General features: G+C 38.9%; 94 protein-coding genes, 15 tRNA genes, 1 riboswitch and 1 other annotated feature. Of the genes, 48 read left to right on the forward strand and 61 right to left on the reverse strand.

Features of this window, described 5'->3' with window-relative positions:
- The first annotated feature begins 441 nt into the window (after positions 1-441).
- The 7 genes from cyoE (at position 442) to V7161_RS19805 (ending at position 7,059) form a co-directional block, all read left to right on the forward strand.
- Complete coding sequence (cyoE, locus tag V7161_RS19775; RefSeq protein ID WP_289982419.1) at positions 442-1,380, forward strand: heme o synthase; 939 nt, start codon at positions 442-444, stop codon at positions 1,378-1,380.
- Positions 1,381-1,507: 127 nt separating this feature from the next.
- Positions 1,508-2,566, forward strand: coding sequence for a cytochrome c oxidase subunit II (coxB, locus tag V7161_RS19780; protein WP_335714618.1), 1,059 nt, complete (start codon positions 1,508-1,510; stop codon positions 2,564-2,566).
- A gap of 31 nt (positions 2,567-2,597) precedes the next feature.
- Complete coding sequence (ctaD, locus tag V7161_RS19785; protein ID WP_335714619.1) at positions 2,598-4,469, forward strand: cytochrome c oxidase subunit I; 1,872 nt, start codon at positions 2,598-2,600, stop codon at positions 4,467-4,469.
- Positions 4,469-5,095: a cytochrome (ubi)quinol oxidase subunit III gene (locus V7161_RS19790; RefSeq protein ID WP_223595948.1), complete on the forward strand. Its 627-nt coding sequence runs from the start codon at positions 4,469-4,471 to the stop codon at positions 5,093-5,095. Before ctaD ends, V7161_RS19790 begins: the two co-directional genes overlap by 1 nt.
- A 4-nt stretch (positions 5,096-5,099) precedes the next feature.
- Entirely contained in the window at positions 5,100-5,435 is a 336-nt protein-coding gene (ctaF, locus tag V7161_RS19795; protein ID WP_335714620.1) for a cytochrome c oxidase subunit IVB, read from the forward strand.
- Positions 5,436-5,568: 133 nt separating this feature from the next.
- Positions 5,569-6,474 (forward strand): cytochrome c oxidase assembly factor CtaG, encoded by a 906-nt coding sequence (gene ctaG, locus V7161_RS19800; protein ID WP_335714621.1) that lies wholly within the window; start codon positions 5,569-5,571, stop codon positions 6,472-6,474.
- A 120-nt stretch (positions 6,475-6,594) separates the two neighbouring features.
- On the forward strand, positions 6,595-7,059 hold the full coding sequence (locus V7161_RS19805) for a DUF420 domain-containing protein (protein WP_335714622.1): 465 nt from the start codon (positions 6,595-6,597) through the stop codon (positions 7,057-7,059).
- Positions 7,060-7,100: 41 nt separating this feature from the next.
- Here V7161_RS19805 and V7161_RS19810 read toward each other — a convergent pair whose 3' ends face one another.
- Positions 7,101-7,460 carry a YugN family protein gene (locus V7161_RS19810; protein WP_223595956.1) on the reverse strand — a complete coding sequence of 120 codons (360 nt, stop codon included), beginning with the start codon at positions 7,458-7,460 and terminating at the stop codon, positions 7,101-7,103.
- Between the two features lie 187 nt (positions 7,461-7,647).
- Here V7161_RS19810 and V7161_RS19815 point away from each other — a divergent pair, with 187 nt between their 5' ends.
- Together V7161_RS19815 and V7161_RS19820 are read left to right on the forward strand one after the other, a co-directional pair.
- Positions 7,648-8,082: a CBS domain-containing protein gene (locus V7161_RS19815; protein ID WP_335714623.1), complete on the forward strand. Its 435-nt coding sequence runs from the start codon at positions 7,648-7,650 to the stop codon at positions 8,080-8,082.
- Between the two features lie 303 nt (positions 8,083-8,385).
- Entirely contained in the window at positions 8,386-9,342 is a 957-nt protein-coding gene (locus V7161_RS19820) for a CAP domain-containing protein (RefSeq protein WP_335714624.1), read from the forward strand.
- Between the two features lie 28 nt (positions 9,343-9,370).
- Here the strand turns inward: V7161_RS19820 and V7161_RS19825 are convergent, their stop codons facing one another.
- Both V7161_RS19825 and V7161_RS19830 read right to left on the reverse strand, forming a co-directional pair.
- Complete coding sequence (locus tag V7161_RS19825) at positions 9,371-9,733, reverse strand: hypothetical protein (protein ID WP_335714625.1); 363 nt, start codon at positions 9,731-9,733, stop codon at positions 9,371-9,373.
- Between the two features lie 23 nt (positions 9,734-9,756).
- The gene (locus V7161_RS19830) at positions 9,757-10,239 is read right to left on the reverse strand and encodes a PaaI family thioesterase (protein ID WP_335714626.1); all 483 of its coding nucleotides are present in this window, start codon (positions 10,237-10,239) and stop codon (positions 9,757-9,759) included.
- A gap of 148 nt (positions 10,240-10,387) precedes the next feature.
- Here V7161_RS19830 and V7161_RS19835 point away from each other — a divergent pair, with 148 nt between their 5' ends.
- From V7161_RS19835 to V7161_RS19855, 5 genes are all read left to right on the forward strand, one after another.
- Entirely contained in the window at positions 10,388-10,792 is a 405-nt protein-coding gene (locus tag V7161_RS19835; RefSeq protein WP_335714627.1) for a YlbD family protein, read from the forward strand.
- A 17-nt stretch (positions 10,793-10,809) separates the two neighbouring features.
- Positions 10,810-11,049 carry a YlbE-like family protein gene (locus V7161_RS19840; RefSeq protein WP_335714628.1) on the forward strand — a complete coding sequence of 80 codons (240 nt, stop codon included), beginning with the start codon at positions 10,810-10,812 and terminating at the stop codon, positions 11,047-11,049.
- Positions 11,050-11,150: 101 nt separating this feature from the next.
- Positions 11,151-11,501, forward strand: coding sequence for a hypothetical protein (locus tag V7161_RS19845; RefSeq protein ID WP_335714629.1), 351 nt, complete (start codon positions 11,151-11,153; stop codon positions 11,499-11,501).
- A gap of 60 nt (positions 11,502-11,561) precedes the next feature.
- Positions 11,562-11,999, forward strand: coding sequence for a YlbF family regulator (locus V7161_RS19850; protein WP_335714630.1), 438 nt, complete (start codon positions 11,562-11,564; stop codon positions 11,997-11,999).
- A gap of 130 nt (positions 12,000-12,129) precedes the next feature.
- Positions 12,130-12,405, forward strand: coding sequence for a YlbG family protein (locus V7161_RS19855; RefSeq protein WP_223595970.1), 276 nt, complete (start codon positions 12,130-12,132; stop codon positions 12,403-12,405).
- Positions 12,406-12,457: 52 nt separating this feature from the next.
- Here the strand turns inward: V7161_RS19855 and V7161_RS19860 are convergent, their stop codons facing one another.
- A complete protein-coding gene (locus V7161_RS19860; protein WP_335714631.1) occupies positions 12,458-12,847 on the reverse strand; it encodes a DUF7147 family protein in 390 nt (129 codons plus the stop codon).
- 349 nt (positions 12,848-13,196) lie between these two features.
- On the opposite strand from V7161_RS19860, the gene rsmD reads away from it, so the two are divergent.
- Together rsmD and coaD are read left to right on the forward strand one after the other, a co-directional pair.
- Positions 13,197-13,757, forward strand: a complete 561-nt coding sequence (rsmD, locus tag V7161_RS19865) for a 16S rRNA (guanine(966)-N(2))-methyltransferase RsmD (protein ID WP_335714632.1) — start codon at positions 13,197-13,199, stop codon at positions 13,755-13,757.
- A 13-nt stretch (positions 13,758-13,770) separates the two neighbouring features.
- Positions 13,771-14,253 carry a pantetheine-phosphate adenylyltransferase gene (gene coaD, locus V7161_RS19870; protein ID WP_335714633.1) on the forward strand — a complete coding sequence of 161 codons (483 nt, stop codon included), beginning with the start codon at positions 13,771-13,773 and terminating at the stop codon, positions 14,251-14,253.
- A gap of 40 nt (positions 14,254-14,293) precedes the next feature.
- On the opposite strand, the gene ylbJ is transcribed toward coaD, so the two are convergent.
- Positions 14,294-15,508: a sporulation integral membrane protein YlbJ gene (gene ylbJ / locus V7161_RS19875; RefSeq protein ID WP_335714634.1), complete on the reverse strand. Its 1,215-nt coding sequence runs from the start codon at positions 15,506-15,508 to the stop codon at positions 14,294-14,296.
- A gap of 208 nt (positions 15,509-15,716) precedes the next feature.
- On the opposite strand from ylbJ, the gene V7161_RS19880 reads away from it, so the two are divergent.
- Positions 15,717-16,496, forward strand: coding sequence for a patatin-like phospholipase family protein (locus V7161_RS19880; protein ID WP_223595975.1), 780 nt, complete (start codon positions 15,717-15,719; stop codon positions 16,494-16,496).
- 7 nt (positions 16,497-16,503) lie between these two features.
- Positions 16,504-17,523 carry a SepM family pheromone-processing serine protease gene (locus V7161_RS19885; RefSeq protein ID WP_335714635.1) on the forward strand — a complete coding sequence of 340 codons (1,020 nt, stop codon included), beginning with the start codon at positions 16,504-16,506 and terminating at the stop codon, positions 17,521-17,523.
- Positions 17,524-17,615: 92 nt separating this feature from the next.
- On the opposite strand, the gene V7161_RS19890 is transcribed toward V7161_RS19885, so the two are convergent.
- A complete protein-coding gene (locus V7161_RS19890) occupies positions 17,616-18,830 on the reverse strand; it encodes a nucleotidyltransferase (protein WP_335714636.1) in 1,215 nt (404 codons plus the stop codon).
- A gap of 234 nt (positions 18,831-19,064) precedes the next feature.
- Between V7161_RS19890 and V7161_RS19895 the strand changes: the two genes are divergently transcribed.
- The 4 genes from V7161_RS19895 (at position 19,065) to V7161_RS19910 (ending at position 21,408) form a co-directional block, all read left to right on the forward strand.
- A complete protein-coding gene (locus V7161_RS19895; protein WP_335714637.1) occupies positions 19,065-19,589 on the forward strand; it encodes a YceD family protein in 525 nt (174 codons plus the stop codon).
- A gap of 83 nt (positions 19,590-19,672) precedes the next feature.
- The gene (gene rpmF / locus V7161_RS19900) at positions 19,673-19,846 is read left to right on the forward strand and encodes a 50S ribosomal protein L32 (protein ID WP_066318102.1); all 174 of its coding nucleotides are present in this window, start codon (positions 19,673-19,675) and stop codon (positions 19,844-19,846) included.
- 88 nt (positions 19,847-19,934) lie between these two features.
- Positions 19,935-20,690 carry an enoyl-CoA hydratase/isomerase family protein gene (locus tag V7161_RS19905; protein WP_335714638.1) on the forward strand — a complete coding sequence of 252 codons (756 nt, stop codon included), beginning with the start codon at positions 19,935-19,937 and terminating at the stop codon, positions 20,688-20,690.
- Between the two features lie 88 nt (positions 20,691-20,778).
- Complete coding sequence (locus tag V7161_RS19910; RefSeq protein WP_335714639.1) at positions 20,779-21,408, forward strand: RsfA family transcriptional regulator; 630 nt, start codon at positions 20,779-20,781, stop codon at positions 21,406-21,408.
- Positions 21,409-21,435: 27 nt separating this feature from the next.
- Here V7161_RS19910 and V7161_RS19915 read toward each other — a convergent pair whose 3' ends face one another.
- Complete coding sequence (locus V7161_RS19915) at positions 21,436-21,906, reverse strand: N-acetyltransferase (RefSeq protein WP_223595985.1); 471 nt, start codon at positions 21,904-21,906, stop codon at positions 21,436-21,438.
- 234 nt (positions 21,907-22,140) lie between these two features.
- Between V7161_RS19915 and V7161_RS19920 the strand changes: the two genes are divergently transcribed.
- From V7161_RS19920 to bshC, 6 genes are all read left to right on the forward strand, one after another.
- Positions 22,141-23,478: an acetyl-CoA carboxylase biotin carboxylase subunit gene (locus V7161_RS19920; RefSeq protein ID WP_335714640.1), complete on the forward strand. Its 1,338-nt coding sequence runs from the start codon at positions 22,141-22,143 to the stop codon at positions 23,476-23,478.
- A 13-nt stretch (positions 23,479-23,491) separates the two neighbouring features.
- Complete coding sequence (locus V7161_RS19925; protein WP_335714641.1) at positions 23,492-23,704, forward strand: acetyl-CoA carboxylase biotin carboxyl carrier protein subunit; 213 nt, start codon at positions 23,492-23,494, stop codon at positions 23,702-23,704.
- Between the two features lie 21 nt (positions 23,705-23,725).
- The gene (locus V7161_RS19930; RefSeq protein WP_335714642.1) at positions 23,726-25,267 is read left to right on the forward strand and encodes an acyl-CoA carboxylase subunit beta; all 1,542 of its coding nucleotides are present in this window, start codon (positions 23,726-23,728) and stop codon (positions 25,265-25,267) included.
- A gap of 122 nt (positions 25,268-25,389) precedes the next feature.
- Entirely contained in the window at positions 25,390-26,289 is a 900-nt protein-coding gene (locus tag V7161_RS19935; protein ID WP_335714643.1) for a 2-dehydropantoate 2-reductase, read from the forward strand.
- Between the two features lies 1 nt (position 26,290).
- The gene (locus V7161_RS19940; protein ID WP_335714644.1) at positions 26,291-26,686 is read left to right on the forward strand and encodes a DUF3397 domain-containing protein; all 396 of its coding nucleotides are present in this window, start codon (positions 26,291-26,293) and stop codon (positions 26,684-26,686) included.
- Positions 26,687-26,774: 88 nt separating this feature from the next.
- Positions 26,775-28,409, forward strand: a complete 1,635-nt coding sequence (bshC, locus tag V7161_RS19945; protein WP_335714645.1) for a bacillithiol biosynthesis cysteine-adding enzyme BshC — start codon at positions 26,775-26,777, stop codon at positions 28,407-28,409.
- Between the two features lie 648 nt (positions 28,410-29,057).
- On the opposite strand, the gene V7161_RS19950 is transcribed toward bshC, so the two are convergent.
- Positions 29,058-29,945, reverse strand: a complete 888-nt coding sequence (locus V7161_RS19950; protein ID WP_335714646.1) for a LysR family transcriptional regulator — start codon at positions 29,943-29,945, stop codon at positions 29,058-29,060.
- Positions 29,946-30,069: 124 nt separating this feature from the next.
- On the opposite strand from V7161_RS19950, the gene V7161_RS19955 reads away from it, so the two are divergent.
- Complete coding sequence (locus tag V7161_RS19955) at positions 30,070-32,070, forward strand: YhgE/Pip domain-containing protein (protein ID WP_335714647.1); 2,001 nt, start codon at positions 30,070-30,072, stop codon at positions 32,068-32,070.
- Between the two features lie 72 nt (positions 32,071-32,142).
- Here V7161_RS19955 and V7161_RS19960 read toward each other — a convergent pair whose 3' ends face one another.
- The 5 genes from V7161_RS19960 to speD all read right to left on the reverse strand — a co-directional run bounded on the left by V7161_RS19960 (position 32,143) and on the right by speD (position 35,124).
- Positions 32,143-32,382 (reverse strand): hypothetical protein, encoded by a 240-nt coding sequence (locus V7161_RS19960; RefSeq protein ID WP_223595710.1) that lies wholly within the window; start codon positions 32,380-32,382, stop codon positions 32,143-32,145.
- 29 nt (positions 32,383-32,411) lie between these two features.
- On the reverse strand, positions 32,412-32,759 hold the full coding sequence (locus V7161_RS19965; RefSeq protein WP_223595711.1) for an ArsR/SmtB family transcription factor: 348 nt from the start codon (positions 32,757-32,759) through the stop codon (positions 32,412-32,414).
- On the reverse strand, positions 32,760-33,185 hold the full coding sequence (locus V7161_RS19970) for an SRPBCC family protein (protein WP_335714648.1): 426 nt from the start codon (positions 33,183-33,185) through the stop codon (positions 32,760-32,762).
- A gap of 393 nt (positions 33,186-33,578) precedes the next feature.
- Positions 33,579-34,019: a DUF2935 domain-containing protein gene (locus V7161_RS19975; protein WP_335714649.1), complete on the reverse strand. Its 441-nt coding sequence runs from the start codon at positions 34,017-34,019 to the stop codon at positions 33,579-33,581.
- Positions 34,020-34,311: 292 nt separating this feature from the next.
- Positions 34,312-35,124, reverse strand: a complete 813-nt coding sequence (speD, locus tag V7161_RS19980; RefSeq protein ID WP_335714650.1) for an adenosylmethionine decarboxylase — start codon at positions 35,122-35,124, stop codon at positions 34,312-34,314.
- Positions 35,125-35,289: 165 nt separating this feature from the next.
- On the opposite strand from speD, the gene V7161_RS19985 reads away from it, so the two are divergent.
- The gene (locus V7161_RS19985; RefSeq protein ID WP_335714651.1) at positions 35,290-36,558 is read left to right on the forward strand and encodes a TolB family protein; all 1,269 of its coding nucleotides are present in this window, start codon (positions 35,290-35,292) and stop codon (positions 36,556-36,558) included.
- A 26-nt stretch (positions 36,559-36,584) separates the two neighbouring features.
- Here V7161_RS19985 and V7161_RS19990 read toward each other — a convergent pair whose 3' ends face one another.
- Both V7161_RS19990 and V7161_RS19995 read right to left on the reverse strand, forming a co-directional pair.
- The gene (locus tag V7161_RS19990) at positions 36,585-37,304 is read right to left on the reverse strand and encodes a pseudouridine synthase (protein WP_335714652.1); all 720 of its coding nucleotides are present in this window, start codon (positions 37,302-37,304) and stop codon (positions 36,585-36,587) included.
- Positions 37,294-38,931 (reverse strand): putative polysaccharide biosynthesis protein, encoded by a 1,638-nt coding sequence (locus V7161_RS19995; protein WP_335714653.1) that lies wholly within the window; start codon positions 38,929-38,931, stop codon positions 37,294-37,296. Before V7161_RS19995 ends, V7161_RS19990 begins: the two co-directional genes overlap by 11 nt.
- A 194-nt stretch (positions 38,932-39,125) precedes the next feature.
- On the opposite strand from V7161_RS19995, the gene V7161_RS20000 reads away from it, so the two are divergent.
- Entirely contained in the window at positions 39,126-40,394 is a 1,269-nt protein-coding gene (locus tag V7161_RS20000) for an NAD(P)/FAD-dependent oxidoreductase (protein WP_335714654.1), read from the forward strand.
- A 110-nt stretch (positions 40,395-40,504) separates the two neighbouring features.
- Here V7161_RS20000 and V7161_RS20005 read toward each other — a convergent pair whose 3' ends face one another.
- Positions 40,505-40,690 (reverse strand): sporulation protein Cse60, encoded by a 186-nt coding sequence (locus V7161_RS20005; RefSeq protein WP_223595723.1) that lies wholly within the window; start codon positions 40,688-40,690, stop codon positions 40,505-40,507.
- A gap of 148 nt (positions 40,691-40,838) precedes the next feature.
- On the opposite strand from V7161_RS20005, the gene V7161_RS20010 reads away from it, so the two are divergent.
- From V7161_RS20010 to V7161_RS20020, 3 genes are read left to right on the forward strand one after another with little or no spacing between them, the layout of a single operon-like run.
- Complete coding sequence (locus V7161_RS20010) at positions 40,839-41,210, forward strand: hypothetical protein (protein WP_335714655.1); 372 nt, start codon at positions 40,839-40,841, stop codon at positions 41,208-41,210.
- Positions 41,210-42,100, forward strand: a complete 891-nt coding sequence (locus V7161_RS20015; protein ID WP_335714656.1) for an FAD:protein FMN transferase — start codon at positions 41,210-41,212, stop codon at positions 42,098-42,100. The genes V7161_RS20010 and V7161_RS20015 overlap by 1 nt, the downstream gene beginning before the upstream one ends.
- Complete coding sequence (locus tag V7161_RS20020) at positions 42,087-42,614, forward strand: ferric reductase-like transmembrane domain-containing protein (RefSeq protein WP_335714657.1); 528 nt, start codon at positions 42,087-42,089, stop codon at positions 42,612-42,614. The genes V7161_RS20015 and V7161_RS20020 overlap by 14 nt, the downstream gene beginning before the upstream one ends.
- A gap of 33 nt (positions 42,615-42,647) precedes the next feature.
- Here V7161_RS20020 and V7161_RS20025 read toward each other — a convergent pair whose 3' ends face one another.
- The 7 genes from V7161_RS20025 to V7161_RS20055 form a co-directional block, all read right to left on the reverse strand.
- Entirely contained in the window at positions 42,648-42,953 is a 306-nt protein-coding gene (locus tag V7161_RS20025) for a rhodanese-like domain-containing protein (RefSeq protein ID WP_335714658.1), read from the reverse strand.
- A gap of 56 nt (positions 42,954-43,009) precedes the next feature.
- Positions 43,010-45,427, reverse strand: a complete 2,418-nt coding sequence (leuS, locus tag V7161_RS20030; RefSeq protein ID WP_335714659.1) for a leucine--tRNA ligase — start codon at positions 45,425-45,427, stop codon at positions 43,010-43,012.
- Between the two features lie 169 nt (positions 45,428-45,596).
- Positions 45,597-45,817, reverse strand: a binding site (T-box leader).
- 132 nt (positions 45,818-45,949) lie between these two features.
- Positions 45,950-47,137, reverse strand: a complete 1,188-nt coding sequence (locus V7161_RS20035) for an MDR family MFS transporter (protein ID WP_335714660.1) — start codon at positions 47,135-47,137, stop codon at positions 45,950-45,952.
- Positions 47,138-47,375: 238 nt separating this feature from the next.
- The gene (locus tag V7161_RS20040) at positions 47,376-48,830 is read right to left on the reverse strand and encodes an ammonia-forming cytochrome c nitrite reductase subunit c552 (RefSeq protein WP_335714661.1); all 1,455 of its coding nucleotides are present in this window, start codon (positions 48,828-48,830) and stop codon (positions 47,376-47,378) included.
- A 2-nt stretch (positions 48,831-48,832) separates the two neighbouring features.
- The gene (locus V7161_RS20045) at positions 48,833-49,345 is read right to left on the reverse strand and encodes a NapC/NirT family cytochrome c (RefSeq protein WP_335714662.1); all 513 of its coding nucleotides are present in this window, start codon (positions 49,343-49,345) and stop codon (positions 48,833-48,835) included.
- A gap of 425 nt (positions 49,346-49,770) precedes the next feature.
- Positions 49,771-49,950 carry a glycogen biosynthesis protein GlgD gene (locus V7161_RS20050; RefSeq protein WP_223595734.1) on the reverse strand — a complete coding sequence of 60 codons (180 nt, stop codon included), beginning with the start codon at positions 49,948-49,950 and terminating at the stop codon, positions 49,771-49,773.
- A gap of 13 nt (positions 49,951-49,963) precedes the next feature.
- Entirely contained in the window at positions 49,964-50,227 is a 264-nt protein-coding gene (locus tag V7161_RS20055) for a YtzC family protein (protein ID WP_335714663.1), read from the reverse strand.
- Between the two features lie 232 nt (positions 50,228-50,459).
- On the opposite strand from V7161_RS20055, the gene V7161_RS20060 reads away from it, so the two are divergent.
- Both V7161_RS20060 and V7161_RS20065 read left to right on the forward strand, forming a co-directional pair.
- The gene (locus tag V7161_RS20060; protein ID WP_335714664.1) at positions 50,460-51,410 is read left to right on the forward strand and encodes a TIGR01212 family radical SAM protein; all 951 of its coding nucleotides are present in this window, start codon (positions 50,460-50,462) and stop codon (positions 51,408-51,410) included.
- Between the two features lie 4 nt (positions 51,411-51,414).
- Positions 51,415-51,987: a class I SAM-dependent methyltransferase gene (locus V7161_RS20065; protein ID WP_335714665.1), complete on the forward strand. Its 573-nt coding sequence runs from the start codon at positions 51,415-51,417 to the stop codon at positions 51,985-51,987.
- A gap of 23 nt (positions 51,988-52,010) precedes the next feature.
- On the opposite strand, the gene V7161_RS20070 is transcribed toward V7161_RS20065, so the two are convergent.
- Both V7161_RS20070 and V7161_RS20075 read right to left on the reverse strand, forming a co-directional pair.
- A complete protein-coding gene (locus V7161_RS20070; protein ID WP_335714666.1) occupies positions 52,011-53,093 on the reverse strand; it encodes a tetraprenyl-beta-curcumene synthase family protein in 1,083 nt (360 codons plus the stop codon).
- Positions 53,094-53,111: 18 nt separating this feature from the next.
- On the reverse strand, positions 53,112-53,915 hold the full coding sequence (locus V7161_RS20075) for an alpha/beta hydrolase (RefSeq protein ID WP_335714667.1): 804 nt from the start codon (positions 53,913-53,915) through the stop codon (positions 53,112-53,114).
- 107 nt (positions 53,916-54,022) lie between these two features.
- Here V7161_RS20075 and V7161_RS20080 point away from each other — a divergent pair, with 107 nt between their 5' ends.
- Positions 54,023-54,535 (forward strand): gamma carbonic anhydrase, encoded by a 513-nt coding sequence (locus V7161_RS20080; protein ID WP_335714668.1) that lies wholly within the window; start codon positions 54,023-54,025, stop codon positions 54,533-54,535.
- A gap of 35 nt (positions 54,536-54,570) precedes the next feature.
- Here the strand turns inward: V7161_RS20080 and asnB are convergent, their stop codons facing one another.
- Both asnB and metK read right to left on the reverse strand, forming a co-directional pair.
- Positions 54,571-56,475 carry an asparagine synthase (glutamine-hydrolyzing) gene (asnB, locus tag V7161_RS20085; RefSeq protein ID WP_335714669.1) on the reverse strand — a complete coding sequence of 635 codons (1,905 nt, stop codon included), beginning with the start codon at positions 56,473-56,475 and terminating at the stop codon, positions 54,571-54,573.
- 214 nt (positions 56,476-56,689) lie between these two features.
- Positions 56,690-57,889 carry a methionine adenosyltransferase gene (gene metK / locus V7161_RS20090; protein ID WP_335714670.1) on the reverse strand — a complete coding sequence of 400 codons (1,200 nt, stop codon included), beginning with the start codon at positions 57,887-57,889 and terminating at the stop codon, positions 56,690-56,692.
- Between the two features lie 271 nt (positions 57,890-58,160).
- Positions 58,161-58,289: riboswitch (SAM riboswitch) on the reverse strand.
- 263 nt (positions 58,290-58,552) lie between these two features.
- Between metK and pckA the strand changes: the two genes are divergently transcribed.
- On the forward strand, positions 58,553-60,136 hold the full coding sequence (gene pckA, locus V7161_RS20095) for a phosphoenolpyruvate carboxykinase (ATP) (RefSeq protein ID WP_335714671.1): 1,584 nt from the start codon (positions 58,553-58,555) through the stop codon (positions 60,134-60,136).
- A 17-nt stretch (positions 60,137-60,153) separates the two neighbouring features.
- Here the strand turns inward: pckA and V7161_RS20100 are convergent, their stop codons facing one another.
- The 4 genes from V7161_RS20100 to V7161_RS20115 form a co-directional block, all read right to left on the reverse strand.
- Positions 60,154-61,110, reverse strand: coding sequence for a hypothetical protein (locus V7161_RS20100; protein WP_335714672.1), 957 nt, complete (start codon positions 61,108-61,110; stop codon positions 60,154-60,156).
- Complete coding sequence (locus V7161_RS20105; protein WP_335714673.1) at positions 61,094-61,612, reverse strand: RNA polymerase sigma factor; 519 nt, start codon at positions 61,610-61,612, stop codon at positions 61,094-61,096. Before V7161_RS20105 ends, V7161_RS20100 begins: the two co-directional genes overlap by 17 nt.
- 310 nt (positions 61,613-61,922) lie before the next feature.
- Complete coding sequence (locus V7161_RS20110; protein ID WP_335714674.1) at positions 61,923-62,165, reverse strand: DUF2584 domain-containing protein; 243 nt, start codon at positions 62,163-62,165, stop codon at positions 61,923-61,925.
- A 38-nt stretch (positions 62,166-62,203) separates the two neighbouring features.
- Positions 62,204-63,004 carry an alpha/beta hydrolase family protein gene (locus V7161_RS20115; RefSeq protein WP_335714675.1) on the reverse strand — a complete coding sequence of 267 codons (801 nt, stop codon included), beginning with the start codon at positions 63,002-63,004 and terminating at the stop codon, positions 62,204-62,206.
- Between the two features lie 107 nt (positions 63,005-63,111).
- Between V7161_RS20115 and V7161_RS20120 the strand changes: the two genes are divergently transcribed.
- The 3 genes from V7161_RS20120 to V7161_RS20130 are packed head-to-tail and all read left to right on the forward strand — an operon-like array spanning position 63,112 to position 65,717.
- Positions 63,112-64,131 carry an ABC transporter substrate-binding protein gene (locus V7161_RS20120; protein WP_335714676.1) on the forward strand — a complete coding sequence of 340 codons (1,020 nt, stop codon included), beginning with the start codon at positions 63,112-63,114 and terminating at the stop codon, positions 64,129-64,131.
- 22 nt (positions 64,132-64,153) lie between these two features.
- Positions 64,154-64,921: an ABC transporter ATP-binding protein gene (locus V7161_RS20125; protein WP_335714677.1), complete on the forward strand. Its 768-nt coding sequence runs from the start codon at positions 64,154-64,156 to the stop codon at positions 64,919-64,921.
- Positions 64,911-65,717 (forward strand): ABC transporter permease, encoded by an 807-nt coding sequence (locus V7161_RS20130; RefSeq protein WP_335714678.1) that lies wholly within the window; start codon positions 64,911-64,913, stop codon positions 65,715-65,717. Before V7161_RS20125 ends, V7161_RS20130 begins: the two co-directional genes overlap by 11 nt.
- Positions 65,718-65,738: 21 nt before the next feature.
- On the opposite strand, the gene ytkD is transcribed toward V7161_RS20130, so the two are convergent.
- Together ytkD and V7161_RS20140 are read right to left on the reverse strand one after the other, a co-directional pair.
- Positions 65,739-66,209: an RNA deprotection pyrophosphohydrolase gene (gene ytkD / locus V7161_RS20135; RefSeq protein WP_335714679.1), complete on the reverse strand. Its 471-nt coding sequence runs from the start codon at positions 66,207-66,209 to the stop codon at positions 65,739-65,741.
- Between the two features lie 84 nt (positions 66,210-66,293).
- Positions 66,294-66,617, reverse strand: a complete 324-nt coding sequence (locus V7161_RS20140) for a hydrolase (RefSeq protein WP_335714680.1) — start codon at positions 66,615-66,617, stop codon at positions 66,294-66,296.
- A gap of 219 nt (positions 66,618-66,836) precedes the next feature.
- On the opposite strand from V7161_RS20140, the gene V7161_RS20145 reads away from it, so the two are divergent.
- Complete coding sequence (locus V7161_RS20145) at positions 66,837-67,094, forward strand: DUF6154 family protein (RefSeq protein ID WP_223595769.1); 258 nt, start codon at positions 66,837-66,839, stop codon at positions 67,092-67,094.
- Between the two features lie 96 nt (positions 67,095-67,190).
- Positions 67,191-67,358 (forward strand): YtzI protein, encoded by a 168-nt coding sequence (ytzI, locus tag V7161_RS20150; protein ID WP_420491648.1) that lies wholly within the window; start codon positions 67,191-67,193, stop codon positions 67,356-67,358.
- A gap of 151 nt (positions 67,359-67,509) precedes the next feature.
- Here ytzI and V7161_RS20155 read toward each other — a convergent pair whose 3' ends face one another.
- Positions 67,510-67,983 (reverse strand): S-ribosylhomocysteine lyase, encoded by a 474-nt coding sequence (locus V7161_RS20155; protein WP_223595773.1) that lies wholly within the window; start codon positions 67,981-67,983, stop codon positions 67,510-67,512.
- Between the two features lie 142 nt (positions 67,984-68,125).
- On the opposite strand from V7161_RS20155, the gene yidD reads away from it, so the two are divergent.
- On the forward strand, positions 68,126-68,353 hold the full coding sequence (gene yidD, locus V7161_RS20160; protein ID WP_335714682.1) for a membrane protein insertion efficiency factor YidD: 228 nt from the start codon (positions 68,126-68,128) through the stop codon (positions 68,351-68,353).
- Here yidD and V7161_RS20165 read toward each other — a convergent pair.
- Positions 68,350-68,922, reverse strand: coding sequence for a beta-class carbonic anhydrase (locus V7161_RS20165; RefSeq protein ID WP_335714683.1), 573 nt, complete (start codon positions 68,920-68,922; stop codon positions 68,350-68,352). The genes yidD and V7161_RS20165 overlap by 4 nt on opposite strands.
- Positions 68,923-69,137: 215 nt before the next feature.
- Here V7161_RS20165 and V7161_RS20170 point away from each other — a divergent pair, with 215 nt between their 5' ends.
- Together V7161_RS20170 and V7161_RS20175 are read left to right on the forward strand one after the other, a co-directional pair.
- Complete coding sequence (locus V7161_RS20170; protein WP_335714684.1) at positions 69,138-70,076, forward strand: metal ABC transporter solute-binding protein, Zn/Mn family; 939 nt, start codon at positions 69,138-69,140, stop codon at positions 70,074-70,076.
- A gap of 91 nt (positions 70,077-70,167) precedes the next feature.
- Entirely contained in the window at positions 70,168-70,326 is a 159-nt protein-coding gene (locus tag V7161_RS20175) for a DUF1540 domain-containing protein (protein WP_223595781.1), read from the forward strand.
- A gap of 198 nt (positions 70,327-70,524) precedes the next feature.
- Here V7161_RS20175 and menC read toward each other — a convergent pair whose 3' ends face one another.
- The 6 genes from menC to V7161_RS20205 form a co-directional block, all read right to left on the reverse strand.
- Entirely contained in the window at positions 70,525-71,634 is a 1,110-nt protein-coding gene (gene menC, locus V7161_RS20180) for an o-succinylbenzoate synthase (RefSeq protein WP_335714685.1), read from the reverse strand.
- On the reverse strand, positions 71,631-73,118 hold the full coding sequence (locus V7161_RS20185) for an o-succinylbenzoate--CoA ligase (protein WP_420491649.1): 1,488 nt from the start codon (positions 73,116-73,118) through the stop codon (positions 71,631-71,633). The genes menC and V7161_RS20185 overlap by 4 nt, the downstream gene beginning before the upstream one ends.
- 114 nt (positions 73,119-73,232) lie before the next feature.
- A complete protein-coding gene (gene menB, locus V7161_RS20190) occupies positions 73,233-74,051 on the reverse strand; it encodes a 1,4-dihydroxy-2-naphthoyl-CoA synthase (protein ID WP_335714687.1) in 819 nt (272 codons plus the stop codon).
- Between the two features lie 13 nt (positions 74,052-74,064).
- Positions 74,065-74,877 carry a 2-succinyl-6-hydroxy-2,4-cyclohexadiene-1-carboxylate synthase gene (menH, locus tag V7161_RS20195; RefSeq protein ID WP_335714688.1) on the reverse strand — a complete coding sequence of 271 codons (813 nt, stop codon included), beginning with the start codon at positions 74,875-74,877 and terminating at the stop codon, positions 74,065-74,067.
- Complete coding sequence (gene menD / locus V7161_RS20200) at positions 74,874-76,625, reverse strand: 2-succinyl-5-enolpyruvyl-6-hydroxy-3-cyclohexene-1-carboxylic-acid synthase (protein WP_335714689.1); 1,752 nt, start codon at positions 76,623-76,625, stop codon at positions 74,874-74,876. The genes menH and menD overlap by 4 nt, the downstream gene beginning before the upstream one ends.
- Positions 76,622-78,028 carry an isochorismate synthase gene (locus V7161_RS20205; protein ID WP_335714690.1) on the reverse strand — a complete coding sequence of 469 codons (1,407 nt, stop codon included), beginning with the start codon at positions 78,026-78,028 and terminating at the stop codon, positions 76,622-76,624. Before V7161_RS20205 ends, menD begins: the two co-directional genes overlap by 4 nt.
- A 338-nt stretch (positions 78,029-78,366) precedes the next feature.
- Between V7161_RS20205 and V7161_RS20210 the strand changes: the two genes are divergently transcribed.
- A complete protein-coding gene (locus V7161_RS20210; protein WP_335714691.1) occupies positions 78,367-79,305 on the forward strand; it encodes a 1,4-dihydroxy-2-naphthoate polyprenyltransferase in 939 nt (312 codons plus the stop codon).
- A 35-nt stretch (positions 79,306-79,340) separates the two neighbouring features.
- Here V7161_RS20210 and V7161_RS20215 read toward each other — a convergent pair whose 3' ends face one another.
- The 5 genes from V7161_RS20215 to glgB all read right to left on the reverse strand — a co-directional run bounded on the left by V7161_RS20215 (position 79,341) and on the right by glgB (position 87,304).
- Positions 79,341-81,734, reverse strand: coding sequence for a glycogen/starch/alpha-glucan phosphorylase (locus V7161_RS20215; protein ID WP_335714692.1), 2,394 nt, complete (start codon positions 81,732-81,734; stop codon positions 79,341-79,343).
- On the reverse strand, positions 81,724-83,175 hold the full coding sequence (glgA, locus tag V7161_RS20220; protein WP_335714693.1) for a glycogen synthase GlgA: 1,452 nt from the start codon (positions 83,173-83,175) through the stop codon (positions 81,724-81,726). The genes V7161_RS20215 and glgA overlap by 11 nt, the downstream gene beginning before the upstream one ends.
- Positions 83,172-84,203 (reverse strand): sugar phosphate nucleotidyltransferase, encoded by a 1,032-nt coding sequence (locus V7161_RS20225; RefSeq protein ID WP_335714694.1) that lies wholly within the window; start codon positions 84,201-84,203, stop codon positions 83,172-83,174. Before V7161_RS20225 ends, glgA begins: the two co-directional genes overlap by 4 nt.
- A gap of 73 nt (positions 84,204-84,276) precedes the next feature.
- Complete coding sequence (locus V7161_RS20230) at positions 84,277-85,422, reverse strand: glucose-1-phosphate adenylyltransferase (protein WP_335714695.1); 1,146 nt, start codon at positions 85,420-85,422, stop codon at positions 84,277-84,279.
- Positions 85,364-87,304 carry a 1,4-alpha-glucan branching protein GlgB gene (glgB, locus tag V7161_RS20235; protein ID WP_335714696.1) on the reverse strand — a complete coding sequence of 647 codons (1,941 nt, stop codon included), beginning with the start codon at positions 87,302-87,304 and terminating at the stop codon, positions 85,364-85,366. The genes V7161_RS20230 and glgB overlap by 59 nt, the downstream gene beginning before the upstream one ends.
- Before the next feature lie 472 nt (positions 87,305-87,776).
- Between glgB and V7161_RS20240 the strand changes: the two genes are divergently transcribed.
- Entirely contained in the window at positions 87,777-88,688 is a 912-nt protein-coding gene (locus V7161_RS20240; RefSeq protein ID WP_335714697.1) for a nuclease-related domain-containing protein, read from the forward strand.
- A gap of 467 nt (positions 88,689-89,155) precedes the next feature.
- On the opposite strand, the gene V7161_RS20245 is transcribed toward V7161_RS20240, so the two are convergent.
- The 15 genes from V7161_RS20245 to V7161_RS20315 form a co-directional block, all read right to left on the reverse strand.
- Positions 89,156-89,227 (reverse strand) — tRNA-Glu (locus V7161_RS20245).
- A 16-nt stretch (positions 89,228-89,243) separates the two neighbouring features.
- A tRNA-Ser gene (locus V7161_RS20250) sits at positions 89,244-89,334 on the reverse strand.
- Positions 89,335-89,337: 3 nt separating this feature from the next.
- A tRNA-Asn gene (locus V7161_RS20255) sits at positions 89,338-89,412 on the reverse strand.
- 35 nt (positions 89,413-89,447) lie between these two features.
- Positions 89,448-89,524 (reverse strand) — tRNA-Ile (locus V7161_RS20260).
- A 4-nt stretch (positions 89,525-89,528) separates the two neighbouring features.
- A tRNA-Gly gene (locus V7161_RS20265) sits at positions 89,529-89,602 on the reverse strand.
- A 6-nt stretch (positions 89,603-89,608) separates the two neighbouring features.
- A tRNA-His gene (locus V7161_RS20270) sits at positions 89,609-89,684 on the reverse strand.
- Between the two features lie 30 nt (positions 89,685-89,714).
- Positions 89,715-89,790 (reverse strand) — tRNA-Phe (locus V7161_RS20275).
- A 13-nt stretch (positions 89,791-89,803) separates the two neighbouring features.
- Positions 89,804-89,880 (reverse strand) — tRNA-Asp (locus V7161_RS20280).
- A gap of 3 nt (positions 89,881-89,883) precedes the next feature.
- A tRNA-Met gene (locus V7161_RS20285) sits at positions 89,884-89,957 on the reverse strand.
- 169 nt (positions 89,958-90,126) lie between these two features.
- A tRNA-Ser gene (locus V7161_RS20290) sits at positions 90,127-90,219 on the reverse strand.
- Between the two features lie 17 nt (positions 90,220-90,236).
- Positions 90,237-90,313 (reverse strand) — tRNA-Ile (locus V7161_RS20295).
- 27 nt (positions 90,314-90,340) lie between these two features.
- Positions 90,341-90,417 (reverse strand) — tRNA-Met (locus tag V7161_RS20300).
- An 18-nt stretch (positions 90,418-90,435) separates the two neighbouring features.
- A tRNA-Ala gene (locus V7161_RS20305) sits at positions 90,436-90,511 on the reverse strand.
- A 20-nt stretch (positions 90,512-90,531) separates the two neighbouring features.
- Positions 90,532-90,608, reverse strand: a tRNA-Pro gene (locus V7161_RS20310).
- Positions 90,609-90,617: 9 nt separating this feature from the next.
- Positions 90,618-90,694 (reverse strand) — tRNA-Arg (locus tag V7161_RS20315).
- Positions 90,695-90,746 lie beyond the last annotated feature (52 nt).

Raw genomic sequence — 90,746 nt, forward strand, 5'->3', positions numbered from 1 at the left:
TGAAAAAAGTAGAAAGATTAAAAGTACCTATCCCATCATAACGAATAAACTGGAAAAAGAACAGAATTTCAGTCAAGATTTTTGAGGTAAATTTTTTAGTCAAAATATCCTAATAAATAATTTTTATTTTACACTATTATTATAGTGAAAAACGTTGAATCTCTATTTGGAGTCTGTTAGAACTATTATGGAGGATTGGAAAATACATATTTTTTCAACTAGATTTTAAAAAATGCAGTATAATAAGCAGTGAATAGTCATTGACACAAATTAGTCAAAAATTATTCAAAAAAAGTTCACAAAAATATCGCAAAGTGTGATTTAATATACAGAGAAAGTGTTGTTAAAATCACGGAAATTTATGGGAATTGAAAAAATAAAAGTAGTCTTGATACACTTCTGTTAGTGAATATTGGTTATTAAGGATTAGGAGGAAAAAATATGTCCAACCCAAAGGCTTATGGAGATGCCACCCTTGAGAATGGTACTTCAAGCCTTCATGCTGATATAGAAAAAACTTCTGTTTGGAAAGATTTTATGGCACTAATAAAAATTGGAATTGTGAATTCTAATCTTATTACCACTTTTTCGGGTTTATGGCTCGCACTGCATTTTTCAGGCCAAAGCTTTTTAAATAACCTTGATATTGTATTTTATACAGTAGCAGGTTCCTCACTCATTATTGCTGGTTCATGTGCAATTAATAATTACGTGGATCGGGATATTGATCATTTGATGGATAGAACAAAGGCTAGACCTACAGTAACAGGGAAGGTACTTCCGGTAAAAGTTCTTGGTTTGGGTATTTTACTTATTGGACTGGGAACACTGTTTTTATTCTTTACTACCTGGACTGCAACAGTAATTGGACTGCTTGGAGTTTTTAGTTATGTTTGCCTCTATACACTGTGGTCAAAACGCCAATTGGTATCGAACACAATAATCGGGAGTATTTCAGGAGCAGTTCCGCCATTAATTGGCTGGGCTGCAGTAGATGGAAATCTTGATCCGATGGCATGGGCCCTATTTGTGCTTATGTTTGTTTGGCAGCCTCCTCACTTTTATGCTCTTGCAATGAGAAGGGTTGAGGAGTACAGGGCAGCTGGAATTCCAATGCTTCCTGTGGTTAAAGGATTTAAAACAACAAAAATTCATATTTTAATCTGGGTGGCGCTTCTGTTGCCAATCCCAATTTTTCTAACTAAGTTAGGAATCCCATTTCTAATTCTCGCTACCATATTAAATATTGGATGGCTGGTGTTAGGGATTTATGGATATAGGATCAAAGATGACATAAAGTGGGCAAAACTAATGTTTGTTTATTCATTGCAATACTTAACTATTATTTTTGTAGCGATGGTTTTAGTTACATTAATTTAGTTTTGCTAAACGATTCTTTCCTGTGAACAATAGTACTTTTTTATTAAATAGGGAAGAATCATCCTACATACTTCTTTGGTCAAAAAAACTTAAGAATTTATAAGCGAAAGAGGGGTTTGATTAAGCTATGAAAAGGCTTGCAAAGTGGCGTTTGATATCGTTATTTGCGATTTTAGCGCTTGTACTCTCCGGATGTGGTGAACCGTACCTTTCTACGTTGAATCCTGCCGGTGAAGTTGCAGACACGCAATATGATTTAATGAAGCTTAGTACATTGATAATGGTTGGGGTAATCATTGTAGTAATGGTTATTTTCGTTTTGGTGTTTATCCGTTTTAGAAGAAAAGACGATACAATTCCAAAACAAGTTGAAGGTAGCCATAAATTAGAAATTATTTGGACAGTTATTCCGATTCTTTTACTTTTAGTTCTCGCTGTTCCAACTGTGGCAGCAACATTTAAGCTTGCAGATGTTTCACCGATGGACAAGAAGAATTCTAAGGCACTCGTGGTTAACGTTCGTGCCCATTTATACTGGTGGGATTTTGAATACCCAGGACAGAAAATTGTAACAAGTAATGAACTTGTTGTTCCTACTAATGAAAAAGTATATTTCAACTTAAAGTCAGCAGATGTTAAACACGCATTTTGGATTCCAGCTGTTGGCGGAAAGATGGATGTCAATACTGAAAATGTCAATAAATTCTGGCTTGAGTTTGATGATAAAAAAGCAAACGATGCAGGCAACCTTTTCTATGGTAAATGTGCGGAGCTTTGCGGTCCATCCCATGCTTTGATGGACTTTAAAGTAAAAGCAATTAGCAAGGATAAGTTCGATGCTTGGGTAACGGCAATGCAAGATGTAAAAGAACCGTTAAAAGCGTCAACTGCAGCAGCTTCAGAAGGACAAGAAATTTTTAATAAGAGCTGTATCGGCTGTCACGCCGTTACACCAGCTAACAAAATGCCTGATACTGCACGAATCGCACCTAACTTATCAAACTTTGGTGACCGTTCTCGCGTAGCGGGTATTCTGGAACATAATAAAGAAAATGTGAAAAAGTGGATTGAAAATCCTGAAACGTATAAGCCAGGTAACTTGATGACTGGTAAATATGGTAACCTGTCCGATGATCAAATTGATGCATTAGCAGATTATCTAATGGGATTAAAGGTTCAGGAATAAAAGGGGAATTGGTTGAAAGGGAGGTAAAATTGTGAGTACCTATGCTCAAAAAAAGGGATTTGGCGCAACTTTATGGGACTTTTTAACAACAGTTGACCATAAAAAAATTGCCATCCTATATCTTATTGCAGGTGGATTATTCTTCTTAGTTGGCGGACTTGAGGCAGTATTTATCCGCATCCAGCTTGCAGTGCCTAACAATGATTTTGTAAGTGCAGGATTATTCAATGAAATTATAACCATGCACGGAACTACTATGATTTTCCTTGCAGCAATGCCGCTGATTTTTGCCTTTATGAATGCGGTAATGCCATTGCAAATAGGAGCACGTGACGTAGCGTTTCCATTTGTGAATGCTGTGAGCTTTTGGTTATTCTTCTTTGGAGGAGTGTTCCTAAACCTTTCATGGTTTTTAGGCGGCGCACCTGATGCAGGATGGACTTCATATGCATCACTTGCCATTGCTTCAAAGGGACATGGTGTTGACTTCTATATTTTAGGATTGCAGATATCAGGTTTTGGGACGCTGATGGGTGGTATTAACTTCCTTGTTACAATCATCAATATGCGTGCACCTGGTATGACGTATATGAGGATGCCTTTGTTCACATGGTCAACATTTGTAACCTCAGCATTAATTTTATTTGCTTTCCCGCCATTAACAGTTGGCCTTGTGTTAATGATGTTTGACCGTATGTTTGGAGCTCATTTCTTTGAAGCTGCAATGGGCGGTAACACAATTATTTGGGAACATCTTTTCTGGATTTTCGGACATCCTGAAGTTTATATCTTAATACTTCCAGCGTTCGGTATTTTCTCGGAAATCTTCTCGATGTTTTCACGAAAGCGATTATTCGGTTATTCCTCAATGGTGTTTGCAACCGTGTTAATCGGTTTCTTAGGCTTCATGGTATGGGCACACCATATGTTCACAACAGGTTTAGGACCAGTTGCCAATGCCATCTTCGCTGTAGCAACAATGGCAATTGGTGTACCGACTGGTATTAAGATTTTTAACTGGCTGTTTACGATGTGGGGAGGCAGTGTGAAATTCACAACTCCAATGCACTACGCATTTGCCTTTATTCCAACATTTGTGGCTGGTGGGGTAACTGGGGTAATGCTTGCAGCTGCAGCAGCAGACTATCAATATCATGATACTTATTTTGTTGTCGCCCACTTCCACTACGTTATTGTCGGTGGTGTAGTGTTTGCATTACTGGCTGGTACACACCTGTATTGGCCAAAAATGTTCGGTACAATGTTGAATGAAACATTAGGTAAAATCACCTTCTGGACTTTCTTCATTGGATTCCATATGACATTCTTTATCCAGCACTTCTTAGGTCTATGGGGGATGCCGCGCCGTGTATTCACATACCTTCCAGGTCAAGGTTTTGAGACAGCCAACGCGGTTAGCTCATTTGGAGCAGCATTTATGTCTGTTGGTGTCATTGTTATGTTAATCAATATCATCCTGACTTCAGTTAAAAATGTTAAAGTTGGAAATGATCCATGGGGAGACGGAAGAACATTGGAATGGGCGATTCCATCACCTCCGCCATTCTATAACTTTAAGCAGCTGCCACTTGTTCGTGGCTTAGATGCATACTGGATTGAAAAAATGGAAGGTAAAAAGGGTATGACACCTGCTGAACCGCTTGGTGATATCCATATGCCTAATTCATCATTTTTACCGTTTATTATGTCTTTAGGATTATTCATTGCCGCATTTGGTGCAATGTATCATGTTGATAAGGTATCTTGGGCATTGCCAGTAATGATTTTAGGCTTACTTATTACTTTCGGTGCAATGTTCACGCGTTCAGTCAAAGATGACCATGGTTTCCATATTCACAAAGAAGAGCTTATGGACGATGATGATAAGGGGGTTAAGGCATAATGCACGCTGAAGAAAAATTTACTTATGAAACATGGCCTGCTGCGCCGGAAAAATCAACCCTTGAAGCAAAAAATAAATTTTTAGGTTTTTGGTTCTTCTTAGGGGGAGAGACAGTTCTTTTTGCCTCACTCTTTGCAACTTATCTTGCATTGAAGGATAAAGTACCGAATACTAACATGCCTTTAGCAAAAGATTTATTTGAATTGCCGCTAACATTTGTGGCCACTATGCTGTTATTAACAAGTTCATTAACAAGTGTTTACGCAATGTATCACATGAAGAACTTTGCTTTTAGCAAAATGATGGTTTGGCTTGGAATTACGGCTTTATTAGGTGCCGGATTCCTAGGCCTAGAGGTTTATGAGTTTAGCCATTATGTTCATGAAGGCCATAAATTCACAAGCAGTGCGTTTGGATCTGCCTTCTATACATTAGTTGGCTTTCACGGAGGACACGTTGCATTTGGTTTGTTATGGTGTATAACCCTCATGCTGCGCAATGCAAAACGCGGTTTAAACCTTTACAATGCACCAAAGTTCTATGTATTTAGTTTATACTGGCACTTTATCGACGTTGTTTGGGTCTTTATCTTTACCGTAGTATATTTAATGGGAATGGTGGGATAAAAAGATGGCAAATCCACAATTAAATTCTGGTAATCCAAGAGTTGACATTGAATATCGACGCCGAAAAAATGCGGAAGAGATGAGATATCAAGTAGTTTCATTTGCGCTAATGATCTTCTTGACTTTAATTGCATTTGCGGCTGTAGCTATTAAAGGATTTACTTCTTGGTTTACAGTTCCATTTATTATCCTTTTAGCTGTTGTTCAAGTGATTTTTCAGCTTTACTATTTCATGCATATGAGCCATAAAGGCCATGAAGCTCCATCGCTTTTCCTTTATTCTGGTGTTTTAGTTGGAGCGATAGCTGTATTAGCTTTTTCAACGATTATTTGGTGGTAAATAAACAAAAAAGAAAATCGGCTTTAGCCGATTTTCTTTTTTAAAACTGGAAAATATCATCGCTTTGCTTCTCATTTAGGCCAAGGGTATAATGAAGCTGTGCTATTTTTAATTTATACTGAGGTGATATGCGGTGCTTTCTTTAGACATATTTGGTTTTAAAGCACTTTGGAGCCCTTATTTTTTAGTAATATTGGCTTTTTTAACGGCGGGATATTTTATCCTGACTACTAAATTTAGGAGTTTATTTCCTGGAAGTGAACCTTTAACAAAGAAACAAGGTTTATTATTTTTTACATCGATGGTTCTTCTCTACGCCATCAAGGGATCTCCTATTGATTTACTTGCCCACCTTATGTTTTGGGTGCACATGATTCAAATGGCTGCCCTAGTATTAATCGTGCCGCCTATTTTTATTTATGGTGTACCGACTTGGGTTTGGAGAAAGCTTTTTAGTGTTAGAGCAATCAACTCTTTGTTTAAGCTTTTTACACGACCACTGATTGCTTTAATTCTATTTAATGGACTCTTTTCGTTTTACCATGTTCCGATTATTTTTGATCACGTGATGCAGAATATTTGGCTGCATGCGGGTTATTCTATCCTTTTGTTTGTTGTTGCCATTTTTATGTGGTGGCCATTAATAAACCAAATGCCAGATCATCAAACCTTAAGCGGTTTGAAGAAGGTCGGCTATATATTTGCGGATGGTATTCTATTAACCCCTGCATGTGCGCTTATTATTTTTGCTGATACACCTATCTATGCCACTTATTCTGATCCGCATGTTTGGGGACAGGTCATGAGCTTATGTGTTGGGACCGCCAACTTTGACAGTTTAAATTTAAGCGGCCCTGAGCTGTTTAGTTCAATGTCATTAATTCATGATCAGCAGCTTGGCGGTGTACTAATGAAAATCATCCAAGAAATTATTTATGGTTTAATGCTTGGACATGTTTTCTTTGAATGGTATCGAAAAGACCAAGCTGAATCTGACAGGGAATTGAAGCAATCGTTAAATCCATCGCTGATTAAATAATCTCCCAAACAATTGGGAGATTTTTTCATGGAAAAGTGGTCTATAATGGATTTAGATTGAAAACATGGGGAAAATACACTACTATTATTATAGAAAAATGTAAGAAGAGAGGACTTATTAATGAATTCCTTACCGATTTTACCAACAATAAGTACAACTTTTATTGTTTTAAGCGGGATTACGGTTGCTATCGGCTGGTGGCAAATAAAGCAAAAAAAAATAGAGGCACACAAAAAGACAATGTTCATGGCAAGCTTATTTGCCCTAATTTTCTTTATTATTTATGCTTCTAGAACGATTTTTATAGGAAATACTTCATTTGGCGGACCAGATAATATTAAAATATATTATACCGTTTTTTTAGTATTTCATATCACATTAGCCACCATTGGTGCAGTATTGGGTGTAATTTCTTTAATATCAGGTTATAAAAATAATCTTGTTCTTCATCGCAGAATCGGTCCCATTACAAGTATTGTTTGGTTCTTTACTTCGATTACCGGTGTAGCAGTATACTTGTTACTTTACGTATTTTACCGCGGTGGAGAAACGACTTCCATGATAAAAGCAATTCTTGGGTTTTAAAATAAGAAAGACGCGTGATTATGTTCACGCGTCTTTCTTATTTACTCAGCAAATTTACTAACTTCATTCTTTACTTCATCAAGAATTTTTTTGCACTGGCTAACAAGGGAAGCTGGGAAGTTTTCACCCTCGCCATATTCTACCCCATGAGGATAATAATGCTTTCCTAATAGTGGTGTCATTAATTGAATTGTTGCTTTAAAAGTATCGACATCACCTTCAACCGCATAGCCTTGAACACGAAGGTAAAAGACACCTTCCTTCATTTCAAACTTACGGTCATATGTAACACGGTCGTAGTCCCATTGACCAGCGCGAATTAAACCGTGATTATGCATTACTTCATCCAATCGGTTAATTTCAGCTTTAAATTTTTCAATTCCAATGTTCTCAAATTTCACAATAAATCCCTCCTAAAAAACAATGCCATGGTCCTATAGATTCAGTATTGGTATTATAGCAAGTTTAATTCATTTTTAATAATAGATGAAAATGCCATAACTTGCAATGGATAGATTCAACGAATAAATCATTCTCTATTGGACAACCTAGATTATGTTCCGAGCAAAAAAACATGGGGGCGAGAAAATGGAAACAATCCGTGATATTATGACAGATGAAATTGAATGCTGTACATTATTAGATAACATCTTTGAAGTTGCGGTAAAAATGAAAGAACTTAATGTTGGTGCCATCCCAATTGTAGAACAAGAAAAACTTGTCGGAATGATAACAGATCGGGATATTGTAATTCGGGGGGTAGCAGAAAAGCACCCTGGTTCAACAAAAGTGGAAGATATCATGAGCGATAAGCTTATCACTGTATCCCCGGACACCTCCAGCAATGATGCTGCTAAGTTAATGGCGGAGAATCAAATACGCCGTCTTCCAGTGGTTGAGGATGGAAAACTGGTCGGAATTGTTTCACTAGGGGATTTTGCTATTCGTGAATTAACGGATGACCAAGCGAAAGAAGCTCTTACGCAAATTTCTGAGCAAAACTATAACGGGGTACAGCATTAAAAATATTATTTTCAAAAATAGAAATCGATGATAAAACAGGTACAAAAGTACCTGTTTTATTTATTTAAATGTTTATTTATCAGACATTTTTGATAATGACTATTACTTAACATGTTATAGATGATATAATTATTTTATCAATACATATAATGATAGAAAAAGTAATAGAGAGGGTGAAAGCCTCTGAAAGCTCTGTTAAGAATCTTAGTACTGTCAGCAGTATTCTTAACAATTGGATTCTACGCCAGTATTAATGATAAACCTAAAGATAAGGTTCTGATAAAAGAAGATCATACTTCTGAAATGCAACAATCGGGGTTACAAAAAAATCCTGATACTAAGCCAAGTAATAAAACCGCTTCTGAAATGCCTAAACAAGGATTAGCATTATTAATAGGCAAGGATATTGCTTCCCTTGAAAATGAATTAGGGAAACCAGCTCGAATTGATGAAACACTATATGGCTATCAATGGTATATTTATAACCAGGATTATAAACGATATTTACAAATAGGCATTGAAAATCAGCAAGTAGTGACCATCTATGCCATTGGTGAAAATCTGGATGTCGCTCCTTTTGAGATTGGCCAGCCAGTAGAGGAAATATTTAATACACAATTTATTGATACAAATATTAATATCGATTTAAATGGAAATTCATATCGTTTCGAATTGAATGATACAGATTTGAATCTTAGGCCTATTGTTCAGTTAGGGAATGTCTATGTGCAATTATATATCGATAAGTTTACAGGAAATCTTTCAAGTGTAAGATTTCTAAATGCGGACACGCTAATTAAGCAGCGTCCTTATGAACTTGTATACAGCGGACAATTAATCGAACCTCCGACACCTGATGAAACCAAGTGGAAAGAGATCGAACGCGGAAATGAACAAGAGATCTTTGATCTTACCAATGTATTGCGCATAAGACACAAATTAAAGCCTTTAAAATGGGATACTCCGACCGCAGAGGTAGCTTTTGGGCATAGTAAGGATATGTCGGATAACAATGATTTTTCCCATACATCAAAAAAATTCGGAGACCTTTCAAATCGGCTAAAAACAGCAAAAGTTGCCTACCAATCGGCTGGAGAAAATATTGCTGCTAATTATACAGATGGACCTGCAGTCGTGGAAGGCTGGCTGAATAGTAAGGGACATCGTGATTCATTATTAAATAAAGACTACACACATCTTGGAGTAGGTGTTTATAAGAAATACTATACCCAAAACTTTATTCAAAAGGCTGAACAATAAACTACCAAAAAAAGGTGACAATCGCTTGTCACCTTTCTTCATGTTTCTCATACTGACTAAATAAAAATTTTGTCCCTTCCCATTTTCCAAATACACGAATCTTTTCTCCTATTTGAAAAGATTCCGTAATGACACTTTCTATAATGGGAGTTATTTTTTTGGCCGTAATTAATTTTGCATCCGTTTGGATTTGAAGGATCTGTACAAAAATGTATCTATGGTAATAAAAGCGCTGTTTCTCCTCAACGATGCTTTTAATTTCCCCCGTTAAAATTGCTTCTGGATGGACATGGCTCATGGAAAGCCACTTTTTGTCATGCTCTTTCCTTTCTTTCCGTGTAAGTCCAAAAAAATAAAGGCAAATAATAGGAATGAGAATGGCGGTAACCATTTTAAATCAATCTCCCCACACAATTATTTTTTTATGATAAAAAAGGTACCTGTTGCATGGGCAATTTTTTTTCCATCACTGCGGTAAGCCTCTCCAGAAACCACCATTGTTTTTGTTCCTTGATGAACGATTTCGGCTCTGCAGCGAAGCTGCTCCCCGGCACCTGGAGCAATATAGTGGATGTTAAGTTGATTGGTCACAGCCCCATATCCTTCTGGGAGAAGGTTATTTGCCAGTGTACCCATTGCAGTGTCTATTACAGTGGCAGTTATTCCGCCATGAACGATCCCCAAGTTATTATCAAGCGTGGGATTAAGTGGAATGATTATTTCACAAGAATGATTGTCTATTTTCTTTTCCATATGAAGAATCCCATCCAGATAGATATTGTTTTTACGATTAATCTTTCGTTGAACTCCTTCCATTAAGATAGATAAGGCTTTTAAATCTTCCTCTGATCCAGTTTCGATGCAGTTTTCTAAAAGCTGACGCAGTTCATCTTTCATACTTTTACCTCTTTCAAATCATTTTCTTAAGTCATATTACCATTTACAAGAATATTTATAAATATTTTCACCTTCATAAAAGGTTTCACATTTCAAATTATATTTCATATTGTATTATTGGCGATGATTATGGGCAGAGGTGAGAAATATGACGCAAAAAAATTTGCACCCATCCGTAGTAAAATTTAAAGAATTTGTTAAAAACAATCCAAATCTCATTCAAGAGGTAAGGAATGGGAAAGCAACCTGGCAGGAGTTATATGAGGATTGGTACTTATTGGGGGAAGAGGATAAACGCTGGGAAACACTTGGAATAGAAAAAAGTACAGAACCGGAAGTAAGTACGGAGTCTAAGGGAGATTGGATGTCCAGTGTTATCGGTATGGTGAAGAAAATGGATCCCAATCAAATGCAAAATCACATTAATAACCTCAGTCAGGCACTAGGTGCAATACAAGGAGTAATTTCTCAATTCCAAGGGAATGGTGCTGCAGGCGGTTCAGCGAAGCCTTCAGAAGGACCTAAACATCCATTTCAATTTAGAAAAGATTAGAGGAAGTGACGATAAGTATGCGTAAAGATGTTCTTGAATATTTAGAAAGTCAAAAGGATTTAAAACAATTTGTTAGAGAGCAGCCGCTATGGTACCGAAAGCTGTCAAGAAATCCATTTGATCTGCAATCTCTTGAGGTGGCCTCATTACATTATTATAGAAAGACGATACCTGACCAGGTTGAAAAGTTTTCAAATAGTGTACAAATGGCTTCCATGATGTATAGCATGTTTCAGGCAATGAAAAATCAAAACTAACAAAGACCACATGCAAAAGGTGTGGCTTTTTTTATTTTCTACTTAAAGACTAAAAAATGCTAAGGAGGCGAAAAATACAGGAATAGAAGGAGTGATGGGCGTTGAAAAAATTTATTCCACTGGGTCTAATAATGTTGTTGGGCATATTTATATTTGGGTTTAATAAACAAGAATTTCCTTCCCTTTATGTCAAGCACCATACAAACGGAAATCAAGTTATGGTCGAATGTATCGTAACAGGGATTAGTTTTCGAGAATCAGAACATAACAAGCACAAACTAGGCAAAATGGTGGTTTGGGTCGATGGAAAAAGGAATTTAGAAATCGCCTCTGCAGCTTTTATCATAAAAAATCTTTCTCCTGGCAGCCATACATTAAAGCTTGAAGTCGTAAAACTAAATAATGAGCCATACGGTTTGGACAAGGAATTTGTGGTAAATATCCCTAAATAAACGGAAATTTTGTCTTTCTCCAGGCTTTCATGTTAAAATAGCTTTGGAGGTGAGCGCAAATTGCTTGCTACATTAGAAAGAATTGAATTATTGGATCAAGCAGACCAGTTATCCAAAATGGTATTAGAATCCGAAATTGTAGAACATTATCAGATATGTTTATATAAAATGCAAACCAATAAGGAGACACAGCGGAAAATTAATCGCTTTGTAAACTTAAAGGAGCTTTATGAAGAGGTACAGCGATTTGGGAAATATCATCCTGACTATAAGAGGGTGATGTCCCAAATTCGTGACTATAAAAGGGAAATGGATTTAGATCCGCTGGTGGCAGAATTCAAGTTAGCCGAGAATGATTTGCAAGCGCTTTTGGATGAAATTAGCTTGTTAATTGGAGGAGCAGTGTCCAAACATATTAAGGTACCGACAGGCAATCCGTTTTTTGACAGCGGCCATGGCAGCGGCTGCGGCGGCGGAGGAAGCTGTGGATGCGGATGAAAAAATCAGCTTAGTATAAGCTGATTTTTTTTCCCTTTTACAAAGCTTTTAGAAAAGTTTAAATTGAAATATAATGTTTTAATATGCTAGACTTATGTAAAATGATGGTTTATCTGAAGGGGTAAAAAGTATGTTTGTTCAAAGACAAGGATTAGTGGTTTGGCTATACTCTTTAAAACAAGCTAAAATGCTAAGACGCTTCGGAAATGTACATTACGTTTCAAAAAAACTGAAATATGTTGTTTTATATTGTAATCTCGAAGATGTCGAAGGAATTATGGAAAAGTTGAATTCTTTTTCATTTGTAAAGCGGGTAGAACCTTCTTATAAGCCATTTTTAAAAATGGAATATGAGAATTCTGCGCCAGATAAAGCAAAAGAGTATGATTATAAAATGGGCATATAAAAAGGTGGGGCATTCGTTTGCCTCACCTTTCTTATTTATGCTCTAATAGCCTTTATTGAAGTGGAACGATATAATGATTCAATCTTAGGATTCCAATTAAATACTGATAGAATAAATCTTTTTCATGAAAAAGAGAGGAAGGTTTTACTGACAATTGATAAATTTCTTTACCAAGTTCACTGGCGGTTTGGGCAAAAAGATTATATCGTTTGTTTTCTGTATAATTGGGATTTGGAATCCCTTCTCGGCAAATATAAAGTGCTTGAAATTTTCCTGGGTCTGTAGGTTTTAAACCAACAACCAAGGAGGAAACTTCCTTATCTTCAATTTTAGTGTGGAGAGCCATCATAAGCTGCAGGCGATGCTGATTTGATTTGGCTAGTTCAATCAGTTCATATAAATCAGAATAACCTTCTCCAAGTTCTATAAAGCGCTGGATCAAAAAAAACTCCCCTTTTAAATTGTTAATTTCATCAATACTTTATCACTTCTTGTCTCTATTTTGAAGGTAAAAAAGAAAAAAACCCTGCAGAATTAATTCTACAGGGTCCTTCTACATCCTAACAAAAGGATAGAAGGCAAAGGGAGAGGAGAAACCGGAGGAAGAACTTATGGGGAAACGTAAGTCTTCTCCGCGGTTGGCAACAACATCCTCGAATTGATGTTGTTAATATCATTATTTCCAACACCAAAAAGCTTATACGTATTTTTTTATAAAATTTCAATTCAGGCAAAAAATATGATAGGATGGAAAAAGATTATTTATCAGATAAAAATGTGGTGATATATTAGTGAGAGTAGTTTCAGGCAGTTGCAAAGGTAGACCTTTAAAGGCAGTTCCAGGTAATTCAACCAGACCAACCACGGATAAGGTCAAAGAAGCAATTTTCAATATGATTGGTCCTTATTTCGATGGCGGTATCGGCTTGGATCTTTTTGCAGGGAGCGGCGGATTAGGTCTGGAAGCGCTTAGCAGGGGATTGGACAAGGTTATCTTTATAGACCGGGAGTCGAAAGCAATCCAAGTTATTTACGAAAATATAAAAGCATGTAAATTTGAAGATAAAGCTGAAGTCTTTCGTAATGATGCCGAAAGAGCAATAAAAGCTCTTATCAAAAGAGAAATAAGCTTTGATTATATATTTTTAGACCCTCCCTATAAAAAACAGCAGCTCGTTAGTCTAATGGAAAAAATGGACGAGCAGGAATTAATCAAAACGAATGGAATTATTATTTGTGAACATAGTTTTGACGTAGAATTACCACATAATGTGGGAAGGTTTACTCAAATTAAACACGAAAAATATGGGATTATTGCAGTGACGATTTATTCAAAAATCAATGAAGAGTGAAGGGGGATTCATTTTGGCAAGTATTGCTGTTTGCCCAGGAAGTTTTGATCCAATTACATATGGCCATTTAGATATTATTCGCAGAGGGGCCAAGGTTTTTGACAAAGTTTATGTAGTGGTATTAAATAACATAGCAAAACATCCGCTATTTACGGTTCAGGAACGGATTGAGCTAATCCGTGAAGTTACAAAGGATATTCCAAACGTACAAGTAGAAGAATTTTCGGGATTACTCATAGACTATGCAAAAAGCGTAAATGCAAACGCCATTCTTCGCGGACTTCGGGCAGTTTCAGACTTTGAATATGAGATGCAAATAACCTCGATGAACCGGGTATTGAATGAAGATATTGAAACTTTTTTTGTTATGACGAACAACCAATATTCATTTTTAAGCTCGAGTATTGTGAAAGAGGTCGCCAAATATAATGGCAAGATTACCGAGCTAGTTCCGCCAATTGTTGAAAAAGAATTGCACAAAAAATTTAATGCTTAATGACATAAATAAGAGCTGGGCTTTGCCTAGCTCTTATTTATTAATTTTTCTTCAATCTGGAAAACAATAGAAAAACGTATAATAAAAGGGAAAAGATCGTAATTAATGGTCCAATTTCTATTAACCGATTGTAAAAATGATTCGTCCATGTACCTTCACCAAAGAAACCTACTGGTAATGCGTTGGAGGGCTGCTCGTTATTTGTAAAACGGATATAGATGGGTTTCCATAAAATGAGTGCAAACAGACTTGCGAATACTCCTTGAAGGATTCGAGCCAAAAAAAATGGTTTAAATCTGATATCGGTTTGAGCAAGAATACTGGCAACCTGTGCCTGCACACTAAAACCGCTAAAAGCTAGAATAAAGCTAGTTATCATGGCCTTTTGCAATAATGTTGACTCATGAACTAGACTGGTAAGCTGACTTCCTAAAGTGATTTCAAATAATCCTGAGATAAACGGGATGCTTAGCATTTCCGGGAAAGAAAAGGAGGAAAGTAGAAGCTCAACCGTTTTTGCCAGTGCCGCAGTAATATGTAAATGATAAAGCAGTTTATTGACCACGGAAAATAAAATAATAAAGCCACCCACCATTAAAAGGGTTTGAATGGAAGAATTGACGGCATCACCAAGAAGTTTACCAATAGGCCGATTATCTTTTAACCTTGTTTGATGCAGGGCGGAAAGAGCTGATCTTATTTTAGAGCTATTTCGTTTCTTCGCTTCCTTCTCAGGTGTTTCATTCCCGTAGAAACGCATGATAAGCCCGACGCAAATATTTCCTAAATAATGAGCGAGTGCAAGGAGAATTCCCAAATGGGTGTTATGAAAAAATCCGATTGAAACAGCTCCAAAGATAAATAATGGATTAGAGGAATTTGTGAAACTAACAAGTCTTTCTGCTTCAATTTGTGTTAACTGCCCTTCCTGGCGTAACCTCGCCGTAAATTTTGCCCCCGCAGGAAAACCTGAGGCCATACCCATTGCCCAGACAAAACCGCCAACACCTGGTACCTTAAAAAGAGGTCTCATCAGGGGCTCTAGCAGTACCCCAATAAATTTTACAACGCCAAAACCAATCAACATTTCAGAGACAATAAAAAAAGGTAAAAGGGAAGGGAAGACGATTTCCCACCACATATTAAGCCCACGAATGGAGGCGTCAAAGGATTCTTGTGGGAAAGAAATAAGTGAAGCTGCTAATATAGTAACTGAAACTGATAAAAAGACCGTTTTAAGTTTCGAACGAAACAATGGTATGGTCCTCCTTCCCTGAGTTTGTTTATGCTCATACTGTCCAATCCATGATTTGAATGATAAAATAAGAATACTTCTTGCTTAAATGCCTTGTCCCATATAACTCAAATATACTCATAGAACGCTAATTTAGACCATAAGATTGAACGAGTTTTAATTTTATGGCTTTTGATATTATTCATTTTTTTATCTAGGAGGTACGGATATGGAGCACCCGAAAATAGGCTTGGCACTGGGTTCAGGTGGAGCACGTGGGTTTGCTCATTTAGGTGTCATCATGGCATTAACAGAAGCTGGCATTCCCATCCATTTGATTGCAGGAAGCAGTATGGGGGCTCTTGTCGCCAGTTTTTATGGGGCTGGAATTGACCTGGACCGATTATTTAAATTATCAACTGCATTCAAGCGGAAATATTTTTTAGATTTTACCGTTCCGAAAATGGGATTAATCTCTGGAAAGAAAGTAAAGGAATTTATCAGGCTATTTACTCATGGAAAAAATATAGAGGATTTATCGATACCGATTGGTATTGTAGCAACTGATTTATTAACTGGCGAAAAAGTTGTTTTCAAAGAGGGAGCTGTCGCTGAAGCCGTCAGAGCCAGCATTTCTATTCCGGGAATCTTCGTTCCTGAAAAATATAATGGAAGAATCTTTGTTGATGGCGGAGTTTCTGACCGTGTTCCCGTTTCTGTAGCTAAAGAAATGGGGGCAGATATCGTCATTGCTGTCGATGTTTCGAGAGTGAAGCGTAACGCTGAAATTACCTCGATTTATGATGTAATCATGCAAAGTATTGATATTATGCAGGCCGAAATTCTCAGCAGTCGAGAGATTGCTGCGACCATTATGATTCGCCCGCCTGTCGAAATTTACAGTTCCCGTGCATTTACCAACATCGAAGAGATTATTAAAATGGGAGAAGAAGAAACAAAAAAGCATATACAACAAATAAAAACTGAAATTGAACAATGGAAGGGGTGAATTTGGCTTGCGTAAAAAAATATATATTGGATCGTTCTTTTTGCTAATTTTTATACTAATTGGTGGTATGTATTATTCATTACCTTATTATGTTTCAAAGCCTGGGATGGCAAAAGAACTTGCTCCAATCATATCGGTTGAAAATGGTTATAAGGATGAAGGAAACTTCATGCTGACTACAGTTAGGATGGGCAGGGCTAATATTTACTCATATTTAGAGGCGAAAATCAGAAAATATGAAGAAATTTATCCTGTGGATTTGATTTTAAACAAAAAAGAAACAGAGGACGAATATAATGCCAGACAGCTTCATTTAATGGCAGGTTCGAAATTGAATGCCATTGAAGTGGCTTACCGTAAAGCTAAATTACCAGTAAATTACAAATATAAAGGGATTTATGTCATGCAAGTCCTGCCTGGTATGCCTGCCGAAGGAAAATTGCAGGCTGGTGATCGGATATTTAAGGTGGATGGGCACGAGTTCTCATCTTCTGAAAAATTTATTGATTATGTGGGGAAAAAAGAGGCTGGGGAAGAGATTACCGTAACCTTTCTAAGAAACAAAGAAGCGAAAACAGCAAAGGTGGGTCTGCAGCCATTTAAAGAGGATCCGAAAAAAATAGGCATTGGAATTTCTCTTGTGGATGATAAAGAAATTAAGGTCAATCCAAATGTAAAGGTAAGAACGGACGAAATTGGCGGTCCATCTGCAGGATTGATGTTTTCATTGGAAATCTATAACCAGTTAACGAAAGAAGACTTAACCAAAGGGTACCAAATAGCTGGAACAGGGACCATTGATGTTGATGGAACTGTTGGCCCAATCGGTGGTATTGAACAAAAAATTGTTGCTGCTGACAAGGCTGGTGCTGAAATCTTTTTAGCCCCGAATGAAAAAGGAGCAAAGGGTTCTAATTATAAAGCAGCAGTAAAAACAGCGCATGATATTCATACCAAAATGAAAATAATTCCAATTGATTCATTTGATCAAGCCGTAGCTTATTTAGAAAAGCTTCCAGAAAAGTAAAAAAGATGGTGAAAACCATCTTTTTTATATTACGCCATTATAATGGCTTTTGTTGATATTAAACACTGTTGATTGGAGCGCAAATCAACACCTTATTTAATGTAGATTGGCGGCTTTTTAAATTCTTCGTGGAACAGTTCACTTTTGGAGGAATTAGGAATCACCATGGAGTAAATACGAGCCGCTTTAATATCATGAATTATGTTTTTATCTTTATGTGAAGACAGTTTAGAAACAACAGGAAGGCTGAATTGTTTTTTCATCCTATTTAAATATTCTTTTCCTTTTTCCGTCATGCCTAAGAGCCTTAAATATTGGGCTTTTTCTGATAGTCCCGCGATATCTGTCTTTTTTGAATTGGTTAAAATATGGACGCAAAGCCTTTGGAGTCTTGTCCATGTATAACGCTTAGTTTTTATTTTTTGCATGAATTCATGGAAACTATTTGATTCTATCGCTGCAGAAATTAGTCGGTTTTCTAGCCCTTCCTCTATCTCGTAGATTTCTTTTAGCTGTTCAGGGGTAACTTGTATAAGCTGGAATTGCAGATAGCTCCAGTAATTCTCCCATTGATGAAACATATGATATTTTTGAAAATAGTCGATTAACAGCTGTTTTGTGGGTAAGGGTACATATTGACTGATATCCGCCTTATGGTCATCTTCTGAAAAAATCGCCTTTCTAATACTCGTGGCACTGGCGATTGTTTCAGAAGCAAAATGTTCGTCATGATAGTCGGCATTTTTTCGAGCCACAGTTAACGGCTTAATCGAACTCTTTTGTTTATGAATCGCTTTTATGTATTGAAATCCGAGAATATTATTTGGCTTTGCCAAATCTAAATACCTTCCTGAATCTGATAAATGTCCAAATGCCATTGCTATCGCCTTTGGATAACTAACACCAGTATTGATAAAACGTTTAATATTTTCATCAAAGATCTTTTGATTTTCTTCAAGGAAATCAACTGTTTGATGAAATAAAGAAATATCTCCGCTTTCACTTCCAAAGCATAGTGACTCACAGCCAGCTGCATCCAAAATAGAGACTGCGCCATTTGCAAAGGTTTCTGCCTTTTGGACGGCAAAACGGTAAGGAAGTTCAAAAACGAGATCAACCCCATTTAAGAGAGCCATTCGTGCCCGGTGCCATTTAGATATAAGAGCAGGTTCTCCTCTTTGTAAAAAATCCCCGCTCATAACGGCAATCACCACATCCGCCTCTGCAGCTTCCTTAGCAGCCTGTAAATGAAAGGCGTGCCCATTATGGAAAGGATTATACTCGACAATTAAGCCAACAGCTTTCATCTGATTCCACCTAAATTCTTAAATAACAAATTTATTATCATTATAGCAAAATTATAAGGAATCCAATCAAATATTATGATAAGATGGGGAAGACGTTTGTAAAAAGCTCTAATGGACACACTAGTATTGATAATTTCTTATTAGTAAAACTCACCTAATAAGGTGTAAAGAAAAAACATTGACAAAAATATTATCGAAGGCTATAATTACCTTTGTTGCCTTGGGGTGATTCAATTGAAATGGACATTAAGTCAGTTACAAAAATATCGAAACAAGGATTTTCTGATTGATGATATTATTCGGGTTGATGAGATTAAAGAAACAGATCCATCCATCCGAGAAGTTTCTCCGATGCATATAACTGGTCGGGGTGATATTGATTCAACGAAAGTGGCATTCCATTTAAAAATAGATGGTTACCTTATCCTTCCTTGTTCTCGTACTTTAGTGGATGTAAAACTTCCGATTAATGTCGAAACAACTGAAACGTTCCTCTTACAAGGTTCAGAATATGAAACTGAAGAGGAATCACATCAAGTAAAGGGTGATGTGATTGATTTAAAACCAATCATTCGCGAAATCCTGTTACTTGAGGTTCCAATGCAAGTTTTTTGCGATGATGTCGTTAGTGAAGATGCTGCTCCGCAATTCGGCAAGGATTGGGAAGTTATTCACGAAGAGGACCGATCAAAAAGGATTGACCCGCGGCTAGCAGGGCTTGCTAAGTTTTTTGACGAAAACAATTCTTCCGAATCATAATTCGGCAAAACAAGAAGCAAAGTGAAGAACCAGCATTCCTGGCCTTCATTACTTTCTTATAACTCTTTAAGGAGGTGGGAAGAATGGCTGTACCTTTTAGAAGAACTTCTAAAACTGCAAAAAGAAAGCGTCGTACTCATTTTAAATTAAACGTACCTGGTATGGTAGCTTGCCCAAACTGTGGTGAAATGAAACTTGCTCACCGCGTATGTAAAGCTTGCGGAACATACAAAGGAAAAGACGTAGTTAACGACTAATTTCAACTTCGATAAAAAGCACAAGGAGCGTTCATGCCCTTGTGCTTTTGTCATTTCAAGCGAACCTCCAAAGAAGGGATGTTGTAGATTGTCATACATAATTGAAAAACAGGAAAAGGGTTATTTGTTATTTACCATTACAAGAAGCGAAAAAAGAAATGCCATAAATTATGAAGTAATGGATGGGTTGGCTGAAGCAATAAGAAAATCCATGCAGGGCGACATAAAGGCATTAGTTATCACTGGTGATGGGGAACGTGCTTTTTGTTCTGGCGGAGATTTATCGGTCTTTCATTCCCTTCATACGAAGGAGGAAGCTTATTTAATGCTTTCTAAAATGTCCAACATTCTTTATTCATTGTTATGTTTACCGATTCCGACAGTCGCTCTAATGAGTGGGGCTACTGTAGGCGGCGGTATGGAGCTTGCAACAGCCTGTGATTTTCGCTTGGCACGTAACGGGGTTAAAGCAGGGTTTGTTCAAGGAAAGCAGGCCATAACCACTGGTTGGGGAGGTGGCTCTATTCTTGCGGAAAAGCTTCCAGCTTCTTTTGCCATGAAATTATTAATGGAGGCAGAGCTCCAAACAGCAGAATTTCTTAACGATCGTGGTTTTATAGATGCTCTTTTTGAAAATAATCCTCTAAAGGCTTGTGAAGAATTCCTAGATAAGCTATTATCCAACCAGGTGAATGTATTACAATCGTATAAAAGAGTATGGATTCGAAAGTGGGAGGAAACTAACCTTCGAGAAAGAATAGAGGAAGAAGTTAAAAATTGTGCCATACTTTGGGAAAGTGAAGCCCATCTTGAATATGTACAAAAATTTTTAAACAAAAAATAATAAATAAAGAATAAAACACCAGTCTTGTTAAGTCTATCTTTTCTAGTAGATGCATATGTATTATAAAAACACTAGGAGGGATATTCTGATGTCACCAACTCGACAAGATGCTTGGTCTCAGGACGAGGATTTGCTGCTAGCAGAAGTGGTGTTAAGACATATTCGCGAAGGCGGTACACAGCTGCAAGCGTTTGAAGAGGTAGGAAAACAGCTAACAAGGACCTCAGCAGCCTGTGGTTTCCGCTGGAATTCGTATGTTCGAAAGCAATATAAAACTGGTATTGAGCTAGCGAAGAAACAGAGAAAAGAATTGAAAAAACAAGCTGTCGAAAGTGAAGATACGCTGATTCAAGAACTCGGTCAAATCGAAAGCGTATTATCAGCACCTAGTAACGAACAAGAAAGTCCAATTACCTTGTCAGCAGTGATTCATTTCTTAGAGGTACTCAATAATAAAGTGGAGCAAACATCCTCTATAGAAGAGGATAGAAACAAATCTATTGAAAAAATCAAAGAGTTGGAAAAGAAAACTTATTATTTGGCTGCGGAAAATGAAAGACTGTCAAAAAATTTAAAGGCGATTGAAGAGGACTACCGCTCTTTAATTGAAATTATGGAAAGAGCCCGGAAAATGGTTGTTTTACAGGATGAGGATCGGCAGCAAAAAGTGAAATTTCAAATGGACAAAAACGGTAATCTGGAGAGAATTGAAAAATAGAGAAAGCGGACTACTCGTCCGCTTTTATTAATGTTGTGCTTCAACGCCTTCCGGGTACCATACTAATGGATTTTCTCCACGGTCACGTTCCATATCGTATTCTACATTTTTGAAGTTCATTTTTTCCCAAAATCCGCTTGATTTTACTCTTGGATTCGTTTTAATTGGTAAACCGAAGCTTTTGGCAAACTCAACTAAAAGTTTTCCATAGCCTTTACTTTGATAATCAGGTAAGACCTCAAGCTTCCATAATTCTAAATAATTCTGCGGAGGATAGAAATAGCGGTCAAATTTAGCATCAATTTGATATAAGCTCATTCGGGCTACTAGTTTGTCCCCATAATATATACCGTAAAATGGTGAGTCACTATCATTATCAACCATATTCGCTTCAAGATCTTCAAACATGGATAACTCTTGAATTCCATACTCTTTAAATTTTTTAAACTCTTCTAGCGTTTTAAAATTAACTTTTAGTCTTTCCACTTTTGCTGCCATTGTCGTACCTCCTAAAATGATACCTTCTATTTTCGTATACCTTTAATATAAGCTGAAAACAAAAAGGTAATAATTTTTGCATTATTCAAATGAGTTATTTTCATTATATAACAAAAATCAAAAAATTTCTTCTAGGAAACATAAGAAACCGTTTTCATAATTTGCAGGAAAATCAGAGAATGATGTAGAAATTTATAACTGGAGGAAGAAAAGGGGTATGAAAGGGGAAAAAATGTGCGAAAAATATTAATTGCTAATAGGGGAGAAATTGCACTTCGCATTATTAAAACCTGCCATGAGATGGGCATTGAAACGATAGCAATCTATTCCGATGCCGATAAAGATATGCCTTTCGTAAAAGCAGCAACTAAAGCAGTATGTGTTGGAGAACCACCTGTCAACAAATCCTATTTACAGGCTGATAAAATATTAGAAATCGCGAAAAGTGAAAAAGTAGATGCGATCCATCCTGGTTATGGTTTTTTGTCTGAAAATGCCAAATTTGCAGAACAGGCAATTAATGAAGGAATTATTTTTATTGGACCTAAGTCAAAGACAATTGAATTAATGGGGGATAAAATTGTTTCCCGTCAAACGATGGAGAAGGCAGGTGTTCCTGTCGTCCCTGGAAGCAGTTTTGGTCTTAAGACGGTTGGGGAAGCATGTAAACTGGCTGATGAAATTGGCTACCCTATTATGCTTAAAGCAAGCGGCGGCGGCGGTGGAATAGGCATGGTGATGTGTGAAAATGAGCAAGCGCTCATTAGGTCCTATGATTCGACAAAATCAAGGGCTATGGCCTATTTTGGATCAGAAGAAGTATTTATCGAAAAATATATTGCAGAGAGCCGGCATGTTGAGGTACAGGTGTTTGGCGACCAGGCTGGCAACATTGTCCATCTTTTTGAAAGGGATTGTTCGATTCAAAGAAGGCACCAAAAGGTTGTCGAGGAGTCACCATCGCCATTCCTTTCCGAAGAGGTGCGTAATAAAATGTTTGAAACCGCAGTAAAAGCTGCTCGTGCTGTAGACTATGTTAATGCAGGAACGATTGAATTCATTGTTGATGAGAAGGAAAATTTCTACTTTCTTGAAATGAATACCCGTCTTCAGGTCGAGCATCCTGTTACCGAAATGATCACAGGACTTGATTTAGTTAAATGGCAAATTCTTGTCGCAAGAGGTGAGACTTTGCCGCTAATGCAAAATGAGATTAACTCGTCAGGAAATGCGATTGAATTCCGTTTGTATGCAGAAGACCCTGTACGCTTTTTACCTTCGCCAGGGAAAATCACCACGTTAAACTGGAATCAGACTGAAAGCGTAAGGATTGATGCCGGATACGAAGAAGGCGGGACGGTAACCCCATTTTACGATCCAATGATTGCAAAATGTATTTTCCATGGAGAAACCCGTCAAGCAGCATTAGCTACAGCAGAAAACTTTTTTAATAAAGTACAGATTGAAGGGATTAAAACAAATGCCCCTTTATTTTTAAATATCCTCGCAAATGAAGATTTTCAAAATGGGTCTTATACTACGGATTTTTTAACAAAAAAATTAGTCAAATAAGGAGTGTTTGAGTATGAAAGAAATCACAGCATCAATGGCAGGTACAGTATTAAATGTTTTTGTCTCTGCAGGAGATCAAGTTCATGCTGGCCAGGAGGTATTAATGCTTGAATCGATGAAAATGGAAATTCCAATTGAGAGCGAATCAGCTGGTACTGTTCAGGAATTAAAGGTAAATATCGGTGACTTTGTCAATGAAGGCGACGTTTTAATCGTCCTAGAATAGGGTTCTAAGGGGGGAGCGAAAATGGCAACAACGAATACTTTAAATGAGCAATTAAATGAAAATCGTAAAAAAATTGAAGCTGGCGGCCATCCAAAATATCATGAGAAAGCGAAGGAGCAAAAAAAGCTTTTTGTCCGCGATCGCTTGGCTTTATTGTTTGATGACGGAAAGTATGAAGAAGATGGAAAGTTCGCTAATTTTAAAGCAGGAGATCTTCCGGCAGACGGTGTTGTTACTGCAATCGGAAAAATACATGGACAGACTGTTTGTGTTATGGCCAATGATTCTACCATCAAGGCAGGTTCTTGGGGAGCGCGTACAGTAGAAAAAATTATTCGGATTCAAGAAACAGCAGAAAAATTGAAGGTTCCACTATTCTATCTTGTCGATTCGGCTGGGGCAAGAATCACTGATCAATTAGAAATGTTCCCGAACCGCCGCGGCGCTGGAAGGATTTTTTATAATCAAGTCAAACTCTCTGGAATGATTCCTCAGGTTTGTATTTTGTTTGGACCCTCTGCTGCGGGTGGAGCGTACATTCCCGCCTTTTGCGATATCGTCATCATGGTCGATCAAAATGCTTCCATGTACCTTGGTTCACCTAGAATGGCGGAAAAGGTTATTGGGGAAAAGGTTACACTGGAGGAAATGGGCGGAGCCCGAATGCACTGTTCTGTAAGCGGCTGCGGTGATGTCCTCGCTTATAGCGAAGAAGAAGCGATTGAATCTGCCAAGAAATACATCAGCTATTTCCCGGCAAGTTTCAAAGAAAAAACAAAATTGGTAAATGGAATGGAAGCAAAGGAAGGCCGTGAACTTGAAGCGATTATTCCGGAAAACCAGAATGCCCCGTTTGATATGTACGAGTGTATTGATAGACTAGTTGATAATGCTAGTTTTTATGAAATTAAAAAGTTATTTGCACCTGAGCTAATAACTGGATTAGCTAGAATTGATGGAAGAGCTGTTGGGATTATTGCCAATCAGCCGAAGGTTAAGGGCGGCGTTCTATTTGTCGATTCTGCGGATAAAGCGGCAAAATTCATCCAGCTTTGCGATGCTTTTCATATTCCGCTTTTGTTCCTGGCAGATGTGCCTGGATTTATGATTGGTACAAAAGTAGAACGTGCAGGTATTATCCGCCATGGCGCTAAATTGATTGCTGCAATGAGCTCTGCCACTGTTCCAAAAATCTCAGTTATTGTTCGTAAGGCTTACGGTGCAGGCCTTTATGCGATGGCGGGCCCGGCGTTTGAACCAGATTGCTGTATCGCTTTGCCGACGGCTCAAATTGCTGTCATGGGGCCTGAAGCTGCCGTTAATGCTGTTTTCTCCAATAAAATAAATGAAATTGCAGATCCGAAAGAAAGAATCGCTTACGTTCAAGAGAAACACAAAGAATATAAAGAACATATTGATATTTATAAGCTAGCTTCCGAATTGATTGTAGATGAAATTGTTGCGCCGTCAGAATTAAGAAACATTCTGATTCAACGCTTTGCCTACTATGAAACCAAAGAATTAACCTTTAGTGTGCGTAAGCATCCGGTATACCCTGTATAAGAAAAAAGTAAAACCCTTTTTGACTCCTGTCGAAAAGGGTTTATTTTTTAAAAAAATCATAGTAACAAATTAACAACAGTATCTGATAAAATTGGATAAAGAAGATAAAAAGAGGGATTCTTATGAAAATTGGAATTATCGGTGCTGGATCAATTGGATTGTTATTTGCTGCATGCTTAAACAAAAGTTTTGAGGTCAAGATTTACACAAGAACGCCCGAGCAAGCAGTTGAGATAAATAAATTTGGCATTGAGGTTCAAAAGGGATTTGAACAGGAGGTATCTTTCGTACAAGCATTTCCTATTACTGAATGGAGCGGATTAGAGGATTTTACCATTATTACTGTGAAACAATATCAGCTTCCAGAGCTTATCTTGAATGTTAACCAATTACCTGAAACTCCCAAAAGCCTTTTATTCCTTCAAAATGGGATGGGTCATTTGAAACTCCTTGATCAAGTTCGTGCACATAATATTTTTGTCGGCTCTATTGAGCATGGGGCCTTAAGAGATAATTCACATACTGTCATACAAAACGGAGAAGGTGTAACAAATGTTGCTGTATTTAAAGGGAATTCAGAACTATTACGTTTATTAATAAAGACTGCCCCAGAAGATTTTCCTTTAGTCATGAAGGAAAATTACTACGAAATGCTCTTAAAAAAATTAATTGTAAACGCGGTGGTCAATCCATTAACAGCCATCTTGCGAGTCAAAAACGGAGAATTAATTCAAAATCATTTTTTTAGTAAGGCTTTGAAAAACCTTTTTAACGAAATCACTTCTATTTTGAATATTGAAAAACAAGAACCTTATTTTGAGCAAATCATTAACATTTGTAAGAATACCGCCAATAATCGTTCTTCGATGTTAAAAGACATAGAAGCCGGCAGGCCGACAGAAATTGATGCTATTTTAGGGTATCTATTAGAGGAAGCAAAAAGACAAAATAAAAACGCCCCACAATTAGAAAATCTATATTATTTGATTAAAGGCAAAGAATTGGAAAAAGGAGAGTGTTAATTTGAGCAGCATCATTTCAACAATATTAACCCTTTTCATTACTCTGCCGTTTTTAGGTTTATTGGTAATTTTTTTAATTTTTAAATTGGTGACAAAGAACACCCGTAAATCAGTACATAAAGCGTTAGATTATACAACGGTTTTATTTATCTTTTCAGTCCACTTTTTAATCTTAACAATTTGGGATAAATCTCTGTTTTGGTTAATAATACTGATAATGATAGTTATTGCGATGATGTTTGTTCTAGTCCATTGGAAGGTGAAGGAAGAAATTATCATTAAAAAAGTAATGAAGGGTTTTTGGCGATTTAATTTTATTTTATTTTTCTTAGTTTATATAAGCTTAACATTATATGGATTAATTCATCGCGCCTTCACTTTTACTTTTTCTACCTAAAGATGGAGCAAATATTTTTTTTTATTGGGGTAGGTAGTGGTATACTCGTTAAAGAATGAATTTGGATGATCAGAAAGGGAGTACATAAATGGAGATTTTAAATCTCTCTTTACCAGCAACCAATCGCTTTGCTTCAAATTATTTGGAACAATCTGCTGAAATTCAGCCATTCTTCCATTATCGGTATAATGAAACAGGCGAAGATGAGAGAAGGGTAGAAGAATTAAGGAACAGGTCGTTTCCCCGTATCCAGGTTGCTGCTCATATTGAGAGCTTTATGGAGCGTTTTCCATCTTCAAATGCGGTTAAAAGCTCTATTGAAAAGCTGAAGCAGAATGAAAGTGTAGTGGTTATTGGAGGCCAGCAAGCCGGTATCCTTACAGGACCGCTCTATTCAATACATAAAGTCATTTCCATCATCAAATTGGCTGAGCAAAAGGAAAGGCAGCTTGGCATTCCTGTTATTCCTGTATTTTGGATTGCTGGAGAGGACCATGACTTCCAAGAAGTAAACCATGTAAATGTTCAAGTTAACCAAAAAGTGGATAAATGGACCTACCCAGAAAAAGTTATTCAAAAGAAAATGGTTTCTGATATTCAATTAAACAGGGATACTTGTCTTAAATGGGTTAAAAATTTAATTGAGAACTTCGGTGAAACGGATCATAGTAATGATTTATTGGCCTTTGCGGAAGAAAAAATTAGGAAGTCAACAACTTTTGTCGATTTGTTTGCTCAAATTATCATGGAATTGTTTAAGGATTTCGGACTGCTCATAGTCGATTCCGGTGATAAGGATTTTCGCATGCTGCAGAAAGAATTTTTTAAAAATCAAATCGTTCATCATGACTCGATCAATTTCTCTTTACTGGAACAGCAAAGAGAAATTGGAAAAAAGGGGTATCCGATTACCATTGAAGCTGGTGAAGATAACGCTAATCTGTTTTTCTATGATCAAAAATTAATGGAACGGATTTTGCTTGAATTTGATCGTGCACGAGACCGGTTTGTGGGTAAAAGTGGCGGTATTTCTTTCTCAAGAGAAGAATTATTAGAGATTGCTGCTCAAAATCCTGAAAAATTAAGCAATAACGTGGTGACGAGGCCCCTGATGCAGGAATGGCTTTTTCCAACCCTTGCATTCATTGCGGGTCCTGGTGAAATTTCTTATTGGGCAGAATTGAAGCTTGTTTTCGAGCACTTTAATATTAAATTGCCGCCAATTGTACCAAGATTAAATTTAACCTTTTTAGATCGTTCAGTTGAAACTGATATGGCGGATTTAAAGTTAAATTTAATGGACATATTACAGCGTGGAACGGATCTTGAAAGAGATTATTTTCTAACTTCCATTAAAGACAAAGAAATAGATGAATTGTTTTTACAAACTAAGGAGCAGCTGAGAATTCAATATCAGATAATTGAAGCGAAAACAGGTGAGCTGGATCGCGGCCTTCTCCCGCTTCTAAAGAAAAATGAAAATTACTTATTAAAAGAAATTGGTTTTATGCAAGCTAGACTCGAAGACGCCATTAAATTAAAGCATGAAGTTAAATTAAGTAAATTTACTCGTGTTGATCTTGCATTAAGACCAGATGGCCATCCGCAAGAACGAGTTTGGAATGTCTTTTATTATTTAAATCGGTATGGAATGAACTTTATTAATGACCTCATGACAGGCTATTTTGTATTTGACGGCACCCATAAGGTTATTAAAATGTAAAATAGCCTCACTTCATAAGTAAGGTCAGATTGTCGAGGAAGGGTGTTTTTCTCGGCAATTTTTATTTGCTCTGAATATAAATGATCGATTTTTTATGAATTGATTGTTTCTGCTATATGGCCTGTTGATTTCCGCTCCGGGCACTCGCTTTCCGCGGGGAGGTCCTGGAGCCTCCTCGGCGCTATGGCGCCTGTGGGGTCTCCAGTGACCTCTATATCCCGCAGGAGTCAAGTGCCCTCCGCTCCAATCAACAGGGAGACAAACTAACCTAAGGAATTGCAACACACTTTTTCTAGAAGAATTGTAAAACCTATATATTTTGTCAATTAATCGTAGAAGGTAGTCGTCTGGAACTAATTCATCAATAAAAACGAATTCATATTCATAATGGCTTATTTAAAAAATTTATTAGTTAGTTGAAGGTCTTTAATAAAAAACACTCTGTTGATTGGAACGGAAGGCGCGAAGACTCCTGCGGGAGTGCGGGGCTGGGGAGACCCCGCAGGAGCAAAGCGACGAGGAGGCTCCCCGGCACGCCCGCGGAAAGCGAAGCGCCTGGAGTACAAATCAACAGACCTATTGAAAGCGTAATAAATTAATAATGTTATAACGGATTGAGTCACCAAATATTGCTGACTTTTTTCTATTTTAAGAAAGAGATATTTTTGAAAAGTAATCGATAACAAATTGCCGAAATTGCTTGGCCGCATCAGAGTGAAATCGCCTTTTTGACCAGCCTAAACCAATTGTTCTTTGACAATTTGGTTCAATGATTTGGAGCTTGTGTGAAAAAGGATTTAAGTTATGCACCCACGACAATTCTGACACAAAGGCAATTCCAAGGCCTTGTCTAACAAGATCACCTATTACCCCTGGTTCATCCCCTTCGAAGGCAATATTTGGAACAAACCCGGCTTGCCGGCAAAATTCATCGGTTAGATTCCGGAATCCATAACCTGTATTCATACTGATAAACGGCTCCTCCTTTACTTCAGAAAGATAAACCTTTTCCCGATTGGCCAGTCGATGTTGCGGCGGAACAATTAAATAAATTTCTTCGGTGATTAGCGGTTCCCAAACAAGCTCATCCCCTTCTATTGGAACGGAAGAAATACAAAAGTCAATTTCTGCCTTTTCAAGCTGGCGTTTCATGGAGGAAGTAGATTCTAAAACCTGCTGAAATTTAACATCTGGCGATTGCTTTAAAAACGAACTTAACAAATCCGGCAAAACTCTTGGAATGCTGACGGCCAATGTTATTTGATTTTGGCTCCTATCTGCTAATTCCACAATTTCTCTTTTTCCTTCATTCAACTCCAGAAAGGCCCGGTCCACTCGTTCTAGAAACAGTTTACCAAAAGCATTTAAACTGATTTGCCTATTAGCCCGATCGAATAACGGCACACCGAGATCTTCTTCTAAACGGGATATCGTTTTACTTAAAGATGGCTGGGCAATCTTAAGTTCTTCTGCTGCCCGAGTCATATGCTCAAGCCTGGCAACAGTTTGGAAATACTTTAGCTGCAACAGCTCCATGCTTAGTCCACCTTCTCACATAGATTAAAGACTATTAATTTATAGATAATTATATATTATACATTATATCAAAAAGTATTTATCATATTGGTTATGTTAAAAAATTACGATATTAGGGGGAAATATGAAGGGGATCAATTTAGTATTCAGAGATCTAAAAGCGATGTGGCATCATAAGCATGGCCGAATCGCGTTAATTTTTCTTCTAATCGTGCCATTAATTTATTCCAGCTTTTTTATCGCTGGATATTGGAATCCATATGGCCGATTAGACCAGCTTCCAGTAGCTGTAGTGAATTTAGATAAAGGGGGTATGATGGATAACCGCACCATTGACGCGGGAGAAGAATTTGTTAATAACCTAAAAGAAAACAAGGATTTGAACTTCCAGTTTGTATCAGAAAAAAAGGCAAATCAAGGACTTAAAGACGGAGATTACTACATGGTCCTGACCATTCCGAAGGATTTTTCACAAAATGTAAGTACCTTAATGGATGAACATCCCAAGCCTGCCAAACTGATGTATAAAACGAATCCTGGTAATAACTTTGTTGCCTCACAGATTAGCACGACCGCAACGGAAAAAATGAAAACAAAAATTGCGGCCAGTATCACAAAATCCTATGCAGATGGCGTTTTTGCTAAATTCCAAGAGGTAGCACAAGGATTACGTGCTGCCGGTGAAGGGGCAACTGAATTATATCAAGGGACCAGCGATGCCAAAAATGGAATGGTTACATTATCGGATGGAATTGAGCGTTTATACGATGGCTCTGAGCAACTAAAGGAAGGAAGCAGTAAACTATCCAGCGGCCAGCAGAAATTAGCACAAGGGTTAGAAAGAATTCAGGACAGTACCCAACAATTGTCCACCGGATTAACGAAACTGACAGATGGACATGCATCCTTAGAAGCAGGTGCGGCTCATTTACTTGATGGTACAAATACCTGGGCTGATGGAAGTAAGAAGCAGGCTCAAGGACTGACACAAGCGAAAAGCACAGCCTATAGTCTTAAAACAAAGCTTGAAGAGTTCATGCAAAATCATCCTGAAGCAAAAGATGACCCAGATTTCCAGCAAATCATCGGAACAGCAAACAGTTTAGCCCAAGAATCAGACTCACTTAACACTGGGCAAACTCAGCTTGCGGCAGGTGCTGAAGAAATTGCCTTGGGAGCATCCAAGCTTAATGCTGGAATGAAGCAATTTGGTCCAAAAATGCAAGAAGCTGCTGTTGGTGCCAAACAAATTTCCGATGGAACGGTTCAATTTACGAGCGGATTTGCTCAATGGGAGAAAGGCTTCTCATCCTTAAATCAAGGGATTGCTGATCTATCAAAAGGCGGTTCTCGGTTAGGTGATGGTTCCAATCAATTGCTTAACGGCCTCGGCCAATTAACAGCTGGTTCGAATGAATTATCGACCAAATTAAATGATGCAGCTCAAAAAACATCCAATGTGCACAGTAATGACCAATTAACATCGATGTTCTCTGAGCCTGTTAAATTAGTAGAATCAAAATTATCCAATGTTCCAAACTATGGTATAGGGATTACTCCTTATTTTCTTTCGCTTGCCTTTTATGTCGGCGGAATCATGGCCGCCAATATTCTGCCATTAGGACGCAGGCAGGACCTAAAGGTTAATGGAACTGTACACTTTATCAATAAACTTGCCCTTAAGTACTCTATTGGGCTAATTCAAGCCATCATTGTTGATTTGGTTATCTTGTTTGGATTTAAAGTACATGTGGCGAGCATTCCGATGTTTTTATTATCAAGTATTATTGTTTCCTTTACATTTATGACCTTTATATTAATGCTAGTGACGTTATTCGGAGTAGCAGGAAAGTTCTTAGCTGTCACATTTTTAGTGCTTCAGTTGGCCACCTGCGGCGGCACTTTCCCTGGTGAATTAGGCAACCCTGTTCTTAGTAAGATAGGAAGTGTTCTGCCTATGGCACACTCTTTACGGGGATTCCAGGATGTCATTACATTAGGAGATTGGGCACAGCTCGGGCACCAAATCATGATCTTAATCTTTTATTTAGTTATTGCTGGCGGAGTTACTTGGATCACGAGCCATGTGCAGCATTCCAAATCTACGGTCGATGCCGCACATTAAAAATATCAAAACAAGCAAAAAAGCAGTGCGATTTCACGACAGAAATCGCACTACTCCCAAAAATCAGCAGCTTTACTTATTGCCGAAATCCCCTGAAAATTGCTTTACCACTGCTTGTACTTCCTCTAATTTTTCTGGTTTCAAAAGGCTAATCATCTTCGGGATAAACTGTTGAATATCATCTTGAGAAAAAGTGCCTTCGTTTTGTTTCCTGAAGTTTTCTGTAAGTACTGCTTTTGCTTCATCCTCTTTGCCTTCTTGCACTCTTTGTAAAATAAAATTTAAAAACATTTCTTGTCCTTGCTTGTCCATTTTTTTTGCCTCCTAAAAATTTAAATGATTCACTTTTTCTTTTGATTCTCGATATCGGAATCTGCTTCAACAAATAATCTAAGTGCTGTAAGCTTATTTTCCCAAAATAGTTCAAAATATTGGAGCCAATCTTTTAGTTCAAATAGTGGCTCAGGTTCTAGCTTGTACCTTGTTTCCCTGCCGACTTTCCGTTCTTTAACCAGTCCCGCATCTGCTAGAACCCTAAGGTGCTTAGAAACAGCTGTCCGGCTTATCGGATAATGTTCACTGATAGCTGTAACAGGCAATTCTTGATTGCTTAAAAGTTTTAATAAGCTCCTGCGGGTCGGATCAGCAATGGCTTGAAAGACATCATGCTTTGCTGAAGAAGCAACCATTTACGCCTCAACATATCCTTGCAATTTTTTAACAAGTCCTGCCCAGCCTTGGTTCATGTTTTCGCGAATTGGAGCATGCGGTGCACCAAATTCGGTTGCTTTATTAATATCCCAGCCGCCATGGATTAAGGTAAACTCTGTTTTTCCGTCAAGTTCTTTTAATTCAAACGTTAAAGTCCAATCTTTACCCCAATTGAAAGAAAGACGGTTAGGTGGATCGACTTCTGTGACTTTACAAGGTGACATTCCGAACTGACCAGCATTTAAATGAAATTCATGACCTTCTACCGGTTTCATATCATTGGGCATGAACCACGCTGTAAGACCTTCTGAGGTAGCTACGGCTTCCCAAACTTTATTAATGGGAGCATTATAAATCAACGTATACTTAATATCCTCTAATGTTTGTTGTGTATCATTTGCCACTTGTAAATCCTCCTCAAATTTCTTAAACAAGCCAAATACGAAACCATCTGGTTTCACAATTAAAATAATATAACACCATTTGGTTTCATGTCAATCGTTTTTTTAAGGCTTTGATATTGATTCATGTTGTTTTGGAATCTAGGTTACCCTAATCCCTCATTCATCTCGGTTACAGTCACATAGACCCGTTCTAGGTTACCCTATTTCTCCTTTTATTCAGTTTTCGGTCACGTAGACCCTTTTTGTATTAAGGAAAATGCTCTTTTTTTAAACTGAAAGGAATCTGAAAACAACAATATCAACTTACAGAACCTTTCCAAAAGTAAAAAGGCGACTCCACAATAAGTAAAGTCACCAAAAAGATTCTTTTCATGCAAAGCAGAGGTTGGGATATTAAATTTCTCTTCTTTGATTACTATATAACAAGGCTTGGGCAATTCCAGTAAAATACTCTGACTCCCTAATTATATGATTTAAAACGACCTTTGCTGTTGCGTTGCTGCTAACGGCCGCACTCTCTGTTTTAATTTGCTCACACAGTCTAATAAACGATAAACTCTGCTGCAAACAATATGAGACAAGCTGAAGAACATGCTGATACAGATCATACGTCACATTTGATCCAGACCGAATAACTGTTTCAATGTAACCAATAACCTGATGATGGGTTTCTCCCAAGGCCGTTTCCCACTTTTTCAGAGCATCAACAAACTCCGGCTCCAATTCCTTTACAAGTTCCCGGATCACAACAGTATGCTCTTCCTCTTGATGCTTCCAAAACTCCGCTTCATCAAGTATTCGCAGCGGCATTTGATCACCATAATAAAATTGCATGAACATCTTCTCCCTTGTCTCTATCACTTCAATTTATGGGAAAGGCAAAATAAATATTACATTCGTTCGGTATTTAAAAATAATAAAATAATATCTGAGGTAGTTATATGGAAATGAATCAATTTTTACGAAGCATCTATTTAAAGAGGGAAGAAGTCCCTTCATTTAAAAAATATCCATTTAATCTACCAAGTTTCAAAAAATTAAATGAACTATCATGTTTTTGAGGATAAAAATAGAATGCTTCATCATTTGTTAAAGGGAAATTAAAAGGAGCTCTGTATCCAGAGCTCTACTGAACAATATTTTTCCCGTAAAATATTTCGTCCATTTCCAGCTTTAATCTTTCTGTAATTTCAATGTGTTCATCAGGAGTTAATTTATCCTTCGTATAACCAAATAAATAATTATTTAAATCAAATTCACGCAGTTTGCATTTCGTATGAAAAATATTTTCCTGATAGACATTAACATCAATCATATCGAACAATTCGCCTACATCATCAGGTATGTAATTTTGGATGGAGCTGATTTCATGATCGATAAATAGCTTGTGTCCCGTTTTGTCTCTTGTAAAGCCGCGTACTCGGTAATCGATCGTCATAACGTCAGTTTCAAACGAGCGAATAAGATAATGTAGTGCCTTAAGCGGGGATATTTCACCGCAGGTTGAAACATCAATATCGGCCCTAAATGTACTTATTCCTTCATCAGGATGAAATTCAGGGTATGTATGAACCGTAATATGACTCTTATCTAATTGCATCACCACAGATTCCGGCAAAGGGCCAGGAGATTCCTCGAATGCTTCTTCTGGGGCGTTTGCTGCAACAGGTCCTTCAGATACAAGCAAGGTGACGCTTGCACCTGCCGGCTCAAAATCCTGGCTGGCAACATTTAAAACATGTGCCCCAATAATATCGGAAACATGTTTCAATATATTTTGCAATCTTTCCGCACTATATTGCTCATCAATGTACTTTAGATAAGCCTCACGCTCTTCCCGGGTTCTCGTAAAGCAAATATCATACATATTAAAACTTAGAGATTTAGTAAGGTTATTAAAGCCGTGTAATTCAATTGCCTGCTCATGTGTCAGTTTCATGAACGCTGTCCCCCTAAGATAAAAAGGTAATTATCGCAAGTAAATATTATTAATTTACCCATAGTTCCTTTTTTTATGGAAAACTAATATTGCATGGTAAAAGATACTAATTCCCCTCATAATTCTTCCATTCCTGTGGAAAATAATTGAAGATGAGGTGAAAGAATGAGAAAGTATTTTTGGATTTTAATCGTGTTATTTTTACTCGTTCCCAATATGTCACATGCTGCACCAATTGAAAACAAAGTCAAAGTTGCCTTCTATAGAGATGGACTTGTATGGCTTAAAATGAATGGGAAGGAAACAAGAATCACAAAAGATCCCTCCGAGCATTCCTATCAGCCGCAATGGTCCCATGATGGTAAATGGATTTTGTATCAAATTGATCCTAGGAAAAAGCCAAACCCTAACTCGGATTCGCATTCTGAAATATGGGTTTATAATGTCGAAACAAAAAACTATATTAGAATCACAAGTGACGGGACGAATCCAAAGTGGTCTCCAGTTGAAAATATTGTTGCTTTTAAAAGCGGATGGGTTTTAAACGTCTCGAACCTTGAACATTTTTATAACATTGCTTTAGGTGTTGGGGATTATAATTGGTATCCGGATGGAAAATCCTTCGTTACAGCCTCAAGTGCTTCCTTAAGGCCGGATGGATGGACAAATCCGATTCTATTTAAAATCGGACTCGAAAAGGATTTTGCTAAAATGACAAGCTTTACTAAAAACGTGAAGCAGATATTTACTATTCCCAATGAACTAAAAAAAGGAAATGTCAACATGGTAGCGTTTGATGCCTGGGATTTTCTTTTTTCCTCTGATGGTAACTGGGTTTCCTTTATTGTTAGTCCCCCGACTGCCTCATGGGCGATGGACAGCAATATGGTTTGTGTTATTGGTGCTGACGGGCAAAATTTTGCGGTATTAGATGAAACCATAAATGAGGGGAATTCTCCCAAATGGGCATACTCCCAAAATCTATTAGGATATATTGCCGGCGGCGGAAGAATTGTCTTAGGCTTTAAGAATAAAGATATGAAAATTACCGAAATGCCTGTCTTTAAATCGACAACCCTTACACCAGCTCATTTTGCAGAAATGGGTTTTACATGGAAGGATGACAATTCTCTTTATGTTTCAAGGGTTAAGGAAACGGATTGGTCCAATGAGGCAAAGAATCGACCAGATCCTTCTCTATTTATGATCAAAATAAAAGAACAAACTCAATCCCAAATTACACATCCTCCTAAAGATTTCGGTGATTATCAGCCTCAATACATTGCCGTCGCCAACAAATTAACCTGGCTGCGAAAAAGGGATATCGCCGACTTTCATATGCAGGATTTATGGATTTCCGATTCCAATGGTCAAAATGAAAAATTGTGGATTAAAAATATTCAGACATATGATTTTTTTGCAGAAAAGAAATAACGAAAAGCAGCCAATTGGCTGCTTTTTCACTTTACTTGATAGTCTTTTAATAATTCCACTTCTTCATCCGTTAATTCCCTGTATTCGCCAAGCTCAAGTGTCTCATCCAACGCAAGCGGACCCATTGAAATCCTTTGCAAGTAGACGACTCTTTTTCCGACCGCTTGGAACATTCTTTTTACCTGATGGAATTTTCCTTCGGTGATGGTCAACTCAATATCCGAACGAATTCCCGATTTTAAGATTTTCAAATCGCCTGGTTTTGTTTCATAACCGTCATCCAATGTGACTCCTTTGGCAAATGCCTCCACATCTTCCTCCGTTACTTCCCTGTCAATGACAGCAAAATAGGTTTTGGGAACATGCTTTTTAGGGGAAAGCAATCGATGCGCCAATTGGCCGTCATTGGTAATTAACAGTAAACCCTCTGTATCCTTATCCAGCCTGCCTACCGGAAATGGCTCATAGACTTGATCTTCAAGCTCCAATAAATCGATGACTGTTTCACCTTGATTATCCTCCGTTGCTGATAAAACTCCTGGAGGCTTGTTCATCATTAAATAAATAAACTCTTTATATTCAATGACTTCACCGTTTAAGGTGACTGTTTGTATGCTTGGGTCAACATGCTGTTTAGCATCCTTCACAATCGCATCGTCCACCTTAACGGCACCGCTTTTTAGCAGCTGTTTGACCTCTTTCCGGCTCCCGTAGCCGAGATTAGCCAGCATTTTGTCAATTCTCAAGGGTTCCCCTCCTTCCTGGTAATTTTAATTTTGTCATTAATCGATCTATCCTATCACCAAATAGACGTCTCGCAAGACCTGATTTTAGCCCTAGGTAAAAATAGATTCCGGCTCCAACACCAGCACTGATTAGGATAATCAACACAGATTGTACTTTCGAGGCTGGTGAAAGGAATAGTAATAATAATTTATACACGATTTCTGTCCCTACCCACATCATTCCCGCAAAGAAAATAATTAACAAGCTTCTCCTCCATACAAGGCGGAATGGATAGCGAGCGAACAATTTTATAACGATTAAATTAATGATAATCGCTGCGGTATAACCTAAGGTTGTCGCTAAGACGGCTCCTTTTGTTTCCATCATTTTTATTAAAGGAATATTTAAGGTTAATTTTATTAATAAGCCAACCAGCAGGCTTAAAATAGTATAGCGCTGCTCATTAATTCCCTGTAGAATTGCGGCTGTAACAGAATAAAGGGAAAAGAGAATAGCCACTGGAGCATAAACCCTTAATACTCCTGCCCCTAGTAAATCATGCTGATAAAATGCCGTGTACACCGGCTCTGCTAATAACGATAACCCAATAGCCGCCGGTAAAGTTAAAAATAATAGAACCTGAAAGGTTTGGTTAAGCTGTCGGTTTAGGCTATTTCTATCCCCTTCAATGAAAGCCTTTGTTATACTTGGTACAAGTGTTAACGAAAAGGCAGTCGCAAGTGAGACAGGTATGATGACGATTTTATGTGATTCAAAATTCAAAATAGAGAAAAAGGATTCCGCTAATTTTGGCGCCTTCCCTATTTCGGCCATTGCCTTACTAAAGGTGAATTGGTCAATGGCTTGAAATAATGGATTGGCAATCCCCACCAATACAAATGGAAAGGCCGAGATAAAGATTTCTTTATATATTTCTTTAAGGGAAATATCCATTGTTCCTTTATCATGTTGAAGCAACTCGTCTAAATAAGGCTTCCTTTTGTACCAATACCAAAATAAAACCAGCAGTCCTCCGATTGCCCCAATAAACGCAGCAAACGTAGCTACACTAACAGCCGTAACCATTTTTCCATTAAAAATATGCAATACAACATATGCGCCCAGCAGAGTAAATGTAATTCGGACAATTTGCTCTACTACTTGTGAAAGAGCAGATGGCCCCATCGATTGATGACCTTGAAAATAGCCGCGGATTAAACTCATAAACGGGACAACGATTAAGGCAAAACTCACTGCACGCATGACGGTTGTAACTTCTGATAAATTCGCCTGTTTATCGCCGCTAATGCTCATTTCCGCTAATGTTGGTGATGCAAAATACATAACTAGGAATGCAAAAAAACCGGTTAATAACATAACCATTAGGCCTGATTTGAATAATTTCCGGCCGACCGCATATTCCTCAAGGGCATTGTATTTTGAAATAAACTTTGAGACAGCAAGCGGGACGCCTGCAGTTGCGACACTTATAAAAATGGTGTATGGAACATAGGAAAATTGATAAAGGGTCGTCCCTGACCGACCGACTATTTGGAAGAATGGAATAACGTAAATTAATCCAAGAATTTTCGATAGTATTGTTCCAAATGTTAAAATAAATGTTCCTCTTAAAAGCTTAGATTGCATAGAATCCCTTCCTACCCGAAGAAATACGTGCGCTTTTTCACAATAGAAATTTCGACTTTTTTTGCACACTATTAGTAGTTTACAACTCTTTTCCCTCTGATGCTACTAACAACCAAGTTAAATTTGTGAAAAATCGTTTATTTTCACCATGAAATGTTTATAATGAGGTGAATCTATTTAAAGTTGGTGCAATTATGGAATTTGATGTCATTGTCATTGGCGGCGGCCCTTCTGGTTTAATGGCAGCCATTGCTGCGGGTGAAAAAAGGGCTAAGGTGCTGTTAATTGATAAAGGGGACAAGCTGGGAAGAAAGCTTGCGATTTCCGGCGGCGGACGTTGTAATGTAACTAATCGCCTGCCCGTAGAAGAAATCATTAAGCACTTGCCTGGTAACGGCAAGTTTTTGTATAGTGCTTTCTCTATTTTCAATAATGAAGATATTATTAAGTTCTTTGAGGGATTAGGAATCGCATTAAAGGAAGAAGATCATGGGCGGATGTTCCCAATATCTGATAAAGCACAGTCTGTCGTTGATGCTTTATTAACTCAATTGGAAAAACTTCGGGTGAAGGTTTTTAAAAATAGCCCTGTAGCAGATGTTTTGTATGAAAATGGTCATGTTTCAGGAGTAATGTTAAGGGACGGACAAAAAATTGGGGCAAAATCCATTGTCATTGCCGTTGGAGGCAAGTCTGTTCCTCATACAGGATCAACTGGAGATGGCTATGCCTGGGCGGAAAAAGCAGGACATACGGTTACAGAACTGTTTCCAACGGAGGTTCCGGTCACGTCAAGTGAACCATTTATTCGAGATAAATCGCTGCAAGGGCTTTCTTTAAGAGATATTGACCTAAGTGTGTTAAATCCAAAAGGGAAGCCGCTCATTTCTCACCGGATGGATATGATTTTTACCCATTTTGGAATCAGCGGTCCAGCGGTACTCCGCTGCAGTCAGTTCGTTGTGAAAGCATTGAAAAAGTGGAATCTGAAAGAAGTAACGATGAGCCTTGACGCTCTTCCTGATAAAAAAGAAGAGGAACTATTTCAAGAAATTGTGAAGCTTGTAAAAAAGGAACCTAAGAAAAGTATCAAGAACACTTTGAAAGGACTGCTTCCAGAACGATATCTACTTTTTCTATTAGAGCAAAATGGAATTGATGCCACGGAACAAGGCGGCACGATTTCCAATGAAAAATTCCGCAGTTTTGCAAAAAGCTGCAAGCAATTTATGATTAAAGTTAATGGAACCCTTCCTTTGGAAAAAGCTTTCGTAACGGGCGGCGGGGTTTCCGTAAAAGAAATCGAACCGCAGACAATGGGCTCAAAATTCACAAGTGGCCTTTATTTTTGCGGTGAAATACTAGATATTCATGGTTACACTGGCGGATATAATATCACCTCTGCTCTTGTAACGGGAAGATTGGCTGGAACCAACGCTGCCCTGGACACAAGAAAAGCGTAAGCGCCTTGACCAGCTTCGACGAGCAACCTCGAGGGGCTAGGGGCTGGAGCTGGACAATTCTCGAAGTCGAAATTTATACTTTCAATTAAAAAAAGGCCTGATGTCAAAAATCAGGCCTTATATATAATCATCGCTGAAAAACAATAAATTTGTTCTTCCTCTTCTTCTTCTGTCATCGCAGCCACATTATATTTAATATCTAATAGACTCTTTTCATCCAACCCTCGTAAAAAATGATTCATTTCCTTTTCTAAATCCTTTTCATGCTCGCGATCAAACAATTTGACCTGTATCATGGTACTCTCCCTTTCTTTTTTTCTACCATTATCACCATTTTTCTGAATTTTAAAAATTAATCTCTTAAAAAAGTTAAGTTTATTTTAAGTTTGAGCTTGTAAATTATTTTCTAGAAAGACATTTTCAAGTTTGAAAGGAGCTTTGGCAATGGATAAAAAACAAAAAATCTCTTGGGGAGTCAGCTTTGGCAGCCTGGCATTAGTCGCTGGGATGGTCTCTTATCTTGGATTATCAAATGGATTTAACACTAATAATAAAGTTGCCATCAATCAGGGACAACCCTCTAACAATAATTCAAATCAACAGACTCAAGACAATTCTAATTTCGGGCAGCAACCAGAACAAGGCAGTTCGTGGGGAGGAGATAGTCAATTTAATCAAAACGATCAAGGGACTGTTGATAATTTTGACAGCAATAATCAATTTGGCAATAGCAGCGGGCAAGATCAATTTTCAAATGAAGGCGGTCATGATTTTGGACATCATGGCGGGTTTGATACAACAACGGGTGGAACCTAATGTATAACTATCAATTTAACTCTTTGAGTACGATCGTAAAGATTTCAATTAGCCGTGAGCTGTTTGCGAATAATTTGATGCCGGTTTATAAATTGTTTGAAGGTGTAGAGGATACTTGCAGCCGTTTCAAAGAGGATAGTGAACTTTCGCTCCTTAACCAGAAAATTGGAAAAGAGACGGCTATTTCAGCAGACATGTTTTCAATATTGACAATGGCTGAGAGCTTTTATAAAGAAACGTATGGAATATTTAATCCAGGTGTTTTAACGGCACTTGAAAGCAGCGGTTATTCTAAATCTATTGAATCCATTAGAGGGCAAAAGCTAGAAATAGCTTCCCCCTCAGCGATTGCTGCTATAAACCCTTTTACTTTAAATGAAAATTTGCAGTCGGTTATTCTTCATACCAAAATCGACCTTGGAGGGATTGCCAAGGGCTGGGTCATTGACAAGGCCTCCAAGCTTTTAGACGATAAAATGTGCTTTGGGTTTATCAATGTTGGCGGGGATATTCGCATTTTTGGTTCTTTGCCACGGCAATTGAACATTGGAATTGAGAATCCATTTGAAAATACAAAAATCATTTCTTCTATCCAGGTAAAAGATGGGGCGCTGGCAACGTCTACTTCCATGAAAAGAAAGTGGAACCTAAATGGTAAACAGGCACATCACTTAATCGATTCCCGTACCGGAAAACCTTCTGAAAGCGGGATTGTATCGGCAACAGTTACGGCTCCAACTGCCCTGGAAGCAGATGTTTGGGCCAAAACAGCCCTATTATTAGGTGAAGAAAAAGGAAAAGAATGGTTAATAAAAAAAGGGTGCTTAGCCGTTTTGATTAATAAAGACGGAGAAATTTGGGAAGTTGGCGTTCGGAATGGAAATGTTTGAATGGTATATGATTAGAGCGACGGGTACAGTAGCCTACCTATTATTATACTTATCGGTGCTCATTGGACTTTACACTCAAGTTCAAAAAAAGCGCAAACGTAATGTAGCTGTTCCGTTGGTTTTGCATGAATCGCTTGCGAATTGGGCGTTGTTTCTTACCCTAGGCCATGTTAGTTTCTTGTTGATTGATACTTATATATCTTTTAATTGGGTTGAAGTATTGATTCCTTTTAATACAGACTATAAGCCGCTGCCAATGGCCTTGGGGATTTTCTCCTTATATTTCTTGATCATGACAATTGTCACCTCAAAAATGAGGAAAAAAATCGGCTATCAGAAATGGCGGAAATTACATGCCCTTAATCCGATTCTGTATTTATTCGTTACGATTCACGGCCTTTTTATTGGAACGGATTTTCAGGCAGTGGTGATTGCAGCTGTTAATATTATTCCTACTATACTTATAGTTTTCATGGTGCAAAAGAGTAAACCAAAACTTGAGGTCTCTCCATAAAGGCAAGTAAAAACCGATTCCAAATGGAATCGGTTATTTTGTTTCACCTGTCCAGTTCAGCATTCCGCCAACCATATTGCGGACTTTGTAGCCCTGGTCTTGCAGATAATGGCAAACATTCCCGCTGCGTCCGCTTGAGCGGCAGATAAAAATATATTCTTTATCCTTGTCAAAATAATCGAGGTTGGCAGGTATGTCTCCCATGCGAATATGCTTTGCACCTGGAATCATTCCAGAAGCAACCTCTTCATCTTCTCTTACATCAACAAGCTCTAGTTTTTCCCCAGCTTCTAGCTTCTTCTGTAATTCCTCAGGTGTAATTGTTTGAATTTCTTCCATCCCACTCATCCTTTCAGAAAAACATCCCCCCTAAAGAAGGAGGATGCTTAAAAGTATTAGTTTGCTACAATATTAACTAGTTTGCCCGGAACCGTAATAACTTTACGAATTGTTTTTCCTTCGATTTGTTCCTTCACACGGTCATCATCCATGGCAATCCCTTCTAATGCCTCTTTACTTGCATCAGTTGGCACCATAAGCTTTGTTTTCACCTTACCGTTGACTTGGATGACAATTTCAACTTCCTCATCCACTAGCTTAGCTTCATCATATGCTGGCCAGGCTTCGTAGGAAATCGTGCCGCTGCGCCCTAGTTTTTCCCATAGCTCTTCAGCAATATGAGGACTAACCGGTGCAAGCATTTTGACGAATCCTTCAACGTAATTTTTAGGTAGCACTGTTGATTTATAGGCTTCATTGATGAAAACCATCATTTGTGAAATGGCGGTATTAAATCTTAATCCTTCATAATCTTCGGTAACCTTTTTCACTGTTTGATGGTAGACCTTTTCTAAATTCGAAGCTTCTATATCCTGCTGAATTTTTGGACTTAACTCCCCATTTTCCTCTACGAATAATCGCCAGATTCGATCTAGGAAGCGGCGGGAACCATCCAAGCCGTTTGTCGACCAAGCAATCGATGCATCAAGCGGTCCCATAAACATTTCATATAAGCGAAGGGTATCTGCACCGTGACTATCGATGATATCATCCGGATTAACAACATTTCCTTTTGATTTACTCATTTTTTCATTGCCTTCGCCTAAGATCATTCCTTGGTTGAATAACTTTTGGAATGGCTCTTTTGTAGGAACCACACCGATATCATACAAGAATTTATGCCAGAAGCGGGCATATAACAAGTGAAGAACGGCGTGTTCAGCTCCGCCAATGTAAATATCAACCGGTAACCAATGATTTAGTTTTTCTGGTGAAGCTAGGGCCTCACTATTTTTTGGATCAATATAACGTAAATAGTACCAGCAGCTGCCAGCCCATTGTGGCATTGTATTGGTTTCACGGCGGCCTTTCTTGCCGGTTTCCGGATCGACAACATTTACCCATTCAGCAATATTGGCAAGTGGTGATTCACCTGTTCCTGATGGTTTGATGTCCTTCGTTTTTGGTAACATCAATGGAAGCTGGTCTTCCGGTACGGCTGTCATCGTTCCATCTTCCCAATGAATAATTGGAATCGGCTCGCCCCAGTAGCGCTGACGGCTAAATAACCAATCGCGCAGGCGGTACGTTACCTTTTTCGTACCGATACCTTTTTCTTCTAACCAGGCAATCATTTTAGAAATCGCTTCTTCTTTATTTAACCCATTTAAGAAGTCAGAGTTGATGTGTTCACCATCGCCAGTATAGGCTTCTTTTTCAATATCGCCGCCTGCTACAACCGCTTTAATTGGCAGCCCAAATTCTTTAGCAAATTCATAGTCGCGCTCATCGTGTGCTGGTACCGCCATAATGGCACCTGTTCCGTAGCTGACTAATACATAATCAGCAATCCAGATTGGCATTTTTTCGCCATTTGCTGGATTGATTGCGTAAGCACCCGTAAATACACCTGTTTTCTCTTTCGCAAGGTCTGTACGCTCAAGGTCGCTTTTTAACTTTACCTTATCTAAGTAGGCGTCAACTGCTGAGCGCTGCTCAGAGGTTGTAATTTTATCTACAAAAGTATGCTCAGGAGCAAGCACCGCATAGGTAGCACCAAAAAGAGTATCCGGACGTGTGGTAAACACAGTGAAGGTTTCCTCGTGCCCCTCAATAGAGAAAGTTACTTCGGCACCTTCAGACCGGCCAATCCAATTGCGCTGCATTTCTTTCAAGCTTTCCGGCCAATCAAGTTCCTCAAGGTCTTCAAGTAAACGATCACCGTATGCAGTAATTTTAAGCATCCACTGCTTCATCGGACGACGTTCAACAGGGTGTCCGCCGCGTTCACTTTTACCATCGATGACTTCTTCATTGGCAAGTACAGTACCTAATGCTGGGCACCAGTTCACCGCTACCTCATCGATATAAGCAAGTCCCTTTTCCCAAAGCTTTAAGAAAATCCATTGTGTCCATTTATAATATTCAGGATCGGTTGTATTTACTTCACGATCCCAATCGTACGAGAAACCTAATGCTTTAATTTGTCTGCGGAAGGTATTGATATTTTGCTCGGTAAATTCTGCCGGGTCGTTTCCAGTATCAAGGGCATATTGCTCTGCTGGAAGGCCGAATGCGTCCCAGCCCATTGGGTGAAGAACGTTGTAACCTTGCATCCGCTTCATTCGTGAAAGAATGTCGGTTGCTGTATAGCCTTCTGGATGACCCACATGAAGACCGGCTCCTGATGGATATGGAAACATATCTAAAGCGTAAAATTTCCGCTTATCATATTCTTCGCTTGTTTTAAAGGTTTTTTCTTCTTCCCATTTCTTTTGCCACTTCTTTTCGATTTGCTGATGATCGAAACTCATTGTCTGTTCCTCCTTAAAGTAAAAGCGGAAGCGCCTTGACCAGCCCCGACAAGCATAAGACGAGCCGGCGGGAAGGTTGCTTTTTAACCTTCTCGACGGATTGGCTTAGACCAAAGAGGGGCTAGGCGCTGTAGCTAGATAAAAAAAAAATAAAAAACCCCTCATCCCAAAAAGGGACGAGAGGATTGTATATGTATCTCCCGCGGTACCACCCACATTAGTGTTTAAACACTCGCTTCATTATCCTTAACGCGGTAAACGGCAAACATTACTTTAGATTCATGCTTGCGACTCATAGGCGAGTTCATGATGTACCCGGTTGACTTTCACCAGCCGTCAACTCTCTAAATGCGGATAGGGACCATTACTACTCCTAATCACTGTTTTTTCAATATAAAAGTATTACGGTTATTGTATTAAATTTCCCAACAATTTGCAAGTAAAGCCGCTGCCTAATTTCATAATGGACAACAAATTTCCCTTTTAAACCTCAAAACCTTTCGTCCACCCCACGTGGACAAATCATTGGATTTGTCCACGGACGGTGCCTGACACCCTTAAATTTCGGTCGTATAAAAGGGTCGTGACGATTGCAATGAGGAATAATCCAATTAATAAGGTAAACAGGGCTGACATGCTATATAAATCTACAAGCATTCCGCCTAAAAGCGGGCCAATCATTCTGCCTCCGGTTGCGGTGCTATTGACGATTCCCTGGTAAAAGCCTTCCCTGCCCTTTGGTGCCAAACTGAAGGCAACTGTCGGGACTGCGGGCCAGATGAACATTTCCCCAATTGTTAAGATAATCATAGCGACTAGAAAACCTGAAAAGGCGCTGGCATTCCCTGCAACAATAAATGAGATAATAAAAATGCCAATTCCAATGAGTATTTGAAGCTTTAATGATGAAGAAAGAAATTTCAACCCCCCATTTAAAAGGGGTTGACCTAGAACAATAATCGCTCCATTAATTGTCCATAAAAAACTGTATTGCGTTAAGGTTATATTGATTTCCTGCGTATAGGAAGCGATCGTAGTAGTCCACTGAACATATGCTACCCAGCATAGTAAGTAGCCTAAGCAAAGAATCATTAATGCCTGAAGATTTGCCTTGGATTTTATTCCTTTTTCCGCCTCTGCTTTATTTTCTTGTTTCTCCGAATCTACTAAAATGCTTTTATACCCGAAAACGGCAATAAGCAGGAAGATCACATACATAACCATATTGGCAAGAAAAATGAGCTGAAATGAGTAATCTGCCACTAGTCCCCCTAGTGCAGCACCTACTGCTACACCAAGATTTTGCGCGACATAAAGGGCATTAAATGACTTTCTTCCGCCTTCTTTCCATACTGAGCCTGCCATCGCATACATGGAGGGAAAAATAATTCCTGTTCCAAAGCCTACAATCGTTAGAAAAACAACATATTCCGGCCAGCCATGCCAAAAGGTTAATCCGACAAGGGCTGCAAGTGAAATAAAGATTCCTAGAAGAATTGATTTATAGCCGCCTATTTTATCAAATAAATGGCCGCCGTATAAATTTCCGATGACATTTGCCCCTGCATTCAACATCAGAACAATTCCAGCAACCGATAAGGATTTTCCTAAATGATCGTGAATATAGATGGTATTTAAAGGCCATAAAAAAGAAGAGCCGATTACATTCACTGCCATCCCGATAATTAAAAGCCATAAGGCACGTGGCATGAAAATACGCTCCTTTATCATAAAATTATTTCGATATCCTTGGTAATTTTAGACCTTTTTCATTTTCAATGCAATCTTTTTCTTCATTGACACCTTGCCACAATTTTGACAAAATAACACAAGAAAACACTGCTTTTAAAAGAGAAACAGTGTTTTCAATGTTCATATTATTCTCAGGCTCTTTCTCGATTTTCTTATTCCTTCATGGCGGGACGAATAAGAGATATAGGGAAAGGGTCTATTTTTTTACAGGGACTGCCGGCACTACTGGTGCTTGAGCAGGGAAGTAGCTGTTTACAGCCTTGTCTTTTTTCTTTTCATTCACTTTTTCTTCCAGTACTGCTTTTTTCACTTTTTCAATTTCCTTATCAATCTCCTCCATATTGACGCCTTTTTTGACTAGCTCTTCCGTCGCTAAGCGGATTGCTTTGTTGGACTGCTCAATTGAAATCCTTAGCGAATCCATCGAACCTTGCGGGTTGTGGAAGCCGGCAGAGTTTTCAGCAGCAACAATATCCCAGTACCATTGACCCTGGCGTACATATTCCTGAGCTTGTTTTATTTTATCCTTGTTTACACCAGACGTAATCATTTTGTTTACATAATAGTGTGAGGTGGTTGAAACCTCTTGAGCTTCATGTAAGGCACTTACGTTTGCATCTTGAATTTCAAGAACGCGGTCTTTTAGTTTGTCCAAATCACGGTCACCGTGGCACTGGCCGCAAGAGGTTTGCATGGTTTTAAGTGGTGATGTCCACCAGTGTGAGGTGATTTTTCTTTTTCCATCTACACGCTCATATGGCATATGACAATCAGCGCAGGATACATTTGCTTTTCCGTGTGTTCCTGACATATGGGTTTCATACTCAGGATGCTGCGATTTTAACATTGGTGCTCCTGAAATATTGCTGATCCAATCTTTTTCAAACCCATTCTGTTTGGCAATCGTATTATAGTATTCATACATATCCTCTGGCTTGAAGCCCTTCGTCCATGGGAAAGTAACTTCACTGTTTTTTGCAGAAAAATAATACTCAACATGGCACTGACCACATACGTAGCTGCGCATTTCGTTCTTCGTTGGGTTGGAAACATCAACACCTTGTGCTTTCAGTGCTTTAAAGAAGCTTGGCCGCGTTACACGTAAATCCATTGTTTTGGGATCATGGCAATCAGAACAGCCTATTGGCGAGTGACCCATGGCCTCCCCTTTTGGCCAAATCTCCTTGTTAAAATTTGCTCCCCAATAGTGGTCACCCATTTCTTCAATCATTTTTGGCACTGCTGTAGATTTACATGTATAACAAGATCCAACTGATTTATCAGTAATACGTTTAATGCTGCGAATATCTTCTAGGGCATAAGTATGGCCGCGTTCTTCATTATACTCTGTTGCAAATCCATATCCGTTAAATAGGATTGGCAAGAGCGGCTCTTTATCTGCTCCATATTTGCTGACTTTTAAAGAACCACCGTAGGTTGTGTCTTCCATTTTTTCATTTTTCTTATAGCTGTTATATTGCAGCGGGAATAATTTTTTAAACGCTTCATTGCTAATTTCGTCCTCAGATAGGCCCGTTGTCTTTTGACCTGCTGCAGAGGCTGTTTTCTCACCGGATTCATGACCACACCCGGATATGATCAATACCATTGCAACCAGGAAAAGATATGCCACAAATCTTAACCTTCCCATTTTTAAAATCCTCCCCTTTTCTCTAATAACTCTCCTGATTTAGCTGGCTCTTTATAATAATCATCCTTAAAGCCTTTTCCATGCGGTACGGTTTTGTGACAGGAAACACAGCTATCCTTAGCATCATGTGATACATTCGTAATTGTACTTTTGTGGCAGGAGATACAGTTTTCATTAATGACTTTCATTGTTCTGTCTGTTGCATGAATGACGTCTGGAATATCCTCTGTGCCTAAGGAGTTGTAGTACACATGTGTCATCCCAGCCCGACCCTTGAAAAATAGCTTTTTTGCTATATTCTCGTGGGGAAGATGGCAGTCATTGCAGGACAATTTCGCGTGAGTTGAGTCCATGAATGAAGTATAAACCGATTGCATCGTGTGACAGTTTTGACAAAAGCCCGGTGAATCTGTGTAGGCCATGGTTTTTACAGTTACCAGCGATAAAAATACTCCGCCTAACAGAGCTATAACAACTAAGAGCTTTTTGTCGATTTTAAGAAGTTTTTTAATCATCTCTTCACCTCCCATAAAGATCTTTTTCTCTTTTTATTGTTAAAGTACCTAAGTACCTTAATCCAAATTTGACAACGAAAACTGTTAGAGGTTAATGGATGTGGAAAATTTGTGAACGGATTCACATAATAATTCGAAAAAAGGTGCTAGCAAACAAACGTTTATCTAGCAAAAAGTGGAGGTTTTGGAATTAATTTTGTCATCCAATATCTTATTTAAACCATTAATAAATATCTCAATCTGTGACGTACGTCACACATTAAAATGGAGATGTTTCCAAAATGTGAACAGGGTTTTTATCCTATTTTGAAGGTGTTTTTAATGAGAAATTGATATCACATGTGATTTTTACCACTTTTAAAAGCGATTTAAATGCAGAAAAAAAAGACCCCTCTAAGAAAAAAATGAGGGATCTTGCATTTTTATTATGACGATTGGTCTTTTTCTTGATGCATTTTCGATTTTACAGGCTGACCGCCTGACTTTTCATATTGTTTTTTAGCTTGCTTCACGACATCAACATCTTGTCCGAATTCAAGGTCTTGATTATTGATGCCATTTCGTGTTGTTTGTTCGGGGTTTTGTTGTTTTGAACGTTTTTTCAAAAGGCTCCCTCCCTTAATGCCCTTGCAGGATCATATTGTTTTGCAGCTGTTGAATTTGCAGCCTCATTCTGTGAAGCTGCTCCCGCTGCTGTGAATTTGCACTGTGGGCCATCTTTGCAATTTCCTGGTAGGTTTCTTCAAGCGTTTGTAAGGCTTTAGTGTAATCGTCGTTATTATAATGCTCTTGTAGGCTGCTATCCTTGTATTGGTCTTGGGCATATCGAATAGCATCCTCACATTGCTGCATTAATGTCTCCATGGATTCACGAGTTGCCATCTTTAGAACCCCCTTCTTCTCTTTAGAAGCACACTGCTTCATTTCTTATTCTGTTCTCCATTTGCTTTCCTATGACAATGAACGATTTGATAAATGTTGGGAATTCAACTGTGATAAACGCAATGGATATGCTTTTCGCTTCATGTTAAAATCAAAGTTATGCAAACTTTTTTAAATTGGCACGTTGATTTACGCCCCAATCACATTATTACAAAATAAAGGAGGTTTTCTGATGCTTCAGACTAAACCTTTTCCATATGCGTCTGATAATAAACGGTATCATACTTGGAATTATCACCTACGAAATCAATTTGGTCATAGGGTATTTAAAGTTGCGTTAGATGGTGGATTTGATTGTCCTAATCGTGATGGTACGGTCGCCCATGGAGGCTGTACATTTTGTAGTGCTGCAGGTTCCGGAGATTTTGCAGGGAACCGTGCCGATCCTCTTGAAATACAATTCAACAAAATTAAAGAAAAAATGCATACAAAATGGAAGGATGGCAAATATATGGCCTACTTCCAGGCCTATACTAATACCCATGCTCCAGTTGAGGTCCTAAGAGAAAAGTTTGAGACAGTGCTAAAGCAGGAAAACGTTGTAGGTCTCTCGATTGCTACCCGTCCCGATTGTCTCCCAGATGATGTAGTCGAATATTTAGCGGAATTAAACAAACGAACTTATTTATGGGTAGAGTTAGGTCTTCAGACGGTTCATGAGCGGACAGCATTATTAATCAACCGTGCTCATGACTTTCAATGTTATGTAGATGGAGTCAATAAACTGAGGAATCATGGAATCCGCGTCTGCTCACATCTAATCAATGGTCTGCCGCTCGAAACGTATGACATGATGATGGAAACAGCTCTGGAGGTTGCCAAATTGGGTGTACAGGGAATTAAAATTCACCTGCTTCATCTTTTAAAAGGCACTCCAATGGTAAAACAATTTGAAAAGGGCATGGTCCAGTTTCTTTCGCAAGAGGATTATGTAAATTTAGTATGTGACCAATTAGAAATTTTACCGCCGGAAATGATTGTCCATCGAATTACAGGAGATGGACCAATTGACTTAATGGTGGGGCCGATGTGGAGCGTCAACAAATGGGAAGTACTAAACTCGATTGATGCGGAATTAAAACGACGGGATAGTTGGCAAGGCAAATTTTATCAAGGGGTTTAAATCGATGATAATGGAACGAATTCTTCCGTTTGCAAAAAGCTTACTTAAAAAAGCTGTACAAACCGGCGATGCTGTCGTAGATGCTACTTTAGGAAATGGACATGATACGTTATTTTTAGCCGATTTGGTTGGTGAAACTGGTAAAGTGTTTGGATTTGATATTCAAGAGGAAGCTATCGATACCAGTAAAGAACGCCTAAGCGCACACGGAATGTTAGAGCGTGTAACCCTGTTTCATGAAGGTCACGAGCATTTATCAGAAAAAATACCACCGGATTACCATGGAAAAATTACCGGGGCTATTTTTAACCTTGGTTACCTTCCAGGCAGTGATAAAACAATTGTGACCCAACCAGAGACGACTGTTGCAGCTATTGAGCAATTAATGGAGTTGATGGCACCTGAGGGCATCATTGTTCTTGTCATCTATCACGGTCACGAGGAAGGGGCTGTTGAACGGGATTCTTTACTTCAATATTGCCAAGAAATAGACCAAAAAACAGCACACGTCCTCCAGTATCAATTCATCAATCAACAAAATAACCCGCCGTTTATTGTTGCAATTGAAAAGAGGTAAAAACCAGGCCACGCCTGGTTTTTTTATTTAATCATAAGTCTAGTTACAAAGGATGGCACCGATTTTTGCAGCGAGCGGTAGGCAAGTCCATTGAAATAAAAGAAATAACTAATCCATCCGCCAGATTTAATAATTCCTTTTGCCAACTTACGCACATTTTTCTGTTTTCGAACCTTTGAATCAGATAAATATATCCCCAATAACCCGCGATTAATTAGCTGATGGAATTTTTTATGGGGGAGGAATTCCGTATGTCGATCAGCCTCTGTAACGAAATGCTTTAACCGCTTAAAAAGCGTTTCTTCGCTTTCATAATAAGAACAAAAGTTCAAATCACCTCCGGCAACGTCCTCCTCTTGATCGATAAAATAATCTAAAAGGATATGCAAGCCTTGAATATAAGGAAAATAACCTTTTCGAATGTTTTCGGCGTCACTTGCCTGAAAATCTTCCCTCATCGCATAAGAAATTAGACAAAATATCCCTAACGTTGAACCAGAGCAGGCAGAGAATTCATACCATTCCATTGGAGGCAATTGATTTTGATGGTGATGGAACCACCTCTCCAGCCGCGGCACTCGTTCCTCTTTTATAACATGTTTATGAATTTGCAAATCACAATAATATTGGCACAATTCAAGCAAATAATCCTTTATCAGATCATAATGAGGGATATCCCTTAAAACCTCTCGGCACGCTGCTGATAAATCATTCAAATAGTTATCATCATCCTGATCCTCGCGAAGCCGGTAATAATTTTTCTCTTCCGCATCTATTATAAGTGCATCGTGCATTGATTCGTGAAGGGCCGCAAAATCATCAGGATCAAGTGAGGTGCTGCGGTCACAGAGATTATCAAGATAGTCACTAATCGTTTGATAGGCAACAATAAACTTGATTGCTTTTTTATAATGTTCACCTGAAGTGATCGCGAGAATACTTCCTCCCTCACAATGGAAGGTTTTATGCTCAATACTAGCAAGAGCCTGGGTTCTTAATTCAGGATTCGGTATTTTTTCAGCACGGCTTTTCCAATAAGCCAATTCTTTGTGTACGGCTGGAAGTATTTTTCGGTAAACCCTGGACATTAGTGTAATTGGCTTCATGGAATACGGCAACCCTTTCTATACAATATAGCCTATTGCTTTTAATTGACTAATAACAAAATCCTTCGCGTATTCAAATACCTCTTCACGCTCAGGTTCATTAAAAATTTCATGGTAGTATTTTGGCCATTCTTTAAACCTTTTTTCCGATAATGGGACATGATTGAACCATTCCTTAACGGTACCTTTCTTGACGATTTTGTCATCTCCGCCTTGCATAAGAAGCATCGGAATATCTTGAGTTAGTTCAAGCTTAAGGAATGCCTCCTTCATGGCCGCAACAAGTTCACGGTACCACCTTACTGAAACCTTTGTCACGTAAAGAGTATCATTTGAATCGGCTTCCCTTACGTCTTCATTTCTCGTCGCCATCTGAACGGTTAAACCTGAATTAACCCTGAAGGAAGGAAACACGACATTTATCCCGTGTGAAACAAGCTCTAAAAATTTTGAAGGTGTATTTACAAGTCCTAAGCATGGTGATGAAAGAATAACCCCCGCAATATTTAATCTTTCTTCCTGCAGAAGTCGGATAGAAATTAGTCCCCCCATACTATGGCCTAATATAAACACTGGTAAATTATAGCGGTAGGCTGCCTGGACCCAATCCTTCACTTCAATTATGTAATCATCAAAGGAATCAATATGACCGCGGTTGGCTCGTGTTGTCATACCTTGCCCAGGAAGGTCAGCCATAATGACATGAAAGCCTGAAGAACGCCACATCTCAATCAGCCACCCGTACCTGCGATGGTGCTCCATCGCTCCGTGTACCATCACAATGACCGCTTTTGCATCCCCTTCTGCTTCCCACTTCCACATATTTTTATATCCCCCTAAAATAGTTGAAAATAATAAAAACTTAAGCTTTGAAAAAGGCTCCCAATTTTCGCTACAATAGTACCATCATAAAAAAAGGAGCTACTAGTATGATTTATCCCTTTAAAGATAAGTATCCGTTAATTGCCGAAACGGCATTTATTGCTGATTATGTCACAATTACAGGTGATGTTGAAATTGGCGAAGAATCCAGCGTTTGGTTTAATTCTGTCATTAGAGGCGATGTTGCCCCGACAAAGATCGGCAATAAAGTAAATATCCAAGATAATTCTATCTTACACCAAAGTCCCAATAACCCGCTAATTTTAGAAGATGAAGTAACGATTGGGCATCAGGTGATTCTTCACAGCTGTATCATCAGGAAACGAGCCTTAATCGGAATGGGATCCATCGTTTTGGACCAAGCTGAAATTGGTGAAGGGGCCTTTATTGGAGCCGGAAGCCTTGTCCCGCAAGGAAAAAAAATTCCCCCTAATACATTAGCATTCGGCAGGCCCGCTAAAGTTGTAAGAGAATTAACCCCAGAGGATATAGAAGATATGGAAAGAATCACGAGAGAATATGCTGAAAAAGCCCAATATTATAAATCCTTACAATCATAATGTAAAAAAAGCACCCGCCGGGTGCTTTTTTTAACTTAATTTTTCATTGTTTCTAATGATTTTGCTGCTGCGTAATCACGCTGAAAGGAATAAACATCTTCAACATATACTTGATGCCATACCATAAACATAAGCACCGTCCAAATTTTCCGGCTGTTATCAGCTTTTCCTTGGCAATGGTCTTCAAGCAGTCTTAACACATATTGTTTATTGATTAAGTGATCTGTATTGCTTTCGCGAATAATTTTCTTCGCCCAATCATTCATTTCGTTCTTTAACCAGTGACGAATTGGCACTGGGAAGCCTAACTTTTTACGATTCAGTACATGTTCTGGAACAACGCCCTCGGCTGCTTTGCGTAAAATATATTTTGTTGTACCATTAGCTGTTTTTAAGCTTGTAGGGATTTTTGAAGCCACTTCAAAAACAGCTTTATCAAGGAATGGAACACGCAGCTCCAGAGAATGTGCCATTGTCATTTTATCTGCTTTCAATAAAATATCTCCGCGCATCCATGTATGAATATCGATGTATTGCATTCGGTCAACAGGATCATAGCCTCTAGATTCTTCGTAAAGAGGTTTGGTAATGTCAGTATAAATTAATCCTGGACGGTACACATTTAGAAGTTCCCGTTTTTCTTCTTCCGTGAACATTTTGGCATTGCCGATATAGCGCTCTTCCATTGGTGTCACGCCGCGTTCGATAAAACTTTTGCCTTTCGTGCCTTCAGGCATCATATTAGCGATTCCTTTTAATAGCACCTTACCGACTCTCGGAATTTTATTAAATACCTCTAACGATTGCGGTTCGCGGTAAATATTGTATCCGCCAAACAACTCATCGGCACCTTCACCTGAAAGTACAACCGTAACATGCTTCCGCGCTTCGCGAGCGACAAAGTATAACGGTACGCAGGCAGGGTCTGCAAGCGGATCATCCATATGCCACATGATTTTTGGAACTTCATTCATATATTCCTCTGGAGTAATCACATAGCTGATATTTTCTACGCCCAGCTTCTCGGCTGTCTCTTTGGCAACATCAATTTCACTAAACCCATTGTGCTCAAAGCCTACTGAAAAGGTTTTGATTGCAGGATGAAACTGTTTAGCAATAGACGCAATGATAGAAGAATCGATTCCGCCAGAAAGGAAGGAGCCGACTGGAACATCGCTTCGCATATGCTTCTCAACTGAATCAAATAGGATGTCACGAATTTCTTTGACGAAATCATTTTCAGATTTCTGAACTGGCTGAAAATGAGCCTTCCAATAACGCTTCATTTCCATTTTAGCGCCGATTTTCTTTGTAAAATAATGTCCAGGCTCAAGCTTATTAATTCCTTCAGACAGGGTATTCGGCTCAGGGACAAATTGATAGGTTAAATAATGCTGCAAGGAATCATAATTAAGCACATCGTTCTCAAGGGCAAGAAGAATACTCTTTTTCTCTGAAGCAAAAAAAGTTCTTTCACCATCCTCAAAATAGAAGAACGGTTTGATTCCAAAAGGATCGCGTGCCCCGTAAAGTGTCTGTTCTTGTTTATCCCAAATAACAAAGGCAAACATCCCGCGCAGCTTTTCAACAGCTTTTTCCTTCAAATGGCTGTAAAGAGCGATAATGACTTCTGTATCTGAACTAGTGGCAAACTTCAAGCCCTCTTTGAGAAGCTCTTCACGAAGCTCTACATAGTTATAAATTTCGCCATTGAAAATGATCCAATAACGCTCATTTTCATAGGTCAGCGGCTGGTGTCCGGACTCTATGTCAATGATGCTTAAGCGGCGGAAGCCAAATTGAATATGGTCATCATAATAAAAACCATCATCATCAGGACCGCGATGGGTTATAATATCGTTCATATTTTTAAATTGTTGTTTTTGTTCATTACTATAGCTTTGTGTTTTGTCGTGTACACAACCGATAAAACCACACATTATGTACCTCACCTACTCCAGTTCAAAATATCCTGCTAAAAAACATACTCTCTTATACTACCACTTTTTTTTAAAAATGGAACTGTGAACTTGATGAAAATCAAGTACAATCATTTTTCACTTCTTTCGACCTACTTAAACCCGCTATATATTAAAATAGGCTCTAATAAATAAAAGGAGTTACATATTTATATGCAACTCCTTATCAGGCTAATTATACATTTGCTTGCTCACGTAATGTTTCAGCTTTATCGGTGCGCTCCCAAGGAAGATCAACATCTGTACGGCCAAAGTGTCCATAAGCTGCTGTTTGCTTATAGATTGGACGGCGAAGGCCAAGCATATTGATAATTCCAGCTGGGCGAAGGTCAAAGTTTGCACCTACAAGATCAACTAAAACATCTTCGCTTACTTTACCTGTACCAAAAGTGTCCACTGAAATGGAAACTGGTCTTGCTACACCGATTGCATAAGCGAGCTGTACTTCAACCTTATCAGCAAGACCTGCTGCAACGATATTTTTTGCTACATAACGTGCTGCATAAGCGGCAGAACGGTCAACTTTTGTTGGATCTTTACCAGAAAATGCACCGCCGCCATGACGAGCATAACCGCCGTAAGTATCTACAATGATTTTTCGGCCAGTTAAGCCTGCATCCCCTTGTGGTCCGCCGATTACAAAACGGCCAGTTGGGTTAATGAAGTATTTTGTATTTTCATCAATTAGTTCCTTTGGAACAACTGGATTAATCACATATTCTTTAAGGTTTCGCTGGATCTGCTCAAGCGAAACTTCTGGGTGGTGCTGTGTTGAAATAACAATTGTATCAATACGAACTGGTTTATCGTTCTCATCATATTCAACGGTTACTTGTGTTTTACCGTCAGGACGTAGATACGGAAGAAGCTCCTCTTTGCGAACTTCTGTTAATCGGCGTGCCAGCTTATGAGCAAGTGAAATTGGAAGAGGCATTAACTCTTTTGTTTCATTACAGGCAAAGCCAAACATTAAACCTTGGTCCCCTGCACCAATTGCTTCGATTTGCTCATCCGACATTAGTCCTTCACGAGCTTCAAGCGCTTGGTCAACCCCCATTGCGATGTCTGGAGACTGTTCATCGATTGAAGTTAATACGGCGCAAGTTTCCGCATCAAAGCCATACTTTGCACGAGTGTAACCAATTTCCCTAACTGTTTCGCGGACAATTTTTGGAATATCCACATAAGTAGAAGTGGTGATCTCCCCAGCAACAAGTACTAAGCCGGTTGTTACGGAAGTTTCAGCCGCAACACGGGCATTAGCATCCTTTGCTAAAATAGCATCTAAAATGGAATCAGAAATTTGGTCACAGATCTTGTCAGGATGACCTTCAGTTACTGATTCAGAAGTGAACAAACGACGTTTTGTTGACATCTGAATTCCTCCTATATTATTGAAATAAAGTGAGGTTATGTGTGTGGTTATTGCTACCTTGTTAGTTTAACCTCGGGTTGATACGGAACTCATTCCCTTAGTAGTATGAAATAAACACGGGTATTTTATTAATAACCAACAGTACTATTAATAAACCCGGCTGAAGATTCTCACGATGGGATAATGAAAAAGCGATTATGTAGCACGAAAAACAAAAAACCTTTCCATCGCATGAGGAAAGGTTGAGTGCAAAATGTTTGCGTGCCTTTCACTCTTATCGTTCAAGGTCAAGCCTTGCCTCAGGTTTAGCACCTTTGCCCGAAAAATAAAACAATCTATTCTTCGTTTGCAGGTTGCTGGGTTTCATAGGGCCTGTCCCTCCACCAGCTCGGGATAAGAGAGTATCCGTTCAAAATAAAATCATACCCTACAATAATGAACGGTGTCAATCGATATTTATGAAACTTTTTCCATGCCGAAGACTATAAAACATAAAAATATTTTAATTTCATGATATAAATATTTTCTTTTTGCTTATTCCCTGAATAATGTATAAAATACAACTTGAACTAATTAAATAGTATAGACTAATTTCGTAAATGTGTTATACTAATTGATATAATAATCGCCATTTTAAATTAAATAAAAAGGATGGTTAATTAAATGAATTCTGTTCATATTCCAAATGAATTAAAGCAATTACTTAAAGAAAATAATGTCCAAATTCAATTATCTGTTCCACAGCTAGTTGAAAAAATTCTAAGCCGAAATGAAGGATCATTAACTGCAACAGGTGCTGTTCGTGTTTCCACCGGTAAGTATACAGGACGTTCACCGCAAGATAAATTTATTGTCGTTGAAAATTCAACAAAGGATAAAATTGCTTGGGGATCCAATCAGCCTATTTCCGAAGAAGTATTTACAAATCTCTATCACAAGGTATTAGAGTACTTAAAGGAACAAAATGAACTCTTTGTATTCAAAGGTTTTGCCGGAGCTGATAAAAAATCGCAGTTGCCAATTCAAGTCGTAAATGAATATGCATGGCATAATTTATTCGCCCACCAGCTGTTCATTCGTCCAACAGAAGACGAATTACTTGAACATGAAGCAGGCTTTACGGTTATCTCTGCTCCAAATTTCAAGGCAGACCCAGCTGTAGATGGTACAAACTCAGAAACCTTTATAATTATTTCATTTGAACAACGCATTGTGTTAATCGGTGGAACGGAATATGCCGGTGAAATGAAAAAATCAATTTTCTCTGTGATGAATTACCTTCTTCCTGAAAACAATATTTTTTCGATGCACTGTTCTGCGAATGTTGGGCTAGAGGGAGATGTAGCGTTATTCTTTGGTTTGTCTGGTACAGGAAAAACTACCCTTTCAGCAGACCCAAATCGCAAGCTAATCGGAGATGATGAGCATGGCTGGTCTTCCAATGGCGTCTTTAATATTGAAGGCGGCTGCTATGCGAAATGTATTAACCTTACACGTGAAAAAGAACCACAAATTTTTGATGCAATTCGTTTTGGTACTGTGCTTGAGAATGTTACGGTTAACCAAGAATCCAGAATTCCGGATTATGATGATGGAACATTAACTGAAAATACTAGAGCAGCCTATCCAATTCAAGCAATTGATAATATTGTTCTGCCAAGCGTTGCAGGACATCCAAATACAATTGTATTTTTGACAGCAGATGCCTTTGGAGTATTGCCTCCAATTGCAAAATTAACGAAAGAGCAAGCAATGTACCATTTCTTAAGCGGTTATACATCAAAGCTTGCCGGAACCGAGCGTGGAATCACGTCTCCACAAGCAACCTTCTCTACTTGCTTTGGAGCGCCTTTCTTACCGCTTCCAGCAACTCGTTATGCTGAAATGCTTGGTGAAAAAATTCTTGAGCATAATGCCAATGTCTTTTTAGTCAATACAGGCTGGACTGGCGGCGAATATGGTGTCGGAAACCGTATGAAGCTTTCGTATACACGCGCTATGGTTCAAGCGGCCCTTGAGGGAGAGTTGAACCATGTAGAAACAGTCAAGGATAAAATCTTCGGCCTGAACATTCCGCTTCATATTGCCGGTGTTCCTGATGAAGTTCTTCAGCCAATTAAAACGTGGGCAGACCCACAAGCCTATGAAGTGAAAGCAAAAGAACTTGCTGCTAAATTCCGTGAAAACTTTAAAAAGTTTACGAATGTCGCTGCTGAAATCGAAGAAAAAGGCGGACCGATCGCTTAAATAACGAGAAGCCCTCATCAATTTGATGAGGGCTTTCTTACTTCTACTGCTTCTGATTTTTGTAAAATGGTAAAACGGTACTTACCGCTTTTTTTAAGGTGGAAATCTCCGTGATACATCGACATCTTTTTACCATCTGTTGTCGTGTAATCTGTTTTATCTTTAAAGGTGAATTCTGATATCTCTGTATTTTCTAATGCAAATACCTCTAATTTTAATTCAGGAGGAAGTTCATCTCCCTCTACTTCGATGGAAACATCCTCGTAGAATCCAGCGTGCAAATCTTCTTGTGAAATCATCAAAGTAGAATTACCAACTTTAATGTAGGGCTCTTTTACATAGATGGAAAATTCTCCGATTTTTTTATTGCCTGCCCTGAATTCAAGATTCCATATTCCCGGTAAATCAAGTGATTTAAAGCCAGTCATTGCATGCCCGTCTGACCCATACATACCACCTGAAATGACGGTTGTTGCTAGGTGTTCTTTTACCCCCGTTTTTACATGTACGGCCTCAATATTAAGAGAATTATTCGCAAAATCTTTTTGGTAGTCGCCCCATAAATAAATGGCTATCTTCGAAACACCTCTTCTGTCCTTCGCTATCCATTCCAGTGGTGCCAGCAGGCTTACTTTGTTTGGAATACCAAAATTACTATCTGCATAAAGAGGAGAGCCGTCCGTATCTTTAAGTGCAAAGTACTCACCTTGTTGAACTGTTTTAGTTCTTCCAGAGCCCGTAATTTGTGAAGAAGATTCTTTTTTGTCAGTGAAATATAGGAGGGGAGCCAACAAAACAAGGATAAATATGGCTGCTAACGCTGCTAATCTTTGAAAGTTAAATAATTTTCTATGTCTCCTGGTACTTGCTTCGCCTATTACCTTTAACATATCCGTTCTCTGTTCTGTTGTTAATTCATGCTTTTGAAAATTTGCGAGAATCTCTAATAAATCTTTATCAGATAAATTCCTCATAGTACTCCCCCTCCTTCAAGCACTCATTTAATTTTTTCACTGCCCGATGAAATGTTACGTTTACTTTATTTTCTGACCAACCGAGAACTTGGCCGGCTTCCTGTGAAGAAAGTTCGGCAATCCCCCTAAGTAAGATGATATCGCGATAATTATCTTTTAATTGGTTTATCGCCTCGTATAAATTAGCATATTCGATTTTCCTGAACAGCAAATCCTCTGCAGGCTCAGGGGGTTTGGGTGATTCAGTATCTAAAAGCTTTTTAAGCTTCTGCCAAACGGATCTTTTTCGGTAAAAATCTATGGCGGTATTTCTCGCGATTGAAATCAGCCAGGTTTTGGGGCTCGCTTCATTTTTATATCGGCTATATGCTTGAAATGCCCGCAAAAAGGTCTCTTGGACCAAATCCTCTACATCCTTCGATCCCGTATAATAAACTAAAAAATTTGTGATATCTTTTTCATATTGAATGAACCATTTTTCAATTGGATGGGCTCGCTCCAACCTAACTCCCCCTTACTCAATAAACATAACAAATTGTTTTTCTCTAATTATTAGACGTGTTTGGCAAATTTTTCTTACACTTTTTTAAAAAGAAGGTGTTAAACTTGGTTGTTGATTTGCGCTTCAGGCGCTTCGCGCACCTTAGGGCGTGCCGGGGAGCCTCCTCGGAGCTTTGGCGCCTGTGGGGTCTCCCCTGCCCCGTACTCCCGCAGGAGTCTTCGCGCCTTCCGCTCCAATCAACAGTGTTAAAAAATCAATAATGGCCTTTAACATAGCCAAAAAGAAAAAAAGCAGGCATCAATCCGCCTGCTTAGTTCGTGGAATTCAGTGAAATTAGTTGATACGTGATGGTTGTGCTGTTTTTTTGCCATTCTACTTTTTTAATCATTGCAGTTCCATTTGTATCGCTTTCGATTGTTTTTCTGACATCAATTGGAATCTCAATTGGATAGAGCCTGAATCCTTCCTTTTCTAAGGTAAATAGGTTTTCTTCCACTCGCTTCTCTCTACCCTTTGTAACAATCATCGTATTTAATTCAAGAGGCATACCCATCAAAAATCCGCTCCTCTGCTCTTAATAATCATATTTTATCATTTTTTGCCATTGGATTTCATCCACTTCGTTAAATCTTCAACCACTTTTCGATTATTGGCTGGCGGAAAATAATGCGTAAATTGCTCAAAGTACCAACAAGCCACAGGCTTGTCCAATTCCCTTAGCCTTCTTTCCAGACGGTAAGCATGCTCAACAGATACATTGTGATCCTTTACACCATGAATGATCAGCACTGGAGAGGCAAGGTTTTCAAGCCCATAAAGGGGAGTTCTATCTTGATACCGTTCCGGATACTTCACAGGTGTCCCGCCAATTACCCTTTTCATCATTCGTCGTAAATCATTCCTTTCATAGTAGGTAAGGCTCATGTCACTGACACCGCCCCAGGTGACAACAGAAGCTGCTTCAGGAAATTGAATACCCGTAAGCAACGCCATCACACCGCCGCGAGAAAAACCAAAAATATGGACAGCCTGAATCCTAGGTAAAGATTTTAACAGCAAATAAGCTGAAAAAGCATCCAGCCTGTCATCACCAGCAAAATCTTCATTTCCCTCACCGCCTTGATTTCCACGATAATAAGGAGCAAACACGATAAACCCCTCAGAGGCAAACTGAGCAATTCTGGAAGGCCTTACCTTCCCAACATTTTTAATCCCCCCGCGTAAATAAAGAAACCCATCCATCCGACCTATACTTTTTGGTTCCGCCAGCATCCCCTTTACCCGTAACCCACCGGATAGATATGTAATTACTTTTAATTCCACCTTTGGATTGGGTGAAGGAAACCGCTGTATGTCTAAAATTTTTCCATCATCAAGGTTCAACTCTGTCATCTTTCCTTCCAAATTAATTATCACTGGGCATTCACACATTTTTTTCCTTTTCATACATTATCATAGGCAAAACGCCCAGATTGAATGGTAAATAAGGAGGTTCATTCATGAGAAAATGGTTAAAATTCAGTTTTTCTTTTCTCCTCATTGCTATACTGATGTTTTCACTCGCAGCTTGCAATAACAATGATACAGCTAAGCCAACGAAACTTGAAAAAGTACGAGTTGCTGAGGTTACCCGCTCGATTTTCTATGCTCCTCAATATGTTGCTGCATCAAAAGGCTTCTTTAAGGATGAAGGTCTTGACGTCACCATCACCACAACCCCTGGCGGAGACAAAACGATGACTACCCTTATCTCCGGGGCCGCTGATGTTGCCCTTGTCGGCTCAGAAACATCCATTTATGTATACGCCCAAGGCTCTAACGACCCGGTCATTAATTTTGCGCAATTAACACAAACTGACGGAACCTTTCTGGTAGCAAAAAAGAAAAACGATAATTTTTCTTGGGAGCAGTTAAAAGGATCTAACTTCCTTGGTCAGCGTGTTGGAGGAATGCCACAGATGGTCGGTGAATTCGTATTAAAGAAACATGGCATCGATCCTCATAAAGATCTAAACCTAACCCAAAACGTCGATTTTGCCAACATTGCTAATGCCTTTGTCTCCTCCGACAATTACGACTATGTCCAATTATTCGAGCCTACCGCCAGCATTTTTGAAAAAGAAGGAAAAGGCTATATTGTAGCTTCTTTTGGTAAAGAATCTGGCCATGTTCCTTACACAACCTTTATGGTGAAAGATAGCTATATGAAAGAAAATAAAGCTACAATCGAAAAATTTACAAAGGCCATCTACAAAGCACAGCAATGGGTGCAAGCACATAGTGCTGAGGAGATTGCTAAAGCAGTAGAGCCTTATTTTCCAGATACCGATTTTGAGATTATGAAAACCGTTATTGATCGCTATAAGAGCCAAGGCTCTTATGCCACGGATCCTATTTTAGACGAGGAAGAGTGGAACAACCTGCAAAATATCATGAAGGAAGCCGGTTCACTTCCTAAAGAAGTAGACCATAAAACACTTGTTAATACCGATATTGCGAATAAAGTAATAAAAAAATAAATAGGAAAGGGAGGCCGTCAACATGAGCTTTTTAAAGGTTCAGGATATTCATCACACTTATTTCACTAAAGCCTCTGCCACCACGGCCCTCTCCAATATTTCGCTTATGGTTGAGGAGGGAGAATTTGTTTCCTTCCTTGGCCCTAGTGGCTGTGGAAAGACAACTCTGCTCTCGATTATCTCCAGTCTTTTGAAACCAACCCAGGGAACAGTTCTTTTAGAGAATAAACCTGTATCTACTTCTAAAAATGAAATTGGCTATATGCTGCAGCAGGATTATTTGTTCCCTTGGAAAACGATTGAAGAAAATATTTTATTAGGCCTTAAATTATCAAAACAGCTCAATGAGAAAACAAAGTCTGCGGCATATAGCCTATTAAATCAAATTGGGTTAGTTGGTGTGGAAAAACAGCTGCCTAAGCAGTTATCCGGTGGGATGAGGCAGCGTGTCGCCCTTGTCCGAACGCTGGCAACAGAACCAAAATTGCTGATGCTGGATGAACCATTTTCGGCACTTGATTATCAAACAAAGTTAAAGCTAGAGGATTTAGTTTCCAAAACGTTAGATGAATTCAGCAAAACGGCTATACTCGTAACCCACGATATTGGCGAAGCCATCGCTATGAGCGATCGTATCTTTTTATTCTCAGCAAAACCCGGAAGAATTTATAAAACGTTTGAAATGCCGGAAGAGCTTCGAAATCTTTCTCCTTTTGAAGCAAGGAATCATGAAGCCTTTCAAGGCATCTTTCAAACAATATGGAAGGAGTTGGAGTCACTTGAATCATGAAAAATATAAGGTAGAACTCCTCCATAAAAACTACATTCAATCCTTAAAAATTGAAAAACGGTGGGTTCGATTTTATCAGTTAATTATTTTCCTGCTCCTATTCTCGAGCTGGGAATTATTAAGCAGAATGCAATGGATTGACCCGCTCATTTTCAGTTCTCCATCAAAAATTTGGGCTCTATGCTTGGATAAAATTCAAGACGGCTCTTTACTTACCAACTTAGGGGCCACATTAATGGAAACCATCGTAGGATTTATTATAAGCACGATATTGGGTGTCCTGATTGCCGCGCTTCTCTGGTGGTCCCCCTTTGTGTCCAAAATACTTGATCCTTATCTTGTTATATTTAATGCGATGCCAAAAGTAGCCTTGGGCCCGGTAATTATTGTCGCCTTAAGTCCGGGATACACTTCCATAATCGCCAATGGCGTTATTATTTCGGTAATCATCACAGCTCTTGTTGTGTATACCTCCTTCAAAGAAGTAGACCCCAATTATTTAAAGGTGCTTCAAACCTTCGGGGCCACACGCTTTGAATGTTTTAAAGAAGCGATTATGCCTGCCAGTTTTCCAACCATTATCTCTACATTAAAGGTTAATGTCGGGCTTTCATGGGTTGGGGTCATTGTGGGAGAATTTCTTGTATCCACAAAAGGACTCGGATATATGATTATTTATGGATTTCAGGTATTTAATTTTACACTTGTCTTCTTATCATTATTGGTCATCGCTTTATTTGCAACGATTATGTATCAGCTTGTCGATCTGTTAGAAAAAAAACTTATCAAGGAATAGTGGGTTGCTTTAAGCTTGCCACTATTCCTTTTCATTTTGCAGCCATTTCATGCATTCCTCCACGACCTGATCTTTCATGATGAAGCTATAATTTTCTTCAAAACGAAGCTGTAGCAGATTGCCACTGACCAAAATGGGACCATTTGTTTCGTGGTATGTATTTGTTTTCTCTAACCTTTTTACCTTTCCCCAAAAAACAGCTTTTACAAACGAACCTTCCTTGTCTGACACTTTGTACTCAGCAATATATTTCAATTCACCTAAAATGGCTCCAGTTTCCTCATAGGTTTCTCTTCTAGCCGCTTCCTCGAGTGTTTCGCCGACCTCTCTCTTCCCGCCAGGAAACTCAAGCCCTCGTTTTTTATGCTTGGTTAGGACCCACTCATCACCAAATTGACAAATGACGAGAACATGCTTTGCATCTTCTAAAAAAGCATCATGAGAAAACGACAATGTCACCTTATTTCCATTACTATCTAAAAAATCAATCATGCCCAACCCGCCTCAAATTGTTTTTAGTATTTTTATTATAACAAAAAAAGAAAACCCTAGAGACTAGGATTTTCCGTCTTCTTCTTATTCATTTTTTTGTAAAATATTCATACTTTCAATATGATTTCGTGCCTCTTCATCCCCTAGCTTATGGATCATCCCATATACTTGTTGGATTGTACCATCATAGGTGTGATTGTCACTGTCATTATGATATTCAACAAATGGAATATGCGCTCTGATAAAGTTTTTCCACTCTGTCGAATAATTTTGGTCAAACAACTCGCGTAATTGAGTAATTTCTTCATCTGTTGCCTGGATTTTATAGCTCCATGTTGAGCTTGTGGCACTCTGAGAAATTTCGCCTGTCCCTACGTCTATATAGTAGGTTTTCTTTTGCTCATCCATTTTGTCATCCCCTTTTACGTTTATTAATCCACAAAAAGATAAAATTTATTCTTTTACAAATTTCGATTCATTTTTTAGAAATGAATACGATATAATAATCATACAATCAAAGAAAACAGATTTTTCAGTCAATAGGAAAAAAGTAATTTTTCGCTGTTTATGGGAATGGTTTACGTTTGTAAAAGAAAAAATACTAATTAAGGCAGGAGGTGTTCAAGTATGAAATTAGTAGATGAACTATATGAAATGTACCGGAACAAGCTTACGGGTGATGAAGAGGATATCGATATGCTCGCATTTGCTTTTTTGGAGGAAATGTCACATGAGGACCTTCTTGCTTTAATTCAGGATATGAGTAAACAGGAATTATACGATTTAATGGGTCTTTATTTAATTGAAAGCCTCAAGGGTAAATTTGCGCAAGAAGAGTATGGACAACATCGCACCAATACTTATTATCCACGAAATATACACTAATATATTACATAAGCCGCGAGAAAAGGGAGCGCTAGTTTAGGCTTCCTTTTTTGTTTCATGTTACAATAAGGAAAAGGGGGAATATTCTTGTATACTGTGTTTGTCGTATGCATCATCATTGTTATTGTTGTGCTATTATTAGCCGTAATTACAACTTCGAAAGCCTATACATATAAGCATACAGTTGATCCATTAGAAAATAATCCTAATGTGGAGCAAAAGCAAAAAGAACATTCAAATTCAAATGACAATAAGAGAGCATAAAAAATTCCTATTCAAAATGAATAGAAACTTTAGAGGAAAAGGGGCGGAGCGCCGCAATAATGAATTAGTTTTTAAATGTCAAAGTGAAATAAATCATTTGCCATTTTGGATTTGTGAACGCTTTGCTCTGCTCAAACCGCCTTTTTTTATATCACCCAAATACCTTTTTTAAGTCTTCTTTACTTTGCTCAAGCCAGAAATTCATTAAACGCTTAGCTCCTTCTAAATCATGAAGCTTTGCCTGACCGCATTGTCTTTCATTTGCTGCAGGAATGTCAGTTATAGTAACGGCATCTTTCATTGTATCCTCAAGAAGATCAATGATTTCCTCTACAGTCGGTTCACCGCTGACGACAAGATAGTATCCTGTTTGGCACCCCATTGGAGAAATATCAATAATATCGAAATGATCGTACTTCTCTGAATGCTTCCGGATATTAAAGGCAAGCAAATGTTCAAGTGTATGAATAGCATCAGGCTTCATCGCCTGTTTATTTGGCTGGCAAAAACGAATATCATATTTATTAACAACACCGTCACTTCCTACTTTATGAACACCACAGTGTCTCACAAAAGGTGCTTTTACGGCATTATGATCTAAATCAAAGCTTTCAACTGAAGGCATCAGTATCACTCCTTTTATTATCTACAAACTATCATACACTAAATCCCGAGTTTTTTCATCTACTTAGTTATATTTAACAAATTTAGACGTTCGTTTTAATATATGGTATTTTGTAAGTAACCATTAATGAGGAGCGACCAAAATGTTAAAAAAAGCATTTATTGCACTGATTCGTTTTTATCAAAACGTAATCTCACCTTTAAAGCCTCCTACTTGCCGCTTTTATCCTACCTGCTCGCATTATGGACTTGAAGCCGTACAGCGCTTTGGGGCTTTAAAAGGCGGATATCTCACGATAAAAAGGATATTGAAATGCCATCCTTTTCACCCTGGAGGCATTGACCCGGTGCCTGAAAAACATAAAAATTAATTCTCATACCCATTGACAATTAAATCTAATTTTCCGGTCTTAGGATCAATGACAAGGCCATGAACAGGAACACCTTCCGGCATAAGCGGATGGTTTTTGATGATATCAACACTATGGCTGACACTTTCTGTTACATTATCAAAACCATGAAGCCACTGTTTAATGTCAATACCTGAGTAGGTTAGAGTATCAAGTGTTTTTTCAGGAATTCCGCGTTCAATCATACTGTCTATAACTGGATCTGCTTTTAAACCGCTCATCCCGCAATCGTGATGGGCTATGACCATAACTTCTTTAGCCTGCAGCTGATAAACCGCAATAAGAATACTGCGCATGATACTGCCAAATGGATGTGACACAAGGGCACCAGCATTTTTGATGATTTTCGCATCGCCATTTCCAAGATTTAAAGCCTTTGGCAATAATTCAAGCAGCCTTGTATCCATACAAGTTAAAATGACCATTTTTTTATTTGGAAACTTCGTGGTTTCATACTTTTCATACTCATGATCTTCTACGAATTTTTGATTATGAACTAGAATGTCATTTAATAATGATGTGTTATTCATTTAATACCCACCTTTCTTTTTCTCCTTTTAAGCATACCTATCTATTATGTTTGAGACAAATTTTTTACTTGCAAACAGGCAAATTTTTTTGTAAGATACATATGGAAATCGGAATCGTTCCGTATTATACAAAATTATTTATTCTGAATGCTAAAAATTTTTCGACAACAAATCGTAATTAATCCGATTTATAACCTATTATTAAAGGAGCTTTTATGAAAAAATTTATTCTTTTCCTTTCTTTTCTAATTCCATTAAGCCTGTTCCTATCTGCCTGTTCTAATGACAAACCGGTCCAAAAAAATAAGAACCAGTTAACCATCTATACAACAGTATTCCCACTTCAATATTTTACTGAACAAATTGGCGGCAAATATGTTGCCGTAAAAACCATCTATCCTCCTGGGGCAGATGAACATACCTTTGAACCATCGCAAAAGGATATGATGAATCTCGCTGATTCAGACTTATTTTTCTACATTGGATTAGGGCTGGAGGGATTTGTGGAAAAAGCAAAAGGCACCTTAAAAAACGAAAATGTATCTTTAGTAGCAACAGCAGATAAGCTACAGCTGCCAAAAGATAACGGAGCTCATGAAGACGGGGATGAAGACGGACACCAACATGGCGATGTTAATCCTCATGTCTGGCTAGATCCGATTTATTCAAAGGAAATGGCTGCCGTTATTCGTGATAACCTAGTGAAAAAAATGCCCAAGCAAAAAGAGCTTTTTGATAAAAATTATCAGACTCTTGCAGCTCAGTTAGACGAACTAAATGGCCAATATGAGAAAACCATTTCAACGGCCAAGCATAAGAAAATCATTGTGACCCATGCTGCATTTGGCTATTGGGAGCACCGCTATGGAATAGAACAAATTAGCATTTCCGGTCTTTCTACTACCAATGAACCAACCCAAAAAGAATTAGAAAAAATAATTTCCGTGGCAGACCATGAAGGATTACATTACATTCTTTTTGAACAAAACGTTCAATCGAAGCTAGGTAAAATTGTCCAAGAGGAAATTGGGGCCAGAGCTTTACCGATTCATAACCTGGCCATATTAACCAAAGAAAACATCAAGAACAAAGAAACTTATTTTTCCTTAATGAAAAAGAACCTTGATACATTAAAAACCGCTTTAAATAATTAATTACCTTTTTTCCCTGACACTTACAGGCATGTGCTGCTTAAGATCTTCAAATGCTATATCTGTATTACCGAAATAATAAGGAGTGATACGAATGGCACAGGATGTTTTATGTGAAGTAAATAACTGTACGTTTTGGGCAAAGGGAAATAAATGCAGCGCAGAAAGTATCTATGTTGTCAGCCACAAAGGGAAAACGGCTGATAATAGTCAAGAAACTGATTGTAAAACCTTTGAACCAGGCGATCTCTAATAATAAAATGGACCAGGCACATTATGCCTGGTCCATTTTATTATGTCTCTGTTAAACTTAGTTGTTGATTTACGCTCCAGGCGCGAGCGGTTCGTGGGCGTGCCGGAGAGCCTCCTCGTCGCTTTGCTCCTGCGGGGTCTCCCGCAGGAGTCTTCACACCTTCCGCTCCAATCAACGCTGTTAACATAGCCTTTTTCATTAAAAAGTAACTATTCTTTGCGAGAGTGTCGTTTCCTGGAGTCGTTTTTCATTAATTTGATATCCGATTCCCGGATACTCAGGTACAGCTATTTCTCCATTATCTACGGTCACTTCCGGGCTGATAATGTCTTCATCCCAAAACCGGTTTGAAGCAGAAATGTCCCCTGGAATTGTGAAGCCAGGCAGTGATGCAAGCGCAATATTATGGGCGCGGGAAATGCCAAATTCAATCATTCCCCCACACCATACGGGAATACCTCGATCAAAGCAATAATCATGGATTCGTTTCGCTTCCGAGAGACCTCCAACACGGCCCGCTTTAATATTAATAACTTTGCAGCTTCCAAACTCAATTGCCTTTCTGGCATCCTCGAAGGACACAATACTTTCGTCCAAACAAATAGGTGTTTTGATTTCTTTTTGCAGTATTGCGTGTTCAATTAGATCATCATGAGCAAGCGGCTGCTCAATCATCAATAAATTCCATTCATCTAAGGCTTTTAGTCGGTCCATATCCTTTAATGAATAAGCAGAATTAGCATCGACCATGATCGGCAAATCCGGGTAATGCCGTCTGATGTCTGCTAAAAAGGAATAATCCTGGTTTGGATTAATTTTTACTTTTATCCTTTGGTAACCCTCTTGAAGGTATTGCTCAATTTGCCATAGCGCTTTAGGAGTCGAATCTGTAGCAACTACTACACCAGAAGGAATCCGTGTCCTTGTCCCCCCTAACAATTTTGATAAAGGCTGTGATTGAGTCTTGGCATATAAATCCCATAGCGACATCTCTAAGGCAGCCTTCGCCATATTATTTCTTCTCAGAGATTTGTTAAAAAGAACAGATGCCTCATCTGGATGCCGAATCGGGTGTTTTTGCAGCAATGGAATTAAAAAGTCCTGTAACATATGCAAACACGTTTCTACTGTTTCCTCTGTGTACCATGGCGTTGAAAAGGCTACTCCCTCGCCAAAACCAGATATGCCTTCTTTATTCGTAACTTTTACGATGATGCCTTCACGTTCATGAACAGACCCTAAATGAGTTTGAAATGGAGATTTTAAAGGCATTTGAATAATAAATAGCTCTACAGTCGATATTCTCATCTATCAGCCCTGCCCTCAATCAGCCATTCCTTAAGATTTCTTCTGAGTAATTTTTTTGCCGCATTTCTTGGCATCTTCTCTATAAAATAAAAAGCCTTAGGAACTTTATACTTTGCCAGCCGTTCTCCACAAAATTGCGTTAGTGCTTCTTCAGAAGGATAATCCCCCTCCTTGGTTACTAAAAAGGCAACTGGCACTTGTCCCCATTGCTCATTGTCAATACCGATGACACCGGCATCTTGAACACTAGGATGAGACAATAAAACGGCTTCAATTTCTGCGGGATAAATATTTTCGCCGCCTGAAATAATTAAATCGGAGCGCCGATCCAGAACATATAAAAAGCCGGCTTCATCTAAATAGCCAATATCACCTGTATATAGCCAGCCGTCCCGTATTTTTTCTGCCGTGGCATCTGGGCGATTTAAATAACCTGCAGTCACATTAGGCCCCTTAATGATGATTTCACCGGCCACACCAGCTTGAGCAGCTCCCCCCTCTTCACCTTCGATTCGGATCTCCGAAGGGAATAATGGTTTGCCTGCAGAACCAAGCTTAGTTAGGCTATATTCTGGTGCAAGCGTGACGATTTGGGAGGAGGATTCTGTCATTCCATAGGTTTGAAAAACCGGAATCTCTTTTTCAGTACATGCCTCTAGCAATGGCAGCGGTGCAGGGCCGCCACCTAGCAGCATACAGCGAAAATGGCCAGGAAGCCTTTTTGCTCCAAGCGTCTCCACTACTCTTTTCAGCATAGTCCCAACAATCGACATAACGGAAACATTTTTCTCATTTATATCTTTGATCGTTTTTTCAGCATTAAAGGTTTCATGCAGGACAATCGGCATTCCATAAATGACACTGCGCATCAGGATCGAAAATCCGCTTATGTGAAAAAGAGGTACACTGCAAAGCCAACAATCGCTTTCATTTACCCCTAAATTTAAAGCAGATCCAACAGCACTCCACCAGTGGTTTCCATAGGACTGCATCACCCCTTTTGGATGTCCGGTCGTTCCTGATGTATACATGATCGTACAAATATCACCAAGATTGATTTCATCCCTGATGTCAGGCAACTCTGGTTTTCGGTTAAATAAGGCTTCTTTCGTTATCATCTCTATCAGTAGATTTTGTTCATTCATTTTGTCAGATAGGGCTTCTTCAAGGATAAGAAAAGAGGATTTCGAATCCTTTAACTGCCAAACTAATTCAGATGAAGTCAAACGATTATTCAATATGACCGATTTCACGCCTAATAGCTGCAGAGCAAATAATATAACCACTGTATCAAGATGGTTTTTTAACAATACACCAATAAATTGATCTTGTTGTACGCCAAGTCCTTGGAGCTGTCCTGCGGCCTTAAGTGAACGGTCATAAAGTTCTTTAAACGATACCGCCTGATCTTCAAAATAAACAGCAGTTCTATCAGGAGTTAAAAACATGCGCTTTTTTAAAAAATTAGGCATTCTCTCATTCATCATTTCTCTTTACCACCTTATATACAGTCTAGCTTCAGCGCCTAGGGGCTTCCGCTTTTCTATTAAAAAACAGCCTGATGGAAATCCATCAAGCTGCTGCTAAAAAACATTAAATCAAGGAAACCGCGGGAATTGACCGAAATCAGGCTTACGCTTTTCTTTAAAGGCGTCGCGGCCTTCCTTCGCTTCATCTGTTGTATAGTAAAGTAATGTCGCATCGCCAGCAAATTGTTGTAATCCTGCTAAGCCATCCGTATCAGCATTCATAGCAGCTTTAATGAAACGGAGTGCAGTTGGGCTCTTTTCAAGCATCTCTTCACACCATTTAATGGTTTCTTCTTCAACCTGTTCTAAAGGAACAACAGTGTTTACCAAGCCCATGTCAAGCGCTTCTTGTGCATTGTACTGACGGCATAAAAACCAAATTTCACGCGCTTTCTTATGTCCAATAATTCTTGCTAAATATCCAGAGCCATAACCGGCATCAAAGCTTCCAACCTTCGGACCTGTTTGTCCAAAAACAGCGTTATCGGCAGCGATTGTTAAATCACAGACTACATGTAATACATGGCCTCCGCCAATCGCATACCCTTTTACCATCGCTACTACAGGTTTTGGAATAACGCGGATTAAGCGCTGCAGATCTAGAACGTTTAATCGAGGGATCTGGTCCTCCCCTACATATCCACCGTGTCCACGGACACTCTGGTCCCCACCTGAACAGAATGCTTTTTCTCCGGCACCTGTTAAAACGATCACACCAACACTTGCATCATCACGTGCGTAGGCAAAAGCGTCAATCAACTCCATAACCGTTTTGGGTGTAAAAGCATTATGTACATGTGGACGGTTAATGGTGATTTTTGCAATTCCATTATAAGTTTCATATAAAATTTCTTCATATTTACGTCCTGGAACCCATTCTACTGTCAAAATGAAAACCTCCTTATTTATTTGATGACAAAAAGTCACTTACTATTGTACCAAACTTTTCTGGTTCTTCCACATGAATTGCATGGCCGCTGTTTTCCACAACCACCCATGTCCCATTTTCAAGCTCCTTCAACATCTTTTCCGCAATTGTACAAAACTTTTTATCTTCACTGCCCGTTACCAGCAAAACTTCACAAGAAAGCTGATGAAGGTGTTGCCACCAAGAAGGCTGAGAGCCTGTCCCCATTCCGATTAAACTATTTGCTAGTCCAAGGGGTGAATTATTTAACCGTTGAAGCCGAATGGAATTCTTGATTGTTAATGGAAGACGTTTCATCGTTAAAAACAATGGAATCTCCTCCCAGTAATCAACGAATTCCGTTAAGCCCTTATCTTTAATAAAATTTGCAAGTTCAGTATCTTTCATACGGCGCGTTTCACGTTCTGCTTCCGTTTGTAGACCAGGTGAGGCACTTTCCAGGATTAAATTTCGTACTCTCTCAGGAAAAAGAACTGCAAAGGTTAAGGCAAGTCTTCCCCCCATTGAGTAGCCAAGTAGATCCACTTGTTTGGCTCCCAGATAATCTAGGATGCTTTTTAGGTCATTCGCGGCTTTTTCGATTTGGTAGTGGTTACTATTTTCTGGCGAATCGGTTTTTCCATGACCGATAATATCGGGAATAATTAAATTCGAATGCGTCCCCCAATGTTCACAAAAAGGAGTCCAGGTCGTCGAATCTCCAGTAAATCCATGTAACACTACCAGCGGAAATCCGCTGCCGCATTTCTCGACATGATACTTAACATTGTCGATAATTACCTTCATCCATGTTCACCTGTGACAAAATTTGATATTTCCTGGGAAACCACACGCCAAAATTCGCGGTGCTCATCTCGATTTCTGTCCCTATTTGTAGCTACCTCAAAAACTTTCATTCCTTTTGAATTCATTGCCATCTTCATTTCCGATTCAAAATGATCCCAATCTTTGATTTTTGTATAATCACCATGAAACATTTTGACCGCATGTTCAAACTCAATATTTAAGGCAGTGCCAAATAGGAGTTCAAAATGTTTCGGATGTTCAGCTTGTGGAAGGAAGGAAAAAATCCCGCCGCCATTATTGTTTACCAGAATAATATTAATATCAATATTGTAAAGCTTTGCGGCAATCAGGCCGTTTAAATCATGGAAAAATGTTAAATCCCCTAGAACCAAATATAATGGCTGAGAGTATAGAGCTGTACCTAAAGCAGTAGAAACAGTACCATCAATACCATTTGCCCCTCTGTTCGCGACAACCCTTATCGATTTATCATTGTTTAAGAAGAAACTGTCTAGATCGCGGATTGGCATACTATTACCAACAAAGATAGTGGCTCCTTCTGGGAGCAGCTCGGCTAATTGATAAAATAATCTGCCTTCACTTAATTCAGCAGTATCACGAACCAGTGCCATATTTTCCTTAGTAAGTTTATTAACTTTCTTCCAATCTTCTAAGAACATAGATGGTGACTGTCTTTTTAAATATGTAACAAGCTTTTCGCAAAAAATGGTTTCATTGCAGAAGATCATATCCGTCGATAACGATGATGGGTCGCGCCAGCCACCGCCTCCATCAATGACAAATTGATCAGCACTATGGTTTTCTTTTAAGAAAATTGTTAAAGCTTTTGATACAGGCATAGCTCCAAAGCGAATGACAACCTCCGGTTTTAAGAATGACTTTGCCTCATCGTTTCTTAAGAAGGTATCATAGGAATCAATAATATGTTCAAGGTTGTGTTTTCCACTTCGCAGCTGTGACAAAGGGTCAGCCAAAATCGGAAATTTTAATACTTCGGCAAGTTGGGTAACTGCATTAGCAAACGCTTCATCAGCGATGTTTCCGCAAACGATGATTCCTTTTTCTTTTCCCATTAGTTTTTCAGCGATTTCTTTAATATGCTCTTCATTAATAGTTAAATCACCGTTAAGCACCTTCACATATCCGTTTGATCGTTCTTCCGTATGAAAAATCTCCTCATCCAATTTAGGAATCAGCGGCTCACGAAACGGGAAATTCAAATGAACCGGACCAGCAGGAGATGCGGTAGCAGCAGCTGTAGCTCTTGCACAAAAAGTCCGAGCGTAACGAATCATCTCATCGCCTTTATCAGGCAGCGCCATTTCCGCAAACCATTTAACTTGATGCCCATACAAATGAATTTGATTAATTGCCTGGGGGGCCCCTACTTCCCTAAGTTCATGGGGCCGGTCTGCGGTTAACACAATCAATGGGACTCGTGAATACCGAGCTTCAACAATCGCAGGAAAATAATTTGCAGCAGCCGTGCCTGACGTACAAAGGATGGCAACAGGTCTGCTTGTAATCTTGGCAATTCCTAATGCAAAAAAAGCAGCAGATCGTTCATCCACATGGATATGTACCTTTAAATCAGGGTGTTCAGCCATCACCATCGCCATTGGTGTCGATCTAGAACCTGGGCTGACGACGACATCGGTGACACCAGAGAAGACTAACTCTGCTACAAAGGCCGCAATATATGCGGTTAATGATTCTTGATGACTCATATTATTTTTCCTCCAAAGGCCCTAAGCATTGGCCTAAACTTCAAGCTCGTCTCCATATATTCACTTTCAGAATCCGAATCAGCCACGACACCGCAACCAGCAAATAACGAGGCTTCATTTCCTTGAATTAATCCTGAACGAATAGAAACAGCAAATTCTCCATTCTTGCGGTAATCGACCCAGCCTAATGGAGCAGCATAAAAACCTCGGTCAAGTTCTTCAACCTGTCTTATTTTTTCAACTGCTTCACTTTTAGGAAGGCCCCCCAAAGCGGGAGTTGGATGCAGTCTTTCAACTAATAGCAATAAAGAAGTATCTTGATGGCATTTTCCAATTACAGGAGTATATAAATGTTGGATATCTCGAATCTTCATTAGTTGAGGTTTTTCAGGCAAGATCACTTTTTCACATGATTCTTCTAAGGCTTCCTTAATCATTTCAACAACATAGCGGTGTTCAATAAGGTTCTTTTGATCCTTTAAAAGCTCTTCCCCCAATAGCCTATCCTCTTCATTTGTTTCTCCACGTGAAATAGACCCAGCAAGACAAGTGGAAAAAATTTCATTCCCCTGCTTCTTTACAAGTCTTTCCGGTGATGCGCCGATGAAACAATCGCCGTTCGATTCGAAAGCAAAGATAAAACTTTCATGCTGTTGATCGTTTAAGTTATAGAGAACCTTTTCAGCCTCGATTTCATGATTGAAAGTTAGTCTAAGCTCCCGAGCTAGAACCACCTTTTTTAACGGACCCGCCGAAACTTCCTTCACGATTTTGTCAACCGTCTTTTTCCACTGGTCTGGTGAAATCTCTTCTGTCTCTAGCAGGATTGTTGTTTTCGACCGATGGCCCTGCCCCAGAGAATTTAAAAGATGATTCCTTTCCTCGACCACTTTATTAAATAACGAAACATCATCATTTGGTGTACAAACAATATTTGTTGTTAAATAGGCCTGCCCCTGAATAATACTTAATAAATATTTGGGTAAATGGAACAAGGAATCGGCGTACTTCGACCAGAGTTCTGTTTTTTCTTTGTATGGATCAAAAGAAAACCCACCGAACATCAATGGACCAGTCCCAATTTCTTTATAAGGGTTAAAAATGATACTATCCCTTAAAAAGGTTTCCCACTCATTTTCAACATGAAAAAAGCGGTCAGTAGCCTGATCCGACTGAATTTGTTTTGTTATCCCAAGTCCAACAAGCACTAATTCGTCTTTGGGATCCTTCCAGAAAAACCGTTCACCCAGATAGCGCTCGTTCCCTATATTAAAAAATGATAAAGGGTTGATCGTGTCCATTTTATGAACTTCACTCATTAAAATGGGCCGGTTAAGTTTTTTCGCCCTCTCAACCGCGATGAGGCCCCTTTCCTTTATTTCCGTTTCTTGAATGGTTACCAAACAAATCCCTCCAAAACAGCTAAAATTGCTGTTATCCATTCATCTTTAAGCCTTATTAAAGATACTACTCCCATTGTAAATAAGTCAATAATACTTGTCACTACCATACTGATTCATTCCTATTATATATCAAAATTTCAATATTAGGTTGTAAACGACTTTTTCGTTATTTTCCCACTAAGTATTCAATTATAACCAAACAGGTATTATCTTCTAGATTTGAAAGGAAAAATTCATTGACACCACCACTCTGATTCCATACACTTATGTGTGGGAAAGAAACTTAAGACCTAAAAAATTGTCGATATATAAAATTACTATATAAGGGAGAGACCACTATGCAGCCAAATTTACAGCAAAATTCGAAACCAGCAGTCGAATCTAACCGCGGCTTCCAAGTTTGGTGGCAAATGACCCGTCCTCATACGTTAACAGCAGCGTTCGTCCCTGTTTTACTTGGGACAGCACTTGCACTTAAGTCTGGCAAAATCCATTTCGGGTTATTTATCGCTATGTTGATTGCGAGTTTACTCATTCAAGCCGCAACCAATATGTTTAACGAATACTTCGATTATAAACGCGGCCTTGATAACGAACATTCTGTAGGGATTGGCGGAACCATTGTCCGTGATGGAATCAAACCAAAGACCGTCATGACTCTTGCATTCAGTTTTTATGGAATCGCGCTATTGTTAGGGATTTATATTTGCACTAATAGCAGCTGGTGGTTAGCATTAATTGGGCTTATTTGTATGGCGGTCGGTTATTTTTATACCGGAGGCCCTGTGCCAATTGCTTATACACCTTTTGGAGAATTATTTGCCGGATTCTTTATGGGAATGTTGATTATTCTCATCTCATTCTTTATCCAAACAGGGACAGTAGACAGTACCAGTATTTTAGTATCAATCCCAAGCATGGTACTTGTAGGTGAAATTTTATTAGCTAATAACATTCGCGACCTTGATAACGACAAGGAAAACGGACGTAAGACATTAGCCATCCTATTAGGGAAGAAAAAGGCTATTAATCTGCTTGCCGGTATGTTTATTTTCTCTTATTTATGGGTTTTAGGACTTATTATTGGCGGCGTGGTTCCCGCATGGGTGGCGATTGTCATTTTAAGCGCACCAAAAGCAATTAAAGCTACAAAAGGTTTTATTGAAAATAGTTTGCCTATTCAAATGGCGCCTGCGATGAAAGCGACCGCTCAAACCAATACCATTTTTGGATTTTTACTTGCCATCGGCATTTTCGTTGGACATTTTTTCGCATAATAAAGAGGCTTCTGCACACGGGCAGAAGCCTTTTCTTATAATGATTTAATTTTCCAAATTTCCTTTGCATATTCTTTGATGGTACGGTCACTGGAAAAATAACCTGCACGAGCAATATTGGTTAAACTCATTTTTTGCCAATGCAGCTGATCTTGATAGGCTTCCCCTATTTTTCGCTGAATGTCTGTATAGGAGGCAAAGTCCTTTAAGACAAAATATTGGTCATTTTCTTCAAGAAGAGAATCAAAAATGGGCTCGAATTCATTATGCACATCAGGGAAGAATCCATTCACTAATTGATCGACCGCCTGGCGAATACGATAATCGTGATGATAATATTCAAGGGATTGATACCCGCCATGTTGATAGTAATGGAGAACCTCGTCTGCTGTAAGACCAAACGTAAAGATATTATCCCCGCCCACCAGCTCTTGAATTTCAATATTTGCTCCATCTAAGGTTCCTACTGTCAGTGCTCCATTGATCATAAATTTCATATTTCCTGTTCCTGATGCCTCTTTACTCGCAGTCGAAATCTGTTCGCTTACATCCGCTGCAGGAAAGATTTTTTCGGCTAGGGAAACTCGATAATTCTCAAGGAAAATGACTTTGAGTTTATCTCCAATCTTTGGATCATGATTAACCTTATCCGCGACAGCATTAATTAATTTGATAATCTTTTTTGCATAGTAATAACCCGGTGAAGCTTTCGCGCCAAAAATAAACACTCTTGGGGTAATCGTAAAGCTTGAATCCTCTTTAATTCGGTTGTAAAGATGCATGATGTGCAATACATTCAGAAGTTGACGCTTATAGGCGTGCAGGCGTTTGACCTGAACATCAAAAATCGCTGTTGAATCAACAGTAACCCCATTTTTATCAAAAATAACATCCGCCAGCCTTTGTTTATTTTCATTTTTAATTTTTTGCAGCTGGTCTAAAAATGGTTGGTCATTTTGATATTTAAGTAATTTAGCAAGGTCTTCTGCAGTATAAGTCCAAGAGGAACCTATTGATTCGGTAATTAAGGCCGATAATTTTGGATTTGCTTTTAACAGCCATCGCCGGTAGGCAATTCCATTCGTTTTATTGTTAAACTTCTCAGGAAACAGTTGATAAAATTGATTCATTTCCCGCTTCTTTAAAATTTCTGTATGCAGCTTTGCCACACCATTTACACTAAAGCTTCCAACAATGGCTAAATGGGCCATTTTCACGTAATCATCAGCTAATATAGCAAGACTTCTGATCCGTTCCCAATCACCTGGGGTCTGCTCCCAAAGCTCCTGGCAAAAGCGTTCATTAATTTCCTCCACAATCATATATATCCTTGGCAGCAAGGGGCGGAAAATATGAATAGGCCACTTCTCCAATGCTTCTGACAAGGTTGTATGATTTGTGTAAGAGATGGTATTTTTCGTAATATGCCATGCCTGCTCCCAATCCAAGCCCTCTTCATCAATTAAAATCCTCATTAACTCAGGAATCGCTAGGACTGGGTGTGTATCATTAATATGAATACAAACATCTTCATGAAGCCTATGTAAACTTCCATGTTGTTTTCGATACGCTTTCAGGATGGACTGGAGACTTGCCGAAACTAAAAAATATTGCTGCTTGAGCCTTAAAATTTTCCCATCATCATGGGTATCATCTGGATATAAAAACTCGGAAATCATTTCTGTTTCCCGTTTGTATTTTAAAATATCATCGTGAAACGGAAATTGTGCTGGCTCAGCATTCCATAGTCTTAATGTGTTAACGGTATTTGATTTATACCCAATTACAGGCATGTCATGAGGAACAGCAGTTACCGTCTCAGCATTCAAATGTTGAAACACGTGACGCCCATTTTCCATCCTCACTTCGACCTTGCCCCAAAAAGGAATCTTAACCGCCAAATCAGCTTTACGGATTTCCCATACATTGCCGCTCCGCAGCCATTGCTCAGGCAGTTCGACTTGGTAGCCATCCACAATTTTCTGTTCAAAAAGGCCATGTTTGTACCGTATACCGTGGCCGTGGCCAGGCAAATTTAACGACGCAAGCGAATCTAAAAAACAGGCGGCTAATCTTCCTAAACCGCCATTCCCTAAGCCTGCATCTGCTTCCAATTCTTCGAGCCCGCTCAAATCAATCCCCAATTGCTGAAGGCCATCCTGAACGATTTCCTCAATCCCAAGGTTAATTAAATTCTGCCTTAGCAATTTTCCTAATAAATACTCAATAGAAAGGTAATAAACCTGCTTGCCCTTTGCCGCATGATAACGTTCGTTGGTGGCAATCCAATCATTGCTGACAAATTCGCGGATCATATTTCCGAGTGTTTGGTAGTGATCTCTCGCTGTACTTTCCGAGAAACTTTTTCCACATACCATTTCAAGTCTATTTAAAAAGGATTCTTTAAACTCAGACGTATTAGAAAACATGGGTTTCACTCCTAGTGATAAGCTCTGCATAGAGCTGGTTATAACTAAATGCTGATTGGGCCCAGCTATAATCCATTTCCATCGCCTGTTTAACAAGGGATTCCCAAGTTTCACGATCATGGTAAAAGCTTAAGGCTCTTCTAATCGTGTAGAGCATGTCATGGGCATTGAAATTGCTGAAAGAAAATCCATTTCCTTTCCCTGTGACTTCATTCCAGGATTTTACGGTATCGTTTAACCCCCCTGTCTCTCGAACAATCGGAATCGCCCCGTATTTCATTGCAATCAACTGTCCTAGTCCACAAGGTTCAAACAGGGAAGGCATTAGGAATAAGTCTGCCGCAGCATAAAGCTTATGTGCGAGTCCTTCATCAAAGCCAGTATGAACCTTTAATTTCTCTGGGTAGACACGTGCAGCCTGCCTTAAATGTTCCTCATTATCATAGTCACCGGTTCCAAGAATTATAACCTGAATATCCTCTTGCAGAATTTCTCTCAGGACACATTTGATAAGATCCAGCCCTTTTTGTTTAGTCAACCTGGAAATCATCACCATCAAGGGGGTATTTGCGGATTGTGATAAGCCGAATAGCTTTTGAATCTCCCTTTTATTAATCACCTTTTTTTCAGGATTATTTACTGTATAGGTTTGAAATATTAAAGGGTCAATTGCTGGATTATAGAAGTCATCATCAATTCCATTTAAAATCCCCAAAAGGTCTTCATTTCGAGCTTTCAAAAGACCTTCCAGTTTTTCACCATAGGTTGCCGTTTGAATTTCACTTTTATAGGTTGGGCTAACTGTTGTAATGGTATCGGCTGCAACCAGTGCCCCCTTCATAAAGTTGACATTCCCGAAAAACTCTAAGTGATCGGGATGGAAGGATTGATAATCCATTCCAAGCAAATCTCCCAAAACTTCCTTTGGAAAGATTCCTTGGAACTGCAGGTTATGAATTGTAAACACAGTCCGGATTAGACCATAACCTTTTCTTTTGTAATATTCCGATCTCAAAAGATAAGGAATCATTGCTGTATGCCAATCATGGCAATGAAGAACATCAGGGAAAAAATTAAGCTCTGCAATTGCTTCAAGGACAGCGCGATTGAAATAAGCAAATCGTTCACCATCGTCGTAATACCCATAAAGACCTTCTCTTTTAAAATAGTATTCATTATCGACAAAATAGAAGGTTACGCCTTGATGGGTTAGCTCCTCTATACCGCAATATTGATTTCTCCAGCCTACCTGAACAGTGAATTCCTTTACCTTTTTCATTTCCTTCTTATATTCATCAGAAATGGTTCCGTATTTAGGGAGAATAACCCTAACATCGGTTCCCAGACTTTTTAATTCTTTTGGAAGGGATCCTGCAACATCTGCAAGACCTCCCGATTTAGCAAATGGTCCGCATTCAGACACGGCAAATAATACTTTCACGAGTTCATCAACGCTCCTTGCTTCATCCCTTTACGTACTACAAATGGAGAACGGGCACTTCCGGTTAAATGTGTACCGGCTTCTATTTTTACATCTTTATCTAAAATAACGGAATCTAAATAGCAGTTATCTTCAATTTGACATTTCTGCATGATAATGCAGTTTTTAATGACTGCACCCTTCCCAATTTTAACACCACGGGAGATAATACTGTTTTCCACTGTTCCACTAATTACACACCCGTTTGCAATCATTGCATTTTTTACAAATGATCCTTTAACGTATTTCGTAGGCGGCTCATCCTTAACCTTCGTAAAAATCGGGCTGTCTTTCAAAAATAATTGCTTCCAGACATCCGTCTTAAGTAAATTCATGCTAGTTGAAAAATAGTTTTCAATTGTATCTATCATGACGGCATAGCCGTTGTAATCATAGTGGCATACTGTGTACTGATGATCAAAATCTTGAACAACGTCTCTCATACAGGTGTAACCCGTCTCGTTTCTCGTTTCAAGCAATTTTATTAAGAGCGAGGTTTTAATTAAATACATTTCCATTGAACTGCCATTTTCATGATGGATTTCGGTAATATCACAGGAAGAATGGCGATGCCAGTCAAGAATTGGTCTAAAGTCCATATTAAAAACCGTATAGCAATTGGAGATGATCGCATATTCTTGCGTGCTTCGCTTAAAAAAGTCCATATTGGCCGCAAAATGTTCAAACGACCCTATTTTATTTCCGTCATTATCAACAATCGGTGATGGGAAGAAGAATAGTCCATCACGTTTTCGGTTCAAATCCCAATTTTTCCCGGACCCTAAGTGATCCATTAAGGAGCGATATTGCATTTTTGGAAAAATAGCCACACTTCGAATACCGGAATTGACCATATTCGAAAGTACAAAATCAATGATGCGATACCGGCCTGCAAACGGAAGTGCTGCCAGTGAACGGTGCGTTAATAAATCTTCCAAATCCTCATGGTATGTGGTGGCATCAATGACGCCTAATAGCTTTCTTTTCACGACTTTAGTCCCTCCTGATTTCTAATAAGAATTGCTGATTCTCTCCTGGCACCACTGTGATTGTTCTAGTTAATTAATATGCAGGATATAACCCGCTAAGCATTTCTTGGGTCACTAGTATAATTTCATCATCGAAGGAACGAATGACAGTCCCGTCCGGCACTTGCACATCACAAGGAACAATCGCCTTTTCAATCAAGCAGTTATTCCCAATGACTGCATCTGGCATAATAACAGATTCTTTAATGGAAGAGCCTTTTCCAACTGTTACCCCTTGGAAAAGTACCGATTTATCTATTTCCCCTTCAATCGTACATCCTTCGTTTATGAGCGACTCTTTTACAATCGCATCCTGTGAAATATATTGAGGCGGTTGATTTGGATTAACAGAATAAATTCTCCAATCATGATCAAATAAGTCTAAATCGCATTCTTCGTTTAATAGATCCATATTTGCTTCCCAAAGGCTTTGAACTGTTCCAACGTCCTTCCAATAGCCTTTAAACGGATAAGCATAAAGCTTCTTGTTTTCTTCTAAAAGAAGGGGAATTACATCCTTACCAAAATCATGGCTGGAATCTGGATTCCGAGCATCCATTTCTAAATATTCTTTCAGTATATTCCAGCTAAAAATATAAATGCCCATCGATGCTAAATTATTTTTGGGCTCACTTGGTTTTTCCTCAAATTCTATGATTCTCATATCCTCGTTCGTATTCATAATTCCGAACCGGCTTGCTTCTGCCCATGGAACTTCAATCAAGGAAATCGAGACATCTGCCCTTTTTTCAATATGGTATTCGAGCATGCTTTCATAGTTCATTTTGTAAATATGATCGCCTGAGAGAATTAATACATAATCCGGCTGGTATTGCTTCAGGTAATTCAGATTTTGATAGATTGCACTTGCTGTACCTGTATACCACTTCACTTCGGAAGACTCAGCGTAAGGTGGTAAAACAGTTACCCCCCCATCCTTTCGGTCAAGATCCCAGGCACTGCCAATCCCAATATATGAATTTAACAAAAGCGGCTGATATTGAGTTAAAACCCCAACTGTATCAATGCCAGAATTTGCGCAATTACTTAAAGTAAAATCAATGATTCGGTATTTCCCTCCAAATGGTACAGCAGGTTTCGCTAAATCCTTTGTCAGCGAATTAAGTCTGCTTCCTTTTCCCCCTGCCAACAGCATGGCTACGCACTTTTTCTTTGCCATTTCCTTTTCTCTCCTTTCGTTTTTTAACCGGTCTGATGATATGAAAACCAAATGGTGCAATTGTTAAGTTGATGGAATATGGTTTACCATGAAACGGTTCCTCTAACGACATGATTGTCTTTTTATTAATCAGTCCGGCTCCGCCATATTCTTGTTGATCACTATTTAAAATTTCCCGGTACTCACCTAGATGATTTACACCAATCTTATAATCCGGGTAGCTGACACCAGTAAAGTTACAAATAATGACTAAATGATCTTCTTCTTTTTCTCCTTTTCGAATGAAGGAAAAAATCGATTGATCACTGTTATTAACATCAATCCATTCAAAACCATCATGCGAATGATCCAGCTCATATAGCGGTTTCGAACGCTTATAAACCTTCGTCAATACCTTTACATATGAGTTTAAATTGCGGTGCATATCATATTCCAATAAGTTCCAGTCTTGTTGTTCTTTATCTTTCCACTCAGCAAACTGTCCTAGTTCAAATCCCATAAATAATAATTTCTTTCCTGGGTGGGCAAACATAAAGCCGAGTAAAAGTCTCAGCTGGGCAAATTTTTCCCAGTATTCTCCCGGCATCTTATCCAAGAGCGACTTTTTGCCATGAACTACTTCATCATGTGAAAACGGGAGCATAAAGTTTTCTCGAAAAGCATATAAAAGTGAAAAAGTCACTTTAGAATGCACCTTTGACCGTGAATATGGCGGAGTTTCCATATATTCAAGCATGTCATTCATCCAGCCCATATTCCATTTATAATCAAATCCCAAACCGCCGTAGCTGACTGGGGCAGTAACATTAGGGAAATCCGTAGAGTCCTCACCGATCATTAAAAAATGCGGATCATATTCGTGAACTTCTTGATTTAATTTTTTTAAAAAGTTAATTCCAAAGGGATTTTCACTCGTACCATTCGGCCAATAAATGATATTGGCGACTGCATCCATACGAAAGCCATCAATATGGAAATAATCCATCCAAAACATGGCGTTTGAAATGAGGAAGCTTTGCACCTCACCCTTTCCGAGGTCAAAGTTGGCTGTTCCCCATACCGCATTTTCCCTGTCACCATCATTATGGTAGGAATAAATATGTGTTCCGTCAAAACGATATAAACCGTGGGCATCCTTGCAATAATGACCTGGAACCCAATCCAGGATGACACCAATACCATTCTGATGGCACTGGTCTACCAAATAGCGGAATTCATCGGGTGTTCCATATCTGGAGGTAACCGAATAGTACCCTGTTCCTTGGTAGCCCCACGAGGCATCGAGAGGGTGTTCAACGAGGGGTAGAATTTCTATATGTGTAAAGCCATGTTCGATTACATAAGGTATAAGCTCTGAAGCAAGTTCCTTATAGGTAAGGAACTCACCGTTGAGTTTTTTCCTCCAAGAACCTAAGTGAACTTCATAGATGACGGCAGGCTCGGATAAAAACTTTCGAGTTGCTCTCCGATTTATCCATTGGTTATCCTGCCATTGATAATTGTTTAAGGAATAAACGATGGAAGCAGTGTTCGGTCGCAATTCAGAATAAAAGGCAAATGGATCAGCTTTAAGCAGCGTTTCACCATTTTGTGTTAAGATTTCATACTTATAAACACTTCCTTCGAGGTCTTGATTAATGATGATAATCCAAACCCCTTCGTCATTTACCTTTTGCAGATCATACCCTTCACCATTCCAGTTATTAAAATCCCCCGTGAGCTTCACCTGCGTGGCGTTCGGGGCCCATACGCAAAATCGTGTATAAACTTTATCGGAATTCTTCAAGATATGAGCGCCAAAAAGCTGATGACTTTGAAAAAAATTTCCCTCGTGAAATAAGTGCAGCTGATAATCAGTCGGAAACAATGTATTCACTGTCATGGCTCTCCTCATCCCCATTGAAAATATGTATTTCAAAAACCAATTATAAGTGCAAATGAATAATATTCCTTGTAAAACTTTTTTATCTTTTCTGACAATAACCCCTAATTGCCGCCATTATACTTCTTTTTTCGACAGTGTTCGACAAGAAACAACGATTTATCTTTCGATATTCGACAAAAAAATATAAAGTTTTTTTGTGAAAAGTAGCAATAATTATTATTTATTTTTCAAAAATTGGATAATCCCTTGTGCTAGTACAACCTTGTATTTGTAAGCGTTGTCAGTGTTTTCTGTTATATATTAGGGTTACATATTGTTATCCCAGAATAATATTGACGTTTTAGTTAGCGTGATATTATCCTAAAATAAAATTTCAAATGTTAACAAAAAATTCATACTTTTCTTTTTACTTTAACGGATTTTTTATTATGATTTAGTTAGAGTTCTTATCAAAGAGAGGACGTATGATATGGCATTTAAAGGCCGTGTGGAGTCAGATGAATTAAAGAGCCTTAGAATATTAAACATACGAATGGAATTATCAGAGCAAGAAAAAAGGCATCTTTTCAACCTAGAAAAAGGATATGATGGTGAAGTGAATTTTGATTTATTAACCGAAAAGCTTCAAAATGAGTGCTATGTTTTAAATGATTTGCTGCTTAAGAGTAACAATTCAAGTTTCCAGATTGATACCACAATCATTTATCAGGAACCAATTTATCTTATTGATGTGAAAAATCATAAAGGTGACTTTATTTATAAAACTGATAGGTTGGAATCGTTATCCGGCAGGGTATATCCGAATCCATTGGATCAGTTGAATAGAAGTTCCACATTGTTCCGCCAGCTCATGCAGAATATTGGATATAATTTTCCAGTTGAGTCTTTCGCTGTTTTTGTTGACCCCGAGTTTACTTTATACCAAGCTCCCCAAAATCTACCTTTCATTTTTCCGACACAGCTGAATCAGTTCATGAAAAAATTAAATAAGCTTCCGTCAAAACTTAACAATCGGCATAGGATGCTAGCTGAAAGACTAGTCTCTTTGCATCAAACGAAATCACCTTATTCAATACACCCAGTTTATTACTACAATCAATGCCGTAAAGGTTTTACTTGTGCAGGTTGCAGATCGTTTGAACTATCCATTTCTGCAGATAATAGGAGCTTAGTTTGTATTGGATGCGGATATGAGGAAAGGATTGAGTCTGCCATCCTACGTAGTGTTGAGGAAATTAAGCTATTGTTTCCAAATTTAAAGATTACTACAAATATTGTTCATGATTGGTGTGGCGGGGTTGGGTCTAAAAAGAGAATTAATAGGGTGCTACAAAGAAACTTTACGGTAACAGGATATGGGAAATGGACTTATTACGAATAATTTCTCTTTTTCTAAGTCCTGGGTGTAATAAACATTATTACGGACTCGGATGTGCCTTTTTGGTCTTGCTGTGTTCTCTATAGAGGTTATTACGGACTTCGCAGGTTTACTTTGACAGTACCGTGTCTTCAATTGAGGGTATTGCAGACTTGGCTGCACTTCTTTGCTAGTGCCGTGTCCTTTATGAGGGCTATTGCAGACTCAGTGGCATCTTTTTAGCTTTACCGGGTCTTCTATCGGGGTTATTGCAGACTCGACTGCACATCTTTTCCAGTCCCGTGTCCTCTATGAGGGTTATTTCAGATTCAGCGGCACTTTTTTTGCCATCGCCGTGTATTCTATATCATTTTAAAAACAGTGCCCTAAATTAAAATTAACATAAAAATGACTATTCTTTTTCATCCATTATACATTTTAAAGTCTTTAATACAAAAAAACTGATGAAATATATCATCAGTTTTTTTGTATGACCCCTACGGGATTCGAACCCGTGTTACCGCCGTGAAAGGGCGGTGTCTTAACCGCTTGACCAAGGGGCCGATTATTTAATTTATATGGCAGAGAAGAAGGGATTCGAACCCTCGCGCCGGTTACCCGACCTACTCCCTTAGCAGGGGAGCCCCTTGAGCCACTTGGGTACTTCTCTATATGGCTCCGCAGGTAGGACTCGAACCTACGACCGATCGGTTAACAGCCGATAGCTCTACCACTGAGCTACTGCGGAATAATGTTAAGTTACTTTGCTATCACAAAAAATTCTGGTGGGCCTAAATGGACTCGAACCATCGACCTCACGCTTATCAGGCGTGCGCTCTAACCAGCTGAGCTATAGGCCCATTTTGGAGCGGGTGATGAGAATCGAACTCACAACATCAGCTTGGAAGGCTGAGGTTTTACCACTAAACTACACCCGCATTTGATGGGGCGGCTGAAGGGAATCGAACCCTCGAATGTCGGAACCACAATCCGATGCGTTAACCACTTCGCCACAGCCGCCATAGAAAGCTATTAAATTTTTAAAATAAATGGTGGCTCAGGACGGAATCGAACCGCCGACACAAGGATTTTCAGTCCTTTGCTCTACCGACTGAGCTACTGAGCCATTTCCATTTAAATGGCGGTCTGGACGGGACTCGAACCCGCGACCTCCTGCGTGACAGGCAGGCATTCTAACCAACTGAACTACCAGACCAAATTGCGGAGGCAGGATTTGAACCTGCGACCTTCGGGTTATGAGCCCGACGAGCTACCAGACTGCTCCACCCCGCGACGGTAAAAATATAAGATTTTGCTTATGCCCAATGTAACATGGACTGTATCAATCTCAGAAAGCTAACTCAATGAGCGGCTCGATTGATACAACTCGCAGATTTTTCATAGAAGCAACGCTCGTTGCTCCACCCCGCGACGGTAAAATTTATTCAACTTAAAAATAATATGGCGGAGGAAGAGGGATTCGAACCCCCGCGCGGTTTAACCCGCCTGTCGGTTTTCAAGACCGATCCCTTCAGCCGGACTTGGGTATTCCTCCATATTATTCAAAATTACTGGTGGACCTTGTAGGACTCGAACCTACGACCGGACGGTTATGAGCCGTCTGCTCTAACCAGCTGAGCTAAAGGTCCAAGTTAAAGTTATAAAATAATATTAATTGGTAGCGGCGGAGGGGATCGAACCCCCGACCTTACGGGTATGAACCGTACGCTCTAGCCAGCTGAGCTACACCGCCAAATATATTATTGAAATATGGTGGAGCCTAGCGGGATCGAACCGCTGACCTCCTGCGTGCAAAGCAGGCGCTCTCCCAGCTGAGCTAAGGCCCCAGGATTAATTAAGAAGTCAATGGTCGGGAAGACAGGATTCGAACCTGCGACCCCTTGGTCCCAAACCAAGTGCTCTACCAAGCTGAGCTACTTCCCGTATTTTAAATGGCGCGCCCGAAAGGAGTCGAACCCATAACCTTCTGATCCGTAGTCAGACGCTCTATCCAATTGAGCTACGGGCGCATTATATTCAATGTTATTTTATTATTGTAAAATACATTGGTGCCGAGGACCG

The sequence above is a fragment of the Neobacillus drentensis genome, assembly GCF_036965425.1.
GTDB classification, from domain to species: Bacteria; Bacillota; Bacilli; order Bacillales; family Cytobacillaceae; genus Neobacillus; species Neobacillus drentensis_F.

Coding starts and splice junctions, on each gene's coding strand:
- V7161_RS20045 (WP_335714662.1), bottom strand. CDS start 49,345: ATGATTAAAAAACTTCTTAAAATCGACAAAAAGCTCTTAGTTGTTATA.
- V7161_RS19880 (WP_223595975.1), top strand. CDS start 15,717: ATGGAGCACCCGAAAATAGGCTTGGCACTGGGTTCAGGTGGAGCACGT.
- V7161_RS20185 (WP_420491649.1), bottom strand. CDS start 73,118: ATGAATGAGAGAATGCCTAATTTTTTAAAAAAGCGCATGTTTTTAACT.
- V7161_RS20025 (WP_335714658.1), bottom strand. CDS start 42,953: ATGGAAGAAATTCAAACAATTACACCTGAGGAATTACAGAAGAAGCTA.
- V7161_RS19960 (WP_223595710.1), bottom strand. CDS start 32,382: ATGGACAAGCAAGGACAAGAAATGTTTTTAAATTTTATTTTACAAAGA.
- pckA (WP_335714671.1), top strand. CDS start 58,553: ATGAATTCTGTTCATATTCCAAATGAATTAAAGCAATTACTTAAAGAA.
- V7161_RS19955 (WP_335714647.1), top strand. CDS start 30,070: ATGAAGGGGATCAATTTAGTATTCAGAGATCTAAAAGCGATGTGGCAT.
- menD (WP_335714689.1), bottom strand. CDS start 76,625: ATGAGTCATCAAGAATCATTAACCGCATATATTGCGGCCTTTGTAGCA.
- V7161_RS19925 (WP_335714641.1), top strand. CDS start 23,492: ATGAAAGAAATCACAGCATCAATGGCAGGTACAGTATTAAATGTTTTT.
- glgB (WP_335714696.1), bottom strand. CDS start 87,304: ATGACAGTGAATACATTGTTTCCGACTGATTATCAGCTGCACTTATTT.
- coxB (WP_335714618.1), top strand. CDS start 1,508: ATGAAAAGGCTTGCAAAGTGGCGTTTGATATCGTTATTTGCGATTTTA.
- V7161_RS19820 (WP_335714624.1), top strand. CDS start 8,386: ATGCAACAATCGGGGTTACAAAAAAATCCTGATACTAAGCCAAGTAAT.
- ctaF (WP_335714620.1), top strand. CDS start 5,100: ATGGCAAATCCACAATTAAATTCTGGTAATCCAAGAGTTGACATTGAA.
- asnB (WP_335714669.1), bottom strand. CDS start 56,475: ATGTGTGGTTTTATCGGTTGTGTACACGACAAAACACAAAGCTATAGT.
- V7161_RS20230 (WP_335714695.1), bottom strand. CDS start 85,422: ATGGCAAAGAAAAAGTGCGTAGCCATGCTGTTGGCAGGGGGAAAAGGA.
- V7161_RS19915 (WP_223595985.1), bottom strand. CDS start 21,906: ATGGCAGCAAAAGTGGAAAGACTAAAAGTTAATTTTAAAACGCTAGAA.
- V7161_RS20070 (WP_335714666.1), bottom strand. CDS start 53,093: ATGAAGCCAATTACACTAATGTCCAGGGTTTACCGAAAAATACTTCCA.
- V7161_RS19830 (WP_335714626.1), bottom strand. CDS start 10,239: ATGAAAGATGAACTGCGTCAGCTTTTAGAAAACTGCATCGAAACTGGA.
- V7161_RS19975 (WP_335714649.1), bottom strand. CDS start 34,019: ATGCAATTTTATTATGGTGATCAAATGCCGCTGCGAATACTTGATGAA.
- V7161_RS20240 (WP_335714697.1), top strand. CDS start 87,777: ATGGCATTTAAAGGCCGTGTGGAGTCAGATGAATTAAAGAGCCTTAGA.
- leuS (WP_335714659.1), bottom strand. CDS start 45,427: ATGAGTTTCGATCATCAGCAAATCGAAAAGAAGTGGCAAAAGAAATGG.
- V7161_RS19790 (WP_223595948.1), top strand. CDS start 4,469: ATGCACGCTGAAGAAAAATTTACTTATGAAACATGGCCTGCTGCGCCG.
- V7161_RS20035 (WP_335714660.1), bottom strand. CDS start 47,137: ATGCCACGTGCCTTATGGCTTTTAATTATCGGGATGGCAGTGAATGTA.
- V7161_RS20020 (WP_335714657.1), top strand. CDS start 42,087: ATGGAAATGTTTGAATGGTATATGATTAGAGCGACGGGTACAGTAGCC.
- V7161_RS20120 (WP_335714676.1), top strand. CDS start 63,112: ATGAGAAAATGGTTAAAATTCAGTTTTTCTTTTCTCCTCATTGCTATA.
- V7161_RS19995 (WP_335714653.1), bottom strand. CDS start 38,931: ATGCAATCTAAGCTTTTAAGAGGAACATTTATTTTAACATTTGGAACA.
- yidD (WP_335714682.1), top strand. CDS start 68,126: ATGTTAAAAAAAGCATTTATTGCACTGATTCGTTTTTATCAAAACGTA.
- V7161_RS19805 (WP_335714622.1), top strand. CDS start 6,595: ATGAATTCCTTACCGATTTTACCAACAATAAGTACAACTTTTATTGTT.
- V7161_RS20055 (WP_335714663.1), bottom strand. CDS start 50,227: ATGGCAACTCGTGAATCCATGGAGACATTAATGCAGCAATGTGAGGAT.
- speD (WP_335714650.1), bottom strand. CDS start 35,124: ATGAAACTGACACATGAGCAGGCAATTGAATTACACGGCTTTAATAAC.
- V7161_RS20065 (WP_335714665.1), top strand. CDS start 51,415: ATGATAATGGAACGAATTCTTCCGTTTGCAAAAAGCTTACTTAAAAAA.
- V7161_RS20005 (WP_223595723.1), bottom strand. CDS start 40,690: ATGATACAGGTCAAATTGTTTGATCGCGAGCATGAAAAGGATTTAGAA.
- V7161_RS20140 (WP_335714680.1), bottom strand. CDS start 66,617: ATGGATGAGCAAAAGAAAACCTACTATATAGACGTAGGGACAGGCGAA.
- V7161_RS19855 (WP_223595970.1), top strand. CDS start 12,130: ATGTTTGTTCAAAGACAAGGATTAGTGGTTTGGCTATACTCTTTAAAA.
- V7161_RS20000 (WP_335714654.1), top strand. CDS start 39,126: ATGGAATTTGATGTCATTGTCATTGGCGGCGGCCCTTCTGGTTTAATG.
- V7161_RS19930 (WP_335714642.1), top strand. CDS start 23,726: ATGGCAACAACGAATACTTTAAATGAGCAATTAAATGAAAATCGTAAA.
- V7161_RS19840 (WP_335714628.1), top strand. CDS start 10,810: ATGCGTAAAGATGTTCTTGAATATTTAGAAAGTCAAAAGGATTTAAAA.
- rpmF (WP_066318102.1), top strand. CDS start 19,673: ATGGCTGTACCTTTTAGAAGAACTTCTAAAACTGCAAAAAGAAAGCGT.
- V7161_RS20040 (WP_335714661.1), bottom strand. CDS start 48,830: ATGGGAAGGTTAAGATTTGTGGCATATCTTTTCCTGGTTGCAATGGTA.
- V7161_RS19985 (WP_335714651.1), top strand. CDS start 35,290: ATGAGAAAGTATTTTTGGATTTTAATCGTGTTATTTTTACTCGTTCCC.
- V7161_RS20115 (WP_335714675.1), bottom strand. CDS start 63,004: ATGACAGAGTTGAACCTTGATGATGGAAAAATTTTAGACATACAGCGG.
- V7161_RS20215 (WP_335714692.1), bottom strand. CDS start 81,734: ATGTTTTCTAATACGTCTGAGTTTAAAGAATCCTTTTTAAATAGACTT.
- V7161_RS19835 (WP_335714627.1), top strand. CDS start 10,388: ATGACGCAAAAAAATTTGCACCCATCCGTAGTAAAATTTAAAGAATTT.
- ytkD (WP_335714679.1), bottom strand. CDS start 66,209: ATGATTGATTTTTTAGATAGTAATGGAAATAAGGTGACATTGTCGTTT.
- V7161_RS19890 (WP_335714636.1), bottom strand. CDS start 18,830: ATGAAAGCTGTTGGCTTAATTGTCGAGTATAATCCTTTCCATAATGGG.
- bshC (WP_335714645.1), top strand. CDS start 26,775: ATGGAGATTTTAAATCTCTCTTTACCAGCAACCAATCGCTTTGCTTCA.
- V7161_RS20010 (WP_335714655.1), top strand. CDS start 40,839: ATGGATAAAAAACAAAAAATCTCTTGGGGAGTCAGCTTTGGCAGCCTG.
- menC (WP_335714685.1), bottom strand. CDS start 71,634: ATGAGAATATCGACTGTAGAGCTATTTATTATTCAAATGCCTTTAAAA.
- V7161_RS20175 (WP_223595781.1), top strand. CDS start 70,168: ATGGCACAGGATGTTTTATGTGAAGTAAATAACTGTACGTTTTGGGCA.
- V7161_RS20170 (WP_335714684.1), top strand. CDS start 69,138: ATGAAAAAATTTATTCTTTTCCTTTCTTTTCTAATTCCATTAAGCCTG.
- V7161_RS20110 (WP_335714674.1), bottom strand. CDS start 62,165: ATGGGTATGCCTCTTGAATTAAATACGATGATTGTTACAAAGGGTAGA.
- metK (WP_335714670.1), bottom strand. CDS start 57,889: ATGTCAACAAAACGTCGTTTGTTCACTTCTGAATCAGTAACTGAAGGT.
- V7161_RS20155 (WP_223595773.1), bottom strand. CDS start 67,983: ATGCCTTCAGTTGAAAGCTTTGATTTAGATCATAATGCCGTAAAAGCA.
- V7161_RS20015 (WP_335714656.1), top strand. CDS start 41,210: ATGTATAACTATCAATTTAACTCTTTGAGTACGATCGTAAAGATTTCA.
- V7161_RS19950 (WP_335714646.1), bottom strand. CDS start 29,945: ATGGAGCTGTTGCAGCTAAAGTATTTCCAAACTGTTGCCAGGCTTGAG.
- menH (WP_335714688.1), bottom strand. CDS start 74,877: ATGAAGGTAATTATCGACAATGTTAAGTATCATGTCGAGAAATGCGGC.
- V7161_RS19910 (WP_335714639.1), top strand. CDS start 20,779: ATGTCACCAACTCGACAAGATGCTTGGTCTCAGGACGAGGATTTGCTG.
- V7161_RS20060 (WP_335714664.1), top strand. CDS start 50,460: ATGCTTCAGACTAAACCTTTTCCATATGCGTCTGATAATAAACGGTAT.
- V7161_RS19825 (WP_335714625.1), bottom strand. CDS start 9,733: ATGGTTACCGCCATTCTCATTCCTATTATTTGCCTTTATTTTTTTGGA.
- V7161_RS20075 (WP_335714667.1), bottom strand. CDS start 53,915: ATGTGGAAGTGGGAAGCAGAAGGGGATGCAAAAGCGGTCATTGTGATG.
- V7161_RS20080 (WP_335714668.1), top strand. CDS start 54,023: ATGATTTATCCCTTTAAAGATAAGTATCCGTTAATTGCCGAAACGGCA.
- V7161_RS20165 (WP_335714683.1), bottom strand. CDS start 68,922: ATGAATAACACATCATTATTAAATGACATTCTAGTTCATAATCAAAAA.
- V7161_RS20125 (WP_335714677.1), top strand. CDS start 64,154: ATGAGCTTTTTAAAGGTTCAGGATATTCATCACACTTATTTCACTAAA.
- V7161_RS19965 (WP_223595711.1), bottom strand. CDS start 32,759: ATGGTTGCTTCTTCAGCAAAGCATGATGTCTTTCAAGCCATTGCTGAT.
- V7161_RS20210 (WP_335714691.1), top strand. CDS start 78,367: ATGCAGCCAAATTTACAGCAAAATTCGAAACCAGCAGTCGAATCTAAC.
- cyoE (WP_289982419.1), top strand. CDS start 442: ATGTCCAACCCAAAGGCTTATGGAGATGCCACCCTTGAGAATGGTACT.
- V7161_RS19935 (WP_335714643.1), top strand. CDS start 25,390: ATGAAAATTGGAATTATCGGTGCTGGATCAATTGGATTGTTATTTGCT.
- V7161_RS19815 (WP_335714623.1), top strand. CDS start 7,648: ATGGAAACAATCCGTGATATTATGACAGATGAAATTGAATGCTGTACA.
- V7161_RS20145 (WP_223595769.1), top strand. CDS start 66,837: ATGAAATTAGTAGATGAACTATATGAAATGTACCGGAACAAGCTTACG.
- V7161_RS20100 (WP_335714672.1), bottom strand. CDS start 61,110: ATGAGGAATTTATCTGATAAAGATTTATTAGAGATTCTCGCAAATTTT.